This window comes from Micromonospora sp. NPDC004551, assembly GCF_040609975.1.
Taxonomy (GTDB): domain Bacteria; phylum Actinomycetota; class Actinomycetes; order Mycobacteriales; family Micromonosporaceae; genus Micromonospora.
The window spans coordinates 1-93165 of sequence record NZ_JBEXLM010000025.1 but is presented as its reverse complement, the minus strand read 5'-3'; the positions used below and the strand labels follow the sequence as shown (position 1 = coordinate 93165).

95 protein-coding genes, 1 pseudogene and 2 riboswitches are annotated in these 93165 nt (G+C 74.3%); of the genes and pseudogenes, 58 read left to right on the top strand and 38 right to left on the bottom strand.

Annotated features, from left to right (window positions below):
* Nucleotides 1-149 precede the first annotated feature (149 nt).
* Nucleotides 150-1079 (bottom strand): sugar isomerase, encoded by a 930-nt coding sequence (locus ABZW14_RS25645; RefSeq protein WP_355351094.1) that lies wholly within the window; start codon nucleotides 1077-1079, stop codon nucleotides 150-152.
* Nucleotides 1080-1278: 199 nt separating this feature from the next.
* On the opposite strand from ABZW14_RS25645, the gene ABZW14_RS25640 reads away from it, so the two are divergent.
* From ABZW14_RS25640 to ABZW14_RS25565, 16 genes and pseudogenes are all read left to right on the top strand, one after another.
* Nucleotides 1279-2064 carry a DeoR/GlpR family DNA-binding transcription regulator gene (locus tag ABZW14_RS25640; protein WP_355351092.1) on the top strand — a complete coding sequence of 262 codons (786 nt, stop codon included), beginning with the start codon at nucleotides 1279-1281 and terminating at the stop codon, nucleotides 2062-2064.
* 142 nt (nucleotides 2065-2206) lie between these two features.
* Nucleotides 2207-3214 (top strand): ATP-binding cassette domain-containing protein, encoded by a 1008-nt coding sequence (locus ABZW14_RS25635; RefSeq protein ID WP_355351090.1) that lies wholly within the window; start codon nucleotides 2207-2209, stop codon nucleotides 3212-3214.
* A complete protein-coding gene (locus tag ABZW14_RS25630; protein ID WP_355351088.1) occupies nucleotides 3211-4227 on the top strand; it encodes an ABC transporter permease subunit in 1017 nt (338 codons plus the stop codon). The genes ABZW14_RS25635 and ABZW14_RS25630 overlap by 4 nt, the downstream gene beginning before the upstream one ends.
* A gap of 108 nt (nucleotides 4228-4335) precedes the next feature.
* Nucleotides 4336-4746 carry a DUF3263 domain-containing protein gene (locus ABZW14_RS25625; protein WP_355351086.1) on the top strand — a complete coding sequence of 137 codons (411 nt, stop codon included), beginning with the start codon at nucleotides 4336-4338 and terminating at the stop codon, nucleotides 4744-4746.
* A gap of 88 nt (nucleotides 4747-4834) precedes the next feature.
* Nucleotides 4835-5734 carry a hypothetical protein gene (locus ABZW14_RS25620; RefSeq protein WP_355351084.1) on the top strand — a complete coding sequence of 300 codons (900 nt, stop codon included), beginning with the start codon at nucleotides 4835-4837 and terminating at the stop codon, nucleotides 5732-5734.
* Between the two features lie 152 nt (nucleotides 5735-5886).
* On the top strand, nucleotides 5887-6396 hold the full coding sequence (locus tag ABZW14_RS25615; RefSeq protein WP_355351082.1) for a GNAT family N-acetyltransferase: 510 nt from the start codon (nucleotides 5887-5889) through the stop codon (nucleotides 6394-6396).
* A 292-nt stretch (nucleotides 6397-6688) separates the two neighbouring features.
* Nucleotides 6689-7141 (top strand): hypothetical protein, encoded by a 453-nt coding sequence (locus ABZW14_RS25610; protein ID WP_355351080.1) that lies wholly within the window; start codon nucleotides 6689-6691, stop codon nucleotides 7139-7141.
* A gap of 2 nt (nucleotides 7142-7143) precedes the next feature.
* The gene (locus tag ABZW14_RS25605) at nucleotides 7144-8367 is read left to right on the top strand and encodes an SRPBCC family protein (protein WP_355351078.1); all 1224 of its coding nucleotides are present in this window, start codon (nucleotides 7144-7146) and stop codon (nucleotides 8365-8367) included.
* Nucleotides 8364-8585, top strand: a pseudogene (gene gvpJ, locus ABZW14_RS25600) (gas vesicle protein GvpJ); the annotation flags it as partial. The gene ABZW14_RS25605 and the pseudogene gvpJ, both read left to right, overlap by 4 nt.
* Nucleotides 8586-8799: 214 nt before the next feature.
* The gene (locus ABZW14_RS25595) at nucleotides 8800-9555 is read left to right on the top strand and encodes a GvpL/GvpF family gas vesicle protein (protein WP_355351076.1); all 756 of its coding nucleotides are present in this window, start codon (nucleotides 8800-8802) and stop codon (nucleotides 9553-9555) included.
* A gap of 4 nt (nucleotides 9556-9559) precedes the next feature.
* A complete protein-coding gene (locus ABZW14_RS25590; RefSeq protein WP_355351074.1) occupies nucleotides 9560-9907 on the top strand; it encodes a gas vesicle protein GvpG in 348 nt (115 codons plus the stop codon).
* Nucleotides 9904-10251, top strand: coding sequence for a gas vesicle protein (locus ABZW14_RS25585; RefSeq protein ID WP_355351072.1), 348 nt, complete (start codon nucleotides 9904-9906; stop codon nucleotides 10249-10251). The genes ABZW14_RS25590 and ABZW14_RS25585 overlap by 4 nt, the downstream gene beginning before the upstream one ends.
* A gap of 1 nt (nucleotide 10252) precedes the next feature.
* Nucleotides 10253-10630 (top strand): gas vesicle protein, encoded by a 378-nt coding sequence (locus ABZW14_RS25580; RefSeq protein ID WP_355351070.1) that lies wholly within the window; start codon nucleotides 10253-10255, stop codon nucleotides 10628-10630.
* The gene (locus ABZW14_RS25575) at nucleotides 10614-11417 is read left to right on the top strand and encodes a GvpL/GvpF family gas vesicle protein (RefSeq protein ID WP_355351068.1); all 804 of its coding nucleotides are present in this window, start codon (nucleotides 10614-10616) and stop codon (nucleotides 11415-11417) included. Before ABZW14_RS25580 ends, ABZW14_RS25575 begins: the two co-directional genes overlap by 17 nt.
* Nucleotides 11408-11629 (top strand): gas vesicle protein, encoded by a 222-nt coding sequence (locus ABZW14_RS25570; RefSeq protein WP_355351066.1) that lies wholly within the window; start codon nucleotides 11408-11410, stop codon nucleotides 11627-11629. Before ABZW14_RS25575 ends, ABZW14_RS25570 begins: the two co-directional genes overlap by 10 nt.
* Complete coding sequence (locus tag ABZW14_RS25565; RefSeq protein ID WP_355351064.1) at nucleotides 11626-11979, top strand: gas vesicle protein K; 354 nt, start codon at nucleotides 11626-11628, stop codon at nucleotides 11977-11979. The genes ABZW14_RS25570 and ABZW14_RS25565 overlap by 4 nt, the downstream gene beginning before the upstream one ends.
* 2 nt (nucleotides 11980-11981) lie before the next feature.
* Here ABZW14_RS25565 and ABZW14_RS25560 read toward each other — a convergent pair whose 3' ends face one another.
* From ABZW14_RS25560 to ABZW14_RS25530, 7 genes are read right to left on the bottom strand one after another with little or no spacing between them, the layout of a single operon-like run.
* On the bottom strand, nucleotides 11982-14204 hold the full coding sequence (locus ABZW14_RS25560; protein ID WP_355351062.1) for an AAA family ATPase: 2223 nt from the start codon (nucleotides 14202-14204) through the stop codon (nucleotides 11982-11984).
* Between the two features lie 44 nt (nucleotides 14205-14248).
* Nucleotides 14249-14719: a hypothetical protein gene (locus ABZW14_RS25555; RefSeq protein ID WP_355351060.1), complete on the bottom strand. Its 471-nt coding sequence runs from the start codon at nucleotides 14717-14719 to the stop codon at nucleotides 14249-14251.
* Nucleotides 14720-14763: 44 nt separating this feature from the next.
* Nucleotides 14764-15516 carry an ATP/GTP-binding protein gene (locus ABZW14_RS25550; protein WP_355351058.1) on the bottom strand — a complete coding sequence of 251 codons (753 nt, stop codon included), beginning with the start codon at nucleotides 15514-15516 and terminating at the stop codon, nucleotides 14764-14766.
* On the bottom strand, nucleotides 15494-15943 hold the full coding sequence (locus tag ABZW14_RS25545) for a DUF742 domain-containing protein (RefSeq protein ID WP_355351056.1): 450 nt from the start codon (nucleotides 15941-15943) through the stop codon (nucleotides 15494-15496). The genes ABZW14_RS25550 and ABZW14_RS25545 overlap by 23 nt, the downstream gene beginning before the upstream one ends.
* Nucleotides 15940-16404 (bottom strand): roadblock/LC7 domain-containing protein, encoded by a 465-nt coding sequence (locus tag ABZW14_RS25540; protein ID WP_091267341.1) that lies wholly within the window; start codon nucleotides 16402-16404, stop codon nucleotides 15940-15942. The genes ABZW14_RS25545 and ABZW14_RS25540 overlap by 4 nt, the downstream gene beginning before the upstream one ends.
* Nucleotides 16401-18983, bottom strand: a complete 2583-nt coding sequence (locus ABZW14_RS25535; RefSeq protein ID WP_355351053.1) for a nitrate- and nitrite sensing domain-containing protein — start codon at nucleotides 18981-18983, stop codon at nucleotides 16401-16403. Before ABZW14_RS25535 ends, ABZW14_RS25540 begins: the two co-directional genes overlap by 4 nt.
* A complete protein-coding gene (locus ABZW14_RS25530; protein WP_355351051.1) occupies nucleotides 18970-20139 on the bottom strand; it encodes a hypothetical protein in 1170 nt (389 codons plus the stop codon). The genes ABZW14_RS25535 and ABZW14_RS25530 overlap by 14 nt, the downstream gene beginning before the upstream one ends.
* Nucleotides 20140-20516: 377 nt before the next feature.
* Between ABZW14_RS25530 and ABZW14_RS25525 the strand changes: the two genes are divergently transcribed.
* From ABZW14_RS25525 to ABZW14_RS25515, 3 genes are all read left to right on the top strand, one after another.
* Nucleotides 20517-23387 (top strand): alpha/beta fold hydrolase, encoded by a 2871-nt coding sequence (locus tag ABZW14_RS25525; RefSeq protein WP_355351049.1) that lies wholly within the window; start codon nucleotides 20517-20519, stop codon nucleotides 23385-23387.
* Complete coding sequence (locus ABZW14_RS25520; RefSeq protein ID WP_355351047.1) at nucleotides 23387-24271, top strand: ABC transporter permease subunit; 885 nt, start codon at nucleotides 23387-23389, stop codon at nucleotides 24269-24271. The genes ABZW14_RS25525 and ABZW14_RS25520 overlap by 1 nt, the downstream gene beginning before the upstream one ends.
* Nucleotides 24272-24390: 119 nt before the next feature.
* Nucleotides 24391-24834, top strand: coding sequence for a DoxX family protein (locus ABZW14_RS25515; RefSeq protein WP_355351045.1), 444 nt, complete (start codon nucleotides 24391-24393; stop codon nucleotides 24832-24834).
* A gap of 78 nt (nucleotides 24835-24912) precedes the next feature.
* On the opposite strand, the gene ABZW14_RS25510 is transcribed toward ABZW14_RS25515, so the two are convergent.
* Both ABZW14_RS25510 and ABZW14_RS25505 read right to left on the bottom strand, forming a co-directional pair.
* Nucleotides 24913-25551: a DUF4232 domain-containing protein gene (locus ABZW14_RS25510; RefSeq protein WP_355351043.1), complete on the bottom strand. Its 639-nt coding sequence runs from the start codon at nucleotides 25549-25551 to the stop codon at nucleotides 24913-24915.
* A 77-nt stretch (nucleotides 25552-25628) separates the two neighbouring features.
* Nucleotides 25629-25937 carry a metalloregulator ArsR/SmtB family transcription factor gene (locus ABZW14_RS25505; protein WP_355351041.1) on the bottom strand — a complete coding sequence of 103 codons (309 nt, stop codon included), beginning with the start codon at nucleotides 25935-25937 and terminating at the stop codon, nucleotides 25629-25631.
* Between the two features lie 90 nt (nucleotides 25938-26027).
* On the opposite strand from ABZW14_RS25505, the gene ABZW14_RS25500 reads away from it, so the two are divergent.
* The 4 genes from ABZW14_RS25500 to paaN all read left to right on the top strand — a co-directional run bounded on the left by ABZW14_RS25500 (nucleotide 26028) and on the right by paaN (nucleotide 31549).
* The gene (locus ABZW14_RS25500) at nucleotides 26028-26993 is read left to right on the top strand and encodes a DMT family transporter (protein WP_355351039.1); all 966 of its coding nucleotides are present in this window, start codon (nucleotides 26028-26030) and stop codon (nucleotides 26991-26993) included.
* 80 nt (nucleotides 26994-27073) lie between these two features.
* Nucleotides 27074-27206: riboswitch (SAM riboswitch) on the top strand.
* A 12-nt stretch (nucleotides 27207-27218) separates the two neighbouring features.
* Nucleotides 27219-28508 carry a threonine synthase gene (thrC, locus tag ABZW14_RS25495; protein WP_355351037.1) on the top strand — a complete coding sequence of 430 codons (1290 nt, stop codon included), beginning with the start codon at nucleotides 27219-27221 and terminating at the stop codon, nucleotides 28506-28508.
* A 295-nt stretch (nucleotides 28509-28803) separates the two neighbouring features.
* The gene (locus ABZW14_RS25490; protein ID WP_355351035.1) at nucleotides 28804-29823 is read left to right on the top strand and encodes a GNAT family N-acetyltransferase; all 1020 of its coding nucleotides are present in this window, start codon (nucleotides 28804-28806) and stop codon (nucleotides 29821-29823) included.
* A gap of 52 nt (nucleotides 29824-29875) precedes the next feature.
* Entirely contained in the window at nucleotides 29876-31549 is a 1674-nt protein-coding gene (paaN, locus tag ABZW14_RS25485) for a phenylacetic acid degradation protein PaaN (RefSeq protein WP_355351033.1), read from the top strand.
* A gap of 111 nt (nucleotides 31550-31660) precedes the next feature.
* On the opposite strand, the gene ABZW14_RS25480 is transcribed toward paaN, so the two are convergent.
* A complete protein-coding gene (locus tag ABZW14_RS25480; RefSeq protein ID WP_355351031.1) occupies nucleotides 31661-32179 on the bottom strand; it encodes a GNAT family N-acetyltransferase in 519 nt (172 codons plus the stop codon).
* Between the two features lie 224 nt (nucleotides 32180-32403).
* Here ABZW14_RS25480 and ABZW14_RS25475 point away from each other — a divergent pair, with 224 nt between their 5' ends.
* The 3 genes from ABZW14_RS25475 to groL all read left to right on the top strand — a co-directional run bounded on the left by ABZW14_RS25475 (nucleotide 32404) and on the right by groL (nucleotide 35940).
* Complete coding sequence (locus tag ABZW14_RS25475; RefSeq protein ID WP_067305333.1) at nucleotides 32404-32607, top strand: cold-shock protein; 204 nt, start codon at nucleotides 32404-32406, stop codon at nucleotides 32605-32607.
* 118 nt (nucleotides 32608-32725) lie between these two features.
* Entirely contained in the window at nucleotides 32726-34042 is a 1317-nt protein-coding gene (locus ABZW14_RS25470) for a hypothetical protein (RefSeq protein ID WP_355351029.1), read from the top strand.
* Nucleotides 34043-34317: 275 nt separating this feature from the next.
* Entirely contained in the window at nucleotides 34318-35940 is a 1623-nt protein-coding gene (gene groL, locus ABZW14_RS25465; RefSeq protein ID WP_091267381.1) for a chaperonin GroEL, read from the top strand.
* Nucleotides 35941-36021: 81 nt separating this feature from the next.
* On the opposite strand, the gene ABZW14_RS25460 is transcribed toward groL, so the two are convergent.
* From ABZW14_RS25460 to ABZW14_RS25450, 3 genes are all read right to left on the bottom strand, one after another.
* Nucleotides 36022-36264 (bottom strand): hypothetical protein, encoded by a 243-nt coding sequence (locus ABZW14_RS25460; RefSeq protein ID WP_355351027.1) that lies wholly within the window; start codon nucleotides 36262-36264, stop codon nucleotides 36022-36024.
* 84 nt (nucleotides 36265-36348) lie between these two features.
* On the bottom strand, nucleotides 36349-37278 hold the full coding sequence (locus ABZW14_RS25455) for a GNAT family N-acetyltransferase (protein ID WP_355351025.1): 930 nt from the start codon (nucleotides 37276-37278) through the stop codon (nucleotides 36349-36351).
* Nucleotides 37279-37321: 43 nt separating this feature from the next.
* Complete coding sequence (locus tag ABZW14_RS25450; RefSeq protein WP_355351023.1) at nucleotides 37322-39898, bottom strand: S8 family serine peptidase; 2577 nt, start codon at nucleotides 39896-39898, stop codon at nucleotides 37322-37324.
* Between the two features lie 64 nt (nucleotides 39899-39962).
* Here ABZW14_RS25450 and ABZW14_RS25445 point away from each other — a divergent pair, with 64 nt between their 5' ends.
* Together ABZW14_RS25445 and ABZW14_RS25440 are read left to right on the top strand one after the other, a co-directional pair.
* Complete coding sequence (locus ABZW14_RS25445; protein ID WP_355351021.1) at nucleotides 39963-41789, top strand: glycerol-3-phosphate dehydrogenase/oxidase; 1827 nt, start codon at nucleotides 39963-39965, stop codon at nucleotides 41787-41789.
* Between the two features lie 62 nt (nucleotides 41790-41851).
* Nucleotides 41852-42361: a hypothetical protein gene (locus tag ABZW14_RS25440; RefSeq protein ID WP_355351019.1), complete on the top strand. Its 510-nt coding sequence runs from the start codon at nucleotides 41852-41854 to the stop codon at nucleotides 42359-42361.
* A 4-nt stretch (nucleotides 42362-42365) separates the two neighbouring features.
* Here the strand turns inward: ABZW14_RS25440 and ABZW14_RS25435 are convergent, their stop codons facing one another.
* Entirely contained in the window at nucleotides 42366-43766 is a 1401-nt protein-coding gene (locus ABZW14_RS25435; RefSeq protein WP_355351017.1) for an FAD-linked oxidase C-terminal domain-containing protein, read from the bottom strand.
* A gap of 57 nt (nucleotides 43767-43823) precedes the next feature.
* On the opposite strand from ABZW14_RS25435, the gene ABZW14_RS25430 reads away from it, so the two are divergent.
* Nucleotides 43824-44144 (top strand): DUF4031 domain-containing protein, encoded by a 321-nt coding sequence (locus ABZW14_RS25430; RefSeq protein ID WP_355351015.1) that lies wholly within the window; start codon nucleotides 43824-43826, stop codon nucleotides 44142-44144.
* Here the strand turns inward: ABZW14_RS25430 and ABZW14_RS25425 are convergent.
* Nucleotides 44116-44751 (bottom strand): metal-dependent phosphohydrolase, encoded by a 636-nt coding sequence (locus ABZW14_RS25425; protein ID WP_355351013.1) that lies wholly within the window; start codon nucleotides 44749-44751, stop codon nucleotides 44116-44118. The two genes, ABZW14_RS25430 and ABZW14_RS25425, sit on opposite strands and share 29 nt — an antisense overlap.
* 74 nt (nucleotides 44752-44825) lie before the next feature.
* On the opposite strand from ABZW14_RS25425, the gene ABZW14_RS25420 reads away from it, so the two are divergent.
* Nucleotides 44826-46085 (top strand): FUSC family protein, encoded by a 1260-nt coding sequence (locus tag ABZW14_RS25420; RefSeq protein ID WP_355351118.1) that lies wholly within the window; start codon nucleotides 44826-44828, stop codon nucleotides 46083-46085.
* 38 nt (nucleotides 46086-46123) lie between these two features.
* Here ABZW14_RS25420 and ABZW14_RS25415 read toward each other — a convergent pair whose 3' ends face one another.
* Nucleotides 46124-47386: an aminotransferase class V-fold PLP-dependent enzyme gene (locus ABZW14_RS25415; RefSeq protein ID WP_355351011.1), complete on the bottom strand. Its 1263-nt coding sequence runs from the start codon at nucleotides 47384-47386 to the stop codon at nucleotides 46124-46126.
* A 52-nt stretch (nucleotides 47387-47438) separates the two neighbouring features.
* A riboswitch (SAM riboswitch) is annotated at nucleotides 47439-47559 on the bottom strand.
* Between the two features lie 23 nt (nucleotides 47560-47582).
* Here ABZW14_RS25415 and ABZW14_RS25410 point away from each other — a divergent pair.
* Nucleotides 47583-49067, top strand: coding sequence for a PrsW family intramembrane metalloprotease (locus ABZW14_RS25410; protein WP_355351009.1), 1485 nt, complete (start codon nucleotides 47583-47585; stop codon nucleotides 49065-49067).
* A gap of 21 nt (nucleotides 49068-49088) precedes the next feature.
* Here ABZW14_RS25410 and ABZW14_RS25405 read toward each other — a convergent pair whose 3' ends face one another.
* Together ABZW14_RS25405 and ABZW14_RS25400 are read right to left on the bottom strand one after the other, a co-directional pair.
* Nucleotides 49089-49256: a hypothetical protein gene (locus tag ABZW14_RS25405; protein WP_355351007.1), complete on the bottom strand. Its 168-nt coding sequence runs from the start codon at nucleotides 49254-49256 to the stop codon at nucleotides 49089-49091.
* A 71-nt stretch (nucleotides 49257-49327) separates the two neighbouring features.
* Complete coding sequence (locus ABZW14_RS25400) at nucleotides 49328-49675, bottom strand: co-chaperone GroES (RefSeq protein ID WP_355351005.1); 348 nt, start codon at nucleotides 49673-49675, stop codon at nucleotides 49328-49330.
* A 154-nt stretch (nucleotides 49676-49829) separates the two neighbouring features.
* Here ABZW14_RS25400 and ABZW14_RS25395 point away from each other — a divergent pair, with 154 nt between their 5' ends.
* On the top strand, nucleotides 49830-51113 hold the full coding sequence (locus tag ABZW14_RS25395; protein ID WP_355351003.1) for an AI-2E family transporter: 1284 nt from the start codon (nucleotides 49830-49832) through the stop codon (nucleotides 51111-51113).
* Nucleotides 51114-51164: 51 nt separating this feature from the next.
* Here the strand turns inward: ABZW14_RS25395 and ABZW14_RS25390 are convergent, their stop codons facing one another.
* Nucleotides 51165-53300: an ATP-dependent DNA helicase gene (locus tag ABZW14_RS25390; RefSeq protein WP_355351001.1), complete on the bottom strand. Its 2136-nt coding sequence runs from the start codon at nucleotides 53298-53300 to the stop codon at nucleotides 51165-51167.
* Between the two features lie 124 nt (nucleotides 53301-53424).
* On the opposite strand from ABZW14_RS25390, the gene ABZW14_RS25385 reads away from it, so the two are divergent.
* Nucleotides 53425-53931, top strand: coding sequence for a DUF402 domain-containing protein (locus ABZW14_RS25385; protein ID WP_355350999.1), 507 nt, complete (start codon nucleotides 53425-53427; stop codon nucleotides 53929-53931).
* 6 nt (nucleotides 53932-53937) lie between these two features.
* On the opposite strand, the gene sigJ is transcribed toward ABZW14_RS25385, so the two are convergent.
* A complete protein-coding gene (gene sigJ, locus ABZW14_RS25380; RefSeq protein ID WP_355350997.1) occupies nucleotides 53938-54891 on the bottom strand; it encodes an RNA polymerase sigma factor SigJ in 954 nt (317 codons plus the stop codon).
* Nucleotides 54892-55007: 116 nt separating this feature from the next.
* Between sigJ and ABZW14_RS25375 the strand changes: the two genes are divergently transcribed.
* From ABZW14_RS25375 to ABZW14_RS25365, 3 genes are all read left to right on the top strand, one after another.
* Nucleotides 55008-55997: a PPK2 family polyphosphate kinase gene (locus ABZW14_RS25375; protein WP_355350995.1), complete on the top strand. Its 990-nt coding sequence runs from the start codon at nucleotides 55008-55010 to the stop codon at nucleotides 55995-55997.
* Nucleotides 55998-56117: 120 nt separating this feature from the next.
* A complete protein-coding gene (locus tag ABZW14_RS25370; protein WP_091267422.1) occupies nucleotides 56118-56744 on the top strand; it encodes a DUF47 family protein in 627 nt (208 codons plus the stop codon).
* 4 nt (nucleotides 56745-56748) lie between these two features.
* Nucleotides 56749-57753, top strand: coding sequence for an inorganic phosphate transporter (locus ABZW14_RS25365; protein ID WP_355350993.1), 1005 nt, complete (start codon nucleotides 56749-56751; stop codon nucleotides 57751-57753).
* Between the two features lie 42 nt (nucleotides 57754-57795).
* Here ABZW14_RS25365 and ABZW14_RS25360 read toward each other — a convergent pair whose 3' ends face one another.
* Nucleotides 57796-58764 carry a Gfo/Idh/MocA family oxidoreductase gene (locus ABZW14_RS25360; RefSeq protein WP_355350991.1) on the bottom strand — a complete coding sequence of 323 codons (969 nt, stop codon included), beginning with the start codon at nucleotides 58762-58764 and terminating at the stop codon, nucleotides 57796-57798.
* 60 nt (nucleotides 58765-58824) lie between these two features.
* Nucleotides 58825-59415, bottom strand: a complete 591-nt coding sequence (locus ABZW14_RS25355; protein WP_355350989.1) for a DinB family protein — start codon at nucleotides 59413-59415, stop codon at nucleotides 58825-58827.
* Between the two features lie 110 nt (nucleotides 59416-59525).
* On the opposite strand from ABZW14_RS25355, the gene ABZW14_RS25350 reads away from it, so the two are divergent.
* Nucleotides 59526-60353 carry an NUDIX hydrolase gene (locus ABZW14_RS25350; RefSeq protein WP_355350987.1) on the top strand — a complete coding sequence of 276 codons (828 nt, stop codon included), beginning with the start codon at nucleotides 59526-59528 and terminating at the stop codon, nucleotides 60351-60353.
* A gap of 2 nt (nucleotides 60354-60355) precedes the next feature.
* Here the strand turns inward: ABZW14_RS25350 and ABZW14_RS25345 are convergent, their stop codons facing one another.
* Complete coding sequence (locus ABZW14_RS25345) at nucleotides 60356-61312, bottom strand: YafY family protein (RefSeq protein ID WP_355350985.1); 957 nt, start codon at nucleotides 61310-61312, stop codon at nucleotides 60356-60358.
* A gap of 63 nt (nucleotides 61313-61375) precedes the next feature.
* On the opposite strand from ABZW14_RS25345, the gene ABZW14_RS25340 reads away from it, so the two are divergent.
* Complete coding sequence (locus tag ABZW14_RS25340; RefSeq protein WP_355350983.1) at nucleotides 61376-62566, top strand: epoxide hydrolase family protein; 1191 nt, start codon at nucleotides 61376-61378, stop codon at nucleotides 62564-62566.
* A gap of 77 nt (nucleotides 62567-62643) precedes the next feature.
* On the opposite strand, the gene pstB is transcribed toward ABZW14_RS25340, so the two are convergent.
* From pstB to ABZW14_RS25305, 7 genes are all read right to left on the bottom strand, one after another.
* Entirely contained in the window at nucleotides 62644-63420 is a 777-nt protein-coding gene (gene pstB, locus ABZW14_RS25335) for a phosphate ABC transporter ATP-binding protein PstB (RefSeq protein WP_355350981.1), read from the bottom strand.
* Between the two features lie 20 nt (nucleotides 63421-63440).
* Entirely contained in the window at nucleotides 63441-64529 is a 1089-nt protein-coding gene (gene pstA / locus ABZW14_RS25330) for a phosphate ABC transporter permease PstA (protein WP_355350979.1), read from the bottom strand.
* Nucleotides 64526-65611: a phosphate ABC transporter permease subunit PstC gene (pstC, locus tag ABZW14_RS25325; protein ID WP_355350977.1), complete on the bottom strand. Its 1086-nt coding sequence runs from the start codon at nucleotides 65609-65611 to the stop codon at nucleotides 64526-64528. The genes pstA and pstC overlap by 4 nt, the downstream gene beginning before the upstream one ends.
* A gap of 41 nt (nucleotides 65612-65652) precedes the next feature.
* Nucleotides 65653-66753, bottom strand: coding sequence for a phosphate ABC transporter substrate-binding protein PstS (gene pstS, locus ABZW14_RS25320; protein ID WP_355350975.1), 1101 nt, complete (start codon nucleotides 66751-66753; stop codon nucleotides 65653-65655).
* Nucleotides 66754-67050: 297 nt separating this feature from the next.
* Entirely contained in the window at nucleotides 67051-67977 is a 927-nt protein-coding gene (gene mshD, locus ABZW14_RS25315) for a mycothiol synthase (protein ID WP_355350973.1), read from the bottom strand.
* Nucleotides 67978-68043: 66 nt separating this feature from the next.
* Nucleotides 68044-68910 (bottom strand): polysaccharide deacetylase family protein, encoded by an 867-nt coding sequence (locus tag ABZW14_RS25310; RefSeq protein ID WP_355350971.1) that lies wholly within the window; start codon nucleotides 68908-68910, stop codon nucleotides 68044-68046.
* Between the two features lie 158 nt (nucleotides 68911-69068).
* The gene (locus ABZW14_RS25305) at nucleotides 69069-69782 is read right to left on the bottom strand and encodes a response regulator transcription factor (RefSeq protein ID WP_355350969.1); all 714 of its coding nucleotides are present in this window, start codon (nucleotides 69780-69782) and stop codon (nucleotides 69069-69071) included.
* 248 nt (nucleotides 69783-70030) lie between these two features.
* On the opposite strand from ABZW14_RS25305, the gene ABZW14_RS25300 reads away from it, so the two are divergent.
* From ABZW14_RS25300 to ABZW14_RS25275, 6 genes are all read left to right on the top strand, one after another.
* Nucleotides 70031-71074, top strand: coding sequence for a hypothetical protein (locus tag ABZW14_RS25300; protein ID WP_355350967.1), 1044 nt, complete (start codon nucleotides 70031-70033; stop codon nucleotides 71072-71074).
* A gap of 71 nt (nucleotides 71075-71145) precedes the next feature.
* Nucleotides 71146-71931, top strand: a complete 786-nt coding sequence (locus ABZW14_RS25295; protein ID WP_355350965.1) for a DUF2993 domain-containing protein — start codon at nucleotides 71146-71148, stop codon at nucleotides 71929-71931.
* Nucleotides 71932-72014: 83 nt separating this feature from the next.
* The gene (locus ABZW14_RS25290; protein WP_311202345.1) at nucleotides 72015-72092 is read left to right on the top strand and encodes an Ms5788A family Cys-rich leader peptide; all 78 of its coding nucleotides are present in this window, start codon (nucleotides 72015-72017) and stop codon (nucleotides 72090-72092) included.
* A gap of 204 nt (nucleotides 72093-72296) precedes the next feature.
* Nucleotides 72297-73172 (top strand): sulfurtransferase, encoded by an 876-nt coding sequence (locus ABZW14_RS25285; RefSeq protein WP_355350963.1) that lies wholly within the window; start codon nucleotides 72297-72299, stop codon nucleotides 73170-73172.
* Nucleotides 73173-73177: 5 nt separating this feature from the next.
* The gene (locus ABZW14_RS25280; protein ID WP_355350961.1) at nucleotides 73178-73501 is read left to right on the top strand and encodes a DUF1416 domain-containing protein; all 324 of its coding nucleotides are present in this window, start codon (nucleotides 73178-73180) and stop codon (nucleotides 73499-73501) included.
* A 147-nt stretch (nucleotides 73502-73648) separates the two neighbouring features.
* Nucleotides 73649-74500, top strand: coding sequence for a hypothetical protein (locus tag ABZW14_RS25275; protein WP_355350959.1), 852 nt, complete (start codon nucleotides 73649-73651; stop codon nucleotides 74498-74500).
* Nucleotides 74501-74509: 9 nt separating this feature from the next.
* Here ABZW14_RS25275 and ABZW14_RS25270 read toward each other — a convergent pair whose 3' ends face one another.
* The 3 genes from ABZW14_RS25270 to ABZW14_RS25260 form a co-directional block, all read right to left on the bottom strand.
* Entirely contained in the window at nucleotides 74510-76564 is a 2055-nt protein-coding gene (locus ABZW14_RS25270; protein ID WP_355350957.1) for a glycogen debranching N-terminal domain-containing protein, read from the bottom strand.
* Nucleotides 76561-76941 carry an SCP2 sterol-binding domain-containing protein gene (locus ABZW14_RS25265; protein ID WP_355350956.1) on the bottom strand — a complete coding sequence of 127 codons (381 nt, stop codon included), beginning with the start codon at nucleotides 76939-76941 and terminating at the stop codon, nucleotides 76561-76563. Before ABZW14_RS25265 ends, ABZW14_RS25270 begins: the two co-directional genes overlap by 4 nt.
* An 85-nt stretch (nucleotides 76942-77026) precedes the next feature.
* Nucleotides 77027-77401 carry a DsrE family protein gene (locus ABZW14_RS25260; RefSeq protein ID WP_355350954.1) on the bottom strand — a complete coding sequence of 125 codons (375 nt, stop codon included), beginning with the start codon at nucleotides 77399-77401 and terminating at the stop codon, nucleotides 77027-77029.
* Nucleotides 77402-77413: 12 nt separating this feature from the next.
* On the opposite strand from ABZW14_RS25260, the gene mtfM reads away from it, so the two are divergent.
* Together mtfM and ABZW14_RS25250 are read left to right on the top strand one after the other, a co-directional pair.
* Nucleotides 77414-77518 (top strand): small membrane protein MtfM, encoded by a 105-nt coding sequence (gene mtfM, locus ABZW14_RS25255; protein ID WP_046570768.1) that lies wholly within the window; start codon nucleotides 77414-77416, stop codon nucleotides 77516-77518.
* Nucleotides 77512-78102, top strand: coding sequence for an FABP family protein (locus tag ABZW14_RS25250; RefSeq protein ID WP_355350952.1), 591 nt, complete (start codon nucleotides 77512-77514; stop codon nucleotides 78100-78102). Before mtfM ends, ABZW14_RS25250 begins: the two co-directional genes overlap by 7 nt.
* A 72-nt stretch (nucleotides 78103-78174) precedes the next feature.
* On the opposite strand, the gene ABZW14_RS25245 is transcribed toward ABZW14_RS25250, so the two are convergent.
* Entirely contained in the window at nucleotides 78175-79023 is an 849-nt protein-coding gene (locus ABZW14_RS25245) for an aminotransferase class IV (RefSeq protein WP_355350950.1), read from the bottom strand.
* A 64-nt stretch (nucleotides 79024-79087) separates the two neighbouring features.
* Here ABZW14_RS25245 and ABZW14_RS25240 point away from each other — a divergent pair, with 64 nt between their 5' ends.
* The 4 genes from ABZW14_RS25240 to ABZW14_RS25225 all read left to right on the top strand — a co-directional run bounded on the left by ABZW14_RS25240 (nucleotide 79088) and on the right by ABZW14_RS25225 (nucleotide 82628).
* Nucleotides 79088-79519, top strand: coding sequence for a Fur family transcriptional regulator (locus tag ABZW14_RS25240; protein ID WP_355350948.1), 432 nt, complete (start codon nucleotides 79088-79090; stop codon nucleotides 79517-79519).
* Complete coding sequence (locus tag ABZW14_RS25235; protein WP_355350946.1) at nucleotides 79516-80628, top strand: folate-binding protein; 1113 nt, start codon at nucleotides 79516-79518, stop codon at nucleotides 80626-80628. The genes ABZW14_RS25240 and ABZW14_RS25235 overlap by 4 nt, the downstream gene beginning before the upstream one ends.
* 118 nt (nucleotides 80629-80746) lie before the next feature.
* The gene (locus ABZW14_RS25230) at nucleotides 80747-81574 is read left to right on the top strand and encodes a 3-keto-5-aminohexanoate cleavage protein (RefSeq protein WP_355350944.1); all 828 of its coding nucleotides are present in this window, start codon (nucleotides 80747-80749) and stop codon (nucleotides 81572-81574) included.
* A 94-nt stretch (nucleotides 81575-81668) separates the two neighbouring features.
* Nucleotides 81669-82628: an asparaginase gene (locus tag ABZW14_RS25225; protein ID WP_355350942.1), complete on the top strand. Its 960-nt coding sequence runs from the start codon at nucleotides 81669-81671 to the stop codon at nucleotides 82626-82628.
* Nucleotides 82629-82637: 9 nt separating this feature from the next.
* On the opposite strand, the gene ABZW14_RS25220 is transcribed toward ABZW14_RS25225, so the two are convergent.
* Nucleotides 82638-83435, bottom strand: a complete 798-nt coding sequence (locus ABZW14_RS25220) for an alpha/beta hydrolase (protein ID WP_355350940.1) — start codon at nucleotides 83433-83435, stop codon at nucleotides 82638-82640.
* A gap of 112 nt (nucleotides 83436-83547) precedes the next feature.
* Here ABZW14_RS25220 and ABZW14_RS25215 point away from each other — a divergent pair, with 112 nt between their 5' ends.
* The 5 genes from ABZW14_RS25215 to ABZW14_RS25195 all read left to right on the top strand — a co-directional run bounded on the left by ABZW14_RS25215 (nucleotide 83548) and on the right by ABZW14_RS25195 (nucleotide 86934).
* The gene (locus ABZW14_RS25215) at nucleotides 83548-84192 is read left to right on the top strand and encodes a helix-turn-helix domain-containing protein (protein WP_355350938.1); all 645 of its coding nucleotides are present in this window, start codon (nucleotides 83548-83550) and stop codon (nucleotides 84190-84192) included.
* Nucleotides 84189-84908, top strand: coding sequence for a hypothetical protein (locus ABZW14_RS25210; protein WP_355350936.1), 720 nt, complete (start codon nucleotides 84189-84191; stop codon nucleotides 84906-84908). The genes ABZW14_RS25215 and ABZW14_RS25210 overlap by 4 nt, the downstream gene beginning before the upstream one ends.
* Nucleotides 84909-84980: 72 nt before the next feature.
* Nucleotides 84981-85301 (top strand): DUF2516 family protein, encoded by a 321-nt coding sequence (locus ABZW14_RS25205; RefSeq protein ID WP_355350934.1) that lies wholly within the window; start codon nucleotides 84981-84983, stop codon nucleotides 85299-85301.
* The gene (locus ABZW14_RS25200; RefSeq protein WP_355350932.1) at nucleotides 85298-86185 is read left to right on the top strand and encodes an alpha/beta hydrolase; all 888 of its coding nucleotides are present in this window, start codon (nucleotides 85298-85300) and stop codon (nucleotides 86183-86185) included. Before ABZW14_RS25205 ends, ABZW14_RS25200 begins: the two co-directional genes overlap by 4 nt.
* Nucleotides 86186-86196: 11 nt before the next feature.
* Nucleotides 86197-86934 carry an alanyl-tRNA editing protein gene (locus ABZW14_RS25195; protein WP_355350930.1) on the top strand — a complete coding sequence of 246 codons (738 nt, stop codon included), beginning with the start codon at nucleotides 86197-86199 and terminating at the stop codon, nucleotides 86932-86934.
* A gap of 34 nt (nucleotides 86935-86968) precedes the next feature.
* Here the strand turns inward: ABZW14_RS25195 and ABZW14_RS25190 are convergent, their stop codons facing one another.
* Complete coding sequence (locus ABZW14_RS25190; RefSeq protein ID WP_355351116.1) at nucleotides 86969-87691, bottom strand: nucleotidyltransferase domain-containing protein; 723 nt, start codon at nucleotides 87689-87691, stop codon at nucleotides 86969-86971.
* A gap of 76 nt (nucleotides 87692-87767) precedes the next feature.
* On the opposite strand from ABZW14_RS25190, the gene ABZW14_RS25185 reads away from it, so the two are divergent.
* The gene (locus ABZW14_RS25185; protein WP_355350928.1) at nucleotides 87768-88682 is read left to right on the top strand and encodes an SDR family oxidoreductase; all 915 of its coding nucleotides are present in this window, start codon (nucleotides 87768-87770) and stop codon (nucleotides 88680-88682) included.
* Here ABZW14_RS25185 and ABZW14_RS25180 read toward each other — a convergent pair.
* Nucleotides 88673-89665 carry a YafY family protein gene (locus ABZW14_RS25180; protein ID WP_355350926.1) on the bottom strand — a complete coding sequence of 331 codons (993 nt, stop codon included), beginning with the start codon at nucleotides 89663-89665 and terminating at the stop codon, nucleotides 88673-88675. The genes ABZW14_RS25185 and ABZW14_RS25180 overlap by 10 nt on opposite strands.
* A gap of 102 nt (nucleotides 89666-89767) precedes the next feature.
* Here ABZW14_RS25180 and ABZW14_RS25175 point away from each other — a divergent pair, with 102 nt between their 5' ends.
* A complete protein-coding gene (locus ABZW14_RS25175; protein ID WP_355350924.1) occupies nucleotides 89768-90511 on the top strand; it encodes an ABC transporter ATP-binding protein in 744 nt (247 codons plus the stop codon).
* The gene (locus tag ABZW14_RS25170) at nucleotides 90508-93042 is read left to right on the top strand and encodes an ABC transporter permease (RefSeq protein ID WP_355350922.1); all 2535 of its coding nucleotides are present in this window, start codon (nucleotides 90508-90510) and stop codon (nucleotides 93040-93042) included. Before ABZW14_RS25175 ends, ABZW14_RS25170 begins: the two co-directional genes overlap by 4 nt.
* Nucleotides 93043-93165: the final 123 nt, after the last annotated feature.

The following is a 93165-nucleotide window of genomic DNA, read 5'->3' as shown; positions in this document are numbered from 1 at the left end:
GGGGCTCGCAACCCCGGCTCACTCCTCGCGCTCACGGTGTCTCCTGTGTTCGCGACTGCGGGGCTCGCAACCCCGGCTCACTCCTCGCGCTCACGGTGTCTCCTGTGTTCGCGACTGCGGGGCTCGCAACCCCGGCTCACTCCTCGCGCTCACGCAAGCACCACGGAGCGGGTCAGGTGCCGGGGCGCGTCGGGGTCGAGGCCGCGGCTGGTGGCCAGCGCGACGGCGAAGCGCTGGGCGAGGATCAGGTCGGCCATCGGGTCCACCGGGTTGCGCCCGGCCGCCCAGCTCGTGAGCACCGTGTGGCAGCCGTGCGTTCGGCTGTGCACGAAGGCGGCGCCGGTCGCGGCCACGTCCTCCGGCAGCCCCTCCGGGATCCCGCCGAACGCCCAGACCAGCCGGCCGGGGGCGGCGATCGAGATCGGGCCGTGCCGGTAGTCCATGGCCGGGTACGCCTCGGCCCAGAAGGTGGCCGCCTCGCGGCACTTCAGCGCGGCCTCCTGGGCCAGCCCGACGGTCCAGCCGCGGCCCAGGAAGGTCACCTGCTCGATGGTGGCCGGGTCGATGGGCAGCGGGGCCCGGACGGCCACCTCGGCGTCGGCGGCGAGCCGGCCCAGGTCCTCGCCGAGGTGGGCGCGGAGCAGCGCGAGCGCGGTGGTGGCGAAGCGGGTCTGCACCACCGAGCGCTCGTCGGCGAAGGGCAGCGGCACCGCCGCGTCGGCCAGTTCGACGGCCGGGGAGGCCGGATCGCCGACCAGGGCCGTGGTGGGCAGCTGCCCGCGCAGCGCGGCGAGCAGGTCCAGCACCTCGGTGGTGGTGCCGGAGCGGGTGATCGCGATGACCCGGTCGTAGCGGCGGCCGGTGGGGAACTCGCTGGCCTGGAAGGCGTCGGTCTCGCCCTGGCCGGCGCGCTCGCGCAGACCGGCGTACGCCGCCGCCATGAACCACGACGTGCCGCAGCCGACGACGGCGACCCGCTCGCCGGGTCGCGGCAGGCGGTCGGCGACGCTCGGGGCGAGCCGCGCAGCCTCCCGCCAGCAGTCGGGCTGGCTCGCGATCTCCGCGTGCACGTACGCCATGACAACTCCTCGCCAGGGGGAGACCTTGCGCAATACGGCGCGATATGGCCGCCTTTCGCGCGCCATTCTGCGCGATTCAGGGTGGCCGTGGCAACCGGCTCCCACATCGCGCAGGGCGTGGTTTTGCGCCTCGCCAGTTTCGCGCACTACTGTGCACGCAATCAATCACCGTTCGTGCAGAGTCAGTGGAGGCCCCGCGGTGGACCGCTACGCCCGATGGAACGCGCTGCTCGAGATGCTGACCGACAGCGGCCGGGTCAGCGTCGAGGAGGCGGCCGAGCGCCTGGACGTCTCCCAGGCCACCATCCGGCGTGACTTCGACCAGCTCGCCCAGCAGCAGATGATCACGCGGACCCGGGGCGGCGCGGTTGCCAACGGCGTCTCCTACGACCTGCCGCTGCGCTACAAGACGGCCAAGCACTCGGCCGAGAAGCAGCGCATCGGCACGGCCGCCGCCGCGCTGGTCTCCCCGGGCACCGTGGTCGGCCTGAACGGCGGCACCACCAGCACCGAGGTGGCCCGGGCCCTCGCCGTCCGCCCCGACCTGAACACCAGCGCCGAGGGCGCCCAGCTCACCGTGGTCACCAACGCCCTGAACATCGCCAACGAGCTGCTGGTGCGCTCGCGGATGAAGGTGGTGGTGGCCGGCGGCGTGGTCCGGCCGAAGTCGTTCGAGCTGGTCGGCCCGTTGGGCGGGGCGCTGCTGCGCGAGGTGACGCTGGACGTGGCGCTGCTCGGCGTGGACGCCATCGACCCCCAGCTCGGCGCCGCCGCCCACCACGAGGGCGAAGCGGCCATGAACAGCCTCATGGTGGCCCGGGCCAAGCGGGTCGTGGTCATCGCCGACTCGTCCAAGCTGGGCGGACACGCGTTCGCCCGGATCTGCCCGGTGGACCGGGTGGAGACGTTGGTGACCGACTCCGGCGCGTCGCCGGCCGTGGTGCAGGCGTTCCGCGACGCGGGCGTGCACGTCGTCTGCGCCTGACGCCACCTTCCTCCGTCCCCGGCGCCACGTCCCGGCGCGCCTGACCCGAATCCGGGAAAACCCCGATGCATACCGGGTATTGTCACCGGCTGCATACCGCGTATGGTGTCGAGCTGACACCTACTCATCGGGGGAGGTCAGCTTGTCGGCTGTCCTGGAGATCGAGGGTCTCCGCAAGACGTACCGGAGCCGGAAACGCGGGGTCCGCCACGCGCTCGACGGCTTCGACATGCGGGTCGAGGCCGGCCAGGTGCACGGCTTCCTCGGCCCCAACGGCTCGGGCAAGACCACCACGCTACGGACGCTGCTGGGGCTGATCCGGCCCAACGGCGGCCGGATGGCCATCCTCGGCCAGGAGCTGCCGCAGGCGCTGCCCGCGGTCGCCGGCCAGGTCGGTGCCATCGTGGAGAGCCCGCAGTTCTTCCCGCACTTCTCCGCCCGGGACACCCTCGGGCTGCTCGCGCAGGCCGGTGAGCTGCCCCGGCAGCGGGTCGACGAGGTGCTGGAGCTGGTCGGGCTGCGCGACCGGGCCGGAGAGCGGGTGAAGACCTACTCGCTCGGCATGAAGCAGCGGCTCGCGGTCGCCTCCGCGCTGCTGAAGAACCCGACGCTGCTGATCCTGGACGAGCCGGCCAACGGCCTCGACCCGGGCGGCATCCGGGAGATGCGCGGGCTGATGCGCGACCTCGCCTCCGCCGGGATGACCGTGGTGCTGTCCAGCCACATCCTCGGCGAGATCCAGCTCATCTGCGACTCGGTCACCATCATCTCGCTGGGCCGGCGGGTCGCGTTCGGGCCGGTCGACGAGGTGCTCGCCGCGCACTCGCAGGGCGCCGTGCGGGTCCGCCTGGAGGCGGTCACCGACCTGCCGCAGGCGGCCGAGACGCTGACCCGGGCCGGGATCCGGGTCGCCGCCGAGCCCGACCACCTGATGCTGTCCGGCGTCGACAAGCCGGCCTCGGTCAGCCGCGTCCTCGCCGAGCAGGGCCTCTACGTCAGCGAGCTGACCCCGGTCGCGGTCGACCTGGAGAGCGTCTTCCTCGAACTGACCGCCACCGCGCCGGTCCCCGGCCAACACCGGCAGGTCGACCAGTCCACGAAGGTCGGTGAGCCGGGCAGCGGCGCCACCACGGGAGGTTGGGGCGCATGAGCCTGTACGTCACCGAACTGCGCCGGCTCAGCAAGCGCCGGGTCACCCGGCTGCTGCTGGTCCTGCTCCTGCTCGGCCTGGCCACGGTGGCCACCGCGTTCAGCTTCTCCAGCCACCAGCTCTCCAAGGAGACGGTCGCGGCCGCCCAGGTCGAGTCCGAGGCCCAGTACCAGCGGGCCTTGTCGGACTGGAAGAAGACGGTCGCCGACTGCGACGCCGCCAAGGCCCGCGGCGACCAGGACACCGAGGAACGGTACGGCCCGAACTGCGGCCGGGACTGGCAGCCGCAGCCGGAGATGTTCGACCCGAAGTGGAACCTGCCCTACCAGTTCGACTTCCGGGCCGAGTTCCCCATGTTCATCGCGGTCTTCGCCGGGGCGGTGGCGCTCTTCGCGTTCATCGTGGGCGCCTCGTACGTGGGTGCCGAGTGGAGCACCGGCGGAATGATGAACCTGCTGCTCTGGCGGCCGAAACGGCTCGCCGTGCTGGGCACCAAGCTGGCCGCGCTGCTCACCACGGTGCTCGGGGTGAGCCTGGTGCTCGGCGCCTTCTGGACGCTCGCCTTCTGGCTCATCGGCCGCTACCGGGGGACCACCGCCAAGGTGACCGCCGGCGTGTGGCAGTCCATCGGCCTCGACGGGCTGCGGGCGGTCGGGCTCATCCTGCTCGTCGGCGGGGTCGCCTTCGCGCTCGCCTCGCTGGGACGGCACACCGCGATGGCGCTCGGCGCGGCCGTGGCGGTCTTCGCGATCAGCGAGATCGGCATCCGGATCGCGGTGGCCGTGCTCTCCGTGCCGTTCGGCGACCGCTACGTCCTGTCCACGTACGCCCAGTCGTGGTTCATGAAGCAGGTGGAACTCTTCGACTACGACACCTGCCAGTTCGCCAAGGGCGCGTGCGAACCCGCCAAGCTGGTGGTGACCTGGCAGCAGTCGGCGCTGGTGTTCGGGGTGGGTGCCGCCGCCGTGCTGATCGGCGCGTTCTGGTCGATGCGCCGGCGGGACATCACCTGACCGGCGCGCACCCCGCGTCCGATGCGGGCCGGGCGGACCCTGGTTAGGCTGGGGTCCCCCGGCCGGCGTCGTTCGCGCCGGCCCTCCCCGTCCTGCTGAGGAGCGCCATTGCCCGCCGACGCCACGGAGCGGGCCGCCACCGACCGGCCCGAGTCGTCCGGGACCGCCGACGTCGCGCGCCGGGAGGCCGGCGTCACCGTCCCGCCACCCCGCTCCGCCCCCGCGGTCGAGGCCGCGCCGCCGGACGACGGGCCGGCGACGGCAGCTCCGGCGGAGCCCGGGGAGACCGACGGGCTGACCGAGCGGGAGCGACGGATCCTCGCCTTCGAGCAGCAGTGGTGGAAGCACGCGGGCGCCAAGGAACAGGCCATCCGGGACACCTTCGGGCTCTCGGCGACCCGCTACTACCAGCTGCTCAACGCGCTGCTCGACCAGCCGGCCGCGCTGGCCGCGGAGCCGGTGCTGGTCGGCCGGCTGCGCCGGCTGCGCTCGTCCCGGGCCCGGAACCGGCGGCGCTGACCGGCCGCGCCACCCTCGGGTCCGCCCGCCCCGGCATGGGCTCCGGCGCTCCGGGTAGGCGGCGGACGGCGACGGAGGGAGCAGACGGATGGGGGCACCAGACCGCCGGTACCCGATCGGCAGCCGGGCGGCCCGGCCGGTCGGGACGGCGCCGATGATGCGGGTACGCTCCGCCTCCGATCCGGCCCCCGGCCGGCTGGAGAACGAGGACGTGGTCTTCCGGTTCGGCCCGCTGGTCGGTGTCCTCGACGGGGCCACCGTGCCGGAGGGCTTCGACACCGGCTGCGTGCACGGCCCGGCGTGGTACGTGCGGCACCTGGCCGCCCGGATCGGCCTGGCCGTCGCGGCCCGCCCGGCGGCCACGCTGATGAGCAGCCTGGCGGCGGCGATCCTGGCGGTGCGGGCGGACCACGGCGGCGACTGCGACCTGGACCACCCGGGCACCCCGTCCTCCACCGTCTGCCTCCTCCGGGAGGGCGGCGACCAGGTGGACTACCTGGTGCTCTGCGACAGCCCGCTGGTGCTCGACACCGGCGACCGGATCGGTGCGGTCTCCGACGACCGGCTGGACGCGGCACTGGCGGACCTGCGTCGGACCGCGGCCGCGCTCCCGGACGGGGGCGACCCGGCCACCCGGTTCCGCCATGCGGTCACCCTGCAGCGGACCCGGATGAACCGGACGCACGGCTACTGGGCGGCCGCCACCGACCCGGACGCGGCGTACCACGCGGTGACCGGAACGCTGCCGCTGCGCGGGCCGGGGGCGGTGCGACGGGCCGCGCTGCTGAGCGACGGCGCCTCCTGCGCGGTCGATCAGTTCGGCCTCTTCGACTGGGCCGGCCTGCTCGATGTGGCGACGGCCGAGGGCCCGGGAGGGCTGATCGACCGCGTCCGGGCGGCCGAGCGGGACCATCCGGACCGGTTGCGCCGGCGCAAGCGCACCGACGACGCCTCGGTGGTGCTCTGCGAGTTCGCCCCGCCCGAGTGAGCACCCTCACCGCCAGAACGGACCGGTCGGCTGACAACGGAGCGTGAGGTCGGAACACCCCGGGGGTACGACCGGTCGACCCCCTCGGCCGGACCGGCAGTCCGGGCCCAAAGGGGTGGACTTGGGCCGGTACGACCGGCAGACTGCGCCTCGTGAGGGGTGCCGTACGACTGGAGCCGGTGGACGAAGGCAACCTGGAGCCGTTGCTCTCCGTAGCGGCTGCCGAGGCGGAGCCAGAGGATGTCATGCCCCCGGTGCAGGCACCGGCGGGCTGGTCGCTGGCCCGCCGGGAGGCTTTCCGTGAGTTCCACCGGGCGAGCTTCGGCGGGCTGGACGGCCCGACCCGCACCCGCATGTACGCGATCGTCGCCGGCGGCGAGGTGGTCGGCATGGTCCGGATGACCCGGTGCGACGAGCCGGGGACCGTGGAGACCGGGATGTGGCTCGGCCGCTCGGCGCGCGGCCAGGGGCTGGGCGCCGCGGCCCTGCGGGAGCTGCTGCACGCCGCCGCCGCGGCCGGCATGCACACCGTCGTGGCCGAGACGACACCGGACAACCAGGGCGCCGTTTCGGTCCTTCGTAAATGTGGTGCGGAATTGCGCGAGGAAGACGGAAAGCTGCGCGCGAGAATGTGTCTCGATTCCGCTCTGCCGACGCACTGAATTGCTAATTGCCCTGAGTAAACTGTTTTGAGTTCTCCCTGGCCTGCGCGGTCCGTCTGCCCGCTTTGTGCTCTTCGTCCCGTCTCTCTCCCGGTTATCCAATTCCGTAGTTAACCGCGTCTCCCTGGCTCCGCCGGAATGTTTTGCCGGTGGGGTGACGGGTACTGCCCGCCGGGTCCGCTGATACGGAACGTCGGTCGCAGGCCCCTTTTCCGCTGATCCCCGGCAGCTGTCTTTCCGGGCCTGCTCCAGATGAGGTGTCCGCTTCCGCCGGGGAAGCGAAGGAGAACTGATGAAGAGCGGAGCACGGGTAGCGCTGGCGGTGGGCTTCGGCTACCTCCTCGGGCGCCGGAAGAAGATGCGTACCGCCCTCACCCTGGCCGCCGCGGTGGCGGCCGGGCGGGCCAGCCAGCGACCGGGCGGGCTGATGCAGCTCGGCACGGACCTGCTGAACGTCCCCCAGCTCGGCGGCCTCGGCAAGCTGGGCGCCCCGCTGGCCACGGCCGGCAAGGCCGCGGCGACCGCGGCGGCGGGCAGCGGCATCGACGCCATCAGCGGCAAGCTGCGCGGCAGCGCCGACGCGCTGCGCCGGAAGTCCGGCGGCGGCCGGCCGGACGAGGAGCCGGCGGAGGACCAGCGCTCGGCCGCCGACGACGAGGAGGAGCTGGACGAGCAGCCCACCGCGGAGGACGAGACGGACCGGGGCGGGCGCCCGGTCGTCGCGCGACGGCAGCGGGGGCGGTGACCATGGCGACCAGCAACCTCACGGACAAGGCACGGGAGCAGCTCGGCGGCGAGCTGCGCAACCTGGCCTCGGCCATCGGTGAGCGGGCCATGCACGTGGTCACCGAGCGGATCACCGGCGCCACCGGGCGACTGAGCGACTACGCCAAGCAGGGCGGTGGCCCCGGCCTGGTCGCCGCCGCCACCGGCGCGCAGAAGCTCGCCGAGGGCAGTTCCCCGGTCAAGGCCATGTTCCATGCCGGCCTGGCCGGCGGTAAGGAGAAGTTGATGTCGGCGTTCGGCGGCGGCAAGGGAGGCAAGGGCGGCGGCAAGAAGCTCAAGGTCACCAACATCGTCGAGACGATCGAGGTCGGTGTGCCGGTCCGGGTCGCGTACAACCAGTGGACCCAGTTCGGTGACTTCCCGAGCTTCATGAAGAAGGTTGAGCAGGCCGACTGGGACTCGGACGGGAAGATGACCTGGAAGGCGCAGGTCTTCTGGTCGCACCGGACCTGGGAGTCCACGATCGTCCGGCAGATCCCGGACCGGCTCATCCACTGGCGGTCCAAGGGCGAGAAGGGTTCCGTCGACGGCACGGTCAGCTTCCACGAGGTCGCTCCCGAGCTGACCAGGATCCTGGTCGTGCTGGAGTACCACCCGCAGGGCCTCTTCGAGCACACCGGCAACCTGTGGCGCGCCCAGGGCCGCCGGGTCCGGCTGGAGCTGAAGCACTTCGTCCGGCACATGATGACGCAGACCGTGCTCGACCCCGACTCGGTCGAGGGCTGGCGCGGTGAGATCGAGGACTCCCAGGTGGTCAAGGACCACGAGACCGCGCTCCGCGAGGAGCAGGAGGCCCGCGAGGAGCGGGAGGGCCGCGAGGAGCGGCAGGCCCGGGGCCGCGCCGAGGAGCCCGAAGAGGAACCCGAAGAGGAGCCCGAGGAGGAGCCGGAGGAGGAGCGCCGGCCCGCACCGCGCGGCCGCCGCAGGCCGCCGCAGCGTCGCCGTCCCGCTCCCGAGGAGGAGTACGCGGACTACGACGAGGGCGACGACTTCGACGACGACGAGTACGCCGAGGAGCCCGAGGAGGAGGAGCCGCCGCGCCGCCGCGCCCCCGAGCGGGCGCGCCGCCCCCAGCCGCGCGAGGAGCGGGAGGCACGCCCCGAGCGCCCGCGCCCGGTCCGGCGGGCTCCCGAGACACCACGACGGCCGGTGGTGCGCCGCCGGCGGGAGGAGCGTGAGGAATGACCGTGGCCACCACGACGGGACAGCCGGGCAGCGCCCTGGAACGCACCAGCGGCGGCGGTGGAGGCACCCTCGCCGACGTTGTGGAGACCGTGCTGGACAAGGGCGTGGTGATCGACGCCCAGGTGTCGGTCGCCGTGGTCGGTATCCAGCTCCTGGAGATCAACGCACGGATTGTTATCGCCAGTGTCGATACGTACCTGCGGTTCGCCGAGGCGGTCGACCGGCTGAGCATCGTGCCGAAGGACCAGAAGGGCCTGCCGGACCTCGTCGGTGACGCGGCCGGCGCGGCCACCAAGGGCAAGGCGGTCTCCGGGCTCGGCAAGGCGGCCCAGGAGATCAGCGGCGCGGTGGCCGACTCGATCCGGGACCGCGGTTCGGAGCGGGAGCGGGAGCGGGAGCGGCCGCGCCGACGGCGGGACAGGGAGCTCTGAGATGGCCAAGGAGAAGGGACTGTTCATCTACGGCATCGTGCCGTCCGACGTGGAGCCGACCCCCGAGGCCGAGGGGGTCGGCTCCCCGCCCGGCGAGGTCATTGCGATCCGGCACGGCGAGCTGGCCGCGCTGGTCAGCGAGGTCGGGCTGGAGGAGCCGCTGGGCCGGCCGGCCGACCTGACCGCGTACGAGCGGCTGCTCGACGGGACGGCCGTGGTCGCGCCGGTGCTGCCGGTCCGGTTCGGCACGGTGGTGACCGGCGAGGACGCGGTGGAGGATCTGCTCGCCGCGCACCACGACCGGTTCGCCGCCGCCCTCGACGAGGTCGAGGACCGGCTCCAGTACACCGTGCACGGGCGCTTCGACGAGCAGGAGTTCATCAGCGGGCTCCTGGCGGAGAACGCCTCCGCCGCCGCCCTCGCCGACGAGGTGCGCGGCCGGCCGGAGATGGAGAGCCGGGAGCAGCGCATCCGGCTCGGCGAGATGATCAGCCAGGCGGTGGAGCTGCGCCGGGAGGCGGAGAACCGCGACCTGATCGACGCGGTCGGCGGGCACGTGGTGGCGGACACCGCCCTCCCACCCAGCCACGAGCTGGACGCGGTGCGCGTCTCGTTCCTGGTGGACGGGGACGACGAGGACGAGTTCGTCCAGGCCGTGGAGGACTTCGCCGAGCGGCGGCGGGACCTGATCCGGATGCGGCTGATCGGTCCGCTCGCCCCGTACGACTTCGTCAGCGCGCACCGGCTGGTGGAGTGACCGCGTGGACATCCTGTGGACGCTGCTGACCCTGCCGTACGCGCCGGTGCGGGGACTCACCGCGCTGGTCAAGGTGGTGGCGCGCGAGGCGGAGTCGCAGCAGTACAACCCGGTCAACATCCGGCGCGAGCTGGAGGAGCTGGACCGGGCCGCGGCGGCGGGGGACATCACGCCGGAGGAGCGGGACCGGGGGCAGCAGCAGGTGCTGGAGCGGCTCACCGGGCCGGCCGCCGGGGCGGACCGTACCCCGCCGCAGCGGGAGGCCGGGCCCCGACGGCCGGCGCCCGCCCGGCGGGGTACGGCCGGCGGCCGTCGCGGTGCGGCGCGGCGCGGACGAGGGGGAGGACCATGACGGCACGGATCCGGGGTGACGGCGACCGGGAGCGGTGGCGCGACCGCGGTGGTCGGGCCGAGGAGCGGTATCTCGACGAGGACGACGAGGAGGCGGTCAGCGCGGGCGAGGCGGCCCGGGAAGGGCTGCGGCAGGTCGTCGCGCTCACCGGCAAGGATCCGCTCGGGGTCACCTCGATCCAGCCCACCGACGACGGCTGGCGCATCGGGGTGGAGGTGGTCGAGGACCACCGCATCCCGGCGTCGACCGACCTGCTCGGCCTGTACGAGGTCGAGCTGGACATGACCGGCAGCCTCCTCGGCTACCGGCGGACGCGCCGCTACCAGCGCGGCAAGGGGGACTGAGATGACCATTGGGCGGGCGCCGTCGGTCGTGCAGAACTCCGGTCAGGTGCTGCCGGCCGGCCACGAGCCGGCGAACCTCGGCGACATCCTGGAACGGGTGCTCGACCGCGGCATCGTGATCGCGGGCGACATCCGGGTCAGCCTGCTCGACATCGAGCTGCTGACGCTGAAGCTGCGGCTGGTCATCGCCTCGGTGGACACCGCGCGGCAGATCGGCATCGACTGGTGGGAGCACGACCCGTGGCTCAGCTCCCGGGCCCGCCCGCCGGTCGAGCCGGGCCCGCGCGACCCCGAGGAGGTCGAGGCGTCCCGCCGGCCGCGGGTGGCCGCCCGGGCCGAGCGGGACACGAGGGAGGGCTGGCATGACCACGACCTCTGATCCCATCCGGGACACCGGGACCGCGGTCTGGCTGCACGGGGTGGTCACCGGAACGGCCACGCCGGCCGGGCTCCCGGGCATCGCCGGCACGCCGGTCCGGGCCGTGGCCGCCGCCGGCCTGGTCGCTGTGGTCAGCGACGCCCCGCTCAGCGAGTACGGCGAGGCCGCGCTGCGCCGCAACCTGGAGGACCTGGCCTGGCTGGAGCGCGCCGCCCGGGCGCACCACGCCGTGGTGGACGCGCTGTCCCGGTCAGGCGCGGTGGTGCCGGCCCGGCTCGCCACCGTCCACCGCGACGACGACCGGGTGGCCCGGGTGCTGGTCGAGCGGCACGACGAGCTGGCCGGCACGCTGGCCCGGCTCGCCGGCCGCGCGGAGTGGGGCATCAAGGGGTACGTGGTGCCCGGCGCCACCCCGCGGGTCGAGGAACCCGCCGGTGGTGGGGGCGGGGCCGGCGCGGCGTACCTGCGGCGGCGCAAGGCCCAGCTCACCGCCCGGGAGGAGGGGCAGCGGGTCGCGGCCGACGGGGCCGCGGCCGTGCACGCCGCCCTCGCCGGGTACGCCGTCGCCGCCCGCCGGCACGCCCCGCAGGACCGGCGGCTGTCCGGCGCGCCCACCGCCATGGTGCTGAACGGGGCCTATCTGGTCGACCGCGACCGCTGGGACGGCTTCGCCGGCCTGGCCCGGGAGTTGGCGGAGGGGCACCCGGAGCTGCGGCTGGAGCTGACCGGCCCGTGGCCGCCGTACTCCTTCGTCGCCGAACCGGAGGCGGAGCCGACATGGGCGTGACCACGCTGGCGCCGAACAGCGCCGACGACCCGCTGACCTACCGGCCGGTGGCCCTGGTCGACCTGCTCGACCGGGTGCTCGCCACCGGCGTGGTGATCACCGGGGACCTCACCCTGGCCATCGCGGACATCGACCTGGTGCGCATCTCGCTACGCGCGCTGATCGCCTCGGTCGGCGCGCTCGCCCCGCCCGAGCCGGAGGCCGCGCCGTGACCGGCCGGGACGAGGCGGCCGAGCTGGCGGCGGCGCTGGGCGAGCCGGGGTGGACGGCGCCCCGGGTCCGGCCGCTGGACCGCCGGCTCGCCGTCGACCAGGACTCGGTCGAGCGGGGGCTGGCGAGCCTCGTGCTCACCGTGATCGAGCTGCTCCGGCAGCTCATGGAACGGCAGGCGCTGCGCCGGGTCGACCTCGGCGACCTGACCGAGGAGCAGGTGGAACGGGTCGGCGCCACTCTGATGGCCCTGGAGGAGCAGATGACCCAGCTCCGCGAGTACTTCGGCCTCGCCCCCGAGGACCTCAACCTCGACCTCGGGCCGCTCGGCCCGCTGCTGCCCACCGACTGAGCTCACGGGCGGGTGGCGGCGTAGGCCTCCAGCCGGGCGAGCTGGACCGGGTCCAGCGAGGGGCGGACCCGCGTACGGGCCGCCTCGACGTGCGCGGCGGTGACCGTGCTGGCGGCCAGCGACTCGCGCATCGCGGCGAGGGCCGCCTCGCGGATCAGCGCGGCGCAGTCGGCCGCGGAGAAGCCGTCCAGCTCCGCGCCGAGCGCGGCCAGGTCCACGTCGGGCGCGAGCGGGACGTGGCGGGCGGCCGCACGGAGGATCTCGGCGCGGGCCGGGCCGTCCGGCGGTGGCACGTACACCGGGCGTTCCAGCCGGCCGGGGCGGAGCAGCGCCGGGTCGACCAGCTCCGGCCGGTTCGTCGCGCCGACCACCACCACGTTGCGCAGCGCCTCCACCCCGTCCAGCTCGGTGAGCAGGGCGGCGACCACCCGGTCGGTGGTGCCCCCGTCGGTGGCCTGGCCGCGGACCGGGGCGAGGGCGTCCACCTCGTCGAGGAACACGAGGGTGGGCGCCGCCTCCCGGGCCCGGCGGAACAGCTCGCGGACCGCGCGTTCGCTCTCACCGACCCACTTGGAGAGCAGCTCGGCGCCCTTCACCGACAGCACGTTGGCCCGGCCCGAGCCGGCCAGCGCGGTGACCAGGTAGGTCTTGCCGCAGCCGGGCGGTCCGTAGAGCAGCACCCCGCGCGGCGGCGTCACGCCCAGCCGCGCGAAGGTGTCCGGGTAGGTCAGCGGCCACAGCACCGACTCGGTCAACGTCTGCTTGACCTCGTGCAGGCCGCCGACGTCATCCAGGGTCACCGAGGCCAGCTCCAGGGTGGACGCGGCCATCGTGGTCGGCCGGACCACCTCCAGGGCGGCGGCGAAGTCGGCCATCGCCACGGTCGGGTTCTCCGCCGTCTTCTGCCGCAGCGCCGCCCGCACCCCGGCCTCCCTGACCAGCGCGGCCAGGTCGGCGGCGACGAACCCCGGCGTACGGGCGGCCACCTCGTCCAGCCGCACGTCGTCGGCCAGCGGCACCTGCCGGGTGAGCACGGTGAGCTGCTCCCGGCGCAGCGCCGCGTCGGGCAGCGGCACGGTGATCCGCAGCGAGAGCAGGTCCGGGGCGCGCAGCGCGGGATCCACCGCCTCGGGACGCCCGGTCGTGCACACCACCGCCGCCCCGGCGCCGACCGTCTCGGCGACCACCTGCCGGAACACCGTGGCCAGCGGGCCGGGCTCGTCGGCCGGGGCGACCGCCTCGACGTCCGTGACCAGCAGCACGGCGGGCCCGTTGGCGCGGACCGCCGCGGCGGCCTCGCGCAGCCGGCGGGCGGCGGCGTCGTTGCTGAGCGCGGCCAGTTCCGGCCCCCACAGCGGGCGGACCTGCGCGCGGACCCGGGCGGCGACCGCGCGGACGAGCGCCGACTTGCCCGAGCCGGCCGGGCCCCCGACGAGCACGCCGAGCGAGACGGTCGTGCCGAGCCGGCCCAGCACCTCGCGGTGGTGGAAGCCCAGGTCGAGCAGCTCGGTCAGCTCCTCGGCCTGCGCCCGCAGCCCCGGCAGCTCGTCCACGTCGGGGGCGTCCTCCGGGCCGAGCAGGCCGTCGGCCGGCGCGGGCGCGGCCGGTGCCGCCGGGCCCGCATCGCCGGCCGGTCCGGAGCCACGGGTGGCCGGGCCGTGCTCCCAGCCGACCACGGTGTCCATGGTGACCAGCGCGCCGGTCGCCGGCTCGGCCGCCACCACGGTGAGCAGGGTGCTGGTCCAGGCGTAGCCCACGGTGGTGGCCAGGCTGCGCCGGGCGGCCTCGACCAGGCCGCGCAGCGCCGCGTCGGGGAGCACGTCCTGGGGCAGGAGGGAGACGTCGTCCCCGGCGGTGACCACCTTGCCGAGCAGGGCGAGCCGGAGCATCTCGGGGGAGACCGCGGCGACGACGCCGACCGGCCCGGCCAGGGTGAGCCGGTGCGCCGGTGTCGCCGGCAGCGGGCTCACGGTGACCTGCCCGCCGTCGCGCAGGCCCAGGTTGCCCAGGAGCAGGTCGTCGGCGTAGAGCAGGGCGCTGCTCGCGGTCGGCTCGGCCGGGGCGGCGATGCCGGCGGTCACCCGGCGGCCGGCCAGCCGCACCGGGTCGCCGGGGCGCAGCGCCAGCGCCGTCAGCACCTCGGGGTGCAGGCGGACGACGCCGCGCCGGGCGTCGAGCGCCGCCGGCCGCAGGCTCGCGGTGAGAGTCAGGTCGGGTTCCGCCACCCGCCCGACAGTAGCCGCCGGCACCACGCCGTGCCGGTGGGCCTTCAGAGCGGGCCGGTGTCGTCCAGCAGGGAGGGATCGCGCCGGATCATCTCGGCCAGCCGGGCCGCCGGGTCGGTGACCATCCCGTCCTGACCGGGTGCCGGCACCGTCTTCACCGACATGGGCCAGGCCGGCGGGGGCGCCGGCGCGGGCGCTGGACCGACCGTCACCTCCGGACCGGACCAGGCGACCCGCACCGGGTACGCCTGCCCGCCCAGTTCCACCCGCACCACGACGGCGAGCCCGGGGTGCTCGGCGACCACCCGGCGGACCGCCTCGGCCACCTCCTCGACCGGGTCCCGCAGGTCGCCCCCACGCAACCGGTACGCGCCGTGCTCCGCCCGCCCGTCCCGCTCGTCCCACCCCGCCTCGTCGGCCTGCCCGGCCGGCTCGCCCGCCAGTGGTGGCCGGCGGCGCCGCGCCTCCTCGCGCCGCGCCAGCCGGGCCAGGGTCTCGTCCAGATCACCTCTCATCACGTCCACCCCTTCCGTGATCACGGGTCGAACCGACGGCCGGTTCAGGCCCCTTTCTCCCGGGTCGCCCGGTGCAGCGCCCGGTCGAGGACGACCAGCAGCGCGTCCCGTACGGAGAGCCGGTCCCGGGCGTCGAACTGCACCAGCGGCACGTGCTCGCCGATCGCCAGCGCCCAGCGGATCGAGGGCAGGTCGAGGGCCAGCCGGCCGTCGAAGGCGTTCACCCCCACCGCGAAGGGCAGCCCGGCCCGCTCGAAGAAGTCGATCGCCGGATAGCAGTCGTCGAGCCGGGCGCTGTCCACCACCACGAGCGCGCCGAGCGCGCCCCGGGCCAGGTCGTCCCACATGAACCCGAAGCGGGCCTGACCGGGTGTGCCGAAGAGGTAGAGCTTGAGGCTGCGGTCGATGGTGACGCAGCCGAAGTCCATGGCGACCGTCGTGGTGGTCTTGTCCGAGTCCGCGCCCGGGTCGTCGACGCCGATCCCGGCGCTGGTCATCTCCGCCTCGGTGGTCAGCGGGGCGATCTCGGAGATCGCGCCCACCGTGGTGGTCTTGCCCACCCCGAAGCCACCGGCGATGAGGATCTTCACCGGGACGGGCGCGCGCGGCGCGGCCACCGGACCGACCGTCGGGACCGCCACCTGGGGCGGCCGGTACGGCGGCGGCGGAGCCGGCGGGGCGGTCCGGCCGGCCGGCGGGCCGGCGGCGGCCGGGGCGGCGTACCGGGTGGCGGCGCTGTTCGCGACCGGGCCGCCGGCGGCGGCGGCCGGCCATTCAGGAGATCGCACGGAGTCCATCAATCACTCGCAGGATGAGGTCGGGGTCGAGGGCGTCGTCGGCGTCCCCGAGGTGCACGTCGAGGTGCCCGGCGGCGCGGAGGTCGCCGACCAGCACCCGGGTCACGCCGAAGTGCATCCGCGTGCGGGCGGAGATCTCCGCGACCGAGATCGGTTCGGCGCAGAGCGCCACGATCGTCGCCAGTTCCGTGGGCAGCTGGGCGATCACCGCCCACGAGCCGCTCTCCGGGCGGGCGGTCACCTGGGTCTCCAGGCCGATCGCCGGGTCGCCGTCGACCCGGCCGGCGGTCAGCACGAACGGACGCGGGCCGGCCGGATCCCCGGCGTCCGCGTCCGGCCCGGGGCCGGGTGAGGGCGCGCGCAGGAAGGGGCGGATCCGGGTGCCGGGCTCCGGCTCCGGGTCCTCGCCGGCCGCCTCCGGGGTCATTGCTGGACGGCGTTCTTCAGTTCGGCGATCAACCGGGGGGTCAGGGCGCCGCCGGCCCGGCCGGCGAAGAGCGTCATCTCGTACGCCACGGTGCCCAGGTTGGCGGAGCGGTCGGCGACCACGCCGAGCACCGAGCCGCTGCTGATCGCGCTGATCAGCAGGTAGCCCTCGGCCATGTCCACGATCACCCGGTTCAACCCGCCGAGCGCGTACCAGCTGGCCGCGCCCCCGGCGAGGCTGGTCATGCCGGAGACGACCGCGGCCAGCCGTTCCGCGTTGGACCGGTCCTTGATGGCGGACATGGCCATGAGCAGCCCGTCCGAGGAGACCGCGATCGCTTCCATCACCCCGGCCGTGCTGGAGGTGAACGAGTCGAGCAGCCAGTTGAAGGTGCGCGCCTCCGGGCTGAGGCCGCCGGCGGTGGTCTGGTCGGCGTTGTCGTGCAGGAACGGGCTGGTCACCGTGATGGGTCCTCTTCGTAGCGGCGGGCTGGACTGACTTCGCGCAGAGCACGGGCGACGCCCGCCTCGAACTCGGTGATGAGGTCGCGGACCTCGGCCGGGTCCCCGGGCTCCGGTTGGGCCGGCGGGGCGGCCCGCACCGGGGACACCGCCAGGTTCGCCCCGGGCACCCGGCGGCTGAGCCGGGGACGGCCGGCGGTGGGCACGGCCGGGGCGGTGTCGTCCTCGGCCCGGCGTACTCCGTCCTGGAACGCCTCGACCAGGGCCCGGACGGCGGCCGGGTCGGCGGTGGCGGCGCTCACCGGCTCGAAGCCCGGACCGGCGGGCGGCAGGCTCGCCCCGGGCACCCGCTGCCGGATCAGCGGTCCCGCCCCGGAGGGCGGGAGGCCGGTCGCCGGCCCGGCGGCCGGGGGAGCGGCCGGTGCCGGGCCGACGACCGGGGTCGGCGGGTCGGCGACGCCGGGCCGGGGCGTGGCCGGGGCCGGTGTGGCCGGCGCCACGGCGGGCGGCCAGGCGGGTGGCGGTCCGCCGGCGGGTGCCCCGGGTTCGACGGCCGGGCTGCCGAAGGCGTTCCAGGACTCCCCGGCCGCCAGGCTGCGGGTGGCCCGGCTCAGCAGCGCCGCGTCGAAGCCGGCCGGCTCGCCGGCGGCCGGGGTCCGGGTGGGCTCGGGCAGCGCCCGGCGCTCCCGGGACGGCACGGAGGCCCGCGCCACGGTCGCGCCGGCCCGCTCGGGACGGCGGACCACCAGCAGGGCGGCCGGGATCTCCACGTGGGCCGTCACCCCGCCGCCGGCGGTCGCGGCCAGCCGGACGTCCCAGCCGTGCCGGCGGGCCAGCCGGCCCACGACGAAGAGCCCCAGCACCTCGGTCGGGGCCAGGTCCAGCCGTTCCCGGCGGGTGAGCCGCGCGTTCTCCGCGGCGAGGCGCTCCTCGGTCATGCCGATGCCGCGGTCCACCACGGTGAGCCGGGCGCCGCCGTCGGTCTGCTCGCCGGCCACCAGCACCCGGGTGTGCGGCGGGGAGAAGGCGGTCGCGTTCTCCATGAGCTCGGCCAGCGCGAGCACCAGGTCGCCGGCGATCGCCGGCCCCGCCGACACCCCGGGGGGGACCTGCACGTCCACCCGGGTGTAGTCCTCGATCTCGCCGAGCGCGAGCCGGACCAGGTCGCCCAGCGGCACCGGCGCGACGTGCCCGTCCGAGCCGGTCGCGCCGGAGAGCACCACGAGGCTGCCGGCGTTGCGGCGCAGACGGCTGGAGATGTGGTCGAGGCGGTACAGGTGCTCCAGCCGCCCCGGGTCGGTCTCCTGCCGCTCCAGCCGGTCGATGAGGGCGATCTGCCGGCCGACCAGGTTCTGCGTACGCCGGCCGACGTGACCGAACATCTGCGCCACGTTGCGCCGGCCGGCCACCTGCCGCTCGACCAGCCGCGCGGCGGTGCGCTGCACCCGTTCGAAGGCGCGGGCCAGGTCGCCGATCTCGTCCCGCGCCCGGACGTCGATCGGGTCGAGGCGGACCGGCGCGAGCGCCTCGGCCTCGTCGTCGACCACCCGGGTCAGCTCGGCCTCGGCGACCCGGGCGACCCGGTCCGCGGAGCGGGTGAGCCGGGTCAGCGGCCGGGCCACGGTCCGGGCCACCGCCATGCCGAGCAGCACCACGGTGAGCAGGATCGCGGCGGCCGCCGCGCTGACCAGCCAGGCGGCGGCGAGCGCGTCCCGCTGCTCGTTCCGGGTCTCGGCGATGACGTCCGCGACGATCTTCTTCTCCACGAACTGGCCGAGGGTGATCATCGAGCGGACCGAGGGGAACAGCGCGTCGACCGGCACGGCCGCGATCGCCGCCACCGGGTCCTTCTGGCTGTCGACCAGGAAGGTGGGACTGGTCCGCGCGGCGACCGCCGCGTCGTCCAGCATGGCCAGCCGGGTCTGCTCCGGCGTGATCAGGCTGCGGAACCGGCGGGTGTCCACCATGAGGGCGGCCATGCAGGCGATGTACGAGCCGGCCACCTTCGGGTCGCCCGTCGTCTTGACCAGCACGATCAGCGTGGCGCAGGCGCCCAGCCCCTCGTCGGCGCGGAGCAGGGCGTCCAGCGCCAGCACCTGCCGCCCGGCCGAGGTGCCGGTGTCGACCTGGAACGGCAGCCGGAGCGACTCGATGAGCGCCATGTCGACGGTGCGGAACGCATTCATGATCTCGTCCGGCGTGGCCTCGCCGGCGAGCACGGCGGTCCGCAGGTCGGCCAGCGTGCGTACCCCGTCGAGGGCCGTCCGGACCGGCGCCGGCAGCGGCTCGGCCCGCAGGTCGGCGACCCGGTCGTCCACGGCGGCGGACTTCTGGATCAGCTCGGTGCGGGTCACCCGGCCGAGCAGCGACCCCACCGAGAGCAGCCGTTCCTGCTGGAGGTCCTGCACGAGGCTGCCGATGCGGCTGGCCACCCGGACGGTGTCGGCGATGTCGGAGGCCCGCTGGGCGGCGGCGACCCGGTCGAGGACGACCGGCACGGCCAGCCCGACCATGCTGAGCAGCGGGATGATGACCAGCAGGGCGAGCCTGCCGCGGATCCGGAGCCTACCGAGCAGCATCGAACGGCCTCCACCGCTCGGCTTCGCCGGCCCGCCCGCCGCCGACCACCAGGAGTTCGCCGTCGGCGGGCGGCTCCGGGCGGGTCGCGGCCGGAAGCGGTCCCGCCTCGGCAGGCTCGCGGTCCGCCTCGGCGGCCCGGCGACGGGCGCGCCGCAGCGCGCTGAGCAGCACCCCGGCCAGCACGGCGAGCAGCACGCCGGCCACCGCGACGGCGGTCCGGGCCAGCCAGCGGTCCCGGTCGAGCCCGTCGAGGCGCTCCGCCAGCAGCGCGTCGAGCTGGTCGAGGATGACCTGCCGGAGCTGGGCGGCGGCCGACTGCGCGCCGCGCCGCGCGGCGCCGAGCTGGACCGGATCGGGCCCGGCCGCCCCGGCCGGCGCCGAGAACGCGGCCAGCGCCTCCACCGACCGCTGGTAGGTGTCCAGCGGGGTGAGCACGGTCGGACCGAGGTCGGTGCTCTCCGAGTTGTCGACGGCGGCCCGCAGGTCGTCCACCAGGTCGGTGGCCGGCCCGAGGGCGGCGACCCGGAGTTCGGCCAGCTCGGCGACGGTCCTGGGGCGGTCCGCCGCGGGCCGGCTCGGGGCGAGGGTGGCCACGTCGGCGAGGCGGCCGGCGGCGACCATGGCCGCGGGCAGGTCCCCGCCGATGGAGTCCTGGAGGAAGAACGAGTCGGAGCGCGGGTCGCGGATCAGGCCGGAGGACTCCCGGACCTTCCGGTGCAGGGCCAGCAGCAGGTCGGTGACCTCGGCGTACGCCTGGAAGGCCGCCTGCGGGCCGGCGAGCCCGCGCTCCGGCAGGGCCTCCAGCTTGGCCCGTACGCCGGCCCAGCGTTCCCGGGTGCGGAGCTGGTCGCCGATCGCGCTGTCCACCTGCGCCGCCTGCTCGACGGCGGCGGTGAGCGCCGTCCGGGAGACCGGCCGGCCGGCGACCGCCGTGGTCTGCGCGTCGGTCAGCGCGTCCGTGACCGGCCCGAGCGCGCGCAGGTACCGGACGCCGAGCCGTTCCCGGGCCGCCAGCTCGCGGTCGTCGCCGGTGTGCCCGTCGGTCTGGGCGAAGAGCAGGCCCAGCGGGGCCAGCAGCGCCAGAACCAGCAGCAGGGGCAGGGCGCGGCCCGGTACGGAGGGCCGTCGGCGGACCCGCGGCGCGGGGACGGTCATGGTCGGTCTCCTCCGGCGACGGCGGGGGACGGTCCGGAGCCGGGGGGTCGCCGTTTCCGCAGTCCCGTGCACCGGACCGGAAAAGTAATCGAATCGGGTGCGGCTGGGAGCGTGGTCGCCGAGTCGGCTTCGCGTCACTCCGGGTCGCGTGACGTCCGGTTGACCTTGCACCTACGGAGCGTCCGATATGGCCTGACAGCAGGTGTGATCGGCGGCATTTGCGCTCGTAGATGTGATTTCACGGGATCCGAATTCATCCCGCTGGGACGCTCTGGACCTTCTGCGGTCGACGGGACCCGGACAACGAACGGTGCAACCGGACGGACGTACGGCGGATCTCAGGGAATGCTCAGCCGGTGGCCCGTAGCGTGTGCCGCATGAGATCACCGCTGCCCGTCGCGCGGATCCGGCGCGCCCTGGCCAGCCGCCCTCGCCGGCTCGTCGCCACGGTGGTGGTGGTCGTCCTGGTCGCCGCCGCCCTGGTTTGGGCCGCCCGCCCGGACGGCACCGACTTCCGCACCGAGTCCGCGCTGGTGACCGTCCGCTCGGGCCCGTCCGGCGACGAGCCGGTCGACCTGGACACCACCCTCTACCTGCCCGACGACGCCTCGGCCCGGCACCGCGTCCCGGCGGTGCTGCTGGCGCACGGTTTCGGCGGCACCAAGGAGTCGGTCCGCTCCGACGCGGAGGACCTGGTGGCCCGGGGCTACGCGGTGCTCACCTGGACCGCCCGCGGCTTCGGGCGCAGCGGCGGCGAGATCCACCTGGACAGCCCCGACTACGAGGTGCGGGACGCCCAGCGCCTGCTGGACCGGCTCGCGGCCCGCCCGGACATCCGCCTCGACGCGGCCGGCGACCCCCGGGTCGGCGTGGTCGGCGGCTCGTACGGCGGCGGCCTGGCCCTGCTGCTGGCCGCGCAGGACCGCCGGGTCGACGCGATCGTCCCGATGATCACCTGGAACGACCTGTCCCGCGCCTTCCTGCCGGAGAGCACCGGCAAGGCGCCCACCGAGGGCGTGTTCAAGAAGGGCTGGGCCGGCATCTTCTTCGGCGGCGGCGGCAACGCCGGCTCCGGCCCGGCCGGGCTCTCCGGCACCGGTGCGGCGCAGCCGGAGGGCGCCCCGGCGTCGGCCGGCGCGCCCAGCCCCCAGCCCGGCGGTGGTCCGGGCACCGGCCCCGGCCGTGCCCCGGCCGGCGCCGCGGACCCGTCCTGCGGCCGGTTCGCCGCCGACGTCTGCGCCGCGTACCTGCGGATCGCCACCACCGGCCGGGCCGACGGCCCCGCGGTCGACCTGCTGCGCCGCTCCTCGCCGGCCGGGGTGCTCGACCGGATCACGGCACCCACCCTGCTGGTGCAGGGCGAGGCCGACACCCTGTTCCCGCTCACCGAGGCCGACGCCAACGCCCGGGGCATCGCCGCCGCCGGCACCCCGGTGCGGGTCGCCTGGTTCACCGGCGGCCACGACGGCGGCGCCGGACCGACCTCGGACTCCGACCGGGTGAAGTTCCTGACCGCGCAGTGGCTCGACCACTACGTCCGGGGCGAGGGGGAGGCGCCCGGCGACACCTTCACCTTCTCCCGGATCGCCGGGTTCGACGCGCTGGACCGGGGCCTCGTGGCCACCGGTTACCGCACCGCCGACTACCCGGGCGTGACCGGGCAGGGCCGTCGCGAGGTGACCCTGGCCGGGCCGGCCCAGCCGGTCGCGAACCCGCCCAACGGCAACCCGGCGGCCATCTCGTCGGTGCCGTTCGCCGGGGCTCTCGGCTCGCTGCTCGACGGTGTGGCCGGCGACATCCCCGGCCAGCACGCCCGCTTCGAGTCCGCGCCGCTGCCCGAACCGGTCGACGTGGTCGGCGCACCGGCCGTGCGGATCCGGGCCGCCTCGTCGACCGGCGAGGCGGTGCTCTTCGTGAAGCTCTACGACGTCGACCCGCAGGGCGCGGCCACGCTGCCGGACGGCCTGGTCGCGCCGGTCCGGCTGACCGGCCTGCCCCGGACCGTCGAGGCGGCGCAGCCGGTCACCGTCACCCTGCCGGCGATCGTCCGCCGGATCGAGGCCGGGCACCGGCTGCGGGTCGTGGTGGCCACCTCTGACCAGGCGTACGCAACCCCGGCCGAGCCGGCCGTGCACACGGTGGCGCTCGGTGACGGTCCGCTGGTCCTGCCCACGGTCGACGCCACGCCCATCCCCACCACCGCCACGGTCTGGCGCTGGGTGCTGGTCGGCCTGCTCGCCGCGATCGCGGTCGGGCTCGTCGTGGTCGTCCTGGTCGCCCGCCGCCGCCACCGCCGCCACGACGACTCGGTGCACCCGGCGTACGCGGGCGTCCCGCTCGCCGTCCGCAACCTGCGCAAGGAGTACGCAGACGGCTTCGTCGCCGTCTCCGACGTGGACTTCGAGGTGCACCCCGGTCAGGTGGTCGGCCTGCTCGGGCCGAACGGCGCCGGCAAGACCACCACGCTGCGGGTGCTCATGGGGCTGACCCAGCCCACGGACGGCGAGATCTACGTCTTCGGGCACCGGCTGGTGCCGGGCTCGCCGGTGCTCTCCCGCATCGGCGCGCTGGTCGAGGGGCCGGGCTTCCTGCCGCACCTGTCCGGCATCGAGAACCTGCGGGCGTACTGGCGGGCCACCGGCCGGCCGTGGGCGGACGCGCACTTCGACGAGGCGCTGGAGATCGCCGGTCTGGGCGACTCGGTGCACCGGCGGACGAAGAACTACAGCCACGGCATGCGCCAGCGGCTGGCCATCGCACAGGCCATGCTGGGCCTGCCCGAGCTGCTGGTGCTCGACGAGCCGACGGACGGGCTCGATCCGCCGCAGATCGCCGAGATGCGCCGGGTGCTCCAGCGCTACGCCACCGACGGCCGGGCGGTGCTGGTCTCCAGCCACCTGCTGGCCGAGGTGGAGCAGACCTGCACCCACGCCGTGGTCGTGAACAAGGGGCGGATCGTCGCGTCCGGCCCGGTCGAGGAGATCGTCGGCGAGTCGCCGAGCGTGCTGTTCGACGTGAGTGACCCGGACGCGGCGCGCGGCGTGCTCGGCCGGCTGGCCGGCGTACGGGTGCTGCCCGACGGCGACGGCGGACTGGTGGTGGACACCAACGGCACCGCCCGCAGCGAGGTGGTGGCCGAGCTGGTCCGGGCCGGCATCAGGGTGGACCGGGTGGTGCCCCGGCGACGCCTGGAGGACGCGTTCCTCGCCCTGGTCGGCGAGAACTCTCGGGGAAGCGGGGACCGGTGATGGCGGAGTCCAACGTGGGCACGGTGGTCCGCGGCGGTGCGGCGGCGGGCTACCGGCCGTCGGCGACGCTGCCGTTCCTGGCCGAGTTCCGCCGGCAGGCGTCGCGGCGGCGTACGCAGCTCGCGCTGGGGTTCATGGTGCTGCTGCCGCTGATCATCCTGATCGCGTTCCAGTTCGACTCCGGCAACGACGACCGGAACGGCCGGAACGAGTTCTCCAGCCTGGTCGACCTGGCCACCTCGGGCGGCCTGAACTTCACCCTCTTCTCGATCTTCGTGTCGTCGTCCTTCCTGCTGGTCGTGGTGGTGGCGCTGTTCTGCGGTGACACCGTGGCCAGCGAGGCGAGCTGGGGCAGCCTGCGCTACCTGCTGGCCGTCCCCGTGCCCCGGGCCCGGCTGCTCACGGTGAAGCTGGTGGTCGCGCTCGTCTACTCGGCGCTGGCGCTGGTGCTGCTCTTCGGCACCGCCCTGCTCGCCGGCACCCTGCGCTACGGCTGGTCGCCGCTGCGCAGCCAGGTCGCCGCCGAGCTGGCCCCGGGGGAGGGCCTGGTCCGCCTGCTCGCCGTGCTCGGCTACCTGGCGGTCGTGCTGCTGGTGGTGGCCGGCCTGGCGTTCCTGCTCTCGGTGACCACGGATGCCGCTCTGGGCGCGGTCGGCGGTGCGGTGCTGCTCTGGATCCTCTCCAGCATCCTCGACCAGATCACCGCGCTGGGCGGGCTGCGCGCGTTCCTGCCCACCCACTACAGCAGCGCCTGGCTGGGGCTGCTGTCCACGCCGGTGCAGACCGACGACGTGGTGCGGGGGGCCATCTCGGCGATCGCCTACGCCACCCTGTTCTGGGGTCTGGCCTTCTGGCGCTTCACCCGCAAGGACGTCACGAGCTGAGCGCACGAGAGTAGGATGGGAGCGTTCCCACAAACTCGTCCCACACCTAAGGAATCAGTAACCCTCGATGCCTTCTTGCTCCATGCTGGGGATATCCATCCCTATCTATGGAGGCTTCGATGGTCCCGGCGCGACTGAACGGTCCCGTGCTCTCCCTGTTCCGCATGGTCACCGGCCTGCTCTTCCTCTGCCACGGCGCGGCGTCGCTCTTCGGCGTCCTGGGCGGCAACCCCATGACCGGCAGGGCGCTCCCGGTGGGCGAGTGGCCGGGGTGGTGGGCCGCGCTGATCCAGCTCGTCTGCGGCGTGCTGGTGCCCGTCGGCCTGCTGACCCGGCCCGCGGCCCTGCTCGCCTCCGGCTCGATGGCGTACGCGTACTTCGTGGTGCACCAGCCGGACGGCGCACTGCCGCTGCGCAACGGCGGCGAGCCGGCCGCGCTCTTCTGCTGGTCGTTCCTGCTCGTCGCGGTCCTCGGTCCGGGCACCTGGGCCCTGGACGCGCTGCTCTCCCGCCGCCCCCCGGTCGCCGCCGAACCCGCCGCCCACTCCTCGGTCCCGGCCTGACCAGCCTCGTCCTCGACATCTTGGCAGGAAGTGGCCCCTATGGGGGTCGTTTTCCTACCAAGATCTGATGGGCGACCGTCAGAGGCGGCTGTCGGGGGTGGGGGCTGTGGAGGGTGGGCCGGTTGGGGCAGGCGGTTGCGTCGCTGCTGGGCCGTCGTACCGCCTCCAGGCGCTCACCCCGAGGCGACCGGTGTTGCCGAGGTCGATCGGGCCGTCCAGCTCGACCGGATGGGCGGGTCTGCCCGGCAGTGGGGCGACGTCGAGGTGGGCCGCGTTGCTCGCCACCACCGTGCTGTCGGTGACCAGGTTGCGCCAGAGCAGTGCGGCGCCGGCCCGCTCGCCGGGGCGCAGGACGATCCGGTCGGGCGGCTGGTCGAAGCCGGACGTGATCGGGCGCGCCCCGGGGATCACCTTCACCGTCAACGGGTCCCCGTCGGCGTCCCGGAGGCTGGGCGCCGGGTAACCGCGCAGCACGTACGGGCGGTTGCCGCAGTTGACCAGCTCCAGGCCCATGGCCCGGAGGCCCATGGCGGCGCTCACCCCGAGCTCGGTGATGCGGATTCCCTCCGGCGAGCAGGCCGGTGGCGGTGGTGACGTGCTGGCGGCCGGGCTGGGCGGGGCCGGAGCGGGCATCCGTTCCGGTGTCGCCACCGGGGCGCACGCGCTGAGCAGCGCCACGCTCGCGAGTGCTCCGAGCCGTGCCGCCGCCGTCCGCATCCGCCGATCATCCCAGCCCTCGGCCGTCCGGCATGGCCCGGGGATCGGGCGCGGGCGGGTGCGGCGTGGCCTCGCGGTCAGGCGCGGGTGGGTGCGGCGAGGACCGCGTCGAGCAGCCCCGGGTAGAGGCGCTCCAGCTCCTCGCGGCGCAACCGCACGTAACGGCTCGTGCCGGCGACCCGGGTCCGGGTCAGCCCGGCCTCGCGCAGCACCTTCAGGTGGTGGCTGCGGGTCGCCTTGGAGACCCCGAACTCGAAGGTGCCGCAGGCGTACTCGCCGCCGCCCTCGGCGAGGGTGCGCACGATCTGCAGCCGGACGTCGTCGGCCAGGGCGGCCAGCACGGCGGTGACCGGCACCTCGCGCAGTTCGGGTTCGTGCAGCTCCATGTGACCAGCGTAACCCATGTTCGACATTCGTCGAACAACCTCCTAGAGTCGGCTCCGTTGGTTCGACGATACTCGAACATTGGAGCCGCGATGCGTTCCCGTTCCGCCTTCTTCCCGCTCTTCGCGGCGCTCAGCTGGGGCGTCATGTTCCCCGTGCTGGCCAGCGCGCTCGGCCGGGTGGACGCGCTCAACCTGACCACCGCCCGGTACGTGCTCGCCACCGCCGTGCTGGTCGCCCTGCTCCTGGCCCGGGAAGGGGTGGCCGCCCTGGGCACTGCGCGACGCGGGACCGAGGTGCTGCTGCTCGGCGCGCTCGGCTTTGCCGGCTTCAACACGCTCACCAACCTCGCGCTCGGGATGGCCGCGCCGCAGCAGGTCGCCCTGTTCGCCGCCACCGTGCCGGTGGTCACCCAACTGGTCCGCTGGGCGCGGGACGGCGTACGGCCCCGGCCCGCGCTGCTCGGCCTCTCCCTGGTCGCGCTCGTCGGCGTCGGCCTGGTGATCACCCGCGGCCGGCTCGACGGGCTGGGCGAGTTCGGTCTGGGCGGGCTGCTCATGGTCGGCGCGGTGCTCGGCTGGGCGTTCTACACCCACGGGGCGAGCCGGTTCCCCGAGTGGTCGCCGCTGCGCTACACCACGCTGACCTCCGTCGCCGGCGCGCTCGCCCTGTTCGCCGTCAGCGCGGTCGCCGACCTCACCGGGCTCCAGCACGCGCCGGCCGCCGCCGATCTCGTCGCGGTCTCGCCCCAGCTCGCGTACGCGGTGCTGATCGCCGCCGTCGTCGCGGGCCTGGCCTGGAACACCGGCGTGCGCCGGCTCGGGCCCGCCGACGCCGCGCTGTTCATGAACCTGGTGCCGGTGACCACGTTCGCGGTCCAGCTCCTGCGTGGCTACCGGCCGGGCGCGGTGGAGCTGGTCGGCGCCGGGCTGACCGTGGCCGCCCTGGTGGCCGCGAACCTGGTCACCCGTACCCGGAAGGCGCCCGCCGCCCCGGCGGCGGTCGCGGTGACCGACCACCCCGCGGTGGTCGAGCCGGTCGCGGTCGTCGCGCGCTGACCCGGGCCGGGCGCTCACACCGTGGGAACCCGGCTCGGCAGCGCCCCGGCGCGCGCATAGACTCGGCGGCACAACTGCATACCTCATCCAGAGGGGCTGAGGGATACGGCCCGATGACGCCCCGGCAACCACCCGCGCGCTCGACGACGAGCGACCGCGGGCAGGTGCCAATTCCGTCCCCGCCGCACCCGGCGATGCGGGGAAAGATGAGAGGAACTCCTCGACATGACGTCGACGATCCCCGCCGCCCCCGGCATCGACACCAGCCTCAGCCCGGCCCGCGCCCTGGTCTGCCGCGCCTGTTCGGCGCGCTACCCGCTGGCCGCCCAGCACGCCTGCTACGAGTGCTTCGGCCCGCTGGAGGTCGACTACGACACCGCCGCCCTGGCTGCCGTCACCCGCGAGCAGATCGAGGCCGGCCCGAACAACCTCTGGCGCTACGCCGCCCTGCTCCCCGCCGGTCAGGACCCGGCCACCCGGGTCACCCTCGACCCGGGGCTGACCCCGCTGGTCGCCGCCCCGCACCTCGCCGCCGAGCTGGGGATCACCGCCCCGCTCTGGGTCAAGGACGACAGCGGCAACCCGACCCACTCGTTCAAGGACCGGGTGGTCTCGGTGGCGCTGACCGCGGCCCGGGCCCTCGGCTTCACGCGCTACGCCTGCGCCTCCACCGGCAACCTGGCCAACTCGGTGGCGGCCCACGCGGCCCGGGCCGGGGTGCCGTCGGTGGTCTTCATCCCCAGCGACCTGGAGCAGGGCAAGGTGGTGACCACCGCCGTCTACGGCGGCGACCTGGTCGCCATCGACGGCTCCTACGACGACGTGAACCGGCTCTGCGGCGAGCTGGTGGAGACCGACGAGTTCGAGGACACCGCGTTCGTCAACGTCAACGTGCGGCCCTACTACGCGGAGGGCTCGAAGACCCTCGGCTACGAGGTCGCCGAGCAGCTCGGCTGGCGGATCCCGGCGCAGGTGGTCATCCCGATGGCCAGCGGCGAGCTGCTCACGAAGATCGACAAGGCGTTCGCCGAGCTGGTCGAGATCGGGCTGGTCGAGGCGCCGGCCGGCGGCTGGAAGGTGTTCGGCGCGCAGTCCGCGGGCTGCAACCCGATCGCCACCGCGCTGCACGACGACACCGACACCATCGTCCCGGTCAAGCCGACCGGCATCGCCAAGTCGCTGAACATCGGCGACCCGGCCGCCGGCCTCTACGCGCTGGAGGCGGTGCGCCGCACCGGCGGCTGGATGGAGTACGCCGACGACGACGAGATCCGCGCCGGCATCCGGCTGCTCGCCCGCACCACCGGGGTCTTCGCCGAGACGGCCGGCGGCGTCACCGTGGCGGTGCTGCGCAAGCTGGTCGAGTCCGGCCGGCTCGACCCGGCGGCCGAGACGGTCGTGTTCAACACCGGCGAGGGCCTCAAGACCCTCGACGCGGTCGCGCCCGAGGTCGGGCCCACCCACCGCATCCGGCCCAGTCTCCGCGCCGCCCGCGACGCCGGCCTCCTGTCTTGACCGCCCCCGGCTCACCCGGCCGGGGGAGGGGCGGATCGCCCGGCCGGGGGATTGGGGTGATCCGCTGGGTAACTGGCTTTTCGCTGTGAGTGTGAAAAACGCGCCGACAAGGACTTGACGGCAGGAATTGGACGGCGCAAGATGCTCCGTGCGGGAGGGCATCCGCCGGAGACTTTTCAAGTTCTTGCGACCCAACGCCGGAGGCGTTGTGCGGACGTCCCTCCCGACCAACGTCCGAAGGGGCCAGCGGAAAACCGCTGGCCCCTTCGCTGTGTGGTGAGCCAGGCTCGCGGGCATGGGCATCTCGGTCTCCCCCCTCGATCCGGCCGACCAGGCGACCCTCGACGCGGTCTACCGGACGGCGGCCGCGGCCCAGGCCGTGGACGAGCCGGACCTCCCGCCGCTGTGCCGGCGACGGTTCGAGGCGCCGCTGCGGCACCCGATGCCGGGCGTCGACACCCGGTGGTGGGTCGCGCGCCTCGACGGCGTGCCCGCCGGCTGGCTCCGGCTGTACCTGCACACCCTCGACAACACCGACAACGCGAGCGCCGAACTGGTGGTGGACCCGGCGTACCGGCGGCGCGGGGTGGGGCGGGCGCTGCACGAGCACGGGCTCCGGCTGCTGCGGGAACGCGGCGGCAAGCGGTTGATCGGTTCGACCGTCACCGCCCTGCCCGGCGAGGAGGCCCGGGAGCTGGCCGGTGCCGCCTTCGCCGCCGCCATCGGCGCGAAGCCGGCGCTCGCCGACGTCCGCCGCCGGCTCGACGTCACCGCCCTCGACCGGCCGCGCCTGGCCGGCCTGCTCGCCGGGGCCCGCACCTCCGCCGCCGGCTACCGCACCGTCCGCTGGTCGAACCACACCCCCGAGGAGTACGTCGCCGACGTCGCCTACCTGGAGGGGCGGCTCCTGGTGGACGCGCCCCTCGGTGACCTGGAATGGGAGCAGGAGAAGGTCGACGCCGAGCGGATCCGCGGCACGGAGCGGGCGCTCGACGCACGGGGGGTCCGCCGGTACAGCGCCGGTGCGGTGCACGAGGCGTCCGGTCGGCTGGTCGCCTGGAGCATGGTCAGCCTGGCCGCCAACACCACCTGGCACGCCTGGCAGCAGATCACCATCGTCGACCCGGACCACCGCGGCCACCGGCTCGGGCTGCTCACGAAGATCGAGAACCTCGAACACGCACTCGCGCACGAACCCGAGCTGCGCGTGATCGACACCTTCAACGCGGCGACGAACACCCACATGATCGCGATCAACGAGCAACTCGGCTACCGGCCGGTGGCCGGCTCGACCGACTGGCAGCTGACGATCTGACTTGTGACACGCCACTACTGATCTGGTGGCTCGCTGTTGCATGATGGCGGGCATGACGGAGACCCCGCACCCCCTGTACGACAGGCACGCCGAGACCCTCGACCGGGCGCTGACCGCGATCACGGAGCGCGGGTACTGGTCCGCCTATCCCGAGTCCCCCAGCCCCCGGGTCTACGGCGAGACCGCCGCCGCCGACGGCAAGGCCGCCTTCGAGGCGTACCTGGGTGGCGACTTCCCGCTCGACCAGCCCGGCGACGGCGCCACGGTCGCCACCGAGGTCAGCCCCTTCGGCGTGCCGCTCGACGTGCGCTACCCGCACGCCGAGGCGGACCAGCTCGTGGCCGCCGCCACCGCCGCCCTGCCGGCCTGGCGCGACGCCGGCCCGCAGGCCCGGGTGGGCGTCTGTCTGGAGATCCTCGACCGGCTGCACAAGAACGTCTTCGAGCTGGCCAACGCGGTGCAGTTCACCAGCGGCCAGGCCTTCGTGATGGCCTTCCAGGCCGGCGGCGCGCACGCGCTGGACCGGGCGCTGGAGGCGGTCGCCTACGCGTACGCCGAGATGACCCGGCACCCGGGCACGGCCGGCTGGGAGAAGGCCGCCGGCAAGGGCGACCCGCTGCGGATGAGCAAGACCTTCCACGTGGTGCCCCGCGGCGTGGCGCTGGTGATCGGCTGCAACACCTTCCCGACCTGGAACTCGTACCCCGGGCTCTTCGCCTCGCTGGCCACCGGCAACCCGGTCGTCGTCAAGCCGCACCCGCGCGCCGTGCTGCCGCTCGCCATCACCGTGAAGTACGCCCGCCAGGTGCTCGCCGAGGCCGGCTTCGACCCCAACCTGGTGCAGCTCGCCCCCGAGGCGGCCGGTGAGAAGCTCGCCTCGACCCTGGCCCTGCACCCCGGCGTGAGAATCGTGGACTTCACCGGCTCCACCGAGTACGGCGACTGGCTGGAGGCCAACGCGCGGCAGGCCGCCGTCTACACCGAGAAGGCCGGCCTGAACACGGTGGTGATCGACTCCACCGACGACTTCGCCGGGATGTGCCGCAACCTGGGCTTCACGCTGACCCTGTACAGCGGCCAGATGTGCACCACCTCGCAGAACCTCCTGATCCCCCGGGGCGGCATCGAGACCGACCAGGGGCACAAGAGCTTCGACGAGGTGGCCGCCGGCATCGCCGGCGCGGTCGCCAAGCTCACCGCCGACCCGGCCCGGGGCGTCGAGCTGACCGGCGCGATCGTCAACGACGGCGTGCTGGAGCGGCTGGAGGAGGTCACCAAGGTCGGCGAGCCGGTGCTGGAGTCGCGGACCGTGGCGCACCCGTCCTTCCCGGACGCCGTGGTGCGGACGCCCACCGTGGTGAAGCTCGACGCGACGGACACCGGGATCTACTCCCGCGAGTGGTTCGGCCCGATCTCGTTCGCCATCGCGACCGACTCGACCGCGCACAGCCTGGCGATCCTCCGCTCGACCGTCGGGGAGAAGGGCGCCCTGACCGCGGGCGTCTACTCGACCGACGAGGCCGTGCTGGACGCGGCCGAGGCGGCGGCGATCGACGCCGGCGTGCACCTGTCCTGCAACCTGACCGGCGGCGTGTTCGTCAACCAGTCCGCGGCGTTCTCCGACTTCCACGGCTCCGGGGCGAACCCGGCGGCGAATTCGGCGCTGACCGACGGGGCGTACGTGGCGAACCGCTTCCGCATCGTGCAGAGCCGTAGGCACGTCTGATCCTGCGGTGGTGCACCCGACCTCGTCGTTGTGGTGAGTGCCCTCGTCGGTGGAACGTCATGGAGGTCGAGCCGAGCTTTTGACCTCCATGGCGTTTCACCCAGGCTGTGGTCAGGCGGGGCGGCGCATCTGGAGTTCGTGGAGTGACGGGATGCGCGGGTGCGGGACGCGTGCGCCGGTGTCCACGAAGCCCAGCTTCTCGTACGCCCGGCAGGCGCGGTCGTTGCCGACCACGACCTCCAGCATGAGTTCGGGCCGGCCGCACGCCCGGGACCAGGCGGCCACCTCGTCCACCAGCGCGCCGAGCAGCCCGCTGCCCCGCCAGGTGGGCGTCACGTAGACGGCGTAGATGAGGGTCAACCCCGGCTCGTCCGGGGCGACCGTGCCGCCGGCGTGGCCGACCAGGCGGCCGCCCGGATCGGCCACGAACTGCGCGTTCTGTTCCCCCTGCGAGACGGCGGCGATCCGGGCCGCGTACTCGGCGTGCGGCCGGGCGGCGGCCTCGGCCACGGTCTCCAGGAACGCCAGCGGGGAGTCGGCCAGCATCTCCAGCCGGAGCGCCCGCATCCGGGCGGCGTCCGCCGGACGGACCCGGCGGACGGTGGTGGTCGTGGTGGGCGCGCTGGTCATGTCGCATGCATACCGGAAGGGCGCGTACCCGCGCCCGGCCGGGCCCGCATCGCGACCGGAATATGCCCGATTTGTGGTCGTGCGCGGTCGTCACTCCTCGTGTAGCGTGCGATTTCGGTCACCCGATTCAGCGGCCGTCACCGATCGCCGAACCGGTGACTGGCCGGTGCCGGTCCGCCGGTTCCCGGGGTTGTGGAACGCCGCGCAGAGTGAGGAAGTGCACCGTGGCACAGGGCACCGTGAAGTGGTTCAACTCGGAAAAGGGCTACGGCTTCATCGCCGTCGACGGCGGGCAGGACGTCTTCGTCCACTTCTCCGCGATCGAGATGGACGGCTACAAGGCGTTGGACGACGGCCAGCGGGTCGAGTTCGAGATCGCCCAGGGCCAGAAGGGCCCGCAGGCCGAGCGGGTCCGCGTCATCGCCTGATCCTTCGTGCGGCCGCCGCCCGATCGGCGGCCGCGACACCCCGACGAGGGGGCTGCGGCGCAGGCCCGCGCCGTGGAAGATCATGAGCCGTTCCAGCCGTCGCTGCTGAGGAGGGTTCATGTCCGACCTGCCCCCGTCGGGTTCCGCCGAGCCGGTGCCCCCGGCGTCGCCCGGTGCGCCGGTCGACCCGACCCGGCCCACGCCGCCGGCCCCCGAGCCGGCCCCGGCGTCGGGGCATGCGGTCGACCCCACCCCGCCCGGGTCCCCCACCCCGGCTCAGGCGGTCCGGCCGGCCGCCCCCGGTGACAGCGTTGTGCCGGCGCAACCCGGCCCGTCCGCCGCACCCGGCTCGCCGGTCACCCCCGGCGGGTTCGCCGCGCCCGGCCAGTCCGACACCGGTGGGCAGCCCTGGGGGCCATATCCGGTGGATCCGGCCGGGCCGCCGCAGGGCTGGACCTGGCCGGCGGGCGCCGCTCCGCTGCCCGGCGCGGCCTACCCCGGCCACCCGCTGCCCGGCGGAACCTACCCGGGCCACCCGATGCCCGGCGCCGGCTACCCCGTGCCCGGCCAGCCGTATGGCTGGCACCCGGGTCTCGACCCGCAGGACCCGCTGGTCACCCCGCCGCACGCGGGCATCGGCGCCTGGTTCAGCCGGTGCGGGGGCGCGCTGCGGCGCGGCTGGCGCCAGCTCCTGCCGATCATGCTGCTGACCCAGACGGTCCCGGCGGCGGCGATCGCGGTCATCTCGCTCGCCCTCGCACCGACCGAGCAGCCGGTCACCGGCCCGGACGGCGCCCCGGTGCTGCCCAGCGGCTACTTCGAGCACGTGTTCGCCTTCTACGGCGCGGTGCTGCTCGCCGCCCTGATCTTCGGCCCGCTGCAGAGCACCGGCTGGGCCGCCGGCACCTGGGTGGTCGCCCGCCAGGCGGCCGGGGAGCCGGTCGGTGTCGGCGCCGCCCTCCGCTACGGGCTGCGCCGCGCCCTCGGCCTCTGGGGCTGGACCATCGTGGCCTCGCTGCTGATCGCGGTCGGCGCCTGCTTCTGCCTGCTACCGGGCCTCTACGCGGCGTTCGCTTTCGCCCTGTTCGGCCCGATCTATCTGTTCGAGCGGCAGGAGCCGATCGGCCGGGCCTGGCGGATGTTCCACCAGCGGTTCGGCATGGTGCTGGGTCGGGTGGCGCTGGTCATCTGCGTGCTGATCGCCGCGGCGGTGCTGGACGGCGTGCTCGGGCTGATCAACCAGCTCGTCTTCGGCGTGGATCCGATGGCCGCTGCGGGCACCGCGGCGGGCGCCGTGGCGCTGGCCGTGGCGGGCGCGGTGCTGGCCACCCCGGCCTATCTGGCGCAGCTCGTCGGGCTGGTGGCGACCTACGCCGAGCAGCGGGCGCAGGAAGGCCCGGTGAACGCCGCCCGACTGGCCGCGGAACTCGGCTGAGCGGGGGCAGTGTGCTTGCACTCGGCTAGGGAGAGTGCTAAACAAGTCATTGGCACTCGCGTACGGTGAGTGCCAATGGTCGGGACGGTAGGGCAACGGTCGCGACGGTCGTCAGATGGCGCCGGAGCGGCACGGGGCCGGTCGTCGCGGGCTGTCCGGCCCGACCGAGGAGACGTCGTCGTCGCCAGGTGGCGACGTCCCCAAGGTGCGTACACCAGACGGCCCATCCGGGGAACCCTCGGATGGCCCGTGAGTGTCCAGGAGGACAACGCCGTATGGCCAAGATGATCGCGTTCGACGAAGAGGCGCGCCGCGGCCTCGAGCGGGGCATGAACCAGCTCGCCGACGCCGTGAAGGTGACCCTCGGCCCCAAGGGCCGCAACGTCGTGCTCGAGAAGAAGTGGGGTGCCCCCACCATCACGAACGATGGTGTGAGCATCGCCAAGGAGATCGAGCTCGAGGACCCCTACGAGAAGATCGGCGCCGAGCTGGTCAAGGAGGTCGCGAAGAAGACCGACGACGTGGCCGGTGACGGCACGACGACGGCGACCGTCCTGGCCCAGGCCCTGGTCCGTGAGGGTCTGCGCAACGTGGCCGCCGGCGCCAACCCGATGGCCCTGAAGCGGGGCATCGAGGCCGCCGTGGCCAACGTCTCGGAGGAGCTGCTGAAGCTCGCCAAGGACGTGGAGACCAAGGAGCAGATCGCCTCCACCGCCTCCATCTCCGCCGCCGACCCCAGCGTCGGTGAGATCATCGCCGAGGCGATGGACAAGGTCGGCAAGGAAGGCGTCATCACCGTCGAGGAGAGCAACACCTTCGGCCTCGAGCTTGAGCTCACCGAGGGCATGCGCTTCGACAAGGGCTACATCTCCGCCTACTTCATGACCGACCCGGAGCGTATGGAGGCCGTCTTCGACGACCCGTACCTCCTGATCGTCAACAGCAAGATCTCCTCGGTGAAGGACCTGCTCCCGATCCTGGAGAAGGTCATGCAGTCGGGCAAGCCGCTGCTGATCATCTCCGAGGACATCGAGGGCGAGGCCCTGGCCACCCTGGTGGTCAACAAGGTCCGCGGCACCTTCAAGTCGGTCGCCGTCAAGGCGCCGGGCTTCGGTGACCGCCGCAAGGCCATGCTGGCCGACATCGCCATCCTCACCGGTGGTCAGGTCATCAGCGAGGAGGTCGGCCTCAAGCTCGACGCCGTCAGCCTCGACATGCTGGGCCGCGCCCGCAAGGTCGTGGTGACCAAGGACGAGACCACCATCGTCGACGGTGCCGGCGACGCCGAGCAGATCCAGGGTCGGGTCAACCAGATCCGGGCCGAGATCGAGAAGAGCGACTCCGACTACGACCGCGAGAAGCTGCAGGAGCGCCTGGCCAAGCTGGCCGGCGGTGTTGCGGTGATCAAGGTCGGCGCGGCCACCGAGGTCGAGCTGAAGGAGCGCAAGCACCGCATCGAGGACGCCGTCCGCAACGCGAAGGCCGCCGTCGAGGAGGGCATCGTCCCGGGTGGTGGCGTCGCGCTGGTGCAGGCCGGCAAGACCGCCTTCGACAAGCTGGACCTGGCGGGCGACGAGGCGACCGGCGCGCAGATCGTCAAGATCGCGCTGGACGCCCCGCTGCGGCAGATCGCCGTCAACGCCGGCCTCGAGGGTGGCGTCGTCGTCGAGCGCGTCCGCAACCTCGACCCGGGTCACGGCCTCAACGCCGCGACCGGCGAGTACGTGGACCTGCTGGCCGCGGGCATCATCGACCCGGCCAAGGTGACGCGTTCCGCCCTGCAGAACGCCGCCTCGATCGCCGCGCTGTTCCTCACCACCGAGGCCGTCGTGGCGGACAAGCCGGAGAAGACCCCGGCCGCCCCGGCTGGCCCGGGTGGCGGGGAGATGGACTTCTGAGTCCTGCTCCACCCAGCACGCCGAAGGGGGCGGGCCGCGTCAGCGGTCCGCCCCCTTTCCGTATGTCTCAGGCCGTGTCTCTCAGGTCGGCAGTCGACGTTGGTTGCGTCGCTTGTGCGCCCGGTCGTAGGGCGGCGTGAGCCGGATGGGTTCGTCCACCGGTTGCAGTGGTTCCTCGGTCGGCGGCCCGTCGGCTCCGGTCATCTCCGCGAGCTGCTCGGCGTCGCCGAAATCGAGCCGGTCGAACGGCAGCTGGCCGGGAAGCTCGCCGACCGGTCGCCAGCTCGGTGGCTGGTCGTCGGTCCGTTCGTCGTCCGTGGTCATGCCCGCCTCCTCTAATCCCCGACCGTAGGGGCCGGTCGATGCCGGGGAGGGCGAACGGCGTTATTGCCGTCTATGTAACTTTAGTTACTTCTGTCCGTTAAGTTCCTTCCGGTAAAGGAAGAACACCCGCTCGATCCGCGCGCCCGCCGCCCCCGAGTAGAACGGCACCGGGCCCACCCAGCCGATCTGCGCCGCCTCGATCCCGGCCGCCGCCTGGTCGCGCAGGCAGCGCCGGAGCAGCACGCCGCCGATGCCCGAGCCCTCGGCCGCCGGGGCGGTCCCCATCGGCCCGAACCAGCTCGGCCGCGACGACCCGTACGCCGCGAAGCCCAGGATCTCCCCGTCGCGCTCGGCCAGGTGCGCGCCCGCGTGCGGCCGGCCGACCGACCCGGCCAACTCGCCGTCCCAGGCGCCGCCGAAGGTGGCCCGGGCGAACCCGGCCAGCGCCGGCAGGTCCGCCGGTTCGGCCCGGCGGACCGTGACGCCCCGCCCGGCCAGCCGCTGCTCGGCGGCCTCCGTGGAGCGGAGCGCCGCAGAGCCCTCGCTGAGGTCGGCGGTCATGTTCCAGGCCGTCCGGTCCTGCCGGTAGCCGAGCCGCAGCGCGGCGCAGACCGCCGGGGTGTAGCGCACGTCGATGCCCGGCCAGGCGTAGTGCGGCGGGTTCCCGGCCAGCAGCAGCTCGTCCGCGCCGAGCCCGGCGAGCCGGGCCTCGGCCTCGGCCAGCAGGGAGCCGCCGATCCCCTGACGGCGCTCCTCCGGCGCCACGGCAGCCAGGTCGACGTGACCGAGCCGCGCGTCCCGCCCGGACAGCGAGCCGACCAGCACCCCGACCAGCGCGCCGCCACGGACCGCGCCCAGCCGCAGCACCGGCCGGTCGGCCGCCGCCCGGTCGGCGAGGCTGCCCACGATCGCCGGCGCCTCGGCGGCGTCCTCCGGCAGGTCCAGGGCGCGCCGGCAGAGTTCCACGACCTCGGGCAGGCGGTCCGGACCCAGCTCGATGATCTCCACGTCCATGGACGCCGACCCTAGGTCATCCGCAGGCCATTGGACAGGGTTGTTAACCGAGGTTCGCGGCCCGCGCGGCGCGGACCGCCGCGTACGCGTCGACCAGGCCGGCGCCGACCAGGTTCCGGGCGCCGCCGCAGGGCGCGTCGGTGGGCGCCGTGGCCGGGGTGGCCGTCTCGGCCAGGATCCGCCGGGTCCGGTCCAGGTCGCCGACCAGCGCCGGGTTGGCCGACCACATGAGCGCCACCACGCCGGCCACCTGCGGGGTCGCCATCGAAGTGCCGTCCAGGGTGGCGTAACCGCCCCCGGGGTACGCCGACGGCACCCCGGCGCCTGGCGCCACCAGGTCCGGCTTGGCGGCGCCCCCGGCGGCCGGCCCCCGGCTGGAAAACTGGGTGAGCCGGCGGGCCCGGTCGACCGCACCGACCGTGAGCACGTCCGGGTACGGCGCCGGCGGGTCCGCGATGGAGCCGCAGTACGGGCCGGTGTTGCCGGCGGCCACCACCACCAGGATGCCGGCCGCGGCCAGCGCGGCGGTCGCCGGGCGCAGCGCCCCCGGGTCGCAGCCCTCGACCGGCGGGCAGCCCCACGAGTTCGTCAGCACGTCCGGCGCCCGCTGCGGCCGCCCGTCGGTGAGCGGATCCCCGCCGGGCGGGAACGGGGCCAGCATGAACTGGAGGCAGTCGAGGTAGCGGGCCGGGCTGCCCAGGTTGCGGTCCAGGTTCACGCAGCCGACCCAGCTCGCGCCGGGGGCCACCCCGATCCCGTTCCGGCCCACCGCGCTGCCCACCGTGTGCGTGCCGTGGCCGCCCCGGTCGGCCGGCGTCCGGCGGTGCTCCCAGGGGTCGTACCAGGAGTCGTCGCCACCCCGGAAGCCGGCGGCCAGGGCCGGATGCCGGCCGTCCACTCCGGAGTCCGAGCTGCCCACCACCACGCCGGCGCCGGTCACGCCCAGCTCCGACCAGACCCGGTCCGCGCCGATCAGCGAGACGTTCCAGGTCGGACCGGTCGGGGCCGGCACGGTGCCCCGGGTCGGGGGTGCCTCCGCGGGCAGCGGCCGCAGCCGCTGGCTGACCAGCACCCGGGCCACCTCGGGCCGGCCGGCGAGCCAGGCCCGGACCTCCGGCCCGCCGTCCGTCTCGATGGCGTTGACCAGGTAGTACGGCGTCGGGTGCAGGCGCAGCCGGGTCAGCTCGCGGCGCAGGTCGCCCTGGGTCCGCCCGGCCGTGGCCACGAGCCGCCGGTAGACCTCGGCCGCCCGGGCGTCGCGGCCGGCCCGGCCGGGTGCCCCGGCGGGAATGCCGGTCAGGTCGGCCTGCTCGCGGAGCACCACGAGCAGCCGCTCCCCGTGCAGGCCGGGCTGGCCGGGGACCGCGTACACCACGACCACGGCGGCGAGCAGGGCCGCGGCCGTCACCCCGGCCAGGCCGCGCCGGGGCCCGCGGGCGCGGGGCCGGGCGAGGAGCACCCCGTACCCGACGGCGAGCAGGACCGCGACGGCGAACGCGGCGCCGGTCGCCCCCGCGACCCAGAACGGGACGTCGCGGCTGGTCGCCAGCAGGACGGTGACCTCTTCCGGATCGGCGAATGCCAGCGGCCCGAGCAGCGCGAGACCGACCAGCCAGCGCACCGGCCGGCGCCCGGCCGGACGCCCGGCGCGCCGGGCCGCCGCCTCCAGCGCGCCCAGCACGAAGCCGAGGGGCGGCAGCAGGAGCAGCGCCGGCAGTTGCGCCCCGGACTGGCCGGCCCCGGCGCCCAGCAGCGCCAGGGTCACCCCGGCGACCAGCCCGCCGACCAGCACCAGCCGGGCCGGCCGGGGCGGAGTGCCGACGGCGAACGCGGCCCAGAACGCGGGGCCGAGGAGCACCGCGGCGAGCGCGCCGAGCGCGGCGGCCGCGAGCGCGGCGAGCAGGGTCTCCAGGGCGCCGCCCAGCGCGCCCACCCAGGCCCACGGCAGCAGCGACGCCAGCCCGGCGGCCACCGCCAGCAGCGTCACGGGCCCGAACCGCGCACCCCGGCCGCCGGAAGCGGCCGCACCGTCGCGCCGACCACCTGGCGCGCCGCCCGGCACCCGCGCGGTATCGGAAGCCGGGGCGGCGCCGGCACCCGGGGCAGTGCCGGGAGCTGGGGCGGCGCCGGGAGCCGGGGCACTGCCCGGAGCCAGCGCGCCGCCAGGAGCCGGTGGAGCGGCCGCGCGGCGGCCGGCCAGCCGGTCGAGGACCAGGGCGAGCAGGGCGGCGGCCGCGGCCAGCGCGGCCAGGTACGCCTCGTGGTGCACGGGCGGCAGCGCCCGGAGCAGGGTCAGCGCGCCGAGCGCGAGCGTGCCGGCCAGCCAGGCGCGGCCCGTCGCCCGGACCGCCGGGGAGCGGGGGAGCAGCGCGAGCGCCAGCGTGGGCGCGCCCACCAGCAGCACGGTGACCAGCGCCACCACCGGCCAGACGGCCACCGAGCGGTCCTGGCCCGCGACCAGCACGAGCTGGTCGACCACCCAGCCGACGAGCTGGCCCGGCAGCGTGACGAGCACGGCCCAGGCGCCGGTCACCACCGCGGCGACCACCGGCCACGGCCCGGTGTCGCGGCGAGCGGGACCGAACGGGGGTACGGGAGCGGTGGGCGGGCCGGGCTGCATGGCCCTCACCGTACGGCCCGGCGGGTAGGTGCCGCCGACGACGGGCGACGGTTACGGTGGACGGGTGCGCGACCCCAACGTGTCCCGATCCGTGGCCGGTCAGCTCTCCGTCGAGCGCCGCGCCGATGACCTGCGCCGGCTCCGCGCCGAGCGGTTCGACGTGCTGGTCATCGGTGGTGGTGTGACCGGGGCGGGTGCCGCGCTCGACGCCGCGTCGCGTGGCCTGAAGGTGGCGCTGGTGGAGGCGCGCGATCACGCCGCGGGCACCTCCAGCCGGTCCAGCAAGCTGATCCACGGCGGCCTGCGCTACCTGGAACAGCTGGAGTTCCACCTCGTGCACGAGGCGCTGACCGAGCGCGGCCTGCTCGCCACCCGGCTGGCCCCGCACCTGGTGCGCCCGGTGCCGATCCTGGTCCCGCTCCCCGCCGAGGGCGGGCTGCGCGACCTGCCCCGCCGGCTCTTCCGCCGCTCCTACTACGGCGCCGGCGTGGCCGCCTACGACGTGTTCGCCGGGGTGTTCGGCGGCGGGCGCGGCATGCCGCTGCACCGGCACCTGACCCGGGAGGGCGCGCACCGCATCTTCCCGAGCCTGCGGCCGGACCGGCTGGCCGGTGCGATCCGCTACTACGACGGCCAGGTCGACGACGCCCGCCTCGTGGTGACGCTGGCGCGCACCGCGGCCAGCCTCGGCGCGACCGTGGTGACCAGCGCCCGGGCGGTCGGCCTGATCCGGCAGGCCCGGGAGGTCACCGGCGTCCGGGTGCGTGACCTGGAGGCGCCCGCCGGCTCGCCGGACGCCGAGTTCGAGGTACGCGCCCGCACCGTCATCGCCGCGACGGGCGTGTGGAGCGACGACATGTCCCGGATGCTCAACGACGTCGGGCTGCGCCCCGGCTTCCGGGTCCGGGCCTCCAAGGGCGTGCACCTGGTGGTGCCCCGCTCGGCGATCACCGGCGAGGCGGGCCTCATCCTGCGCACCGCAACCAGCGTGCTGTTCGTCATCCCGTGGGGTGGCCACTGGATCATCGGCACCACCGACACCGACTGGCGGCTGGACCGGTCCCATCCGGCGGCCACCGCCAAGGACATCGACTACCTGCTGGAGCAGGTCAACACCGTGCTGGACCGCCCGCTCACCACCGACGACATCGAGGGCGTCTACGCCGGGCTGCGCCCGCTGCTCGCCGGCGAGGCGGACTCCACCTCCAAGCTCTCCCGGGAGCACGCGGTCATCGAGCCGATGCTCGGGCTGCTACTGGTGGCCGGCGGCAAGTACACGACCTACCGGGTGATGGCCTCCGACGTGGTCGACCGGGCGGTGCACCGGCTCGGGTGGACCCGCCCGTCGCGCACCGCCGACCTGCCGCTGCTCGGCGCCGACGGGTACGCGGCCATGTGGCGGGACCGGGCCGACCTGGCCCGCCGGCACGGGGTGCCGGTCGGGGTGGTCGAGCACCTGCTGGAGCGCTACGGCACCCTCACCCTGGACCTGCTCGCCCTGGTCGAGGCGGACCCGCTGCTCGGTTCCCCGCTGGCCGGCGCACCCGAATACCTGGCCGCCGAGGTGACGTACGCGGCCCGTGCCGAGGGGGCGCTGCACCTGGAGGACGTGCTGACCCGGCGTACCCGGATCTCCATCGAGACCAGCCACCGGGGCCTGGAGTCGGCGGAGCACGCCGCGGAGCTGATGGGTGCGGTGCTCGGCTGGGACGAGGCGACCCGGGCCCGCGAGGTGGCCCACTACCGGGCCCGGGTGGAGGCCGAGCGGCAGTCGCAGCTCATGGCGGACGACGTGGCGGCCGACGCGGCCCGACTGGGCGCGCCGGACGTGCGGGGCTTCGCGGCGGACCGGGGGGCCGACGGCGACAGTGTGGCGTCGTCTTCCCGGTGACCCGTCGGTAACGTCTCTCCGGAGGGTTCCGGCCTTACCTACGGAAGTGTAGGTTTCCCGGCGTGGTTCGCCCATCCTGGTCGCGCGTCCGTGCTTTGTCCGTCGGCGTCCTGCTGGCGACCGCCCTGAGCGGCTGCTCGCTCTTCGATCGGGCCGAGGGCGCCACCACGCCGGACGGGCCGGGCGCCGCCTCGCCGACCCCGGACGGGCGGCGGGTCTCCCTGGTGCAGCAGCTCGGCGCGGCCGGGCCGCCGCGCACGCTGGAGGTGGACCCGGCCGGGCGGTGGCAGTGCCGTGACTGCGCGGGCGACGGGGTCGACTCGACGGGGGTCCTCACTCCCGATCAGGCGCAGCGGTTGCAGCGGATGCTCGCCGACCCGGCCCTGGCGGGGGAGACCGACGAGGCGCGGCACTACAAGCAGGGCTGCATCGACGCGCTGACCTCGACGCTGCTGATCCCGCCGGGGCTGACCATCACCATCCAGGACTGCCCGGGTGAGCCGAAGCCGCCGGTGGCGTACGAGGTCCTGCTGCTGATCACTCAGGCCACCCCGGCGGAGGACAAGAGCTGAGGCGTCAGAGCACCTTGCCGGGGTTGAACAGCCCCGCCGGGTCCAGCGCCGCCTTGATGGCCTGGTGCACCCGCACGCCGACCGGGCCGATCTCCCGGGCCAGCCAGTCCCGCTTGAGCAGGCCGACGCCGTGCTCGCCGGTGCAGGTGCCGCCGAGTTCCAGCCCGAGCCGCATGATCTCGTCGAACGCCCGCCGCCCGCGCGCCAGGCCGGCCGGGTCGGCCCGGTCGACCACGATGTTCGGGTGCATGTTGCCGTCGCCGGCGTGCCCCACGACGCCGATGGGCACGTCGCACTCCTCGGCGATCCGGGCCACCCCGTCGAGCAGCGCCGCCAGCGCGCCCCGGGGCACCGCCACGTCGTCGATGACCAGGCCGCCGTTGCCGCCGGGGAAGGTGTCGGCGGCGAACTTCTCCATGGCCGGGTGGGCCAGCCGCCGGGCCTGGAGCAGGGCGGCCGCCTCCTCCGCGTCGGTGGCGGCGTAGACCTCGTCGGCACCGGCCGCCGTGCACACCCCGGCCAGCCTGGCCAGGTCGTCGGCGGCCCGGGAACCGGTGTCGACGGCCGCCAGCAGCAGCGCCCGCGCGTCGGTGCGCAGCCCCATCGGCCGGTACGCCTCGATGGCCCGCAGGTGCGTGCGGTCGAGCAGTTCCAGCAGGCTGGGGGTGAGGCCGCGCTCGGCGATCCCGGCCACCGCGGTGCCGGCCGCCGCCGTGGTGGGGAAGACCGCGACCAGGGTCAGCGACTCCTCCGGTGCCGGCCGCAGCGCCACGGTCACCTCGGTGACCACCCCGAGGGTGCCCTCCGAGCCGACGAAGAGTCGGGTCAGGTCGTAGCCGGCGACCCCCTTGGCCGTGCGCCGGCCGGTGCGCAGCACCTCGCCGGAGGCGAGCACCACCTCCAGCCCGAGCACGTACTCGGTGGTCACGCCGTACTTCACGCAGCACATGCCGCCCGCGTTGGTCGCCACGTTGCCGCCGATGGTGGACGACTCCCAGGAGCCGGGGTCGGGCGGGTACCAGAGCCCGTGCGCGCGGACCGCCCCGGCCAGCACCGCGTTGACCACGCCGGGCTGCACCACGGCGATCCGGCTGACCGGGTCGACCTCCAGGATCCGGTCCATCGCCACGGTGCTCAGCACCACCGCGCCGTCGACCGCGTTCGCCGCGCCCGCCAGCCCGGTCCGCGCCCCCTGCGGCACCACGGGTACGCCGTGCCGGCCGGCCGCGCGGACCACGGCCACGACCTCCTCGGTGCTGCGCGGGCGGACCACCACGAGCGGGCTGCCCGCCGCGCACAGGTCGGCCTCATCCCGCTCGTGCAGGCGCAGCAGGTCGGGGTCGGTCAGCACGGCGGCATCGCCGAGCGCGGCCCGCAGGTCGTCGACGAGGGGATGGGCGGCCATGCCGGGAAGGCTAGGTCGTGCCGGCGGGGATGACCAACCGGCGTACCGTTGGTCGCCATGCTCTACGTGGACCCGCCCTCGGTGCCCTCGCGGGGGCGGCTCTGGTCGCACCTGGTCAGCGACGTCTCGTACGCCGAGCTGCACGCCTTCGCCGAGGCGCTGGGCGTGCCCCGGCGCGGCTTCGACCGGGACCACTACGACCTCCCGGCCGAGCGCGTCCCGGTGGCCGTCTGGCTGGGCGCCCGCCTCGTCCCCTCCCGCGAGATCGTCCGGCTCCTCCGCGCCGCCGACCTGCGCCGCCCCAAGCCCCGCGCGGTCCCCGCCCCGGCCGGCCCGGGGGACGCCGGGGTCAGCTCAGGGTCGCGAGTTCCCGGGTGAGGTTGGCGCGGGCGCGGTCCTCCCAGCGGGTGTGCGGCTCGGGCAGCCGGTAGAGCCGGGGGAGGGCCAGCAGGGCGGTCAGCACGGCGGCCCGGCCAGCGCGGAAGTCCGGGTCGGGGACGTGGGCGTACTCGCGGCGGACGGCGGCGGCGTAGCGGTCGTAGTCGGCGGGCAGGGCGGCCAGGACCGCCAGGTCGGCGTCGCAGAGCAGGGCGCCGTCCGGGTCGTCCGGCCCGACCGCGTGACCGGCGGTGAGCAGCACCAGCCGGCGTACCCCGGTCACCGCCTCCGCCGGCAGCCCGGCGGCGGCGAGCAGGTCCCCGGCCAGCTCGGCGCTGGCCCGCTCGTTGGCGTCGCCCCCGGCGCGCGGGTCGTAGACCGCGTCGTGGCACCACGCCGCCAGCCGGACCAGGTCCGGGCGGCGGGCCGACCCGGCGTACGCGTCGACGACGTCGAGCACCGCCCGCAGGTGGGCCACCGTGTGGTAGTGCCGGTGCGGCTCCCGCCAGCCGGCCAGCAGCCGGGCCCCGGCCCGTTCGACACCGGCCGGGTCGGTGGCCCCCGCCGCCCGGGCCGCGTCCCGCCACCGTTCGATCAGCTCGCCCACCCGGTGCAGTCTGCCCCACCGCGGCCGGTTCGCAGGATTCACCTCGGGCGGGGCGGGTAGTACCGGCCATGGCCGTGGCCCGGGACCGACGACCGAGGTTCTTCCGGCGTACCGCTTTGCGTGAAGGACTGGTCGACGTCGACGGGGCCCGCATCTCGGAGGCCGTGGAGCAGCTCCGGCGCCGGGGCAGGGCCACCCTGCACGACCGCATGCACCGCGTGCGTACGGCCACCGGCCTGGCGGTCCAGGCGGGCCTCGCGGCCGGGCTGGCCTACCTGGTCTCCCACCGGCTGCTGAACAATCCGCAGCCGGTGTTCGCGCCCATCTCGGCGGTCGGCACCCTGGCCGCGTCGGTCGGCCAGCGGTTCCGCCGGACCGTCGAGCTGATCATCGGGGTGGCCGTCGGGGTCTTCGTCGGCGACCTGCTCATCTACTTCCTGGGCACGGGCGCCTGGCAACTCGGCCTCGTGGTGACCGCGGCGATCCTGTTGACCATCTTCGCCGGGGCGAGCGTGGCCATCGTGATCCAGGCCGCGGCCACCGCGGTGCTGATCGTGACGCTCAGCCCGTCCACCCAGAACCTGGAGTTCCCCCGCTTCGTCGACGCGTTCATCGGCGGCGGCATCGCGCTGGTGGTCACCGCGATCCTCCTGCCGCTCAATCCGCTGCGCGTGATCAACCGGGCGGCCCGGCCGGCGCTGGACCTGCTCGCCGGGCAGCTCGACATCTGCGCGGAGGCGCTGCGCAGCCGCGACCGGGGTGCGGCCCAGGAGGCGCTGTTCCGGCTCCGGGAGAACAAGGAGGAACTGGCCGCGCTCGGCGAGGCCATCGAGGGGGCCAAGGAGACCATCACGATCTCACCGGCCCGCTGGCACCGGCGGGGCGAACTGACCCACTACGCCGAGGCGGCGGAACCGATCGACCGGGCGATGCGGAACAGCGGCACGCTGATCCGCCGCTCGGTCACCATGATCGAGGACGAGGAGCCCGTCCCCGAGCCGATGCCCGACTCGATCGCGCACCTGGCCGAGTCGGTACGGCTGCTGCGGCACGAGTTCGCCGTCGGGGAGGAGCCGGAGAAGGCCCGGGAGCGGTCGCTCCGCGCGGTCAGCGAGGCCGGCCGGGCGTACGCCGAGGGGGTGGGTTTCTCCGGCAGCGTGGTGATCGCCCAGGTGCGTACCACGGCGAGCGACCTCCTGGTGGCCTCCGGCATCGAACAGGAGGACGCGAACCGCCTGGTCCGCCAGGCGTTCGGCGAACGGGAGCAGCGCTCCGGCGAGACCACCGAACAGAACCCGGCGCCCAAACCCCCCACGGCCCCACCGGTCGGCTGACCCCCGGCACCCACGCACCCGGGCGGGGCGGACGGTGGTCAGGGGAGGGTGGCCAGGGCCGTCAGGAGGGCGTCGACGTCCGACTCGGTGGTGCCCAGGCCCAGGCTGGCGCGCAGGGCGGTCGGGGGGAGGTCGCGGCGGTCGCTGCGGGCCGCCGCCTCGGTGAGCAGGCGGCGGGCGAGCGGGTGGGCGCAGAACAGCCCGTCCCGGACGCCGATCCGGTGCGCGGTCGCCAGGTGGGCGGCCACCTCGGCGGAGTCCCGGCCGGGGACCACGAAGCTGACGATGCCCACCCGGGGCGCGTCCGGCCCGAACGTGCGCAGCTCCACCACGTGCGGCAGTGCGGCGAGGCCGGCCCGGAGCCGGGCCAGGAGCGCCTGCTCGCGGGCGTGCAGGTCGTCCCGGTCCGCGTCGGCCAGCGCCGCGCACACCGCCGCCAGCGCCACCGCACCGAGCAGGTTCGGGGTCCCCGCCTCGTGCCGGGCCGGGCCGGTGGCCCAGCGCACCTCGTGGGTGGCCGCGCCTACGTGGCTGGTGGCCCCGCCGCCGGCCAGGTACGGCGGGGCGGCGTCCAGCCAGTCCGCCCGCCCCACCAGCACGCCCGCGCCGAACGGGGCGTACAGCTTGTGGCCGGACAGCGCCAGGTAGTCGACGTCCAGGGCGGCCAGGTCCACCGGGGCGTGGGGGGCGAGCTGCGCGGCGTCGACCAGGATCCGGGCGCCGTGCCGGCGCGCCACCCGGGCCAGTTCGGCCACCGGCCAGCGCTCCCCGGTCACGTTGCTCGCGCCGGTCACCGCGACCAGCACCGGCAGTCCGGGCCGGGCGTCGCGGGACAACTCGCTCAGGGCGGCGTCGAGGGAGCGGACCGCGCCGGCCGGGCCGTCCGGCACCGGGAGCCGCACCGAGCCGCGCGGCCACGGGAGCAGGTTCGCGTGGTGCTCACCGGCGAAGGTGACCACCGTGGTGCCGGCGGGCAGCGCCCGGGCCAGCAGGTTCACCGCGTCCGTGGTGTTCCGGGTGAAGATCACGTGGTCGTCGGGGCGGGCGCCGACGAAGTCCGCGATCGTCTGCCGGGCCCGCTCGTAGGCCAGCGTGCAGCGCCGCGACAGCGCGCCGGCGCCCCGGTGCACGCTCGCGTACCAGGGCAGCAGCTCGGCCACCGCGTCGGCCGCGGCCCGCGCGCACGGCGCGCTGGCCGCGTAATCCAGGTTGATCTCCCCGGGTACGCCGAGCACGCCGAGCGGGTCGGGCCGGCTCGGGCTGACGAGCGTGGGCAGTGCGGGTGCGAGGGTGAGGGTCATGCCGGAGCCTCCCGGGTCCAGGGGACCCCGGGTGGGTGGGCACCGGGAACGGGGTCCGCGCTTGCCCAGCACGCGGTTCGGGCTGGGCCCGGTCATCACCCGGGGCACCCCACCGCGAACTCGACGAGGGTTGCCGGCCAGCAAGCCGGGGCTTCACGCTGGCACTCGTGACCTGTTCGGGAGCATAGCGGCCCCGATGCGACCGGACCAGTGGGTCGCGGGTGACTACGCTGAGCGCATGGCCGTCACCCCGCCCGGCGGAGCCCTGCCGCCGCCGCCGACCGCGCCCGCCGTCCCGCCGGGGTCGCCGACTCCCCGGATGCCGCTGCGCCGGCCCGGCTGGCGGCGGTACCTGGCGCTGGCCGGTGTGGTGCTGCTGATCGCCGGCGGCGCGGTCTTCATGGTCTTCACCCTGGGCGAGAGCCTGGGCGCCCAGGCGCTGCTGGTCGGCGTGATCGCGGCGATCCTGCCGGTGCCGGTGCTGGTCTCCTGCTTCCTCTGGCTCGACCGCTACGAGCCCGAGCCGCTGAGATACCTGATCTTCTGCTTCGCCTGGGGCGCGTTCGTCTCCACGGCCATCTCGCTGCTGGTCAACGAGACCGGCGCCCGGCTGTTCAAGGACTGGGGGCTGCCCTCGGCGCTGACCGCCGTGCTGGTCGCGCCGTTCATCGAGGAGTTGACGAAGGCGGCCGGCCCGCTCCTGCTGCTGATCTTCCGCCGCCGGGAGTTCTCCGGGATCACCGACGGCCTGGTCTACTGCGGGCTCTCGGCGGTCGGCTTCGCCATGGTGGAGAACATCCTCTACCTGGGCGGATACGGCTACCGCACCGGCGTCGAGGAGTACGGCCCGGCCACCGGCGCCCGCCAGGTGATCGCCATCTTCATCGTGCGGATCCTGCTGTTCGGCTTCGCCCATCCGCTCTTCACCTCGATGACCGGCGTGGGCCTGGGGATCGCCGCGCGGACCGCCGACCGGCGGGTACGCATCCTGGCCCCGATCGCCGGCCTGCTGCTGGCCATGATGCTGCACGGCACCTGGAACCTGCTGCCCTCGCTGGCCGCCGCCACCGGTCAGCCGCTGATCGCGCTCTACGGCTACATCGGCGTGATGGTGCCGATCTTCTTCGGCATGGTGGGGCTGGCCGTCTGGCTGCGCGCCTGGGAGGGGCGGCTCACCGAGCGCACCCTGCCGGACTACGTCCGGACGGGCTGGCTCACCCCGCCCGAGGTGGCCGCGCTGGGCAGCCTCGGCCGGCGGCACGCCGCCCGCACGTGGGCCCGGCGGGTGGCCGGTGACGGCGGGGTGAAGGCGATGCGCGGCTACCAGTTCGCCGCCACCCGGCTGGCCCTGTTGCGCGACGGGATGCGCCGGGGGCTCGACCGCAAGCCCGCCGAGCGGGACCGGACGGCGCGGGAGGAGCGGGAGCTGCTGGACGCGATCGGGGCGTACCGGGCGTTCTTCGTGGGCCGGGACCCGCAGGCGCCGGTCGGGGTCTGGGACGGGCAGCGCTACCACCTGCGCTTCCCGGACGGGTCGCAACGCGCGGTCGAGGCTCCCGACGAGCCGGTGGTGCCGATCCCGGTGGTGCTGGCCCCGCCGCCGCCCCCGGCCTTCCCGCCCGGCTACGGCCCGTCCGGCTGGCACGGGGCCCGCTCCGCCGCCCCCTGGCCGCCGGCCTGATCCGGCGGCGCGGAGGGCGGGTCAGCTCATCAGGCCGGTGAGGAAGTCGCCGAGGCCCTGGGCGATGGCCATGAGGGCTACCCCGATCCCCTTGAACAGCTGGGCCGCGCCGTCCGGCCGGAAGGCCATGAAGTAGATCAGGAACGCGAGGAATCCCCAGGCAAGTATCTTCTTGATGACTACCGGCATGATCCCTCCCCAGGGCGCGGTCGTGCCTGGGGCTTCCCGCCGGGCAGCGGCGCAAACGGCGCCGGTCGCGCCTACAGGTAGAGGCCGGTCGAGCCGGTCGACTCACTCTCCACCCGTTCCGCCGCCACGGCGTGCACGTCCCGTTCGCGGAGCAGGACGTACGCCCGGCCGTGCAGCTCGACCTCGGAGCGGTCGTCGGGGTCGAAGAGCACCCGGTCCCCGGAGACGATCGACCGGACGTGCGGGCCGACGCCCACCGCGGTGGCCCAGGCCAGCCGCTTGCCGACGGCGGCGGTGGCGGGGATCACGATGCCGGCGGTGGAGCGGCGCTCGCCCTCGCCGTTCTCGGTACGCACCAGCACGCGGTCGTGCAGCAGGCGGATCGGCAGGCCGGCGTCGAGGTTCTGGTCGGCGGTCACGCGAAGACGCTACCGCGTGCCCGCCGGTCGATCCCGGCGTGGTTCGGCGGGGCGGCAGGGGGGCAATGTGTGGCGGAGCCGCCCTAGGGTGGGACGGACGGACGTATCCTGTCCACCCTGTTCTCTGGGCGGACCGAAGTTGCGGGAGGTTTGCTTGAGCCGCTTCGAGCGGATGCGCGGACGGCTCCGCCGCGCGTACGAGTCCGGCCGCGAGTCGGCGCGGGTCCAGCGGGCCGATCCGGACGAGCGCGTGGCCTCACCCTCCTCGCCCGGTCCGGCGGCGCCCCCGACGGCGACCGTGGTGGGCGCGGAGCCCCCGGCTCCCGTGCACGCCTCGACCATCAGCCAGGACGACGTGGAGGTGCCGCACGCGCTGCGGATCGCCGCGGCCTGGTGCTGGCGGCTCATCGTCATCGGCATCGTGACCTGGTCGCTGCTCAAGATCGTCGGCACGATCCGCATCGTCATCATCCCGTTGGCGGTCGCGCTGCTGCTCTCCGCGCTGCTCGCCCCGGCGGTCGGCTGGCTGCTCAAGGCCCGTCTGCCCCGCTCGCTGGCCACCGGCGTGGTGCTGGTCGGCGGCCTGGCCGCGGTGATCGGCACGCTGACCCTGGTGGTGAACGAGTTCATCCAGGGTGTGCCGGAGCTGAGCGAGAAGTCGTCCCAGGGTGTCCGGCAGATCCAGGACTGGCTCAAGACCGGCCCGTTGCATCTCTCCGACGGCCAGCTCAACAGCTACATCGACGAGGCGCAGAGCTGGATCAACGGCAACACGGAAAAGTTCACCAGCGGGGCGCTCAACACCGCGGCCACGCTGGCCGAGGTGCTCACCGGCACCGTCCTGGTGCTCTTCGCGACCTTCTTCTTCCTCCGGGACGGCAGCAAGATCTGGCGGTTCCTGGTCCGCCTGCTGCCGGTCAAGGCCCGCTGGAAGGTGGACGACGCCGGCCGGGCCTCCTGGGCGACGCTCGGCGCCTATGTGCGGGCCACCGTGCTGGTCGCCTTCATCGACGCCCTGGGCATCGGCATCTTCCTGGTCATCTTCGACATCCCGTTCGCGTTCCCGCTGGCCGCGCTGGTCTTCCTGGGCGCGTTCATCCCGATCGTCGGCGCCTTCCTGTCCGGCGTGGTGGCCGTGCTGGTGGCGCTGGTCGACAGCGGCCCGGTGACCGCGCTGATCATCCTGGGCGCCGTCATCGGTGTGCAGCAGGTCGAGGGGCACGTGCTCCAGCCGCTGATCATGGGCCGCGCGGTGGCCATCCACCCGCTCGCCGTGATCATCGGTATCGCCGCCGGGGTGGTGCTGGCCGGCATCGCGGGCGCGCTCGTCGCGGTGCCGCTGATCGCCGTGCTCAACACCGCGGTCCGGCGGCTCGCGGCCCGGACCGTGCCGGACACCCCGCCCGACGCCGTGGTGGTCGCCTCCCAGGCGCCCTGACCCGGTCGAGCCCTGGACGCCCGCGCCGCCCCTGCCGGGGAGGCGCGGGCGTCAGCTCTTTCCGAGCCGCTCCAGGGCGCCCCGGGCCACGTCCGGCCGGGTGGTGTACCAGAACGGGGGCAGCGAGCGGCGCAGGAACGGGCCGTAGCCCCGGGCGGTCTCCAGCCGGGAGTCGAGCACCGCCACCACGCCCCGGTCGCCGGTGGCCCGGATCAGCCGGCCGACCCCCTGGGCCAGCCGGACCGCCGCGATCGGCACGCTCACCGCCGCGAAACCGGAGCCGCCGCCGGCGTCTACGGCCGCCGCCCGGGCCGCCGCGAGCGGCTCGTCGGGCCGGGGGAAGGGCAGCCGGTCGATCACCACGAGCTGGCAGGAGTCGCCCGGCACGTCCACGCCCTGCCAGAGCGACATCACCCCGAACAGGCAGCTCTCCCGCTCCTCGCGGAACCGGCGGACCAGCAGCGGCAGCGACTCCTCGCCCTGGAGCAGCACCGGCAGGTCGGTGCGCGCGCGGACCAGCTCCGCCGCCTGCTGCGCGGCCCGCCGGGAGGAGAAGAGCCCGAGGGTACGCCCGCCGAGCGCGCCGACCAGCGCCAGCAGCTCCTCGCCGGCCGCCTCGGGCAGCCCGGAGACGCTGGGCCGGGGCAGGTGCGCGGCGACGTACAGGATGCCCTGCCGGGCGTAGTCGAAGGGCGAGCCGACGTCGAGCGACGTCCAGCCGGGCCCCTCGGTGGCCGGGACGGTGCCGATGGCCGCCCGGCTGCCGTCGGTGCTCGCCACCGGCGTCGTGCCGGCGCGGCCGGCGGCGGCCGCGGTGGCCAGGGCGGCGGCGGCCGGGGACGGCGGGGCGGGCGGCGGAGCCTCCAGGCCCAGCGCCCGGGCCACCGTGTCGAATCGGCCGCCCAGCGCCAGGGTGGCCGAGGTGGCGACCACGGTGCGCTCGTCGTAGAGGTGGGTGGCGAGGGTGCCGGCGACCGACAGCGGCGCCACGACCAGCGCCCTGCGGCTGCCGTTCTCCGGCTTCTCCACCCAGGCCACGTCGTGGTCGGCCTCCTCCAGCAGCCGCTGCGCCGTGGTGGACAGCTCGTCCAGCACGGCCTTGGCCTGCTGCTTGCGCACCGGGTCCGGGTCGTCGGCCTTGATGTCGCCGATCGCCTCCAGCGCGGCCCGGGTGGCCGCGTCGAGCAGGGTGCACGCCTCGCGCAGCGCGGGCGGCAGGCCGTTGGTGAGCCGCCCGGCGGGCGCCTCGGCCAGCCCCACGGCGAGCGCGTCCCCGGCCTCGGTGAGCCGTTCGGCCACCTCGGGGCGCAGCAGCGGCCGGGCCCGGCGGGCGGACCGGTCGATGAGCTGGGGCTCCAGCTCGGCCTGCGCCGCCGAGGAGACCCGGTCGGCCAGCTCGTGGGCCTCGTCGACGACGAGAAGCTTGTGCGGCGGGACGATGTGCCGGCCGGCGAGCATGTCGACGGCGAGCAGGCTGTGGTTGGTCACCACGATGTCGGCCTCGCGGGCGCGGGCCCGGGACGCCTCCGCGAAGCACTCCTGGCCGAACGGGCAGCGGGTGGCGCCCACGCACTCCCGGGCCGGCATCGAGGCGCTCCGCCACACCTGGTCGTCGACGCCCGGGTCCAGCTCGTCCCGGTCGCCGGTGGCGGTCTCCTCGGCCCAGTCGCGCAGCCGCTGCATCTGCTTGCCCAGCCGGCCCGCCTCGCCGAGCCACTTCCCGCCGCCGCCCGGACGCGGCGCGTCGAAGAGGGTGTCCTCCGGCTCCTCCTCGACCGAGTTGTCCAGCCGGGCCAGGCAGAGGTAGTGGTGCCGGCCCTTGAGCACGGCGAAGGTGGGGCGGCGGCCGAGGACCGGCTCGACCGCGTCGGCGAGCCGGGGCAGGTCGTGGTCGACCAGTTGGGACTGCAGCGCCAGGGTGGCGGTGGAGACCACCACCGGACCGTCCACGGTCAGCGCCGGCGCCAGGTAGGCCAGCGACTTGCCGGTGCCCGTGCCGGCCTGCACCAGCAGGTGCTCGCCGGAGGCGATGCTGCGCTCGATCGCCTCCGCCATCTGCTGCTGGCCGGGCCGCGCCGCGCCGCCCGGGACCGCGCCGACCGCCGCGGCCAGGAGCTCGCCGCCGCCGGGCCGGCCGCCCCGGCGCTTCTTGGGGACGGGGCCGGTGGCGGTGCGGGACGCGGTCACCGTGCGACCGTACCCGCCGCCGCCGACAGGGGACGGGCCGCTCCGCCGCGTGGCGTGGCGGGTGCGTAGCGTCCGGTTACCTGCCGATCGCGTCGCGTGGCCGGAATCGGTTAGGGTGCCAGTCATGCCGAGCGACGTGGTCCGCGTGATCTACCGCAAGTACGACGGCAGCGCCCACCGCGACTACCCGGCCCGCCGGCTGGCCGAGGACGACCTCGGTGTCTGGCTCGGCGTGCCGGCCGGCACCGAGTCGGTCTACCACGGCCGCCCCTCCGTCGAGCAGATCCCGTTCGTCCTGCTGGTGCCGCGGCACGCCTGGTGGACCGGCATGTTCAACCCGCCCCCGCGCACCAGCGAGGTCTACTGCGACATCGCCACCCCGGCCCGCTGGGAGGGCGACGAGACGGTCCACCTGGTCGACCTCGACCTGGACGTGGTGCGCCGGCGGGAGACCGGCCTGGTCGAGCTGCGCGACGAGGACGAGTTCGCCGAGCACCGGGCCCGCTGGGGTTACCCCGACGAGGTGGTGGCCGAGGCCGAGGCGGCGGCCCGCTGGCTGCTCGGGGCGCTCGACGACGGCACCGAGCCGTTCGCCACCTCCTACCGGAAGTGGCTGGCCCTGGTGGTCTGAGCCGCCTCAGAGGCGCGGCGGCCAGCTCTCGGCCTCGACACCGCTCAGGTGGGTCACCTTCTCCGGGTTGAGCTGGTTGAAGACGCCGGTGATCCGCCCCTCGTGCACGGCGAACGAGGTGACCATCCGCAGGGGCCGCCCGTCCCGGAACACCGTCTCCGCCTGCCAGCCCAGCGTGCCGTCGACGAGCACCGGCCGGGCGTGCAGGGGGCCGCCCCAGCGGGCGGCCTGGCCGAAGAGGCCGAGGATGAAGCGGCCCGCCAGCTCGGCGCCGACCACCGGCCGTCGCGCCGCCGGGAAGTGTCCGCCGCTGTCGCCGATCACCACCACGTCCGGGGCCAGCACCTCGGCCAGCCGGTCCAGGTCGCCGGACTCGACCGCGGCCAGGAAGGCGGCGAGCACCTTGTGCTGCTCGGCCAGGTCGGCTGTGTGCCGGGGGACGTCGGGCGCGGTGACCGCGCGACGGCCGCGCGAGGCGAGCTGCCGGGCCGCCGCGGGTGTGGTGCCGAGCACCTCGGCGACCGTGACGAACGGCACGGCGAAGACGTCGTGCAGCACGAACGCCACCCGCTGCTCGGGGCTGAGCCGCTCCAGCACCACCAGCAGGGCGGTGCCGAGCTGGTCGGCCCGGACCGCCCGCTCGGCCGGGTCGGGGGCGAACCCGTCCGCGGCCGGTGCCGGGGTCACCACCGGCTCCGGAAGCCACTGACCGGGGTACGCCTCGCGGCGCACCCGCGCGGAGCGGAGCACGTCCAGGCAGATCCGGGAACAGGTGGTGGTGAGCCAGCCGCGCAGGTCCCGGATCTTCTCGCGGGCGGCCGGGTCGCCGAGTGCGCCCGAGTAGCGCAGCCAGGTCTCCTGGACCGCGTCCTCGGCCTCGCTCCGGCTGCCCAGCATCCGCTGGGCCACCGCCAGCAGGTGCCCGCGTTCCGCCTCGAACTCCGCCACCCGCTCGTGCACGTCGCGCTCCTCCCACCGGTATTTCCCATTCTCCCCGTACCCCTGGATGCGCCGCCGCCCCCGGGTGTGACATCGCTCGGGAGGCGGGGGCGGGCGGGGTGGGTGAGGATCGAGGGATGAGCGGTGGCGACGAGGTGGTGCGGCCCGAGGGCGGGTCGATGCGGGAACTGCTCCGGGCCGGCCCGGGCGCGGTGGACCTGGCGGCGGTCGATCCCCGGTCGACGCCGGGGCTGCCCGCGGCGGCCGGGCACGGCAAGGGGCGCAAGGAGTGGGCGCGCGGGCAGGTCGAGCTGCTGGGCGCGGAGCTCGGCCGGCAGCAGGAGATGCTGTACGCGTCCGCGAAGGGCGCCGCCGGCCCGGAGGCCCCGACCAGCGCCCCGACCCAGGCCGGTGCCCACCTGGCCGGTGATCGCCCGCGCCGGGTGCTGCTGGTGCTCCAGGCCATGGACTGCGGCGGCAAGGACGGCACGGTCAAGCGGGTGGCCGGCGCCATGAATCCGCTCGGCCTGCACATCCGCTCGTTCGGGCCGCCCACCGAGGAGGAGCGGCGGCACGACTTCCTGTGGCGGATCCGGCGGGCCCTCCCGCCGCCCGGCTACGTGGGCGTCTTCAACCGCTCGCACTACGAGGACGTGCTGATCGCCCGGGTCGAGGGCCTGGTCGACGAGGCCACCTGGCGGGGCCGCTACGACCTGATCAACGACTTCGAGCGGGAGCTGGCCGACAACGCCGTCACCGTGGTGAAGGTCATGCTGCACATCTCCCACGCCGAGCAGGGCGAGCGGCTGATGGAGCGGCTCACCGACCCGACGAAGTACTGGAAGTACAACCCGAGCGATCTGGACACCCGGGCCCGCTGGGACGATTACCAGGCGGCGTACGCCGAGGCGATCGAGCGGTGCGGCCCGGACAACGCCCCCTGGTTCGTGGTGCCCGCGGACCGGAAGTGGTACCGCGACTGGGCGGTGGCACACCTGCTCCGGGAGACGTTCGACGGGTTGGATCTCGGGTATCCGCCTGCCGATTTCGACCTCGCCCGGGAACGGGACCGGCTGCGGAGTGAGGGCGGGACGGGGCAAGGTGAACAGCAGGTGAACGAGCGGTGAATCGGGCCTGACCAGGGGTGGGCCGGGCGTTGCCCGGTTCCACGGGGTACCTAGCATGCGCAGAGCAGACGCCCTCCGGGGCGACGGCCACCCTTCCACCGACACGACGAGGTCCGTGCTGTGAAGTTTTCCTTCCGTCCCACCGAGGGCGCCTTCTACGAGCTCTTCACCAGGGCCGCGCAGAACCTGGTGAAGGGGACCGAATTGCTGAACGAGCTGGCCCTGCCGGGCGTCGAGGTCCAGTCGGTGAGCGAGCGGCTCACCGAGGTCGAGCACGACAGCGACCAGATCACCCACGAGCTCTACAAGAAGATCAACTCTACCTTCATCACCCCGTTCGACCGGGAGGACATCTACCGTCTGGGCTCGCTGCTCGACGACGTGATGGACCACCTGGAGGCGGTCGGCAACCTGCTCTACCTCTACGGCCTCACCAAGCTGCCGTCGCTGCCGCGCGAGATGCACGAGCTGGTGAACGTCCTCGACCAGCAGGCCAAGCTGACCGCCGAGGCGATGCCCCGGCTGAAGTCGATGAAGGACCTCGAGGACTACTGGATCGAGTGCAACCGCCTCGAGAACGACGGTGACCAGGCGTACCGGATGCTGCTGGTCCGCCTCTTCAGCGGTGAGTACGACGCGCTCACGGTGCTGAAGATGAAGGAGGTGGCCGACGAGCTGGAGGCCGCCTGCGACGCCTTCGAGCACGTCGCCAACACCGTCGAGACCATCGCGGTCAAGGAGTCCTGATCCTGTGAGTCCCGAACTCATCGCCGTGCTGGCGGTGATCGCGGTCGCCATGGCGTTCGACTACACGAACGGCTTCCATGACGCGGCCAACGCGATCGCCACCAGCGTCTCGACGCGGGCATTGACGCCCCGGATCGCGCTGGCGCTCGCTGCCGTCGGCAATTTCGTCGGCGCGCACTTCGGCGCCGGAGTGGCGAAGACCGTCGGCGACGGCCTGGTCACCCTCCCGACCGGGATCGAAAGCCTGGGGGTGGTCTTCGCCGGGGTGCTCGGCGCGATCGCCTGGAACCTGATCACCTGGTACTTCGGGTTGCCCTCGTCCTCCTCGCACGCCCTCTTCGGCGGCCTGGTCGGTGCGACCCTGTTCGCCAACGACGGCGTCGTGCAGTGGGGCAACATCCTCGAGAAGGTCATCATCCCGATGGTCCTCTCGCCGGTGGTCGGCCTCGTGCTCGGCTTCCTGGTGATGCTGGCCATCCTGTGGCTGTTCCGGAAGGGGCAGCCCGGGAAGCTCAACCGGGGCTTCCGCTGGGCGCAGACCGCCTCGGCCGCCGCCATGTCGGTCGGCCACGGCATGCAGGACGCCGCCAAGACCATGGGCATCATCGTGCTGGCCCTCTACACGGGCGGTTTCCAGGAGAGCAAGACGCACATCCCGGGCTGGGTTTTCTGGACCTCGGCGGCCATGCTGGCGGCCGGCACCTACGCGGGCGGCTGGCGGATCATCCGGACCCTGGGCCGGAAGATCATCGACCTGGGCCCGCCGGAGGGCTTCGCCGCCGAGACCGTGGCCAGCGCCGTGCTCTACTTCAACGCCCTGGTGCTGAAGGCCCCGATCTCCACCACCCACACGATCACCTCGGCGATCATGGGTGTCGGCGCGACCAAGCGGCTCTCCGCGGTCCGCTGGAACGTGGCCGGCAACATCGTGATCGCCTGGATCATCACGTTCCCGGCGGCCGCGGCGATCGCCTGCCTGGCGTACCTGCTGGTCCGTCCGCTCTTCTGAGCGTCTGACGTCGAGGGGTCCCCCGCCGCGGCGGGGGACCCCTCACGCGTAGGTGACGCCGATCCGGGCCTTGATGTCGTCCAGCAGGCCCATCAGCTCCAGGGTGGTGTCGTGCGGCACCAGTGGGCTCTCGATCAGTCCCGCCGCCAGGCAGCGCTGCACCTCGATCGCCTCGTACTGGTAGCCGCCGCCGGTCAGGTCCGCCAGGATGGTCTCGGGCTCCGCGCCGGCCCGGTGCAGCACTGCCGCGCCCGGCCGGTAGAACGGCTCCGGCAGGTCGATCCGGCCGGTCGTGCCGGTGATCGCCGCGGTGATCGCGGTCGCGCCGACCATCCCGCAGCTCAGCGTCGCCACCGCCCCCGAGTCCCAGCCGAGGACGATACCGGTGTTCTCGTCCACCGCCTCCGGGCTCAGCTTCGCCCAGGCGTGCACCTGCTGCGGTGCGCCGAGCACCAGGTGGGCCAGGCTCAGCGGGTAGACGCCGAGGTCGAGCAGCGCGCCGCCACCGAGCGTCCGGGCCCGCATCCGGTGCTCCGGCGGGAAGGGGCCGGCCGCCCCGAAGTCCGCCCGGACGTGGGTGACCTCGCCGATCGCGCCGTCCCGGATCAGCTCCAGCACCCGCAGGATCAGCGGGTTGGTCCGCATCCACATGGCCTCCATGAGGAAGACTCCGCGGGCGCGGGCCGTCTCGACCAGCTCGGTGGTGGTGGCCAGGTCGAGCGTGCAGGGCTTCTCCACCAGCACGGCCTTGTCCCCGGCCAGGCAGGTGAGGGTCGCCTCGTGGTGCGCGGCGTGCGGGGTGGCGACGTAGATGACGTCCACGTCCGGGTCCGTGGCCAGTTCCGCCCAGGAGGCGTACGCCCGGGGGATGTCGTGCCGCCGCGCGAACAGGTCGGCGCTCTCGCGGGTACGCGAACCGACCGCCACCAGCTCGGCTCCCGGCACCAGCCGCAGGTCCTCGGCGAAGCGAGCGGCGATGTTTCCGGTGGCCAGGATTCCCCAACGCGTCATGCCGGCACGCTATCCCGGACCTTCGGGCCGCCGACGGGAAGATCCACCCGTCGGGAAGGCTCAGTGCTCCGCGTGGGTGGCGGCCGCTCTGGCGGCCCGCTCGATCGTCGCGTGCCGCGCCGCCCAGGTCGCCCTGTCGGATTGCAGGTGCGCGTACTCGGCTTCGGTCCCGGTGGAGCCGTCGAGCTGCTCGCGCAGGATGTCGGCGTGTCCGGCGTGCCGGCTGGTCTCGGCGACGAGGTGGACCAGGATGTTGAACAGCTTCACGTTCGGGCGCGGCCACCAGGGCACATGGCCGAGCGAGTCGATGGCGAGGGCGTCGATCGTCGCGTCCGAGTGCTTCCACACCCGCCGGTAGCGCTCGATGATCTCCTCGCGCGTCTCGTGCTCGGTCGCCCACATGTCGGTGTCGTCCTGGGCGGCGTCGTCCCACCGGGGCAGGGGCTCCGGGAACGGCCGGTCGAAGACCTCACCGAAGTACCTGGCCTCGTTGAGCGACAGGTGCTTGACCAGGCCGAGAAGATTGGTTCCCGTCGCGGTCAGGGGGCGGCGGACGTCGTACTCGGGCAACCCGTCGAGCTTCCACAGCATCGCCTCGCGGAGGTTCCGCAGCTCGTGGTGCAGGTACTCCTTCGCGAACTCATCGATCATGGGCCCGACCCTGCCATGCGCCGTCGGCGTACGCAGCCCCCCGTAGCGGCCGCTAGGACGCCCTCCCGCCGCGGACGCATGATCCACCGGTCGGGAACTAGGCTCGGGCCATGACGATCGACGGCTTCGCGGCGCCGGCCGCCCTGGTGGAGCACGCCCGCCGGTTCCGCGCCGAGGGCGGTGTGCCGGCCGTGCCCCGGGTCGCCGCCACCGTGCTGCTGCTCCGCCCGGCCGGCGCCGACTTCGAGGTGTACCTGATCCGCCGGGTGGCCGCGATGACCTTCGGTGGGATGTACGCCTTCCCCGGCGGCGGCGTGGACCGCTCCGACTCGCAGGTGCACCTGGACTGGACCGGTCCGGCGCCGGACGGGTGGGGCGAGCGGCTCCGCCTCGACCCGGCCGCGGCGCAGGCGGTGGTCTGCGCCGCCGCCCGCGAGGTCTTCGAGGAGGCGGGCGTGCTGCTGGCCGGCCCGGACGCCGGGACCGTGGTGGGCGACGTGAGCGGGGACGACTGGGAGACGGCCCGCCAGGACCTGGAGGCCCGGCGGACCGGCTTCGCCGACCTGCTGGCCGGACAGGGGCTCACCCTCCGGTCCGACCTGCTGCTGCCGTGGAGCCGGTGGATCACCCCCGAGTTCGAGCCGCGCCGCTTCGACACGTACTTCTTCGTCGCCCTGCTGCCCGAGGGGCAGCGGACCCGTGACGTCTCCGGCGAGGCCGACCACACGCTGTGGCTGCGCCCGACGGACGCGCTGGCCCGGGCGGAGGCCGGCGAGCTGACCATGCTCCCGCCCACGATGGTCACCCTCGCGGAGGTGGCCGCCGCCGGCGACCTGGCGGGCGTGGCCCGCGCGGCGGCCGGACGCGACCCCGGCACCCCGGTCACCCCGCACCTCGACCTCTCCGACGCCGAGGCGCCCCGCTTCCGCCTGTCCTGACCTCAGCCGGTGGCGCGGAGGTAGCGGGCCGCGAGGGTGCGCAGCAGGTCCGCCAGCTCGGGCGGGTCCTCGACGGTGAAGTCGAGGTCGAGCAGGCCGAGCCAGACCGCGATGGTCTCCAGCCGGTCGGCGCCGGTGTGCAGGAGGCAGGCCGTGTCGCCGGCCGGCTCGACCGTGCCGACGGCCGGGTTGATCCGGTCGGCCACCACCTCGGCGGGGGCGTGCACGCGGATCGTGGCCCGGTGCCGCCAGGCGGCCGCGGAGACCCCGTGCCGGACCCGGTCCACCACGTCACCGGGCAGGTCCCGGGCCGCGAACCGGGGGCCCGTCGGGCTACGCGGGCTGATCCGGTCGACCCGGAAGGTGCGCCAGTCGTCCCGGGCCGGATCGAAGGCCACCAGATACCAGCGCCGGCCCCAGTTGACCAGGCGGTACGGCTCGACGTCCCGCCGGTCCGCGGTCCCGTCGTGCCGGACGTAGTCGAAGCGCAGGCGCTCGCGGTCCCGGCAGGCGGCGCTGATCACGCTGAGCGTCCCGGCGTCCACGGTCGGGCCGGGCTGGTCGTGCGGGACCCGGACGGTGTGGGTGTGCAGGGCGGTGACCCGGCGGCGCAGCCGGTGGGGGAGCACCTGCTCCAACTTGGCCAGCGCCCGCAGCGAGGTCTCCTCGATCCCGGCCACGCTGCCGCCCGCGGCCGTGCGCAGCCCGACCGCCACCGCCACCGCCTCCTCGTCGTCGAGGAGCAGCGGGGGCAGGGCCGCGCCGGCGCCCAGCCGGTAGCCGCCGACCGCGCCCCGGGTGCCGTGCACCGGGTAGCCGAGCGCGCGCAGCCGCTCCACGTCGTTGCGCACGGTACGGGTGCTCACCGCCAGGCGCTCGGCCAGTTCGGCGCCGGTCCAGTCGCGCGGGGTCTGCAACAGCGACAGCAGGCGCAGCAGCCGCGCCGAGGTCTCCAACATCTTCCGGATTCTGCCAGCGCTTTAGGAACGGAGTGTTCCTAATGAATCCCTAGGCTCAGTGGCATGGCAGACAACACCGCGATCGTCCCGTTCCGCATCGACGTCCCGCAGGCCGACCTGGACGACCTCGCCGACCGGCTGGCCCGGACCCGCTGGGCCGAGGAACTGCCCGCCGACCCCGACCCGGCCGCCCCCGCCGGCCCGGTCCCGCCCGGCTGGGAGTACGGCGTCCCACTGAGCTGGGTGCGGCGGCTGGCCGAGCGCTGGCGCACCACCTACGACTGGCGGGAGTGGGAGGCGCGGCTCAACGCGTACCCGCAGTTCACCACCGAGATCGACGGGCAGCTTGTGCACTTCCTGCACGTCCGGTCGCCCGAGCCGGACGCGACCCCGCTGATCCTCACCCACGGCTGGCCCGGCACCGTCGCGGAGTGGCTGGACGTGATCGGTCCGCTGACCGACCCGCGGGCGCACGGCGGCGACCCGGCCGACGCGTTCCACCTGGTCATCCCGTCCGTGCCGGGGTTCGGCTTCTCCGGGCCGACCCGCGAGCGCGGCTGGGACCGGCACCGGGTGGCCCGGGCCTGGGCCGAGCTGATGCGCCGCCTCGGCTACGAGCGGTACGGCGCGGCCGGCAACGACCTCGGCTCGTTCGTCTCCCCCGAGGTGGGCCGGGCCGACCCGGAGCACGTGCTCGGGGTGCACGTCACGCAGATCTTCTCCCTGCCGTCCGGTGACCCCGCCGAGGTGGCCGCGCTCACCGAGGAGGAGCGGGGCAAGGTGGCCTTCGCCGACTGGTTCGTGCAGCGGCGGGGCGCCTACGACAAGCTGCACTCGACCGAGCCGCAGAACGTCGCACACGCGCTGGCCGACTCGCCGGTGGGCCTGCTGGGCTGGCTGGGGCAGCTCATGGGGGATCAGATCGACGCCGACCACGTGCTCACCAACACGACCGTCTACTGGCTGACCAACACGGCCGCTTCGGCGGCCCGCTACTACTACGAGGACGCCGAGTCGGTGCACCCGACGCAGAAGGTCAACGGCCGGGGCACGGTGGTGCCGGAGCCGACCACCGTGCCGCTCGGCCTGGCCAACTTCGCCTGGGACTTCCAGTCGATCCGCACGCTCGCCGAGCGCGACCACAAGAACATCGTGTCCTGGCACACGTACGACCGGGGCGGCCATTTCGCCGCCCACCAGGTGCCCGACCTGCTGGTCGCGGACCTGCGGGAGTTCTTCGCCGGACTGCGCTGAGCGGACACCCACCACGGACACGCGGAGGGCCCCGGTCGGGATCGACCGGGGCCCTCGCGGACCGGGCTGTCAGCGGCTCAGCCGAAGCGGCCGGTGATGTAGTCCTCGGTCTTCTTCTGGCTCGGGTTGCTGAAGATCTTCTGCGTGTTGTCGTACTCGATGAGCCGGCCCGGGTCGCCGGTCTTCTCGATGGAGAAGAAGGCGGTCCGGTCGGACACCCGGGCGGCCTGCTGCATGTTGTGCGTGACGATGATGATGGTGAACTTGTCCTTGAGCTGGAACATCAGGTCCTCGATGGCCAGCGTGGAGATCGGGTCCAGTGCCGAGCAGGGCTCGTCCATCAGCACCACCTGCGGCTCGACCGCGATCGTGCGGGCGATGCAGAGCCGCTGCTGCTGACCGCCGGAGAGGCCGGCGCCCGGCTTGCCGAGCCGGTCCTTCACCTCGTCCCACAGGTTCGCCGAGCGGAGGGCCTTCTCGGCCGCCTCCTCCAGGATCGACTTGCGCCGCACGCCGTTGAGTCGCAGGCCGGCCACCACGTTCTCGAAGATGCTCATGGTGGGGAACGGGTTCGGCCGCTGGAAGACCATGCCGATCATCCGCCGGACCGCGGTGACGTCAACGTCCCGGTCGTAGATGTCCTGGTTGTCGATCGTCAGGCTGCCCTCGACCCGGGCGCCCGGGAGCACCTCGTGCATCCGGTTGACCGACCGCAGGAAGGTGGACTTGCCGCAGCCGGACGGGCCGATCAGGGCGGTGACCGTCTTGGGCTCGACGGTCAGGTTGATGTTCTCGATCGCCTTGAACCCGCCGTAGTAGGCGGTGACGTTGGTGGCTTCGATGCGCTTCGCCATGGTGGCGGTACCTCCGGGGTTCATCGGCCGAGCCGGTTGCGGCGGGCCAGCAACTTCGCCGCGACGGTCAGGATGAGGACGAGGGCGACCAGGGTCAGCGCCGCGGTCCACGCCCGTGCCGGCGAGTACTTCGAGGCCTCGCCGGCCTGCTGGTAGACGAAGAGAGCCAGCGACGACTGGTTGTTCTCGAACGGGTTGAAGTTGATCGCGGCGCCGCCACCGGCCACGAGCAGCACCGGCGCGGTCTCGCCGGCCGCCCGCGCGATGGCGAGCATGATGCCGGTGACGATGCCGGGCAGCGCGGTCGGCAGCACGACCCGCAGGATGGTCTTCCACTTCGGCACGCCGAGGGCGTAGGCGCCCTCGCGCAGCGGGGCCGGCACGAGGCGGAGCATCTCCTCGGTGGAGCGGACCACGGTGGGGAGCATGAGCACGCTCAGGGCCAGCGCGGCGGCGAAGCCGGAGAAGCCCGGCCGGCCGTCGTTGAACCACGGCGAGACGACCAGCACCCAGAAGGCCAGCACGAACAGGCCGGTGACGATCGACGGGATGCCGGTCATCACGTCCACGAAGAAGCGGATGGTGAAGGCGAACCGGCCCCGGCCGTACTCGACCACGTAGATCGCGCACAGCACGCCGAGCGGGACGGTGATCAGCGTGGCGATGCCGACCTGCTCCAGGGTGCCGATGATGGCGTGGTACGCGCCACCGTTGGCGTCCCGGGCTCCGATGTTGTTCATCGAGGTGCCGAAGAAGTTGCCGTCCAGCCGCTCGGTGCCCTTGCTGATCAGGGTCCAGACCACCGAGGCCAGCGGCAGCACCGCCAGCACGAAGGCGGAGTGGATGAGCGCGCTCCAGGTCCGGTTGCGGGCGGCCCGGCGGCCCTCGACCGCGTTCGCCGCCGCGAAGAGACCGGCCAGGTAGAGCAGCGCGGCGACGACCACGACCAGGACCGGGCCGCCGATGCCGGCGCCGTAGACGATGCCGGCCGAGACCAGCAGGGCCACGACGGCGATAGCGGGCGCGGCGTACACCGGAAGTCGCCGGGCCCGCAGCGTGAGCGGCTGGGCCGGCGGCTGCGGGCGGTGGGAGGTGACGGTGGTGGTCATGCGGCCGACTCCGTGAACTCGCGGCGGCGGTAGATGATCGCCCGCGCGGTGATGTTGACGATCAGCGTGATCGCGAAGAGCACCAGGCCGGAGGCGATCAGCGCGCCCCGGCCGGTGTCGTTCGCCTCGGCGAACCGGTTCGCGATGTTCGCGGCGATCGAGTTGCCACCGCTCTGCAGGATGTTGAACGAGATGGCGTACGTGGAGCCGAGGGTCAGCGCCAGGGCGATGGTCTCGCCGAGCGCCCGGCCGAGGCCCAGCATCACGGCGGCGATCACGCCCGGCCGGCCGTAGGGCAGGACGGCGGTGCGGACCATCTCCCAGCGGGTGGCGCCCAGCGCGAGGGCGGCCTCCTCGTTGGCGGTCGGGGTCTGCCGGAACACCTCGCGGGAGAGCGAGGTGACGATCGGCAGCACCATGATCGCCAGCACCACCGAGCCGAGCAGGATCGAGCTGCCGTACGGGCCCTCACCGAAGATCGGGATCCAGCCGAAGTACGTGTTCAGCCAGGCGGACAGGTCGGCGACCGGCTGGGCGAAGTAGTCGCGGCCCCAGAGGCCGAAGACCACGCTGGGCACGGCGGCCAGCAGGTCGATGAGGAAGCCGAGGGCGTTGCCCAGGCGGCGCGGGGCGTAGTGCGAGAGGTAGAGCGCGATGCCCAGCGCGACGGGCACGGCCATGAGCAGCGCCAGCAGCGAGCTCAGGACGGTGCCGAAGGCGAGCGCGCCGATGCCGAACTTCGGCGGGTCGTCGTTCGGGAACCAGCCCTCGAAGGTCCAGAACGATTCGCTGTTGTCCCGCAGCGCCGGCACGGCCTTGGCGATCAGGAAGATCGCGATGGCGGCGATGACCACCAGGACGGTGGTGCCGGCGGCCAGGGTCAGGCCACGGAACGCGCGTTCCGCGCCGAAGGCTCGGGCCCGGGGCAGCCCACCGCCGCCACCCAGGCCGTTGTCGGGGATGCCAGGGATGCCGGCGGGCTCGGCCACACGCGCCGAGGCACCGGCGGGCCGCTCGTGGCTCGTGGCCACGCGGGTCCCGCCGGTGCCGGCGTGCGCCGAGCGGTGAGGGGTGTCACCCATCTGCTCGCTCGCTTCGGTAGAGGAGGTGTCTGGTCAGTGCGTCAGGAGAGGCTCTTGACCGCGGTCTCGACCTTGGTGCGGACGGTCTCGGGCAGCGGGGCGTAGCCCAGCTCGACCAGCTCCTGCTGGCCCTCGGCGCTGGCGGCGTGGCTCAGCAGGCCCTTGACCAGCGGCAGCTTGTCGGCGGCGAGGCCCTTGCTGCAGACGATCTCGTAGGTCGCCAGGACGATCGGGTACGCCCCGGCCTCCTTGGTGTTGTAGTCGATCGACATCTTGAGGTCGTTGCCCTGGCCCTCGAACTTGGCCCCGGCGATGGTCTTGCCGGCCGACTCGCCGGTCAGCTCGACGAACTCACCGTTGCCGTTCTTGATCTTGGCCATCTTCAGGCCGGAGTTCTCGGCGTACGACCACTCGACGTAGCTGATGGTGCCCTCGGTGCCCTTGACCTTGCTGGCCACACCGTCGGACTTGGCCGCGCCGACGCCGCCCGGGGCCTTCCACGCCTTCGAGTTCTCGAAGGTCCAGTCGGACTCGGCGGTCTTCGACAGGTACTTGGTGAAGTTGTCGGTGGTGCCCGACTCGTCGGAGCGGTGCACCGCCTGGATCGCGGCGGACGGCAGCTTGGCGTCCGGGTTGTCGGCCTTGATCGCCGGGTCGTCCCACTTGGTCACCTTGCCGGCGAAGATCTTCGCCAGGGTGGCCGGGCTGAACTGGAGGTTGTCCGCGCCGCTGACGTTGTAGACGACCGCCACCGGGCCGATCACCATCGGCAGGTTGAGGGCCTGACCGCCGGCGCACTTGGCGTCGGCCTTCGGCTGCTCGTCCTCCTTGAGGGCGGAGTCGGAGCCGGCGAAGTCGGCGGTGCCCGCGATGAACGCCTGGATGCCGGCGCCGGAACCGCTCGGCTCGTAGTTGATCGTGGTGCCGGAGCACTTCTGCTGGTACGCCTTGATCCACTCAGCCATGGCGTTCTTCTGCGCGGAGGAGCCCTGCGCGTTCAGCGTGCCGGTGGCGCAGTCCGCCGCGGCGGAGCCGGAGGCGGAGGTGCCGGTCGGCTCGTTGTTGTCCGAGCCACAGGCGCTGAGACCAAGCACCGCGGTAAGAGCGAGGCAGGCAATGGCGCCGTGCCGCTGGAGCTTCACCTGAGGGGTTTCCCTTCACGTCTTTGTCAGGTCGCCCGGTCTCCCGGGGTGCCGGCGCTGACCGGCTGAAAGGAAAGGTAGAAGTGCCAGGTAGACGGTTCGCCGGTCGGAAGTGAACGGGAGATGAACAGGCGCGGCCGGCACGGTGGCCATAGGCTGAGGGCGCGTTGTCCATTTCGTGAACTCGCGAGCCACTATCGCTAATAGTGCGATTTATCCGGACGCCCGTTATCCGGCTGAGTCCACCGCGTGACGCGGCCGTGACCGCTGTCCCGGGCGAGAAGCTGGTGTCGAGCGTCAGCCGAGGTGGTAGTTGACGTGGGCCGACCAGCGGGCGAACCCGAGCCGCTCGTAGAGGGCCACCGCGGCGCTGTTGGAGTCGTCCACGTAGAGCATCACCCGGTCCAGCCCCCGCCGGTCGCGCAGGTAGGAGAGGCCGGCCGTGGTGAGCGCCCGGCCGAGGCCACCGCGGTGCGCGGACGGGTCCACACCGAGCACGTAGACCTCGCCGATCCGGGCCGAGCCCGGGCGCTCGTGCACCTTGGTCCAGTGGAAGCCGAGCAGCCGGCCGGTGGCCGAGTCCTCCGCGAGCAGGAACCCGGCCGGGTCGAACCATGGTTCGGCGAGCCGCACCCGCAGGTCGGCGGGGGTCCACCGGCCCTGCTCGGGGTGCTGGGCGAAGGCGGCGTTGTTGACCGCCAGCCAGGCGTCGTCGTCCTCGCCGGGACGGAACGCGCGCAGCCGCACCCCCTCGGGCAGGGCGGGCTCGGGCAGCGCGGTGGTCAGCGGGCGGCGCAGCTGCCAGAGCACCCGGGCGCGGGTGAAGCCCAGGTCGACCGCGAGCGCGGCGGCCGACGGGTGGTCGCCGTGCGCCCAGGCCCGCAGCGGTCCGGAGGCGGCGGCCAGTACGCCCCGCGCGAGGGCCCGGCCGGTGCCGCGCCGCCGGTACGCCGGATGCACCACCAGCTCCACCCCGATCCCGTTCGCCGGGTCGGTGGTGTCGAGGTGGGCGTAGCCGGTCAGGGTGTCGTCGGGGGCCCGGGCCGTGAGGTGCACGGCGGGCGCCTCCGGGTCGCGCAGCCGCAGCAGCACGTGCTCGTCGAGCGGGTCCGCGCCGTCGGTGTCGCCGGCGGTGCGGGCCAGCGCCAGCACCTCGGCGACCTCGACCGGCGCCAGCCGGTCGGCGCGGGCGACACGGTCGGCGGTCGGCGTGGTGCTGCTCATTCCGCCACCGTAGCGGCCGGCGGGCCGCCGATCATGCCGGACGCGGGCACGGTGCGGTGGCGGTGGTCACGTGGTGCCGGTGGGCAGCGCCTCGAGCTGGAAGCGGTGCATCAGTTGGGGGAGGAGGTCCTGCAACGCCTCGACCGTGCCGGAGCGGTCGCCGCCGGCGTCGTGCATGAGCACGATCGAACCCGGCCGGGTCTGGGCCAGCACCACCTGGGTGATCTTGGCGGCCCCGGGCACCTGCCAGTCGGTCGGGTCGACCGCCCAGTGCAGCGGAGTCATGCCCAGCTCCTCGCAGACCGACACCACCGGGGACGTCCAGGCCCCGCCCGGCTGCCGGAAGTACGCGATCCGCGCGTCCGGCGCCGCAGCCCGGATCGCGTCGTTGGTGCGGGTGAGGTCGTCCCGGATCGCGTCCGCCGAGCGCTTGCCCAGGGCGAGGTCGTGGTTCCAGGAGTGGTTGCAGATCGTGTGCCCGTCGGCCACGATCGACCGGACCAGGTCGGGGTGGGCCTCCGCGTTCTCGCCGACCACGCAGAAGGTGGCCTTCACGCCGTATTCCTTGAGCAGGGCGAGCACCTGCGGGGTCCACTGTGGGTCAGGGCCGTCGTCGAAGGTCAGCGCGATCCGGGCCGAGCCGGTGCTGACCTCCGCGCCGTACGGGCCCTCGCTGTCGTCGGCCTGCCGTCCGCTGTCGGGGCCGCTCGGGCTCGGGTCGGGACTCGGCCCGCCGTAACCGCCGCCCGGCGGACCGGGGAAGTCGGTGCTGGGCGGCTGGTCGCCGTAGTGCGGTGCGCGGACGCTGGCGGCCACGCCGTTGCCCCTGGGGTGATCGGGCATCAGGCTCCGCCCGAGCGCGTACGCCGAGCCGAGCAGCGCGGCCACCACCAACGTCACCATCCCGGCCGCGCGGAGTGTCGAGGCCCGCATCAGCCGGCCCGACCGTTCGTCGCCCCCGTGTTCAACGCCCGCACCGTCGCCCCCTTCGCCCGGCAGATCCGGCAGTCAGAGTAGGTCTGACTGAGTGGGCAAAAAGGGCAAACCAGGGTAAGGATCCCCGATGGGGGACGGTGATGAAGAGCCGCAGATCAGACGGGTAGCGGGGCGGGCTCCGACTCCGGGAGGGAGCGCGACGGCGGCACCACGAACTTGTAGCCCACCTGGCGCACGGTGCCGATCATCGACTCGTACTCCGAGCCGAGCTTGGCGCGCAGCCGCCGGACGTGCACGTCGACCGTGCGGGTGCCACCGAAGTAGTCGTAGCCCCACACCTCGCGGAGCAACTGGTCGCGGGTGAACACCCGGCCCGGGTGCTGGGCGAGGAACTTCAGCAGCTCGAACTCCTTGTAGGTGAGGTCGAGCGGACGGCCCTTCAGCTTGGCCGCGTAGGTGTCCGGATCGATGGTCAGCTCGCCGGCCCGGATCGAGCCGCCGGCGGCCGCCGTCGCGTTGCTCAGCCGCCCGATCGCCAGCCGCAGCCGGGCCTCCACCTCCGCGGGGCCCGCACCGGCCAGGATCACGTCGTCCACACCCCAGTCGGCGTTGAGCGCGATCAGCCCGGCCTCGGTGACGACCGCGACCAGCGGGACGCCCAGCCCGGTGGCGTGCAGCATCCGGCAGGTCGCACGGGCCTCGCTCAACTCGGCGCGGGCGTCCACCAGGACGGCGTCCGGGGTCGGGCCGGAGACCAGCGTGCGCACGTCGCGCGGCGCGGTGCGGACCGAGTGCGGCAGCAGGTCGAGTGCCGGCAGCACCGCCGATGGCTCACCTGCGCGCGCGGTCACCAGCAGCAGGAGCTCCACACGATCACCTCCGTCCCGGCGGCTCTGCGGCCGCGCGCGACCAGCGACACTCCGGAGGGTGGCGCTGAGAACTTGCGTGGGTCCCGGCGTCGCTGACGGGCGGGTAGCGGCTTGAGCCTAACCGATCGCCCGGCCGTCACCTCCGTACCCTTTCCTGTTTGTCTGTTCTGCCCCTGATCGCGGCTCAGGTTTTAACGTTGCCGAAACCGTGACACCGCCCGCCCGGCCCGGTCTGGCACGATCGGGGCGTGTATCCCTCGACCTCGCCCGACACCGGCCGTGACCCGTGGTCCGACGGCGCGCCCGCCGGCCCCGCCCGTGGCTACCCGCCGGCTCCGCGCACCGGTCCGGCCGACGACGACGGCGGCGGCGGGCGGGAGCGGAAGGGTCCCCGCCGGCTCCGCAAGGGCGGGCCGGGCCGGCGCCCGGACGACGAGGCCGAGGAGGCGCCCGAGGAGGAGGTGCCGCCGGTCCCGGTGCGTCGCCCGCTCGCGCTGACCGTCGCGGGCTTCGCCGCGCTGCTCGGCGTCGGCCTGGTGCTCGGCGCGCAGACCGCCGGCCCGGGGCACCGGCTGCCCTTCGCGTTCATCATCTTCGGCGTCCAACTGCTGTTCGTGCTGGCCTGGACCATGGCCATGCGCCCGCCCGCGCTGCTGGTCGTGGCGCTGGTCAGCGCCGCCGCGGCCGGGATCGCCGACGCCGCCGCGGTGCAGTCGGAGATCGCCGGCCTCGCACCCCTCGGCTACGCGGCGGCCGCCGGCTTCGTGCTCGGCGTGCTCGGCCAGCTCGTCCGCCGGGTCGACCGGGTCCGGGTGACCGACTCGCTGGGCAGCACCCTGCTGATCGTCGTCGGGGTGGTCGCGTTCGCCACGCTGATCGTGCTCAGCCGGATCCCGAAGGGCACCCAGGCGATCACCGTCTGCCTCACCGCCACCGGGGTGGCCCTCCTGGTGGCCCGCCTGACCGACGCGGTGGCCCCCCGGCCACGGCTCGCCCCGCAGGTGCCCCGGGGCGCCGCCGGCGTGGTCGCCGGTGCCATGCTCGGCACCCTGACCAGCGCCGTGCTCGGCAGCTACCTGGTCGGCTTCACCCCGACCAGCGCCGCGCTGGTCGGCCTGGTCACGGCCGGCACCGCCGTGCTGGCCGACCTCGCCGTGGGGTACGCCGAGGCGGGCCGGCTGATGGCCGGGGAGCCCCCGACCATGTGGGTCGCCCGGCACATGCAGGGCCCGCTGGGCGGCTTCGCGCTCGCGGCGCCGGCCGCGTACGCCATGTGCGTGCTCTTCCTCTGAGCGCGCGGTTGGGGAATCGGCGCTCCGGGTAAGTACGGTTGCGCGATCGGCGGCTGAGGGCAGGAGGCGGCGTGGCAGAGGCGTACCCGGCGAACGAGGGCCGGCCCCGGCGGCGGGGGCGGAAGGTGCTGGTTGGTTTCGTCGTCCTGCTGCTGGTCCTGGCCGGGCTCCTGGTCGTCGCCGACCGGGTGGCCGCCGGTGTCGCCGAGCGCGCCATCGCCGACCAGGTGAAGAAGGAGGTCGCCAAGCAGGACGCGCAGTCCGCGGCGCCCCAGGTCGAGGTGGGCGGCTTCCCGTTCCTCACGCAGGTGCTCGCCGGCAGGTACGAGCGCATCTCGATCGTGCTGACCGACGTGCGGGGCAACGTGCAGGGCGACGCGGTCGAGGTGCCGCGGCTGGACGTGGACGCGCGCGACGTCAAGGCGTCGCTGGACACCCTCCGCTCCGGCCAGGGTGACGTGGTGGCCGAGAGCGTCGACGGCCGGGGCACGGTGACCTACGACAGCCTGGCGAAGCTGCTCGACCGCCCCGGGCTCACCCTCGGCGAGCGCAACGGCAAGCTCGCGGTGACCGCGCCGGTCGACATCCTCGGCGCCAAGCTCACCGTGAACGGCATCGCCGACGTGACGGTCGCCAACGGCAAGGTGGCGCTGCGCTTCAACGACCTGACCGCCGAGGGCCTGCCCAACCTGCCGCTCGCGAAGACGCTGCTGGCCAACTACGCCAAGGGCATCTCGATCGACGTGCCCCTGCCGGAGCTGCCCTTCCAGCTCAACGTCCGCAAGGTGGAGCCCCGGCCGGAGGGCCTCGTGGTCACCGCCGACGCGCGGAACGTGCCGATCAACTCCGCCGGCTGAGCTCCCGTCCGCCGCCCCGGCGGTGTCCCGGATGCTGGTCGGCCCGGTGGCGTCCGGCGGGCCGGCTGGTAGGCTCCCGATCCATGGGGACGCTCCTCACCAAACGGCGCGCGGTCGACCTGTGCCGCGTGGCCACCTGCCTGTGTCGCCCCGTCATCTGACGGCGGGGCTGTCCTCGGCCGCTTAGCGGCCACCGGCACACAGGGTCCGCGTACCCTCCGGTTCTTCCCCTGATCGCCCGGCAGCGGCGCCGTCGCACGTACCCGTGATCCGTTCCTAGCTCTGGGTCCCGCGCGTGGTGCGACAATCACCGGCTTCGATCTCCACGCGCTGGCTCACCATCCATCCTCACAGGGAGTGATCTGATGAGTCGCGACACCGCACTCGTCTCGGCCGAGTGGGCCGAGAAGAACATCGACGCCCCGGGCGTCGTCTTCGTCGAGGTCGACGAGGACACCTCGGCCTACGACACCGGCCACATCTCGGGCGCCGTCAAGCTCGACTGGCGCACCGACCTCCAGGACCCGGTGCGCCGGGACTTCGTCAACCAGGCCCAGTTCGCGGCGCTGCTCTCCGAGCGGGGCATCGGCAACGACGACACCGTCATCCTCTACGGCGGCAACAACAACTGGTTCGCCGCGTACGCGTACTGGTACTTCAAGCTCTACGGCCACCGCGACGTCAAGCTGCTCGACGGCGGCCGCAAGAAGTGGGAGCTGGACGCCCGCCCGCTGGTCACCGACAAGGTGGAGCGCCCGGCGACGCAGTACGTCGCGCAGGAGCCGGACACCTCCATCCGCGCCTTCCGCGACGAGGTGGTCGACGCGATCGGCGTCAAGAACCTGGTCGACGTGCGCAGCCCCGACGAGTACGCCGGCCGGCTGCTCGCCCCGGCCCACCTCCCGCAGGAGCAGGCCCAGCGCGCCGGCCACGTGCCGACCGCGATCAGCGTCCCGTGGTCCAAGGCGGCCAACGAGGACGGCACGTTCAAGTCCGACGACGAGCTGCGCAAGATCTACGCGGACGCCGGGCTGGACGACAGCAGGGAGACCATCGCCTACTGCCGGATCGGCGAGCGCTCCTCGCACACCTGGTTCGTGCTCCAGGAGCTGCTCGGCCACCGCAACGTGAAGAACTACGACGGCTCCTGGACCGAGTACGGCTCGCTGGTCGGCGTGCCGGTCGCGCTCGGCGACACTCCCGGCGAAGCCGGGTCGGACAGCGCTGTCGGGGAGGCTTGATCTTTATGACTGCTCCCACCGCCGCCGGCTGCGCCGCTCCGGACCAGGCCGCCCCCCTCCCGGCCAGCCTGGACCTGGAGAAGGAAACCGTCATCACCGGCCTGGTCAAGGCCGAGTCCGGCGAGGTCGTGCCGGGCGCGTACGTCCGGCTGCTCGACTCGACGGGCGAGTTCACCGCCGAGGTGGTGACCTCGCCGGCCGGCCAGTTCCGGTTCTTCGCCGCGCCGGGCAACTGGACCCTGCGGGCGCTCTCCCGGCACGGCAACGGCGACACCGCCGTGGCCGCCGCCCGCGGGATCAACGAGGTGACCGTCACGGTCGCCGCCTGACCCACGCTCTGATCGTGGCCCGCCGCCCCGGCTGGGGGTGGCGGGCCACGAGCCGTTCCGGGGCCCGCCGCACCTTCCACCGGCATGCCCGCTGTTCCGCTCCCAGGCGCGGCCCGGCCGGTCGTCCCGGCGTGACACCATGGCCAGGTGAGTGGTGCCGTCCACGCGGGATACGCCCCGCCGACCCGTCCCGACCAGCCGGAATCCGGCCGGCGCCGGCTGCGCTGGCTGGTGGCCGCCACGGTGGCGTGGGCCCTGCTGCTCGCCGGGCTGACCTGGTGGTCGGTGCGGCACGACCCGCCGACCGTGAAGGAGCAGCGCTCGCTGGACCAGGCCGGTCCCGTGGTGGACCGGGCGGTCGGCCGGCTGACCGCCGCGGTCGGGCGCGACGGCGTGCCCGCCGTCCTGCCGGCCCGGGTCGAGCGAGGCTGCCGGGTCACCCCGCTGGACGACGGCGTCGAGCTGGAGCGGGGTGTGGAGGTCGTCCTGGCCGGTGACGACGTCCGCGAGCTGCTCCAGCGGGTGGCCGACCGGCTGCCGGCGGACTGGCGGGCGGGCGTCTCGGCGTTCGACGGCGAGCCGCGGCTGCGCGCCGACGCCGGCGAGTTCGTCGCGGTCGAGGGCCGGGCCGGCGGGCCCGGCCGGGTGCTGTTCACCGCAAGAACCGGCTGCCGGCCGGAGGGCGCGGGCTACCGGCCCCCGACGGCCGCCGCCGGAGACGAGGCCGAGGAGGCCCGCCGGGCCCTGCGTGGCTGGGGTGGCGCGGCCGGGCCGGTCCAGGTGCTCGTGGCGCCCTGCCCCGGCGGCGACACGGCCCGCACGGCGCGGGCGGAGACCGCCGGCGTGGGCCAGGCGTCGCTGGCGGCCGCGTTCGGCGCCGGCGCCCCGCCGGTACGCGACACTGCCGACGTCTACGCCCGGTCCGGCGATCCGGCCGTGCTGGCCGAGCGGGTCGACGACCTGATCCGGGTGGCGGTCACCACCCCCTGTCCTGCCTGACGCGACCGGTCAGCGCCCGTGGCGCTGGTCGCGCGGACCGCGGCTGCGACCCAGGGCGTCCACCCGGCCCCACCGGCCGGGGATGTCCAGCAGCTCCACGCGGCCCATCCCCTCCGGCACGGCCGGATCGATGATGAGGTGCTCGCCCTGCGGCTCCAGGCCGAGCATGACCCGCAGGAGCAGCAGCGGGGTGCCGGCCGACCAGGCCTGCGGGCTGCACGCGGTGGGATATTCCACCGGGTAGTCGGTGAGATCCCGTTCGTAGCCGGCGAACGCCTCGGGGAGCCGCCCGTCGAAGAAGCGGGACGCGCTCAGCATCGCCTCGCAGATCTTGCCCGCCTCCTCCCGGAAGCCGTACTTCCACAGGCCCCAGGCGATGATCGAGTTGTCGAACGGCCATACCGTGCCGACGTGGTAGCCGACCGGGTTGTAGCGGCTCTGGTCGTCGGCGAGGGTGCGCACGCCCCAGCCGGAGAAGAGCCGCGGCCCGAGCAGGTGCCCGGCGACGGTGGCCGCGCGGGACTCGTCGACGATGCCGCTCCACAGCAGGTGACCGATGTTCGAGGAGAGTGCGTCCACGTGCCGGCCCTCCGGGTCGAGGGCCAGCGCGTAGTACTCCCGCTCCGGGATCCAGAAGTCCCGGTTGAACCGCTCCTTCAGCTCGGCCGCCTCGCGCTCCAGCCGGTCCGCGTACGCCGGGTCGTTCCAGTGGGTGCGGGCCAGCCGGGCGCCGCGCAGCTTCGCGTCGTACGCGTAGCCCTGGAGTTCGCAGGTGGCCCGGGGGAAGGACGGCAGCCGGCCGTCGGAGTAGGAGATCGAGTCCCAGGAGTCCTTCCAGCACTGGTTCTGGAGGCCGGTCTCCGGGTTGCGGGTCATGTACCAGACGTAGCCCGTGCCGAGCAGGTCCCCGTACGTGTCGAGCCAGGCCAGCGCCGCGCGGGTCTCGTGCTCCAACATCTTGACCAGCTTCGCGTCCCCGGTCCACCGCTCGTACTCGTCGAGCAGGATCACGAAGAGCGCCGTGGTGTCGGCCGAGCCGAAGTACGGCGAGTGCGGCTGCTCCTCGAAGCCGGCGGTCTCGCCGTAGCGCAGCTCGTGCAGGATCTTGCCGGGCTCCTCGTCCCGGAAGTCGTCGATCCGGCTGCCCTGAAGTCCGCCCAGCATGAGGATGGTCGGCGTCACCAGTTCCGGAAGGAACGGCAGCACCTGGAGCGAGGTGAAGATGCTGTCCCGCCCGAACAGGGTCATGAACCAGGGCAGGCCGGCGGCGAGCAGCCGCACGCCCAGAGCGATCGACTCGTACCGGAGGGCGGCCAGGTCGTTGAGGCTGCGCCGGTACGCCCCGGCCAGCGGCTCGCAGTCGCAGCCGAGCTTCGGAGCCCGCTCGATCAGGGCGTTCTGCTCGGCGTGGATGGCCGCCACCGAGCGCTGCCCGCCGAGCGGCAGGGTGGACCGGATGTCCTCCCCGCGGGCCCCGAAGATCTTCGTCGCCACGTGCAGGCTGGTGGTCCACTCGCCGTGCGGCCCGACCCGGATCCGGAAGGTCAGCCCCTCCCGGTCGGCCTCGGCGGGCGCGGTGCTGGTCACCACCGCCTCCCGGTGGAACCCCTCCCGCCGGTAGGTGAGTCGCAGCTGGTTCTCGCCGACCGTGGGCGTGGTGCGCCCCTTCTTCTGCCGCTGGTGCTTGATCTCGAACAGGTCGGCGAAGTCGGAGCCGATGTCCAGCCGGAGGGTGAACTCCACCTCCTGCCCGGAGTGGTTGAGCAGGGTCAGCTCCTCGTCGAAGCTGCCGCCGATCGACCGGCTGCGGATCACCGAGACCTTGGCGTCCAGGTAGTGCGTCGGCTCCCCGGGGACCAGGAAGAACCGGGTCCGGTACGACAGCGAGCTGTCGATCGACAGCGCGTGCAGCCGCTCCCCGTTGAGGGTGAGCAGCCAGGTCGAGATGAAGCGGGTGTCGAAGGAGAAGAGCCCGGTGGGGAAGTCGAACGACGGCTCGATGTCGCCGCGCCGGTCGCAGACCAGGAAGGTGTTGCCGTCCAGGATGCTGACGCGCTCCTTCATCGTGACCGCCGGACGTGTTCGCGGGCGGTCTCACGGGGGTCCCGGACGCCCGGCGGATCGGGGAAGAACCGGCGGAACGCCAGGAAGAGCACCACGTTGCCGCTGAACGTGGCCTCGTTGCGCAGCACCGCCGCCATGCCGGCCTCCCGCCCCGTGACCAGCTCCTCGAACAGGTCGGCGCTGAGCGTGAAGACGGCGTCGGCCGGCAGTTGCTCCCGGGACACCCGGACGGTCCCCGGCGCGATCTCCAGGTACCAGTGCTCGGTGCGGTTGCCCGTGGTCAGGTCCAGTTGGAGGCGGCCAGTGGTGGGCCCGCGCAGCACCGCCGGGGCACGCGCCGGCAGGGATGCGAAGAACCGCTCGGTCGCCTCACCCACATGAGGATCGTAGGCAGCACCCGGACATGTCGGGCGAGGATCGCCAGTCCACGTGGAACGGACATTCCCTCTGATGCCGCGTGGGTCAGTAGACCAGGGCCTGGGCGCCCTCGGCCATCGCCTCCTCGACGAAGACCGCCGCCCCGGCGATCCGTACGCCGGGGATGACGTCGCCCTGGCCGATGTCGCGGCGGGCCGCGCACTGGGTGCAGGCGGTCACCTTGCCAGTCGTCAGGATCACGTGCAGCAGCTCGGCCAGCGGCGCGGAGTGCGGCAGCTCGAAGTCCTGCGCGCGCCCGGGCAGCGCGAACCAGGTGGACTCCCCGGTGAGCCAGAGCGACACGTCCACCCCGGCGGCCGCCGCGGTGGCGGCGACGGTGAAGGCCTGCGCGCAGCGCTCCGGAGCGTCCGCGCCGGCGGTGGCCTTGACGACGAGAGTGCGGGCCATGGCGCCCAGCATAGGATGACCGGGATGGTTACCGAGATCGGGTTCGTCAGCCTGCTCGTCGCCGGCCTGGGCGCGCTCGCCGGTGGCCTGGTCTACCTCGCTGTTCGCATCTCGAGAGGAAAATGGTGAGTGAGAACCCGCTTCAGCCGCCGTGGCTGAACGCGCCGCCGGTCGAGCCGTACCCGTACGAGGAGAGCCACGACCTGCGCGTCGGCCCGAAGCTGCACCGGAGCCTGGACGGCCTGCTGCCGTACATCGGGGTGTGGCGCGGGCGCGGGCGCGGCGGATTCCCCACCATCGAGGACTTCGACTTCGCCCAGGAGATCCGGATCAGCCACGACGGCCGGCCGTTCCTGTTCTACGAGTCGCGCGCCTGGATCCTCGACGAGCAGAGCCGCCCGGTCCGCCCGGCCGGCCGCGAGGTGGGCTGGTGGCGTCCGGTCATGGACGGCGACCGGGTCACCGACGAGCTGGAAGCGCTCATGACCACGCCCACCGGCGTGATGGAGCTGCACATCGGCAAGCGCAAGGGCACCCAGATCGAGTTCGCCACCGACGCGGTGGTCCGCACGGCCACGGCGAAGGAGGTCACGGCCGGCGCCCGCCTCTTCGGCATCGTGGAGGGCGCCCTCCTCTACGCCCAGGAAATGGCCGCGGTGGGCCACCCCCTGAGCCCCCACCTGTCCGCCCGCCTGACCCGCGTAGCCGGCTGACCCCCACCCCTTCCCCTGTTGATCAAGAAGTTTGCGTCAGGAATCCGGCTCCGGCGGACGCAAACTTCTTGATCAACGCGCCTCGAAGCCCAGGAGGGTGAGGAGGGGGGTGGTCAGGGGGGAGCTCGGGCGGGGGGTTCTGTCCAGGGTGTGCACCTCTGCCAGGCCGCGGAGGGATGACGTGAGCCAGATGGCGTCGGCCCCGTGCAGGTCGGCGGGGGTGATCAGACGTTCCTCGGCCCGCAGGCCCAGCTCGACCGCGTGGTCGAGGAGCCAGCGGGCGGTCACCCCGGGCAGCACACCGGTCTCCGCCGCCGGCACCGTGCACAGCACCGTCCCGCTCAGCCAGACGACGTTCGCGGTGGGCGCCTCCAGCACGTAGCCGTCGGTGGAGACCCAGAGCACGTCGTCCACGCCGGCCCGCTCGGCCCAGCGGCGGGCCGCGGTGCTCAGCGCGTACGAGGTCGACTTCACGCCGGCCGGGAGCCAGCCCAGCTCGGGGCGGGACCGAGCGGCCACCCCGAGCGGCAGGGTGGCGACCGTCACCCCGTCCCGCCGGGCCCGCCGCGCGGCGGCCGGCACCTCGCCCAGCGTGGCGTAGACGGTCGGCGGCCCGCCGCCCTCCGGCCCCCGGGTGCAGACCAGCCGCAGCGCGCCCTCGACCTCCGGCGGCCAGCCCGCCCGAACGGTGTCCAGCAGCTCGACCAGCACGCCGGTGGACGGCAGGGTCAGCCCGACGGCCGCCGCGCCGGCCCGCAGCCGGGCCAGGTGCTCGTCGCGCAGCCAGGGCTGCCCGCCGCGCAGGTGCAGGGTCTCGAAGAGGCCGTCCCCGTGCAGCACGCCCCGGTCGTCGCCGCGCAGCACCGCCTCACCGGCCGGTACGACACCCCGGCCCGGCACGGCCACCCGCGTCGCCACCACGAGCGCAGCGTAGTGGCGTACGTCGCCGGTGGCCGGACCGGCGCGGCGGCCGAACTATGATCGGATGGTGTCCGGATCCTCCCTCGCGGAACTGCTCCGCTCCCGTGGGCTGCGGCTGACGGCGCAGCGGCAGCTGGTCCTCCAGGCCGTCCTGGATCTGGGGCATGCCACGCCGGAGCAGGTGCACACGGCGGTGCGCGAGGTGGCCGCCGGTGTCAACATCACCACCATCTACCGCACGTTGGAGCTGCTGGAACGCCTCGGTCTGGTGACACACACCCACCTGTCGCACGGCTCGCCGACCTATCACGCGGCCGGTGAGCACCAGCACGTCCACCTGGTGTGCCGGGAGTGCGGCGCGATCGACGAGATCGACCCCGAGCTGCTCCGGCCGCTGGCCGACCAGCTGGCCGCGCAGCGGGGATTCCAGGTCGACATCGGGCACGTGGCGCTGTTCGGCGTCTGCGGCCAGTGCGAGGACGGGGAACGTAAATGATCGACATCGCGGGCGCGGTGACCGCCGAGGCCATCGACGAGGAGACCCGGGAGCAGCCCGAGCCGGCCCACCGGGCGGCCGGGGTCGGCCCGGTGGCCGCCCACTACGGCGACCCGATGCGCGAGCAGCGCACCCTGTCCACCGGCGTCGGCCTGGTCGACCGCTCGCACCGGGGCGTCATCGCGGTTCCCGGCGAGGAGCGGATGACCTGGCTGCACACGCTGACCAGCCAGCACCTGGCCGCGCTGCGCCCGTGGCAGGGCACCGAGCTGCTGGTGCTCTCCCCGCACGGGCACGTCGAGCAGCACGCCCTGGTCGCCGAGGACGGCGAGACCACCTGGCTGGACACCGAGCCCGGGATGACCGAGGGCCTCCTGTCCTACCTGGAGAAGATGCGGTTCTTCAGCAAGGTCGACCCGCGCGACGTCACGGCCGATCACGCGCTGCTCTCGCTGGTCGGGCCGGAGGCCGCCGATGCGCTCGGCACCCTGGGGGTCACCGGGCTGGCCGCGCCCGACGTGGTCGCGGTGCCGGGCCCGAAGTTCCGCGCCGGCGAGCTGCCGCCCCGGCCCTCCGTCGTGTACGACGTGAAGCCGCTGCCCGTCGGCGGCTGGGCCCGGCGGGTGGCGCTGGGCGTCGACCTGCTGGTGCCTCGCCCGGCCATGGCCCAGGTGGTCGACGAGCTGCGCGGCGCCGGCGTGCCGGTGGCCGGGCTGTGGGCGTACGAGGCGGTGCGGGTGGCCGCCCGGCTGGCCCGGGCCGGCGTGGACACCGACCACCGGACGATTCCCGCCGAGGTGGGCCTGATCGGCCCGGCCGTGCATCTGGACAAGGGCTGCTACCGGGGTCAGGAGACGGTGGCCCGGGTGCACAACATGGGCAAGCCGCCCCGCCGGCTCGTCCTGCTGCACCTGGACGGCGTGACCACCGACCAGCCGCCGGCCGTCGGCACGCCGGTGACGCTGGACGGCCGGGCGGTGGGTTTCGTCGGCACCGCCGTGCACCACTTCGAGCTGGGTCAGGTCGCCCTCGCCGTGGTCAAGCGGAACGTGGCCGACGACGCCCGGCTGATGGTGGGGGAGACGGCCGCCGCCATCGATCCGGCGTAAGGGATGCCGTCCCGGCGGCCATGAAGCGGAAGATTTTCCGCATCCAGTGGCGAGTACGCCGGATTCTGCTGCATTCCGGCTGTCGACCGGAGGGCGGCCGGCGGTCTAGGATCCGGGCATGACCACAGGGACGTTGATCACGGTTGCCCCCACCGGCGCGGAGTCGGCCAAGGCGGAGGTGCCGGCGCTGCCGGTGACCCTCGACGAGCTGCTGCTGACCGCCAAGGAGTGCGAGGCGCTCGGCGCCGCCGTGATCCACGTCCACATCCGTGACGACGAGGCGAAGCCCACCCTCGACCAGGGCCGGCTGCGGGAGACCGTGGCGGCGCTGCGGCAGAGCACCGACCTCATCGTGCAGCTCTCCTCCGGCGGCGCGGTGACCGACCCGGAGGCCGACCGGCTGGCCGTGCTGAACGCGGGGCCGGACATGGCCTCCTGCACCATGGGCACGGTCAACTTCGGCGACGACGTGTTCCTCAACCGCTGGGAGTTCATCGTCGACCTGCACACCCGGATGCAGGAGCGGGGCGTCGTCCCCGAGTACGAGATCTTCGACCTCGGCCACCTCACCGCGCTCCAGCGCCTGCTCGGCAAGTACGGCCTGCCGCACGGCGGGCACGTGCACGTCGACTTCGTGATGGGGGTGCCGGGCGGCATGCCGGGCACCACGGCCACCCTGGTGGCCGCCCAGCAGATGCTGCGCGACCTGCCCGAGGGCACCACCTTCTCGGCGACCGGCATCGGCCGCAGCACGATCCCCGTGATGCTGGCCTCGCTCTCGGCCGGTGGTCACCTCCGGGTCGGCATGGAGGACACGGTCACCTACGCCAAGGGCCGGCCGGTCGAGTCCAACATGCAGCTGGTCGCCCGCGCGGTCGGCTTCGCCCAGCTCGCCCAGCGGCCGCCGCTGACCACCACCGAGGCCCGGGCGCTGCTCGGCCTGTAAGCGACGGCCCGCCCGCCACCCCTGTACGCCTGCGGCCGACGTCCCTGGTCACCCCGGTGCCGGGCCGGCCGAGCCCGTCGGTACCGTCCACCTCGTGGGAAAGACGTACGAGGGCGGCGTGCCGCTCGCCGAGGTGGTCCGGTCCGGGTTCGTGGAGGGTGTCCACCGTGGGTCCGTGGCGGTGCTCGACGCCGCCGGCGCGCCGGTGTCCGGTGCGGGTGACGCCACCTCGCCGGTCTTCCCCCGGTCGTCCAACAAGCCGATGCAGGCGATCGGGATGCTCCGGGCCGGTCTGCCGCTGACCGACCCGGCCGACGTGGCGCTGGTCTCGGCGAGTCACGCCGGTGAGGAGTTCCACGTCGAACGGGTCCGCGCCCTGCTGCGGGGCGCCGGCCTGACCGAGGAGGCGCTGCACTGCCCGCCGGACCTGCCGGTCGGCGAGGCGGCCCGCGAGGCGGTGCTGCGCGCCGGTGGCGGCCCGTCCCGCATCCTGATGAACTGCTCCGGCAAGCACACCGGCATGCTGCTCACCTGCCTGGCGGCCGGTTGGCCGCTGGACGGCTACTGGCGTCCGGAGCATCCGCTCCAGCAGCGGCTCACCGCCGCCATCGAGGAGTTCACCGGGGAGACGGCCGCGGCCGTCGGGGTGGACGGTTGCGGCGCGCCGGTGCTCGCCGTCTCGCTGACCGGGCTGGCGCGGGCCTTCCTGCGGCTGGTCTCGGCCGAGCCGGGCACCGTCGAGCGGACCGTGGCCGACGCGATGCGGACGTACCCGGAGCTGGTGGGCGGCACCCAGGCCGACGACACGCGGCTGATGCGCGGCGTACCCGGGCTGCTGGCCAAGGTCGGCGCGGAGGGCGTGATCGCGGCGGCGGTGCCGGGCGTCGGCGCGGTGGCTCTCAAGATCGACGACGGTGCCGGGCGGGCCCGGATGCCGGTGCTGGTGTCGGCGCTGCGCCGGCTCGGCGTCGAGGCGCCGGTGCTGACCGAGTACGCCGAGATCCCGCTGCTCGGCGGCGGCCTGCCGGTGGGCGCGATCCGCCCGGTCTGGTAGGCCGGGCGGTCAGCGGAGGAAGTCGAGCAGTGCGGCGTTGACCGGCTCGGGGCGCTCCAGGGGGAGCAGGTGGCCCGCGTCCGGGACGTCCGGCAGTCGTGCGCCCTGTGGGGCCTCGGCGGCGATCCGGTCGGCCAGCCGGCGGATGTCGGCCAGGTCGTCCGCGCCGGCGCCGGCCAGCACCGGCATCCGCAGCTCGGCCAGCCGGTCGATCGCCGGCGGGTCCAGCTCGCCGGCCTCGACCGCGCTGAGCGCCTGCTCGGCGGCGAGTGCCCGGCGGTCCATCTCCTCGGCGAACCGGATCAGTTCCGGGTCGACGTCGGCCGGCTGGCGGCTCGGGCCGACCACCCAGAACCGCACCTCGCCGGCCGCGGTCGCGGCGAAGTCCTCCGGGTCCACGTCGCCGACCAGCTCCTCCCAGAGCCGCTCGGTCTCCTCGGACCACTCGTTGCCGGAGACCGGGGCGCCCAAGAGGGCCAGCGCCGCGACCCGCTCGGGGTACGCCAGCGCGGTGTCCACGGCGACCTTGCCGCCGAACGAGCAGCCCACCAGCGCCGCCTGCGCCAGGCCCAGCGCGTCGAGCAGCCCGATCACGTCGTCGTGGTGCGCGAACGGGGCCGGTGGCAGCTCGGAGTCGCCGTAGCCGCGAAGGTCGACGGCGATCACGCGGTGCCGGGCGGCGAGCACGGGCACCTGCCCTCGCCACATCCGCCGGTCGGCGATGCCCGCGTGCAGCAGCACCACGGGGCTGCCACTGCCCGCCTCGTCGTACGTGAGCAGGGCACCGTTGACTTCGATCTTCGCCACGGAGGGCACCGTACGGACCGGACACCGGACGCGCAACCGGCTATCCGTGACCTCGCTAACTCCGGCAAGCATTTTGCTTGCAGCAGCTAGCAGGGCGAGTTAGCGTGGAGTCATGGCCACCAGCAAGGACCTTCCCGACGTCGGCGGGTTCATTCGCGATCTGCGCCGCAACGCGAAGATCTCGCTGCGCCAGCTCGCCGAGCAGGCCGGCGTCAGCAACCCGTACCTGAGTCAGATCGAGCGCGGCCTGCGCAAGCCGAGCGCCGAGGTGCTCCAGCAGCTCGCCAGCGCGCTCCGGGTCTCCACCCCGGCCATGTACCTGCGGGCCGGGCTGCTGGACGACAAGGAGGGGCAGGGCGTGCTCGCGGCGATCGCCGTCGACCCCGAGCTGACCATGGCCCAGAAGCAGTCGCTCACCCAGATCTACGAGACGTTCCGCCGGGAGAACGCGCGCCTCGCCGAGGCGACCGCCACGGCGCAGGCCGCCACCGAACCGGCCCCACCGGCCGAGCCGGCCACCGCGCCGGAGGCCCGCGCCACCGAGCCGGCCACCGCGCCGGAGGCCCCGGCCACCGTCACGCCGGCCGCAACCGGCCCCACGACGCCGGACGGCACCCCGACCGAGGCGGTCCTCGAGTCGGTCGCCGTCACCGAGGCGGGCCACGCGCCCGCACCGACCACCGCCGTCCCCCAGAAGAAGACCGCCCGTCGGGTGGTCCGGAAGGCCGCCGGTGCGGCCGAAGAGGAGCAGTCATGACCCAGCCGAAGACCAACCGAATCCCGGCCCCCGTCTACGCCGCCGCCGGCGCCGGCGAGCTCGCCCTCCAGCAGCTGCGCAAGCTGCCCACCGTGGTCGGTGGCCTCGGCACCCGGGTCGTCGCCGACCTCGGTGGCAGGGCCGTCCTCACCGGCTTCGAGCTGCGCCAGAAGGCGACCGAGACGCTGAAGACCGCCAACCTGACCGCGACCGGGCTGCGGGAGAAGGCCGGCACGGCCGACCTGGACCTCGACAAGCTGCGCGAGGCCGCCAACCTGGAGAAGCTCCGCGAGGCCGCCAACCTCGAGAAGCTCCGCGAGGCCGCCAACCTGGACAAGCTGCGCGAGGCCGCCGGCCGCAACGCCGCCGCCGTGCTGGCCGGCGCGCAGGCCGCGCAGGAGCGAGCCCTGGCCGCGTACGCCGAGCTGGTCGCCCGCGGTGAGCGGGTCGTCGGCGCCGGTGTGCTGGAGGCCGCCGACACGGTGAACGCCGACATCGAGGCGACCGAGGCCGTCACCACCGCGGCCGCGCCGGCCGTCCGGCCGGCCGAGGTGCCGACCCCGGCCGAGGTGGCCGAGGCCGTCGAGGCCAAGCCCGCCGCCGTGAAGCGGACCCGGGCCACCAAGGCGACCGCCACCAGGGCGACCGCCACCAAGGCCACCCCGTCGGCGAAGCTGCCGAAGACCACGAAGCGGACCCGCCCGGCCGCCGAGTGAGTCGAAGCTGGACCGAGACCCCGGACGCCGTCCTGTCGGACGTTTCCGGGGTCTCGGCATAAGCTTGCCGACATGGCCATTGCCGCGCCGCTGTTCGCGTTCGAAGTCCGCTACGTGATCGAGCTGATCCTGCTCGTCTTCGCCCTGGTCATCGAGGGAGTGGCGCTGGTGCACGCGATCACCCAGCGCTCCGACGCCTTCCCCGCGATCGGCACGCTGCCCAAGGGTGGGTGGATCGCCATCCTCGCGGTCTGCCTGGTGCTGACGCTGCCGGCCTTCGGCTTCGGCCCGCTGAGCATCTTCGGCCTGGTCGGCATCGCCGCGGCGATGATCTACCTGCTGGACGTCCGGGTCGGGCTCCGCGACCTCCATGACGGCCGGGGCTCCTGGTGAGAGGTTTCCGCTGGCCACCGCCACCGGATGGAGGTCCCCGCGCCTGGGGTCCCGGCCCCGGCGCGCCCCGCACCGGCCGCCCGGCCCTGCCCGAGCCGGAGACCGAGCTGGTCACCACCCCGCACGGCGTACGCCTGGAGCGGCTGGTGACCGGCACCGGTGACCCGGTCACCGTGTTCGCGCACGGGCTGGGCAACGGCATCGCCACCACCCGCCCGTTCGGCAGCGGCGTCACCGGCCGGCGGCTCTTCTTCCAGTTCCGCGGGCACGGCCGCTCCGACTCGCCGCCCGGCCCGTGGAGCTACCTCGACCTGGCCCGTGATCTTCGGGCCGTCGCCGACCTGGGCGGTGCCACCCGGGCCTTCGGGGCCAGCCTCGGCGCCGGCGCGCTCTGCCGCCTGCTCGCCGAGAGCCCGGAACGCTTCGACAAGCTGGTCTTCTTCCTGCCGGCCGTGCTGGACACCCCCCGCGGCGAGGTGGCCCGCACCCGGCTCACCGACCTGCTCGACGCGGTGGCCGACGGGGACGCCTCGGCGCTGGCCGACGTGGTGTCGCTGGAGCTGCCGCCCTCGGTCCGCAACACGCCGGCCGGCTGGGCCTACCTGCGGCAGCGGCTCGACCAGCTGCTCCGCGACGGGCTCGCGCCGGGCCTGGCCGGCCTGCCCGAGCAGGCCCCGCTGCGCGACGCCGGGGTGCTCGCCGCGGTCACCGCGCCGGCCCTGGTGATCGGCTGCGCGGGCGACGACCTGCATCCGGCGGCCGTCGCCGAGCAGTTGGCCGCCGCGCTGCCCCGGGCCACCCTGCACGTGTACGACCGGCCGGGCGTCCTCTGGACGGAACGCGCCGACCTGCGGGAGCGGATCTCGGCGTTCCTCAACGGGTAACGTCGGCGGTCATGGGCGTCACACACCACGGCCGCACCCACCGCCTCGACCTCGCCGACCCCACCCTGCGGGAGTGGCAGTGCACGGTGCTGGCGGCCGATCCCGAGCAGGGCATCGTGCTGGACCGGTCGGCCTTCTACCCGGGCGGCGGCGGGCAGCCGCCGGACCACGGGGTGCTGCTCTGGCAGGGAGTGCAGACCCGGATCGTGGGCACCCGCAAGAACGACGACCTCTGGCTCGTCCCGGCCGAGGGTGACCCTGTGCCCCCGGTCGGCACCGCCGTCACCGGCGCCGTCGAGGACACCCGGCGGACCATGCTGATGCGCACCCACTCCGGCCTGCACGTGCTCTGCGGGGTGGTGTTCCGCGACTTCGGCGCGCTGGTCACCGGCGGCAACATGGAACCGGGCGAGGCCCGGATGGACTTCAACCTCCCCGAGGTGCCGCCGGACTTCAAGACCCGGATCGAGGACCTGGTCAACGCCGAGGTGGCCGCGGACCGGTCGGTCGCCGTGCGGGTGCTGCCCCGGGCGGAGGCGCTGGCGCTGCCGGACATCATCCGCACCCAGTCCAACCTGATCCCACCGGACGAGCAGGAGGTGCGGATCGTCGACATCGTCGGGCTGGATGTGCAGGCCGACGGCGGCACCCACGTCGCCTCCACGGCGCAGATCGGCAAGGTCCAGGTGGTCAAGGTGGAGAGCAAGGGCCGCGCCAACCGCCGGGTACGGGTCCGCCTCGCGGACTAGGCGGCGCTGCCGGTCGGCCGACCGGGGCCGCCGGTCAACGCGGCAGGTGGGCCGCCCGGACGTCGAGCAGCCACCGCTCCACGGTGTCCTCGTCCGGGCGTTCCGGTAGCGGCGTGTGGATGCGGTCGAAGTCCTGCTCGGCCGTTGCCACCAGGGCTTCCGCCTCGGCCAGCGCGCCGCCGGCCACCCGTTCGCCGAACGCCCGGAACGATTCCGGGTCCGCCAGCCGGATCTCCAGCACGCCGGTCGCGTAGAGCACGCGGCCCTGGTGCAGCAGCCGGGCCAGGTGCCGCGCGTGCTTGGCCGACCGCCGCCGGCCACCGACCTGCGACGACTCCAGCTCGGCGCGTCTGCCGCGGCGCCGCGACCTGGAGCCGCCGGAGTCCCTCGCGGTCAGCTTGCGGAACTGCTGGCTCGCGTAGCCGAGGTAGGCGTCCCGGACGCGGGGCGCGCTCAGGAACGCCGAGCGGATGCCGATGAGCCGCTCCCCGAACTCCGTGCGCGTCTCGTAGCACTCCTCGGGCAGCCACATCAGCTCGGTCGCGGTCGGGTTGCCACTCAGCGCGAGGCGGGCGTACTTCGCGCACTCGTGCAGGGTCACGTCCGGGTCCGTCGTCACCACCGACTCCCGCGGCGGGTGCAGGCCGTGGAAGGCGACCGTGGGCGCGGCGAAGACGCCGATCCGGTCCACGTCCGAGTCCGGCCCGGCGAGCCCGTACGCGACCGAGCCGACGATCCCGGAGAGCAGCAGGTGCATGCCGGCCATGATGGCGGATCCGGAACTTCCGGGAAACCGGACTTCCGCTGTCAGGTATCGGTGCCACGGTGGTCCCATGACGACACCGTTGACAGGGAAGATCGCGCTCGTCGCCGGCGCGACCCGGGGCGCCGGGCGGCAGATCGCCGTCCAGCTCGGCGCCGCCGGGGCCACCGTCTACGCCACCGGCCGCTCCACCCGCGAACGCCGCTCCGAGATGGGCCGGCCCGAGACCATCGAGGAGACCGCCGAGCTGGTGACCGCGGCCGGCGGCACCGGCATCGCCGTCGCCGTCGACCACCTCGACCCCGAGCAGGTCCGCCGCCTGGTGGCGCGGATCGACGCCGAGCAGGGCCGCCTCGACGTGCTGGTCAACGACATCTGGGGCGCCGACCCGCTGATCACCTGGGAGAAGCCGGTCTGGGAACAGCCCCTCGACGCCGGCTTCCGCACCCTGCGGCTGGCCGTCGACACCCACATCATCACCAGCCACTTCGCCCTGCCGCTGCTGATCCGCAACCCGGGCGGCCTGCTGGTCGAGATCGGCGACGGGACGAAGGAGTACAACGACACCGAGTACCGGCTCTCGGTCTTCTACGACCTGGCCAAGGTGTCGGTGAACCGGCTCGCCTTCAGCCAGGCCCACGAGCTGGCGCCGCACGGCGCCACGGCGGTGGCGCTCACCCCCGGCTGGCTCCGCTCGGAGGCGATGCTGGAGCACTTCGGCGTCACCGAGGCCACCTGGCGCGACGGCGCCGCGACGGAGCCGCACTTCGTCATGTCGGAGACGCCCGCCTTCGTCGGGCGCGCGGTGGCCGCCCTGGCCGCCGACCCGGACCGTGCCCGCTGGAACGGCAAGTCCGTGGACAGCGGCGGGCTGGCCCAGGTGTACGGCTTCACCGACCTCGACGGCACCCGCCCGCACTGGGCGCGCTACCACGAGGAGGTGGTCCGGCCCGGCAAGCCGGCGGACGACACCGGTTACCGCTGACCGGCGTCCGGGTCCCCGGCGTAGAGCGCTGCGCCGCGGCGAGCCGCCGCGGCGCAGCGGGCACGCAGCTCGGGCGGGTCGAGCACCTCCACCTCCGGACCGAGCGCCAGCAGTTGGGCGTACGCCACCTCGACCGACTCGACGGGCATCCGGAGCACCACCCGGCCCTGCCCGTCGGGCGGGCCGGAGGCGGCGACCGCCTCGGCGTAGACGAACGGGGCGTCGGCGAGGTGCCGCCACGCGCGCAACCCGGCCGGGGTCAGCCGCACGGTGACCTCGGCCCGGAGCATGTCCCGCAGGAAGGCCTCGGCCTGCTCCCGCCAGTACGCCCCGAGGTCGAAGTCCTCGTCCCGCTCGAAGCCCTCCCCGGCCACCTCGACGCCGACCACCCGGTCCACCCGGTACGTCCGCCACCCGTCGCCGACCCGCCCGACCAGGTACCAGACGCCGTTCTTGAGCACCAGCCCGTACGGCGCGACCGCGCGGGTCACCTCCCGGTCCCCGCGCCGGTAGCGCAGCTCGACCAGCCGGTCCCGCCAGACCGCCCGGGCCAGCTCGGCCAGCCACGGTGGCGGGTCGGACTCCCGGAACCAGCCCGGCACGTCCAGGTGGAACCGCTGGCCGGTGCGGGCGGGCGCGTCCCGCAGGCTCGGCGGCAGCGCGGCGAGCACCTTGAGCTCGGCGCCCGCCACCGCCTCGGCCAGCCCCATCTCTCCGGCCGGGCCGGGCAGCCCGGACAGGAAGAGCGCCTCGGCCTCGTCCCGGGTCAGCCCGGTGAGCCGGGTCCGGTAGCCGCCGAGCAGGCGGTAGCCGCCCGCCCGGCCGCGGTCGGCGTACACCGGCACCCCGGCAGCGGAGAGCGCCATGACGTCCCGGTAGACCGTGCGCTCGGACACCTCCAGCTCGCGGGCCAACTCGGCGGCGGTCATCGTCTCCCGCGCCTGGAGCAGCAGGACCAACGAGATCAGGCGGGACGCGCGCACCCGCCCATCCTGCCCCGCCTCCGCCACGGTAGGGCTGTCCCCACCCCGGAGATACGAGGTGGCCGTGTGTTGCCGGGACCGCCTGGTGACGAGGCTGAGGACATGCGAAATCACGGAGCTGACGGGCCGGTCGTGGAACTGGTCGACGTGGTGCGGAGATACGCCGGCGGCAGCGGGACGCCCGCGCTGGCCGGTGTCACGGTCGCCTTCGCGGCCGGAACGTTCAACGCGGTCATGGGACCGTCCGGGTCGGGGAAGTCCACCCTGCTGCAGTGCGCCGCCGGGCTGGACCGGCCGGACGGCGGCCGGGTCCGGCTCGCCGGGCAGGAGCTCGGGACGCTGCGCGAGCCCAAGCTCACCCAGGCGCGCCGGCGGCGGGTGGGTTTCGTGTTCCAGTCGTACAACCTGATGGACTCGCTGTCGGTGTGGCAGAACGTGCTCCTGCCGCAGCGGCTCGCCGGCACCCGGCCGGACCGCGCGTGGGCCCGTGAGGTGCTGCACCGGGTCGGCCTCGCCGGGCGGGAGGACGACCGGCCCGGGCAGCTCTCCGGCGGGCAGCGGCAGCGCGTCGCGCTCGCCCGGGCGCTCGCCGCCCGGCCCGAGGTGATCTTCGCCGACGAGCCGACCGGAGCCCTCGACCTCGGCGCCGGCCGGGAGGTGCTCGCGCTGCTGCGCGAGGCGGTGGACGACCTGCGTACCGCGGTGGTGATGGTGACCCACGACCCGGCGGCGGCCGCGTGGGCCGACCGGGTCGTGTTCCTCGCGGACGGCCGGGTGGTCAGCGAACTGGCCCAGCCGACGGTGGAGACGGTGGCCGCGCGGATGACGGCGGTGACGGCCGCATGATCCGCCTCGCGATCGGAACGCTGCGCCGCCACCGGGGCGCGTACCTCGGCACCTTCCTCGCCGCGCTGCTCGCCGTGGCACTGCTGGCCGGGGCCGGCCTGCTGCTCTTCTCGGTGCTCACGGCCACCCCGCCGGCCGACCGGTTCGAGGCCGCCACGGCGGTGGTCTCCGGCGCCCGCGACGTCACCCTCACCACGACGAGGGAGAAGCACAAGAAGGGCAAGACCAAGACGAAGACCAAGACGAAGACCGAACGGCTCAGCGGTGCGGGGACCCTTCCCGCCGACCTCGCGCCCCGGCTGGCCGAGCTGCCCGGGGTGGCCCGGGTCGTCCCGGATGCCGCCTTCCCCGTCGAGCTGGCCACCGCCGCCGGTCCGGTGCGCGGCGCCGACGCCGCCCCGGTGATCGGCCACGGCTGGTCGTCGGCCGCGCTCACCCCGTACCGGCTGCGTGCCGGACGGCCGCCGGCGGCCGGCGAGGCGGTCGTGGACGCCGACCTCGCCGCCCGGGGCGGCCTCACCGTCGGGGACGAGGTCCGGATCACCACCCGCACGGGCGTACGCAGCCTGCGGCTGGCCGGCATCGCCGCCCCCGCCGGGCGGGACGCGCTGCCCGCCCAGGGCGCGCTCTTCCTCGCCGACCGTGAGGTGGCCACCGTCTCCGGGCTGGCCGGACCCACCGCGGTCGCGGTGCTGGCCCAGCCGGGAGCCGATCGGGCGGCCCTGGTCGCGGCGGTGCGGGCCCGTGCCGGGGACGCACCGGTGCTGACCGGGGCGGACCGGGTCCGCGCCGACCTGCCCGGGGCGCTGCCCGACTACATCGGACCGATCTCCGTCTTCGGCTTCACCATCGGCATCACCGCCTTCGCCGCGATCTTCGTGCTCACCGGCACGGTGGCGCTCGGGGTCCGGCAGCGGCTGCGCGAACTGGCGCTGCTGCGCACCATCGGGGCGACCCCGCGCCAGCTGCGGCGGCTGCTCGGGGTGGAGAGCCTGGTCCTCGCCGCCGTCGCCGCGCTGCCGGGCCTGCCGCTCGGCGTGCTCGTCGCGCACCTGGTGGCGGCCCGGTTCCGGCACCTCGGGGTGGTGCCGGCGCAGTTCACCGTGCGCGTCAACCCGGTGGTGCTCTTGCTCGCCGGCTTCGCCGGGGCGCTCGTCACCCTGGTCGCCGCGCGATTCGCCGGGCGCCGGGCGGTCCGGATCGCGCCGGCCCAGGCGCTCACCGAGACCGCCGTCGCGCCGCGCGGCGGGATGGCGGCCCGGGCCGCCGTCGCCCTGGTCGCCGCGGCCGGCGCGGTCGCCGTGCTGACCTTCGTGCCGCTCGGCGGTCCGTTCGGCATGGGCATGACCTTCATCTCGTCGGCGCTGCTGCTCTGCGCGGTCGCCGCGCTCGGCCCGCTGCTGGTCCGCCTGGTCGCCGCGGTGCCACGACGGCTCAGCGCCGGCACCGGAGCGGCCGGCTGGCTGGCGGCCGCCACCACCCGCGCGGAGGTCCGCCGCACCGCGGCCGTGGCCGTGCCGCTGGTGCTGATGTTCGCGATCAACGCGCCGCTGCTGCTCAACGGCGAGTTGCTCGCCCGGCTCGCGGGCGACCAGCAGTCGGCGCGGCTGGCCGGGGCCACCACCCTGGTGACCGGCACGACCGGCCTGCCGCTCGACACCGCGGCACGGGTGGCCGCACTGCCCGGCGTCACCGGAACGGTGGCGACCGTGCCCACCCGCGTGGTGCTCGCGCAGGGCGGCAAGCCCCAGGACTACGCCGCGCAGGGCCTGCTGCGCACCGGTGCGGACGGCGCTCTCGACCTGGCGGTCGAGGCCGGCGCGCTGGCCGGGGACGGAACGTTCGCGGCCAGCACCGACCTGGCCGACGCGTACGGCTGGCGGCTCGGCGACGAGGTGCCGATCTGGCTCGCCGACGGGGAACAGGTCGTCCTGCGGCTCTCGGCCCGCTACACCCGGCATCGCGGGTTCGGCGAGCTGACCCTGCCGGCCGGCCTGGTCGCCGCCCACGATCCGCGCGGCCTGGTGACCATGGTCGCCCTGCGGCACTCCGACGACGCGGTGGCCGAACGCGTCCGGCAGCGCTGGCCCGACCTGCGGGTGGTGCCGACCGCGGCGGCGACCCGTACCGACGACGGCAACCAGCAGGGCGCGTGGGAGCTGCTCGTGGTGGTCTCGCTGGGCTTCGCCGCGATCGCGGTGGTGAACACGTTCGCCATCTCGGCGGCCGCCCGCCGGCGGGAGTTCGCGGACCTGCGGCTGGCGGGCGCGACCGCCCGGCAGGTGCACCGCCTGGTGGACCGGGAGGCGCTGATCACGGTGACGGCCGGGCTGGCCCTCGCCGTCGCGGTCACCAGCGCGGTGGTCGTCCCGTTCAGCGTCGCTCAGGACGGGGTGTTCCGGCTGGTGGTGGCGCCTGCGACGTACCTGGTCCTGCTCGCCGGGGTCGCCGGTCTGGGGCTGGCCGGTGGCGCCCTCCCGGTCCGGCTCGTGCTCCGGCGGCGCGACCTGCCGGCCCTCGGGGACCGGTGAAGGTTTGCTACCGGGCCACCGCCGGCCCGCCCGCGGGGGGGCGGGCCGCGACCCAACCCCGCCTGACGACGGCGCCCAGAAAGGAAGAGCACACCGCTGAAAAACAGTAAAAAATACGGGTAA

Bases quoted from the DNA above. Each gene is read 5' to 3' on its own strand.
- ABZW14_RS25645 (WP_355351094.1), bottom strand. From the start codon at position 1,079: ATGGCGTACGTGCACGCGGAGATCGCGAGCCAGCCCGACTGCTGGCGG.
- ABZW14_RS25630 (WP_355351088.1), top strand. From the start codon at position 3,211: ATGAGCCTGTACGTCACCGAACTGCGCCGGCTCAGCAAGCGCCGGGTC.
- ABZW14_RS25620 (WP_355351084.1), top strand. From the start codon at position 4,835: ATGGGGGCACCAGACCGCCGGTACCCGATCGGCAGCCGGGCGGCCCGG.
- ABZW14_RS25610 (WP_355351080.1), top strand. From the start codon at position 6,689: ATGAAGAGCGGAGCACGGGTAGCGCTGGCGGTGGGCTTCGGCTACCTC.
- ABZW14_RS25605 (WP_355351078.1), top strand. From the start codon at position 7,144: ATGGCGACCAGCAACCTCACGGACAAGGCACGGGAGCAGCTCGGCGGC.
- ABZW14_RS25595 (WP_355351076.1), top strand. From the start codon at position 8,800: ATGGCCAAGGAGAAGGGACTGTTCATCTACGGCATCGTGCCGTCCGAC.
- ABZW14_RS25585 (WP_355351072.1), top strand. From the start codon at position 9,904: ATGACGGCACGGATCCGGGGTGACGGCGACCGGGAGCGGTGGCGCGAC.
- ABZW14_RS25580 (WP_355351070.1), top strand. From the start codon at position 10,253: ATGACCATTGGGCGGGCGCCGTCGGTCGTGCAGAACTCCGGTCAGGTG.
- ABZW14_RS25575 (WP_355351068.1), top strand. From the start codon at position 10,614: ATGACCACGACCTCTGATCCCATCCGGGACACCGGGACCGCGGTCTGG.
- ABZW14_RS25570 (WP_355351066.1), top strand. From the start codon at position 11,408: ATGGGCGTGACCACGCTGGCGCCGAACAGCGCCGACGACCCGCTGACC.
- ABZW14_RS25555 (WP_355351060.1), bottom strand. From the start codon at position 14,719: ATGAGAGGTGATCTGGACGAGACCCTGGCCCGGCTGGCGCGGCGCGAG.
- ABZW14_RS25550 (WP_355351058.1), bottom strand. From the start codon at position 15,516: ATGGACTCCGTGCGATCTCCTGAATGGCCGGCCGCCGCCGCCGGCGGC.
- ABZW14_RS25545 (WP_355351056.1), bottom strand. From the start codon at position 15,943: ATGACCCCGGAGGCGGCCGGCGAGGACCCGGAGCCGGAGCCCGGCACC.
- ABZW14_RS25535 (WP_355351053.1), bottom strand. From the start codon at position 18,983: ATGCTGCTCGGTAGGCTCCGGATCCGCGGCAGGCTCGCCCTGCTGGTC.
- ABZW14_RS25530 (WP_355351051.1), bottom strand. From the start codon at position 20,139: ATGACCGTCCCCGCGCCGCGGGTCCGCCGACGGCCCTCCGTACCGGGC.
- ABZW14_RS25525 (WP_355351049.1), top strand. From the start codon at position 20,517: ATGAGATCACCGCTGCCCGTCGCGCGGATCCGGCGCGCCCTGGCCAGC.
- ABZW14_RS25520 (WP_355351047.1), top strand. From the start codon at position 23,387: ATGGCGGAGTCCAACGTGGGCACGGTGGTCCGCGGCGGTGCGGCGGCG.
- ABZW14_RS25515 (WP_355351045.1), top strand. From the start codon at position 24,391: ATGGTCCCGGCGCGACTGAACGGTCCCGTGCTCTCCCTGTTCCGCATG.
- ABZW14_RS25510 (WP_355351043.1), bottom strand. From the start codon at position 25,551: ATGCGGACGGCGGCGGCACGGCTCGGAGCACTCGCGAGCGTGGCGCTG.
- ABZW14_RS25505 (WP_355351041.1), bottom strand. From the start codon at position 25,937: ATGGAGCTGCACGAACCCGAACTGCGCGAGGTGCCGGTCACCGCCGTG.
- ABZW14_RS25500 (WP_355351039.1), top strand. From the start codon at position 26,028: ATGCGTTCCCGTTCCGCCTTCTTCCCGCTCTTCGCGGCGCTCAGCTGG.
- thrC (WP_355351037.1), top strand. From the start codon at position 27,219: ATGACGTCGACGATCCCCGCCGCCCCCGGCATCGACACCAGCCTCAGC.
- ABZW14_RS25490 (WP_355351035.1), top strand. From the start codon at position 28,804: ATGGGCATCTCGGTCTCCCCCCTCGATCCGGCCGACCAGGCGACCCTC.
- paaN (WP_355351033.1), top strand. From the start codon at position 29,876: ATGACGGAGACCCCGCACCCCCTGTACGACAGGCACGCCGAGACCCTC.
- ABZW14_RS25480 (WP_355351031.1), bottom strand. From the start codon at position 32,179: ATGACCAGCGCGCCCACCACGACCACCACCGTCCGCCGGGTCCGTCCG.
- ABZW14_RS25470 (WP_355351029.1), top strand. From the start codon at position 32,726: ATGTCCGACCTGCCCCCGTCGGGTTCCGCCGAGCCGGTGCCCCCGGCG.
- groL (WP_091267381.1), top strand. From the start codon at position 34,318: ATGGCCAAGATGATCGCGTTCGACGAAGAGGCGCGCCGCGGCCTCGAG.
- ABZW14_RS25460 (WP_355351027.1), bottom strand. From the start codon at position 36,264: ATGACCACGGACGACGAACGGACCGACGACCAGCCACCGAGCTGGCGA.
- ABZW14_RS25455 (WP_355351025.1), bottom strand. From the start codon at position 37,278: ATGGACGTGGAGATCATCGAGCTGGGTCCGGACCGCCTGCCCGAGGTC.
- ABZW14_RS25450 (WP_355351023.1), bottom strand. From the start codon at position 39,898: ATGCAGCCCGGCCCGCCCACCGCTCCCGTACCCCCGTTCGGTCCCGCT.
- ABZW14_RS25435 (WP_355351017.1), bottom strand. From the start codon at position 43,766: ATGGCCGCCCATCCCCTCGTCGACGACCTGCGGGCCGCGCTCGGCGAT.
- ABZW14_RS25430 (WP_355351015.1), top strand. From the start codon at position 43,824: ATGCTCTACGTGGACCCGCCCTCGGTGCCCTCGCGGGGGCGGCTCTGG.
- ABZW14_RS25415 (WP_355351011.1), bottom strand. From the start codon at position 47,386: ATGACCCTCACCCTCGCACCCGCACTGCCCACGCTCGTCAGCCCGAGC.
- ABZW14_RS25410 (WP_355351009.1), top strand. From the start codon at position 47,583: ATGCGACCGGACCAGTGGGTCGCGGGTGACTACGCTGAGCGCATGGCC.
- ABZW14_RS25405 (WP_355351007.1), bottom strand. From the start codon at position 49,256: ATGCCGGTAGTCATCAAGAAGATACTTGCCTGGGGATTCCTCGCGTTC.
- ABZW14_RS25385 (WP_355350999.1), top strand. From the start codon at position 53,425: ATGCCGAGCGACGTGGTCCGCGTGATCTACCGCAAGTACGACGGCAGC.
- ABZW14_RS25375 (WP_355350995.1), top strand. From the start codon at position 55,008: ATGAGCGGTGGCGACGAGGTGGTGCGGCCCGAGGGCGGGTCGATGCGG.
- ABZW14_RS25360 (WP_355350991.1), bottom strand. From the start codon at position 58,764: ATGACGCGTTGGGGAATCCTGGCCACCGGAAACATCGCCGCTCGCTTC.
- ABZW14_RS25355 (WP_355350989.1), bottom strand. From the start codon at position 59,415: ATGATCGATGAGTTCGCGAAGGAGTACCTGCACCACGAGCTGCGGAAC.
- ABZW14_RS25350 (WP_355350987.1), top strand. From the start codon at position 59,526: ATGACGATCGACGGCTTCGCGGCGCCGGCCGCCCTGGTGGAGCACGCC.
- ABZW14_RS25345 (WP_355350985.1), bottom strand. From the start codon at position 61,312: ATGTTGGAGACCTCGGCGCGGCTGCTGCGCCTGCTGTCGCTGTTGCAG.
- ABZW14_RS25340 (WP_355350983.1), top strand. From the start codon at position 61,376: ATGGCAGACAACACCGCGATCGTCCCGTTCCGCATCGACGTCCCGCAG.
- pstB (WP_355350981.1), bottom strand. From the start codon at position 63,420: ATGGCGAAGCGCATCGAAGCCACCAACGTCACCGCCTACTACGGCGGG.
- pstA (WP_355350979.1), bottom strand. From the start codon at position 64,529: ATGACCACCACCGTCACCTCCCACCGCCCGCAGCCGCCGGCCCAGCCG.
- pstC (WP_355350977.1), bottom strand. From the start codon at position 65,611: ATGGGTGACACCCCTCACCGCTCGGCGCACGCCGGCACCGGCGGGACC.
- mshD (WP_355350973.1), bottom strand. From the start codon at position 67,977: ATGAGCAGCACCACGCCGACCGCCGACCGTGTCGCCCGCGCCGACCGG.
- ABZW14_RS25310 (WP_355350971.1), bottom strand. From the start codon at position 68,910: ATGCGGGCCTCGACACTCCGCGCGGCCGGGATGGTGACGTTGGTGGTG.
- ABZW14_RS25290 (WP_311202345.1), top strand. From the start codon at position 72,015: ATGGGGACGCTCCTCACCAAACGGCGCGCGGTCGACCTGTGCCGCGTG.
- ABZW14_RS25285 (WP_355350963.1), top strand. From the start codon at position 72,297: ATGAGTCGCGACACCGCACTCGTCTCGGCCGAGTGGGCCGAGAAGAAC.
- ABZW14_RS25280 (WP_355350961.1), top strand. From the start codon at position 73,178: ATGACTGCTCCCACCGCCGCCGGCTGCGCCGCTCCGGACCAGGCCGCC.
- ABZW14_RS25270 (WP_355350957.1), bottom strand. From the start codon at position 76,564: ATGAAGGAGCGCGTCAGCATCCTGGACGGCAACACCTTCCTGGTCTGC.
- ABZW14_RS25260 (WP_355350954.1), bottom strand. From the start codon at position 77,401: ATGCTGGGCGCCATGGCCCGCACTCTCGTCGTCAAGGCCACCGCCGGC.
- mtfM (WP_046570768.1), top strand. From the start codon at position 77,414: ATGGTTACCGAGATCGGGTTCGTCAGCCTGCTCGTCGCCGGCCTGGGC.
- ABZW14_RS25250 (WP_355350952.1), top strand. From the start codon at position 77,512: ATGGTGAGTGAGAACCCGCTTCAGCCGCCGTGGCTGAACGCGCCGCCG.
- ABZW14_RS25240 (WP_355350948.1), top strand. From the start codon at position 79,088: ATGGTGTCCGGATCCTCCCTCGCGGAACTGCTCCGCTCCCGTGGGCTG.
- ABZW14_RS25235 (WP_355350946.1), top strand. From the start codon at position 79,516: ATGATCGACATCGCGGGCGCGGTGACCGCCGAGGCCATCGACGAGGAG.
- ABZW14_RS25230 (WP_355350944.1), top strand. From the start codon at position 80,747: ATGACCACAGGGACGTTGATCACGGTTGCCCCCACCGGCGCGGAGTCG.
- ABZW14_RS25215 (WP_355350938.1), top strand. From the start codon at position 83,548: ATGGCCACCAGCAAGGACCTTCCCGACGTCGGCGGGTTCATTCGCGAT.
- ABZW14_RS25210 (WP_355350936.1), top strand. From the start codon at position 84,189: ATGACCCAGCCGAAGACCAACCGAATCCCGGCCCCCGTCTACGCCGCC.
- ABZW14_RS25205 (WP_355350934.1), top strand. From the start codon at position 84,981: ATGGCCATTGCCGCGCCGCTGTTCGCGTTCGAAGTCCGCTACGTGATC.
- ABZW14_RS25195 (WP_355350930.1), top strand. From the start codon at position 86,197: ATGGGCGTCACACACCACGGCCGCACCCACCGCCTCGACCTCGCCGAC.
- ABZW14_RS25190 (WP_355351116.1), bottom strand. From the start codon at position 87,691: ATGCACCTGCTGCTCTCCGGGATCGTCGGCTCGGTCGCGTACGGGCTC.
- ABZW14_RS25185 (WP_355350928.1), top strand. From the start codon at position 87,768: ATGACGACACCGTTGACAGGGAAGATCGCGCTCGTCGCCGGCGCGACC.
- ABZW14_RS25175 (WP_355350924.1), top strand. From the start codon at position 89,768: ATGCGAAATCACGGAGCTGACGGGCCGGTCGTGGAACTGGTCGACGTG.
- ABZW14_RS25170 (WP_355350922.1), top strand. From the start codon at position 90,508: ATGATCCGCCTCGCGATCGGAACGCTGCGCCGCCACCGGGGCGCGTAC.